A 115,343-nucleotide genomic window follows, 5' to 3' on the forward strand; every position below is an offset into this window, starting at 1 on the left:
CCCGAGAGCACGCCGTTCGCAGCATTGCGCGAACCGGTGACAACATTGCCCGTCCCCGTGCCAGTCGTATTGTTGTCGTCGCCGCTCACCACATTGCCGGAGCCAACACCAGCCGCGACGTTCCGCGAGCCGGTCACGATGTTGCCCGTCGCAGTACCCGTCGCGCTGTTGTCCGAACCGCCAACCAAGTTACCGCTCAGGAAGCCAGCGGCGGTGTTGCGATCTCCCGTCACGCCATTGCCCGTGAAAGCCCCGAGCGCAGTATTGAAATCACCGCTCACGAGATTGCCACTTCCGGTGCCGTTGGCGGAGTTGTCGCTCCCGCTCACGCCATTTCCTGCAAAGAACCCGAACGCGTTGTTCCGGTCACCGCTCACACCGTTGCCGCTGAGCGTGCCAGCGGCCTGGTTGTCGTCGCCCGAGATGAAATTGCCGGACGCAAAGCCGCTCGCATTGTTGCGGTCGCCGCCGATCGCATTCCCGGTCAACGCGCCGTAAGATGTGTTTCCGAAGCCATCCACGAAGTTGCCCGAGAGTGCCCCGCCAGCGGTATTGAGATCGCCTGTAACCGCATTGCCGGAAACGAAACCGTTGGAGGTATTCCCGCTTCCCTCCACGCCATTGCCCGCAAGAGCGCCCGTTGCGCTGTTACCGCTTCCGGTTACGTCGTTGCCTGAGCCTGATCCGCTGGCCGCATTGAAATCACCAGTCACGCCGATGCCCGAGAGAGCGCCTGTTGCGCTGTTGTTATTGCCGATGACGTTGACACCTGAACCGAAACCATTGGCCGTGTTCAAGTTGCCGACAACGTTGAGGCCGGAGAAAGCACCGGTAAACGTGTTGCCGTCCCCACTCGATCCCTGACCAGAGCCCGTGCCGATAGCAGTCGTTCCGTCACCGTTGGCAAGCGCGGCCGAGCCGATCGCGATGGAACCGAGCGTTCCGCTTGCGTCTGCACCCGCACCAAGCGCGACAGAGCCGGTGCTGTTGCTCGTATCCGCACCGGCGCCAATTGCAGTCGAAAAGAAGCTCGTATCCGAATGCGCGTCCTGACCGAAAACGCTCGAGTTGAGGCTGTTGTTCGCGCTCGCACCTTGACCGACGACAGTTGCATTGCCCGATGTGTTCGCGCTTGCGCCTTGGCCAATCACGGTGCCGTTGGGACCGGCCACCAACGACGCGCCATTGCCAACGACCGTACCGTTCGGGCTGAGCGCGATCGTGGAATCGGATCCAAAGAGGCTGGCATTCGGGCTTCCGCTGATGGATGAGCCCTGACCAAAAAGACTGGCGTTGTTACTCAGCGTGATTGACGAGCCCTGACCGAACACGCTGGCGTCGCTGCTGCTCAGGATGCTGGCGGAGTCGCCGAAAACGCTGCCGTTGTTTGCATGAAGGCCAGCTACGGCCGTAATGCTCGCTCCGTGACCGAACACGCTGCCATTGTTGGCATCGCCCCCCACGACGGCGTTGATGCTCGCACCCTGCCCCGTCACCGTGCCGTTGTTGGCGTTGCCTCCGAGCGCATTGATGTTCGCACCCTGCCCGATGACGGTTCCATTGTTCGCGCTGCCAACGACCGCTGTGATATTGGCATCCTGACCGACGACGGTCCCATTCGTAATGCCTATTGCCGTCGCGTTGTTGCCGACGACGGTCGTGAATGGGCTGTTGACGTCGACGATAATTCCATCCAAACCCGCCTGCGCGTTGTCGCCTATTGCCGTCGTACCTTGTCCGACAGCTTGCGCTCCGGGTCCGCACGCAAAGGAGCCCGCGCCTATCGAGGACGCGCCGTCCGTGCCAGAAGAAATGCTGTGATTGTGGGAGCCGGGCCCTGCCGCGTTTCCGGTGGTCGCTGCGACATCCGTTATGCACTCCTCGGCTCTCGCTCCATCCGCGGTCGCGAAGCTCACAGCCGCGACGAGCGCGATTGCACTGACGGTTGAGAGAAGCGGCCGCATCGAAACGGCAAGACCGCGAGAACCTGAAACCTGTACGCGACGCGACATGTAACGCCACTCCCCGAACGCACTACGTTGCCCACCAGAGCTTTCGATCAGGGCGCACGCGTCCGTCCGGGCAGCCACACGCTGCCGGCTACGGCTTTTGCGCCATACCGAAAAACCCGCGCACCCCGCGCTTTGGTCTGGAAACGAATTGCGAGACGCCGACAAACACGGCGTTTGCAGAACGCGCCCCCGCGCCCTGTCTCGCTTTTGGGAGAGCAAAACGCTCTCCGGACTGCGCAGCCCCACCCGTGCAAGCCGGGCCCTCTGGGGGACACCGGCGCTTCGGATATTCCCCGCAACGCGCCGGTTGGCGCCTGCTTCAACCCGACACGACAAGCAAGGCTTGCACACAGGTTGTCCACAGACGATTCATAAAGGAGCTACTCGCCCGCCTCTTTTCAACACAAAAGCACGGAGGCTGATCATCTTGCGGGCCGCGCGTTGCAAGAAAACCACGATCAAGTTTCGAAACGAAATGCGGGTTGCGCTCCAGGCGCGCACCCCAAGCCTCTGGACCGATTGAGAAAGGAAACGCCCCGCTGAGTGCAGGGCAGAGGCGTCAGGGCTGTTTCTTCTGCGCCTTGGGGGACTCCGCCTTGGACGAAGGGGCTTTCGGCTCCGCGTTCGACTTCGCGTCCTTTGGGGACGAAGCGAGCGGGGACACCTGCTGACCGGGGGTCTCGCCCGTTGCGGTCGCGCTCTGCGAAGGCGGAGGCGCCGCAACCTCGATCGCGATCCCGAAGAGCTTCCAGTCTTTCTCGCTCCGCTCGAAGGCCAGGTCGAAGCTCACCCGCTCGGGAAGCGTTTCGAAATACCCCGAGAGCCTCAGATGGCCATTCGCCTGTATGGCCGGAGGGCGCACGAGTTTGGGCTCGAAGAACAGAATGGGCGAGAGGTCCAGGTTCCGCCCTCGGACCTGCGCAAAGATCTCCGCGAGACGCGCCGGATTGTTGGCCTCCTGGAAGCCGGGCGCCGCGAGATCGCGAAGCACCGAGTAGTTGCCCGTGGCGTTCGCCTGGTTGAGGGCGATGATCGTGGTGCGGATCAAAAGGTTGAGCTTGTAGACATCAGGAACGCCGGACGCTGCGCCCACCTCGCCGCCCTGCCCTGAAGCCGCGCCAGCCTTGGGGTCCGTCGCGACTGTCGCTTCAGCAGCCGCCGGGGGTGGCGCACCCTTCCCCGCATCGCCGGCACCAGCCGCAGCTTCTGCCCACGCGAGAAAGCAAACGATGAGAAACGCCACGCCGCGTGTGAACATGCCCATTGAAGATCAAGAGGGGGCCCCCGAGACCCCAGCCAAGCCGCTCTCCTGCCTAGCACGGCCCTCGCACCGCAACAACAAAACCGCCCGGCTTGCCGGAACGCACCCGCAAATCCGTCACAGGGCGACGCCAGACCATTGATCCAAAACAGAGATCCAAGCGCGACGAGCGAATAAACAAGGGTCGGCCGCATAAGCGGACCGCAACACCGGAGCGTCGGAGCGCCACCGCACCACGAGCGGCTCTCGCTCCACACCCGGGAGGCGTTCCCCGTTCCAGACAGGAGTATCGAGACATGACCAAGAAGATGAAGGCCGCAATCTTCGTCGAAAAGGGACGCATCGTGCTCGACGAGAAGCCGGTGCCGGACATCGGCCCAACCGACGCCCTGATCCGCATCACCACCACCACGATCTGCGGAACCGACGTTCACATCCTGAAAGGCGAATATCCCGTCGAAAAAGGGCTGACCGTCGGCCATGAGCCGGTCGGCATCATCGAGAAGCTCGGCTCGGGCGTGCAAGGCTTCCGCGAAGGCCAGCGCGTCATCGCTGGCGCCATCACCCCTTCAGGCTGGAGCAACGCGTGCCTATGCGGCTGCGGCGCCCAGGACGGAGCGGGGACGAAACACGGCTGGAAGGCCATCGGCGGCTGGAAGTTCGGAAACACGATCGACGGGTGCCAGGCAGAATATCTGCGTGTTCCGGACGCCATGGCCAACCTCGCCGCGATCCGTGACGACGTGAAGGACGAGCAGGTCCTCATGTGCCCCGACATCATGTCCACGGGTTTTGCAGGCGCCGAGACCGGCCAGATCAGGATCGGCGACACCGTCGCCATTTTCGCTCAGGGTCCGATCGGTCTCTGCGCCACGGCTGGCGCGAAGCTGATGGGCGCCACCACCATCATCGCCGTCGATACCGTTCCTGCCCGCTTGGACATGGCAAAGCGCATGGGAGCCGACATCGTCATAGACTTCAAGAAGGAGAACCCGGTGGACGCCATCCTGCGCCACACCGACGGGCGCGGCGTCGACGTTTCGATCGAAGCTCTGGGCACCCAGGGAACCTTCGAATCCGCCCTCCGTGTCCTCCGCCCGGGCGGGGTGCTCTCGAGTGTCGGTGTGTACTCGTCCGATCTCAAGATCCCCGTGGACGCTCTCAACGCCGGCCTCGGTGACAAATCGATCCGCACCACACTGTGCCCAGGGGGAAAGGAACGGATGCGGCGCATGATGGAGGTGGTCGCCTCCGGCCGCGTGGACCTGGGCGGTCTGGTCACCCATCGCTTTACTCTGGACCAGATTGAGGACGCCTATGATCTGTTCGCGAACCAGCGCGACGGGGTCTTGAAGGTTGCCGTAACACCGTAGCGGCCTCCCCGCAAAAACGTCCCGGATGAGACGAAGAGCGTGCTTTCGAAGAACGGAGGCGCGCTCTTTTTAGTTTGGTTTGAGGCGACCACACCGCGCGCCAAACGTGGCGCATACGCATCTTTATTTAAAAAGTAAAGATTTTACGTAGGGAACCACATTGGAAATGATTTCAAATTGCAAACGAGGGAATAAAAATATCATCGGATTGATATAAACCATCTGATTTCAAGCACAGGATTAACACTCAATAAGCCATATCTGCGGCAATGTGGCGCTCGAAAAGAAAAATAATAAGTCATGTTAATCGAGGGTGAATCTCGTGCACATCGGAAGACGCACTTTCCTGAAAATGGCAACTGCGAGTTGCGCCTGTGGACTTTCCGGCTTCTCCGCTCACGCGGGAAACGAAAGCGCCCAATCACATGCTCCCGGAGCGGATCACAAATCCCATTGGTCCTACGAAGGCCAAACGGGACCCGCCCATTGGGGCGAGCTTTCCCCTGATTTCAAGGTGTGCCGCCTCGGATTGGAGCAGACGCCTATCGATCTCTCAGGGTCTTTGAAAGCCGATCTCGGATCGCTCGCGATCGATTATCACAACGTCCCGTTCAAGGTGCTGAACAACGGCCATACCATTCAGGCCGATTGCAGCACCGGATGCGCCTTCAGCATCGCCGACACGCGCTATGATCTCGCACAGTTTCATTTCCATCACCCAAGCGAGCATTTGCTGGATGGCAAAGCGTTCGACATGGAATTGCATTTGGTCCACAAGTCGGCCGACGGCGCTCTCGCTGTCATAGGCGTCTTCGTTGCATCCGGAAGCCACAACCCCGCGCTCGACAGCATCTTCTCGAGAATGCCGGCCAGCGAAGGTGCGGCCACCGTCGCGGATGTCGAGATCGACCCGTCGAGCCTGCTTCCTGCCGCGCGCAATCACTTCCGCTATGCCGGATCTCTCACCACGCCGCCTTGTTCGGAGGGACTGGTGTGGACCGTTTTCCGCGATCCTATCGAAGCCTCTCCGGCCCAGATTCAGAAATTCGCGGCTCTGTTCCCGAATAACGCGCGCCCCGTGCAGAGAAAGAACAATCGCTTCCTCATCGAAGCCAGCCCGTGAACCCCGCAGCCCGTACCCCCATTCAAGAGGATAAGGCAATGAACGCCCTCGCTACGGCCTTCAACAATCTCAAGGTCAACACCAAGATCGCTGCGGGATTTGCCGCAGTCCTGGCCATCTTGATCGTCGTGGCAGGGCTAAGCCTGAAAACGCTCGTCGCACTCGGGCATGAGTTCGAAACCTACGCACAGCGCGTGAAGGTGGTCGGCATCGCACGCGATGTGGATCGTGAGTTTCTCGCGTTCCGCCGCCTCGTGAGGGAATTCTCGATCAACGGGCACGAAGAGGATCTCGAGAAGGCAAATGCGATCCGGCACAAGCTTTCGGCCGACATCGCCAAGGGGCTCGACGAAATCAAGAACCCCGAACGTCTTGCTAAGATGCGTGCCATCGGCAAGGACTTCGAGATCTACACTGCGAGCCTCGACAAACTGGCCCCGCTCCGTCGCGACCAGAAAACCCAGATCAAGGATGTGCTCGATCCGGCCGGCGAAACGCTCTACCGCAACATCAACGCCATGATCGAAAGCGGGGCCGGAAGCGGCAACGCCAACGTCGTGATCCTCGGCAATGAGGCGATGCAGCACCTGATGATCGCCCGGCTGAATGCGAACAAGCTGCTCGCCCGCCATGAGGAGAGCGCCAAGGAAGCCGCGGAGGGCGCTTTCCGAAACCTCGCGACCGTCATTGCGCAGATCGGCAAGCTCCACCTCGCGGAAGACGCACGAAAGGCTTACGACAACGTCGCTGCCACCACCCGCACGTACCAGGAAGCCTTTGCCGGCGCGGCCGAGGACTATCACGAGGTCGATACGCTCGTGAACGGAGAGATGCGCAAGATCGCCGAAGAGATTGCGACGCTTTCCAGCGATATCAAAGTGAGCGGCGTCGAGGAGGAGCACAAGCTGGAGCGCGAGACGCTCGATCTCATTGCGTCCTCCCAGCGCTCCGCCCTTGTCCTGTCGCTCGCGGGGCTGATCGGCGGCATCGTGCTCTCCTGGCTCATCGGCCGCGGCATCGCCAATCCCATTCGCGCCGTCTCGGCGGTGCTGCTCGAGCTCGCTAACGGCAACAAGTCCGTCGCGGTCCCCTTCACCGAGCGCAAGGACGAGGTCGGCGAGAACGCGCGTGCCGCTCGCATCTTCAAGGACAACCTGCTCAAGATCGAGCAGATGGAAATCGAGAGGCGCGATAACGAGCGCCGCGTGGCCGAACAGCGCAAGGCCGATATGCACAAGCTGGCCGACGAATTCCAGCGCGCAGTTGGCGGCATCGTCGACACCGTCTCCTCGGCATCCGCTCAGCTCGAGGTGGCCGCAGGCTCCCTCGCCCGCACGGCCGAAACCACGCAGTCGCTTTCGGGTTCCGTGGCCAGCGCCTCCGAGCAGACCTCGACCAACGTGCAGGGTGTGGCGGCCGCCTCCGAGCAGCTCTCCTCGACAGTCCAGGAAATCAGCCGGCAAGTTCAGGAGAGCAGCATCATCGCGTCTCAGGCCGTCCACCAGGCATCGAAAACCAACGACTGCGTCAGCGAGCTTTCCCACTCGGCAGATCGCATCGGCGACGTAATCGGCCTTATCAACACGATCGCAGGACAGACCAACCTGCTCGCCCTCAACGCCACCATCGAGGCGGCGCGAGCGGGTGACGCCGGCAAGGGATTTGCGGTCGTCGCACAGGAGGTCAAGGCGCTCGCCGCGCAAACCGCCAAGGCCACCAACGAGATCTCGTCTCAGATCTCCGACATGCAGACCGCGACCGGCGAAGCGGTCGGCGCGATCAAGGACATCACCGGCACCATCAACCGCATGTCCGAAATTGCGGGCGCCATCGCCGCGGCCGTGGAGCAGCAGGGCGCGACGACCAAGGAAATCAGCCGCAACGTGCTCGAAGCGGCCAAGGGAACCTCGGAAGTCGCGACCAGCATCACGGACGTGAGCAAGGGCGCCTTCGAGACGGGCAGCGCCTCCTCGCAGGTTCTCTCGTCCGCCAAGCAGCTTTCGAGCGAAAGCGGCAGCTTGCGTGATGCCGTGAGATCGTTCCTCGCGACCGTGCGGGCCGCATAAGTACAGACGGGCGGAATGGAAAGCGCCCCGTCACCAGAAAAGGGAGCGAGCGCCTAGCGGCCTCGCTCCAATTCGTCTTCAGCAACCGCAAGCACCTCGGCCTTGGCCTGGAAGGATGTGCAGAGCAATCCCAGATCGCACTCCTTCACCGGCAATCCGATGCACTTGCAGAAGAAGTTGACGTGAACGTTGTTGCCCTCGGCTTTCAATCGCCGGATCAGCAGGAAGATGCAATCGCGGCAGCTCCCAACCGCCTGACGCCGCGTCTCGCCGCCGAGCTGCCCAACGAGCCGCCTCAGAATATCGCGCAGCAGCTCCTGCTTCTGGTCGCTCAGATGGTCGATATCGTTGAAAATCGACGCCAGCGGGTCTTCGGCCAGCCGCTTTTGCGCCTTCTCCGTCGCGGTGAGAATAGAGCTGCGGCCGTCGTAGGGAGACTTCTCTCTCCTGAGGTAGCCGCGATGCTCGAGCGCTTTGATGGTCTGCGAAGCCGTGCCGCGCGTCGTCGCCTGATAGGCGGCGAGGCCCCAGAGTGTGCGGCTGAACACATTGGCTCTCGAAAAGAAGCGCAGCGCGAGCCACTGCGCCGACGTTAACCGGTCACCCTCGCGCTCCGCAAGCATACCCCTGCTGAGCTGCAGAAGCAGTTCCCCGATCTCAAGCGCCAGCATACAGCCCCCGCCAAAAAGAAGCTGGAATATCAGTATGCAAACTCATTTAGTCAAGTTGACGAGTGCGGATAGTTTTAGTTCGCAACCAGATGGTGCCATCGCAGATAAACATAGGGTTTTTGCCATCCTCAACGGCGTAAAAAGCCCCCTTCGGTTAACCGGCCCCTCACTTCCGCTGGGCGAACATGTCGCAGTCTACAGCAGGGGAACCGGCGCGATGGAAAACCTTATCTCAACCGCTGGCTCGGTTCGCCCCCAGGCAACCTGCGGCCCTGAGCGCCCCAATGCAGAGACGGTCGTCAATCTGGCGACCGCCGTTTTCAACTCGACCCAGGAAGCCATCGTCGTCACGGACACGAGCGGCATCGTCGTCGCCGTCAATCCTGCGTTCACCTCCATCACCGGCTATGCCGCTCTCGAGATCGTCGGCAAGAGCATGCGAACGCTTCAGTCGGGCCGGCAGAACCGTGCGTTCTACCGCGACATGTGGCACCGCGTGAGCCAATCGGGATACTGGCAAGGCGAAATCTGGAACCGCCGCAAGAATGGCGAGGTCTATCCGGCGCTCCTCACCATCAGCAGCGTGCGCAACAGAGAGGGGCGGATCACGCACTTCATCGGCAGCAGCGCCGACCTCAGCCGCATCAAGAAATCCGAACTGAAGCTGGACCACTTCGCCCACCACGATGAGCTGACGGGCCTTCCCAATCGCCGTCTCCTGAGCGCGAAGCTGGATCAAGCGCTCGAACGGGTGCGGGTCAACGGGGGCATGGGCGCAGTCGTGTTCGTCGATCTCGATCGCTTCAAGCTCGTCAACGACAGCCTCGGCCACGGAGCGGGTGACGAGCTGCTCACGCTGGTGACGCAGAGGCTCCGCTCGGCCCTCAGGATGAACGATTTCCTGGCCCGCTTCGGCGGCGACGAGTTCATCGTGCTCCTGGAGCACACCACCGAGGAGGCAACGCGCATTCTCGCCGCAAGGCTCATAGCCAGCCTGGGCGAGCCGTTCGTCCTTTCCTCCGGAGAGGAGATCTATATTGGCGCAAGCGCCGGCATCAGCTTCTTCCCCCACGACAGCGGCACGCCCGAGCAACTCCTCCAACATGCCGACACCGCGCTCTATCAGGCAAAATCGGCTGGTAAATCGACATACCGCCTGTACTCGTCAGACCTCACGGCCGTCGCAAACTCCCGCCTCGCGCTCAATGCGCAACTCCGCCACGCGCTCAGCAGGAACGAATTCGTTCTCCATTTCCAGCCGCTCGTCTCGCTCGCCGACAAGCGCATTTTCGGCTTCGAGGCTCTCATTCGCTGGCAGGAACCGGTACGAGGCATGATTCCGCCTGCGGAATTCCTCCCCGTTGCCGAGGAGACCGGCCTCATCGTACCCATCGGCCAGTGGGTGCTGCAGCAGGCGTGCGCGCAGATGAAAGCCTGGCGCGACCAAGGTCTCGCACTCACCTCCATGGCCGTGAACATCTCCGCGCGTCAATTCCACCATCCCGACTTCGCGGCCTCGGTCGCAAACGCGCTCCAGCAGACGGGGCTTGCCGGTGAGCACATCGAGCTCGAAATCACCGAGGGCACGCTGATGGGCAACGACCGCGCGACGCTGGCCACACTCCACGCCTTGAAGGCGACAGGCGTGAGGCTCGCGGTGGATGACTTCGGAACCGGCTACTCCTCGCTCGCCTATCTGAAGAAGCTTCCCGTCGACAAGCTCAAGATCGACCGCAGCTTCGTGACCGACATCGCCACAGACCCGGCGTCTGCCGCGATCGTGAGGGCCATCATCGGCCTCGCCCGCTGCCTCCGCCTCGAGGTTCTGGCCGAAGGCATCCAAAACGAGCGGCAGCGCGAGATGCTGTTCGAGAGCGGCTGTGAGCAAGGCCAGGGCTATCTCTTCGCCCGTCCCGTTCCACGGGAAGGCGTGCACGAGCTAGCAGGCCTCATCCACGATCCGCTCACGGCTCTTCGGGGAAGCGGCATCCAGATCCTCCGCAACCTGAGGATGAATGGATTGGATTCGAAATGACATGCTCCGATCGGCATCGGGATCGGGCCAGCTCGCCGTGGATCACGAGAGCGGCGGGCCTTGCCCCATCGGAACCCGCACCCCAAACATGCGTTGACAGGATAGACCTTCGCCAAGACGGCGAAAGGCGTCTCATTCCTCAGCGGGCGAAGCAATGGCCGATGTAATCGCATTCCCCCAACGAATGGCCAGGGACGGCACAGAGCCGTTGGAGCGATCGATCGAAGCCGCGCTCGCCTCCTATCTCGACCTCAGCGCCAACATCGAACGCGTTATCACGGATCTGGAAAAAAGCATCGTCGCTCTCTCCGCAAACACCCCTGAAGCAGCGACCTCAACGAGACAATCAAACAGCGGGCCGGAGTTGCTCGAGCAGTTGGCCAACGCCCGCAGGATGCTCGAAGCCACCAGAGCCGAGATCGAGAGCCTGAAGCCCCTGTCGTCCCCCTAGGTATCGAGGAAAGCGCGACGAGGGAGCCTCAATCGGCGGTACCGGTCAGGAAAATGAAGCCGGAGTATCCACTCCGGATCTCCCGGTCGACGATCCCGATCAGCTCCGCACGCACATTGCTCGCATGATGGCGGAACACGCCCTCGATCGTCTCCGGAGAAAGCTTGAGAACAGGAAACGGCCTGTCCGCGACCACATAGCCCTCCGAGCGCACGAGGAAAGCCGCGGCAAGCGTGCCGCCCTTTCGCACCGAGCGTGCATAAGCGGCGCAGGCGGCTTCGAACTCGTCCTGGCGCCCGGTGATCGATTCCGCGCAGAAGAACATCGTCGCGGCATCCCACGACTGCCGCGGCAGATCGAAGATCGAGCCCTGCGTGACGACGCACATCTCGCGCAACGCCGGAATGGGATTGTCAGGCAACTGCCATTCCGGGCCGTAGGCATCCCGCGTCACGCCCCAGAAGTGCTGCCACTGCGGACGCATGGCATCGCGAGACAGCTCCTCCTTGAGCCAGGCGACGTTGGTTTCCGCATACTCCCAAGCGGTCAGGCGGCGCGCACGCGGCAGCGCGCAGAAGAACGGAATGAGGTTCGGACCGGTCCCCACATCGACGATATCGAGCTTTTCATCGGTAGGCAGCGCGCCCTTCAGCGCCTCCACCGCGACGCGAATGACGAGATCGTCATCCGGGTGTGGCTCGCCGTAGTAGTGCTGGAAGTAGGCCTCGGAATCGAATTTCGCCCACTGATAGTCGGCGTTGCCGGCTCCGCTCGCCCCGCCCGTCTCGTCCTTGTCGACCATCGCTCCGCCCCTAGCCTCTACCGGCACGCCAGCACCTCTCGCCGCAGCGTGTGCGCCAGGCAGCAAAATGAGCATATCCGATCCATCGGATCAGCCTCACTCTGCTGCCGCGTGATCGCCAGCGGACAAAGACAGAGCTTACCGCGCTTGAAAAATCAAGCTGTCGCGCTCTCGGGAGAGGGCAGCTTGGCAGGCTCACCGATCGGCGCCATATGGCGAGGCTCGAACTGCTCGATCAACGGGCCGAGCTGGCTCGCTTCGACGGGCTTCGAGAAATAGTAGCCCTGAAGCTCCGTGCAGCCGAAATGGCTCATCATCAGCGCTTCGTATTCCGTCTCCACGCCTTCCGCCACGATCTGCATGCCGAGCCCGCGGCCGAGCGACACCACCGACTGCACGATCGTGCGCGAGGTCAGCGCATTGGAGACGTTGGTGACGAACGAGCGATCGATCTTGATCTTGTCGAACTTGAAATTGCAGAGGTAGGCCAAGCTCGAGTAGCCCGTTCCGAAGTCGTCGAGCGCGGTCCGGAAGCCCATGGCCTGGATCGCGTTCAGCACGGACTTCGTGTGATCGGTCGCCTCCAGAAGAACGCCTTCCGTTATTTCCAGCACGAAGCGCTTCGGCGCCACGCCATGCTCGGCGGTGAGACGCCTCAAGACGGCTTCGAGATCAGTTTGCGAGAACTGGACCGGCGAAAGGTTGACCGCGATCTCGAGCTGCGGCCACTGCTTCGCATCTCGCATCGCGCGCTCGATCATCCACGTTCCGAGCGAAGCCATGAGACCCGAGGTCTCCGCAATGGGAATGAAGGTTCCAGGCGAGATCGGCCCCCGCGTCGGATGGTTCCAGCGCAGCAGAGCCTCCGCGCCGACGATGGCGCCCGTCCGGCAGGAGATGATGGGCTGGTAATGAACCGCCAGTTCCTCCCGCTCGATGGCCGTCCGCAGGTCGACCTCGATCGAGCGGCGCGTTTCCACCTGCTGGGCCATTTCGGCCGAGAAGGAGACGGCGCGGTTGCGCCCGAGATTCTTGGCCTCGTAAAGGGCAATATCGGCGTGGCGGAGCAACTCGTCCGCAGATCGGCCATGCTCGGGGGCCATCGAGATGCCGACCGAGGCGGTCACCTGAAGGATCTGTCCGTCGAGCGCAAACGGCTCCTCGAACGCCGAGGCGATCCGCTGCGCCAGAAGCTGGTCTGCCTCGGGATCGGTCGAAAGACACAGCACCGCGAATTCATCGCCGCCGAAGCGGGCAAGGAAATCGTCAGAGCGCAAGCGCGCCGTAAGCCGCTTGGCGACCGATTTGATCAGCTTGTCGCCAGCCTCGTGGCCGAGCGTGTCGTTGATGTCCTTGAACCGGTCGATGTCCACGTAAGCCGCGATCGCCCGCAGGCCCCGAACACCGAGGTCGGCCGCGCTGAGCCGCGCCTCCACCTCGTCGACCATATGTTGCCGGTTGGGAAGCCCCGAAAGAGCGTCGTGGCGCGAGGCATGGCGCGCCTTCGCCTCGCGCTGCGTCAACTCGTCGGACGCGCGCCGCAGCCGGCGGAACATGTTGTTGGACAGGAACCCGGTAGCGAACACACCACAGGCCACCAAGGGCAGAATGATGGTGATCAGCACATGACCCGGCCGCCGGCCGACCCATGACAGGTAGCCGAGCTGCACATTGTCATCGCCGATAAAGGGCTGAGACAGCACGCCGCTCGCATGCACCGGCTCGGGCGTGAGCGCCAGGCGCGACAATAGAAGCGATCGGGCGATCTTCGACACGAAGTTCTCATCGATGTAGATCACACTGACGAGAAGCTTGGGCGTGCCCGTCAGCACCGACATATCGACGTTGGGCACGATCGTGATGGCCGTCACCACGGCCGGACGGCCGGCGACGGAAATGATGTGACCCGCCCAACGCGCTCGCTGCACGGCACCCGCGAGGATCCGGTAGTTGGTCTGAGCCTGTCCGAATTCGTCCGGACGCTCTTTTAGATTGGAAATCTTGCCGAGGCGCGCCTCGTTGATGACCGGCGAGACGTCCCCGCGCCGCTTCTCGAAGATGCCAGGCTCCGTACGCTGCGCATCCGTATAGGCATAGATGGGCTTGTCCTGGCCATCGAGGATGTAGACTTCGTCATGCCCATAAGTCTCGGTCAGGAAGATTCCGAAATTCGCATCGGTGAACTCGAGATCGATGGATTCGTCGGTGATCTTCAGTACCGCATCGTCCCACCAGGCGACGCTCTTCTGCCCGTCGAGCACGTTGGCAATGCTCTGATTGAGCGCATTCTCGAGCAGAGTACGCTCTCTGTCAGTTGCAGTTTGATTTGCCGACCAACCTGCAAATGCAATAACTGCGAGCAAAAGCAGACCAAAGAACGTAATTACCGCCCGAATAACTTTCGTCAGCCGGCGGAGATCGCCTTCATACAGGCCGGTTGTATCTCCCAACAACATTAGTTTGCGGGTCCTTTGGCACTCTACGCCGTCATCATCCCCGTCAACGCCTAAGTCATTGTTTAATGAGGGGGACTCGCGCGCCTTCTCTCAAATCATCGTGAATGGACGGTTTATTTTCGTGCCATATTGATCATAATCGGCGTGTTAACTATTTTACCATTGCTTTCCGGGAATTAACGCTTTATTAAGGCTTGAAACAAGGGCGTTTCGGCCCGCGAGTTGTAGTTGCGTAAAACAAGAGTTTCGAGCCCATTATGGAAGCCCCTCTCGTAATTCGCACACGCGCAGACAGCGACGAATTAAGAAAAGCCGCCTTATCGATAGAACAAGCCGCGTGGAGCGAGTTGGGTTATCTCAACTACACACGCGCACACTTCGAACTCTACACCGATCTTCTCACGCAATACGCGGACTACCAGCTTTGCCTGGTGAACGAGGAAACGAACTATCCCGTCGCCGTGGCGAACTGCGTCCCCCTCACCTGCTCCGGCCCCGATGATCTGCCGCCGGAAGGATGGGACTGGCTTGTAGAGACAGCTGCCCGTCCCAAGGCGCCGCACAAAATGCTCGGCGCTCTCGCCATCTCGGTCCCCGCCATTCACCGGTCCAAGGGCTACGCGCGCATAATGATCCGTGCACTGCTCAATTTGGCCGAATCCAAGGGACTCCACGGCCTCGTCGCTCCGGTTCGCCCCTCGGCAAAAGCCCATCATCCCTGGGTCTCGATCGACGACTACATCACCTGGACCGATGGTGAAGGACGCATCTACGATCCCTGGCTTCGCAGCCACCTCTCGTCCGGCGGCAAGCTCGTAGGACCCTGCGAGCGCTCCATGGTCGTCCACGAGCCGCTCGATTTCTGGGAAACCTGGTCGAGGCAGACCTACGACCGCACTGGCTCCTACGCCCTGGATGGCGCCCTCGTTCCCGTCGAGATCGACGTCGAGCGCCGCTTCGGCCGCTACGAGGAGCCGAACGTCTGGGTCAGCTACACCTGCTGAGCCAGGACGCTGAAACGACGAGATCGCTCACCTATCAGCGCGCTCTGCGCCCTGCCCGGCACCACCGCCGTTCCACGCCCTCCGTATCGCGTACGGAGGGCGTTTCCGTTTGCCCGCGACAGGGCGCACGGGAGCCTGCCCGTCCGGCAGAAGACCCTCCCCACAATCCGCCCCAGTACGTGCGGTTCTGTCACGATGCGGTGTTGCACGTTGTCCATATTCAGTGTCTTTTGGTGCCGCTGCTTCGTTCGTGGACGGCTGACGATCCCGCACTGCGAAAGAACACCTACGATTTTCGAGTTGGATCGCTGAATCAAAGCACTGATGAGCATCAGGCACCCGAGCAGGGGCGGGTCCGCGATGCGCCGAAAACCCGAGGGATACCGATGAAGCCTCAACGTCCGGGCCTGCTGTCTCGCCTAATTCCGGTGCTCGCCGCCCCGCTTTTCCTGGTTTGCGCCACCGCCACGCCGAGCGCTGCCGATCCCACGTTCGAGCCGCTGATCGGATCCTGGGGCGGGAGCGGAACCTACAAGCTCCAGGACGGCACCTCGGAAAAGCTCAAATGCGATGCCTACTATACTGGAAGCGGTTCCCAGCTCGGGATCGCCGTCCGGTGCTCGGGGCAGACCAACAAGATCGAGATGCGGTCCAAGCTGAGCGCCAACGGCACATCGCTGAGCGGCAACTGGGAAGAGCGGACCTACAATGCCGAAGGCGCGGTGACGGGCAAGCTCACGGACACGAAGCTTTCGCTCGCCATCGCCGGCAGCGTGGCGGGAACCATGACAATCACCTATGATCGCGCGAAGCAGAACGTGGCCATCGCGACCCAGGGCATCCCGCTCAAGAGCGTCACGGTGAGCCTGTCGCGAAAGTGACGCGGCTGCGTGAAGGCTCCCCAAGGAGGTGAAGGTCAGATGGGTTCGCCGCCCTCGCTAGTCGCACGGCCCGGATCGGGAAGGATCGAGCTGACGGCCGAAGGATCCTGGACCGTCGCCAACGCCCGCAATCTCGATGGGCTGATCGACGAGACGGTGCGCACGACGCCCCCCGACCAGCCGATCGCCGTCAATATGCACGGCATCACCAGCCTGGACACCTACGGCGCCTGGCTGATCGAGCGCCTGATACGAGCCCGTGAGGCCCTTCCCGGCCGCGCGACGCTCTACGGGCTGCCCGAGCGCTATCATTCACTCTACGAGCAGGTTCAGCGCTCCGAGCGCAAGCCGGCATCTCCTCCTAAGCACGCGTTCAGCATCCCCGCGAAAATCGAATGGCTCGGCCGCGCGACTGCGGGCATCGGCCGGGAGCTGACGGCATTTGCCGCCATGCTGGGTGCCTTGGTGGTATCGCTGGGTCGCGTGATCGCGAACCCCAGGAGCTTCCGCCTCACGTCCACCCTTCACCACCTCGACCGCGTCGGCTGGCAGGCCGTGCCGATCATGGTGCTGATCACCTTCCTCATCGGCTGCATCATCGCCCAGCAGGGCTTTTTCCATTTCCGCAAGTTCGGCGCCGATGCCTATGTCGTCGACATGGTCGGCATCCTGATCCTGCGCGAGATCGGCGTGCTGATCGTCGCCATCATGATGGCCGGCCGTTCGGGAAGCGCCTACACGGCCGAGCTCGGCTCCATGAAGATGCGCGAGGAGATCGACGCGCTGCGCACCATGGGCCGCGATCCCATGGACGTGCTGATCCTGCCGCGCGTGGTGGCGCTCGTCATCGCGCTGCCCATCCTGACGTTCCTCGGCTCCATGGCCGCGCTCTATGGCGGCGGCGTGGTCGCATGGCTCTACGGCGGAATGAGCCCCGACATCTACATCGAACGGCTGAGGGAAGCGGTGTCGCTGACCCATTTCGAGGTCGGCATGATCAAGGCCCCGTTCATGGCGCTCGTGATCGGCGTCGTGGCCTGCGCGCAGGGCCTTGCGGTCAAGGGAAGCGCGGAGTCGCTCGGCCGCGAGACCACGGCCTCCGTCGTCAAGTCGATCTTCCTTGTCATCGTTCTCGATGGCCTCTTCGCTGTCTTCTTCGCTTCTGTCGACATGTAGGGCCCATGACCGGAGACAACGTCATCGAGGTGCGGGATCTGGTCGTTGCGCTCGGCAACCGGACCATCCTCGACGGCGTCACCTTCCAGGTGCGCCGCGGCGAAGTGTTTGGCTTCGTCGGCGGATCGGGCAGCGGAAAATCCGTTCTGCTGCGCACCATCATCGGGCTCCTGCCACGCCGCTCCGGCTCCATCGAGGTTCTGGGAACCCGCCTCGACACCGCGACGGACGCGGAGCGCCGCCAGATCGAGCGCCGCTGGGGCATCCTGTTCCAGCAGGGCGCCTTGTTTTCCTCGCTCACCGCGCTGCAGAACGTCCAGTTCCCGATGGTCGAATACCTGGATCTGCCGCAACGCCTCATGGACGAGATGGCCGCCACCAAACTTGAGATGGTGGGGCTTCGCAAAGCCGATCACCACAAGCTTCCCTCGGAGCTTTCCGGCGGCATGACAAAGCGCGTGGCGCTGGCCCGTGCCCTCGCCCTCGATCCCGAGCTGGTGTTCCTGGACGAGCCGACCTCCGGCCTCGATCCGATCGCGGCAGGCGATTTCGATGCGTTGATCCGCACCCTGCAACGCACCCTCGGTCTCACCGTCTTCATGATCACCCACGACCTCGAAAGCCTGAAAACGATCTGCGACCGTGTCGGCGCGCTTGCCGATGGACGCGTCGTGGCGACGGGCTCGATCGACACCATGCTTCAGTCCGAGCATCCGTGGGTGAGAGAGTATTTCCGGGGCCGGCGCGCGACGGCCCTCTTCTCACGTCCCGATCACGGCACTGCCGGATCTCCGCGGTCAGAGGCATGAGCCATGACCTATGAGCAAAAACACTGAGCCTTGAGGCCCGAAACATGGAAACGTCGGCACGCTACACCCTGATCGGCTCCTTTGTGCTCGCTGTCACGCTGGCCGTGTTCGCCTTCGTCTACTGGCTGAACAACTCCGGCGGGCTCATCAACCGGCAGAGCTATCAGGTGCGCTTCCAGAGCTCCGTCTCCGGCCTGCTGACCGGCTCGAACGTGCTGTTCAACGGCATCCGCGTCGGGGAGGTCACCAACATTACCCTGAGCCCTGATGCCCCGAAGGAGGTGCTCGTCACCATCGCGGTCGCCCCGGACACGCCCATCCGGGCCGATACCGTGGTGAATGTCGATTTCCAGGGGCTCACCGGTGCACCGGTCATCGAGCTGACGGGCGGCGCCACCGGCGCGCAGCCGGTCGCAGCAGCGCCGGGCGAGATTCCGCTGCTGACCGCAAGCGAGGAAAGCACCCAGAGCTTGTCGCAATCCGCGCGCGCAACGCTCAACCGTCTCGACAAGGTGATCGACGACAACAGCGCCGCCTTGCATGACGCCATCGCCGGCATCAGCACGTTTGCGGGCGTTCTGTCGCGCAACTCGGAGCGCATCGATGGCATCCTCGCCGGTTTGGAGCGCTTCGCGGGTGGCGCGAAAGCGAAGCCGGGCATCTACACGCTTACTGCGGTCAAAGGGGCCTCGGTCTGCAAGGAGGCCTCCCTGCCCCAGCTCGTGATCCCGGAACCCGCAGCGCCCATGGCGTTCAACTCGGACAAGGTGATCGTCGTCGGCGATCCGCCGGAAAACGCGCCCTTCGAGAAGGCTCAATTCACCGATAACATCCCCTCGGTCGTCCAGTCGAAGATGGTCGAGAGCTTCGAGAAATCGGGATGCTTCTCCGCCGTCACGCGCCCGCTCGACAGCCTGGAGCCGTCGGATCAGTTGCAGACCGAGATCCGCCAGTTCGCCATCACGATGGCGCCGAAACCGGCAGCCGACGTCGAGATCTCCGTGAAGATGCTGAGCGCGGGCGGAAAGATCACGGGCTCGAAGGTGTTCCACGAGCAGGTGCCGCTGGGATCGGTCGATGCGCCCGGCGCCGTCGCGGCACTCGACACGGCATTCGGAAAGATCGTGACGAACGTTGTGCCCTGGGTGACCAAGCTGCCGCGCGAAGCAGCCGCGCCCAAGGAAGCCGAGCCGGAGATCGACGTGCCGGAGCCCCCGGCTCCCTGATTACCCGGGGGCGCTAGGCAGGCGATCGAGGCTCAAAACTTGTCGCGCTGCACATCGACTTTGAGATAGCCCGTCGCGTAGGCGATGAGCGCCAGCACAATGGCAAGCGGAACGGCCACCACCAGCACCATGGCCGCCGTCATCGCGATGCCGACCAGGAAGGCAATGCCGACCAGCGCCACCAGCGCGAGCACAAGATAGCCCGTGCCAGCTGCCAGCCAGCGGCGCCAGCCCTTCAACTCCGTCGTCGTGCCATGCCTGTCGATGACGATGACAGTCTCTTCACGCCTGGGATCCATCAAGTCCTCCGTGCGGGCTTGCCGGGAGCAAAGGCCGCCCCGTAAGCCACGATGCCCTTCATATAAGGCTTGATCGGCGAATATTCGAGCGGGTTGCGGTTGCTCAAACAAGTATAACGCCCATCTTGCTGAAGCATGAACGGCAATCGACCCGCGGCCGATAGTTAATCTCGCCTCGTTATATCCAATGCGTTATATCGAACGCGGGCCGCGGACCAACGACACGGGTATGCACGATGTTCATCCGCCAGATGACTTATCTCCTTGCCCTCGCGCGCGAGAAGCACTTTGCACGCGCCGCCGAGACCTGTCACGTCACGCAATCCACCCTCTCCGCCGGCCTGAAATCCCTCGAGCGCGAGCTTGGCATGACGCTCGTCATCCGCGAGCCCCGCTTCATGGGTCTCACGCCCGAAGGCGAGCGCGTGGCGGAATGGGCCTACCAGATCCTCGCGGACTACGAGAGCCTGAAGCAGGACGTCGGCACCTACCGCGAGGGGCTCAAAGGCACGCTCCGGCTCGGCGTCATTCCGGCTGCCATGCCGACGGTCGCACTCCTCACAGCGCCCTTCTGCGCGAAGCATCCGGGCGTCACCGTCGACATCCAGTCGGTGAGCTCCCTCGCGATCCAGAGCGGTCTCGAAAAATTCGAGCTCGATGCGGGCATCACATATCTCGACAACGAGCCCCTCGCCAACGTGCGCAAGAAAGTGCTTTACCGCGAGCGTTACATCTTCGTGACCAACGTCGCGAACCCGCGTGCGAAGAAACCGGCCATCGGCTGGCGTGAAGCAGTCGACGACAATCTATGCCTGCTGCACGAAGCCATGCAGAACCGCCGCGTTCTGAACAAGCTCGCACAATCGCTCGGCGTCGAGCTTAACCCCACCGTCACCGCCAACTCGTTCCTCGCCGTCTGCTCGCACGTGAGAAGCGGCGAATGGTCGAGCATCATCCCGCATACGTTCGCCTACATCTTCGCGGGCTGCGAGGATCTCGCGCTGATCGATCTCGTCGATCCCGTGCACAGCCAGACCATCGGCCTCGTGACGCTCGACCGCGATCCGCAATCGCCGCTCGCTCATGCGCTCGTGAAATGCGCGGATGGTCTCGACCTTGAACAGATGCTCGGCGGCCTGACGCCTGTCGCAGTTTGATCGACGCCGTCGATCACCCGTCTCACATCATTTGTTTGATCGCGCTCGCGTTGCGTCAGACTGTCCTGCGACCACGACGGAAACACATGCGCCGCAGAGAACGGCCGGTGCTCGAAGTGGCGAGGAAGCGCGAGGAGCGACGCCCGAACGGCCACATCTGGAACCGTTCCAACATTGCCCCTCTTCGATCGTGATCGAAAGGATCGACCGGCACCACGCCGGCCGAAACGCTGCCTCATGGCCGAAAGCCTGCTGCCATCGACCGCCGGCTCTCGATCGACTTGAACCCATGATGGAGATGAAAATGGCAAAGATCGTATGTGTCCTGTACGACGATCCCGTGACCGGTTACCCGAAGACCTACGCCCGTGACGACATTCCGAAAATCACCAAGTACCCTGATGGCCAGACGGCACCCACGCCGAAGGCAATCGACTTCCAGCCCGGCACGCTGCTCGGCAGCGTCTCGGGCGAGCTCGGCCTGCGCAAATACCTCGAGCAGAATGGACACACGCTTGTTGTGACGTCCGACAAGGACGGGGCAAACTCGAAGCTCGACCAGGAACTGCATGACGCGGAAATCGTGATCTCCCAGCCGTTCTGGCCCGCCTACATGACGGCCGAGCGCATCGCCAAGGCTCCCAAGCTCAAGATGATCGTGACGGCTGGCATCGGCTCCGATCACACAGACCTTCAGGCGGCTATGGATCGCGGCATCACCGTCGCCGAGGTCACGTACTGTAATTCGAACAGCGTGGCCGAGCATGTCGTCATGCAGATGCTGTCGCTCGTGCGCAACTACATCCCGTCCTACAACTGGGTGATCAAGGGCGGCTGGAACATCGCCGACTGCGTCGCTCGCTCCTATGACATCGAGGGTATGCACGTCGGAACGGTGGCCGCGGGCCGCATCGGACTTCGCGTTCTGCGTCTCCTGAAGCCTTTCGATGTCCACCTCCACTACATGGACCGCTACAAGCTGCCGGACGCTGTCGAGAAGGAGCTGAACCTCACGCACCACACGAGCCTCGAAAGCCTCACCAAGGTCTGCGACGTCGTCACGCTGAATTGCCCGCTCCACCCCGAGACGGAGCACATGATCAACGAGAAGTCTCTGAAGAACTTCAAGCGCGGCGCGTATCTCGTGAACACGGCACGCGGTAAGCTGTGCGATCGCGATGCCATCGCACGCGCACTGGAAAGCGGCCAGCTTGCAGGCTACGCGGGCGACGTGTGGTTCCCGCAGCCGCCGCCGCAGGATCATCCGTGGCGCTCGATGCCCCATCACGGCATGACGCCCCATATCTCGGGCACCTCGCTCTCGGCGCAAACGCGTTATGCGGCAGGCACCCGCGAGATTCTGGAGTGCTATTTCGAGGGAAGGCCGATCCGCAACGAGTACCTGGTCGTCCAGGGCGGCAAGCTCGCAGGCGTCGGCGCCCACTCCTACAGCGCCGGAAACGCCACCGGCGGCTCGGAGGAAGCAGCAAAGTTCAAACGCTGATCCACGATCTGCATCGTCCGGGAGGGGCGCGCCGCTGCACCTCTCCCGGGCGTGAAAGCGGACGGAGAATGCTGAGAGCCGCCCTGCAGGCCCGCCGCATCTCCGTCTCGCCTCCTCCTGGCAGAAACCCCAAACGAGCAGACACATCATGAGCGACCGGCGTCAGCGTGCCTTCCTGGAGGGCACCATCATTCCTGGCATGCGTCGTTTACGCGAGCATCCCTGGCAGACGGCCGCGCTCGCCGGGCTCGGCGGCGCGCTCACCATCGCGCTCCTCGCCACGCTCACCATGTCGGGGGGATACGCACTCCTGATCCCCCCGTTCGGCGCATCGTGCGTGCTCGTGTTCGCGCTGCCTGCTAGTCCCCTCGCCCAGCCGCGCAACGTCATCGGCGGACATCTCGTGACGGCCACCGCCGGCCTCCTCGCCTGCGCCGCGTTCGGCCCGGGCATCGCGGCGGCAAGCCTAGGCGTCGGCCTCGGCATATCCGCAATGGTGCTGACGCGCACCGTCCACCCGCCGGCAGGCGCCAATCCGCTCGTGGTGCTCACCTCGCTCGCGACACCGAGCTTCCTCGTCATGCCCGTGCTCGTCGGAAGCGCGGCGATCGTCGCCTGTGCCGTGCTCTATCACCGCGTCGTCACGGGCCTGAATTATCCGGCGAAACCCTAGGCTCGGACGCATCCGCCATCAGGCCATCCTCGAGAAGCGGGGCGGCGAGTCCCTGCCCTGTCTGCTCCATCAGGAAGGCGTCGAGCTCCGCCGCCGTCGGCAGTCCGAGACGCGCTCCGAGCCGCCGGCATTTCAAGGCAGCGGCGGCGGCAGCGACGCGCGCGCATTCGGCCTCCTCAAATCCCGCTCCCAGCGCATAGGCGAAAGCCCCGTGGAACGTATCTCCCGCGCCCGTGGTGTCTACGACGGGCACCCTGAACCCCGCTTGGACGCCGCTGCCCGCGCGCGACTTCCAGACATATCCGGCCGCACCCCGCGTTACGCCGGCATGACGCACACCAGCCTCGATCAAAGCCGAAAGCCGCGCGTCGTCCGTCGAGCCTTCGACGTGCTTCTCGAATGCGGGAGCCGAGAAGATCGCGAAATCGGCGAGAGGAAGCAGGCGCGCGAGCAGGCTGCCGCCGCCGAGATCTACGTCGAGCACCGTCGGCACACCGAGCGCCCGCGCTTCCATGAAGGCAGCTTCCGTACCTTCCAGCCACGACAGATCGCTCAGAACGGCACTCGACGATCTCACTTGACCAGTCGGCAGCCAGTCCGCCTCCATCGGCATCACGTGATCATCCTCGCTCACCACCAGCCGCTCGCCCCTTCCGTCCACGATGACGGCAGCCGTCGGCGTGATGGCAGCCGAGCAGGAACGAACGGAGGTAACGTCCACTCCCACGCGTTCGAGCGCGCGCTTGACCTTGTCTCCCGTCTCGTCATCGCCCACGCGACCCCAGAACGTCACAGCCCCGCCGAGCCGAGCGACGGCGGCGGCCGCGTTCGCAGCCGAGCCGCCACCCTCCTCCCGATGCTCGAGCGCCCGCACCTTGGTTGGCTTCGGGGGAAAAGCATCGATCCGGTAGACACGGTCGAGGGCCGCGTGGCCGACGACAATGACGGGCTTTACGCGCATGGGCTCAGTCCTCGGCCATCCTGTTCGTCACACGAGCCTTTGAACCACCTGTGATCCCAATCTTGACATGGATCAAGCAAGCAACTCCGGCGCCCGGCAGATTTCCGGAAAAGCGATGCCCATGTCAGCACGCCAACCCCCGGAAAGGTTCCCCAAGGATGAACGAGTTCGTAAGAAAAATCGAAGCTGCCAACGCCCCCTGGTCGCCTGCGGAGTTCGAGGCGCAAATCCGCGCTGTGGGGCCCACCCGCTACCACGATCTGCATCCGTTTCATAAATTGCTCCACGGCGGCAAGCTCAACAAGGGTCAGGTCTCAGCATGGGCGCTGAACCGCTACTGCTATCAGGAAGCGATCCCGCGCAAGGACGCAGCCTTCATGAGCCGCGTCCACGACCGGGAGCTGCGCCGCGAGTGGATCCACCGCATTCACGATCACGACGGCATGCTGCCCGACGAGCAAGGCGGCATCGAGCGCTGGCTCAAGCTCACCGACTGCCTCGGCCTCGATCGCGACTACGTGACGAGCATGCGCGGCGCGCTTCCCGCCACCCGGTTCGCCGTTGAGGCTTACGTGCGGTTCGTCGTCGAGCAGCCGCTCGTCGTCGCGGCCGCCTCCTCGTTGACGGAGCTGTTTGCGCCCTCGATCCACCGCGAGCGCATCGCGGGCATGCTCGCCAACTACGACTTCGTCAACGACGAGGTGATGGCGTACTTCAAGCGCCGTCTCTCTCAGGCCCCGCGTGACGCGACCTTCGCCCTCGAGTTCGTGAAGCAATACGCCAATACGCGTGACCTGCAGGAAGCCTGCGTCAACGCCGTCCGCTTCAAGTGCGACGTGCTCTGGGCGCAGCTCGATGCCCTGCACCACGCCTACGTGGTTGGCCTCATTCCGCCCGGCTGTTATCGGCCTGACGAAGCGCTTGCGTAATCCGCAGCGTCATTCCTCCGTGATCGAAGACCCTTCCGGCTTCGCTGTCCCGCGAAGCCGGGGGCCGGATACGAGTCCGATCGACCAGGACGAACCGCGATGAGGAGAGGACGTCTCAACAGCAAGGACTTGCCCCGTGACTGAGATTGCCGGCACGAGTACCGGAACGCATATCAACACCGCTGAAGCGCCTGCGTGCAGCCGTCCGCTGGCGCCTCTCGGGTTGCTTGCCGAACTCACCTATCGGTGCCCGCTGCAATGTCCCTATTGCTCCAACCCCCTCGAAATGGAACGGGGCGGCGAGCTGAGCGCAGCCGAATGGGATCGCGTGCTGCGCGATGCGGCGGCCCTCGGCGTGCTGCAGGTTCACCTTTCAGGCGGCGAGCCGTGCGCGCGAAAGGACCTGGAGGAGATCCTGACGAGCGCGGTCGAGGCGGGGCTCTACACCAATCTCATCACCTCGGGCGTCACGCTCACCCGCGAGCGGCTTGCCGGATTGGCCGCCCGCGGCCTAGATCACGTGCAGATCTCCATCCAGGACACCGATCCCGAGAAAGCAGATTGGATCTCGGGCTACAAGGGCGGCGCGCCCAAGAAGCGCGAGGTGACCCGCTGGGTGAAGGACCTGGGCCTCCCGCTTACCGTCAACGTCGTCGTTCACCGCCACAACATCGACAACCTCCCCGCCCTCATCGACTACGCTGTAGAGGTGGGTGCGGGCCGCATCGAGATCGCGAACACGCAATATTATGCCTGGGCGCTCAAGAACCGCGCCGCGCTCATTCCCACGCGCGAGCAGTTCTACCGCTCCCTCGACGTCGCCCGCGAGGCCAAGGAACGCCTCAAGGGCATCCTCGTGTTCGACGTGGTCTCGCACGATCACTATGCCGTGCGGCCGAAGCCCTGCATGGGCGGCTGGGGCCGCAACCTCATCGACGTCACGCCCTCGGGCAAGGTACTTCCCTGCCACGCCGCGGAGACGATCCCGGGGCTCGAGATCGACAACGTCCGCAACCGCTCCCTGGCCGACATCTGGCTCAACGGATCGGCCTTCAACAAATACCGGGGAACGGCCTGGATGAAGGAGCCCTGCAAGGGTTGCGACCGCTGCGAGGTCGATTGGGGCGGATGCCGCTGCCAGGCGCTTGCCGTGACAGGAGACGCGGCCAACGCCGACCCGGCCTGCGCGCTTTCCCCGTGGCACGAGGCCTTCGCCGAGATCGCCGAGCGCGAGAGCAAAGCGCCCGCGCCGCCCTTCATCTACCGGCGCATCGGCCAGCCCAGCTCCGTAGCCTGACGATCCCGGGCCGGAAATTCCAGGCCATGTTCCGCGCGTAACAGTTTGGCCCCTCCCCCCATGGCACGAAGGCGTCACGGGGCGGCTTGAGAAAGCCGCCCGCCAAGAGGCCTAATCAGGGGAGCCCCACATGATGTTCCGCTTTGTCGCGATCGTTCTCGCCACCTTGCTCGTCGCCACGCTTCAGATGTCGGCAGCGAACGCGGGCTGCCCCTATCGCGGCTATCAGCCTGACGCCATCGCCGACATCGAGCTCGGCCCTAAGTCAGAGAAGCCGTTGAAAAAAGCGAGCCTCGGCAAGGACGGTCCGGAGAACGAGCTCACGATTGCATCGCGCGAGCAGACCTGCATCCGCTTCGTCGCGGAGACGGGCGCCGCCATCCCTTACGAATGCGCCTGACCGACCGCCCCCGCAAAAGATCCCGTGCGTGCGTAGAGATCGGAGCGGCATTCCCGCTCCGATTTTTTTACGCCTTGATCCGCGCGTTCTCGGGATCGTAGAGCGGCCCGAGCGTCACCTCAGCCGGCACGCGCTCCGTGGCGACCTCGAGCTCGTAGGTGCCGGACAGCACGAATTCCGCGTCCACGCCGGGATCAGGACGGCGCACATAGCCATAGCCGATAGAGCGGTTGACCGTATAGCCGAAGCCGCCGCTCGCGAGCCAGCCGACGCGCTCGCCGTTCCGGTAGATCGTCTCGCGCCCGAGCAGCACGACCGAGGGATCGGTGGTGAAGCCGGCGAGCAGACGAGGCAGAGGCTTCGTCGCCTGCTGGCTCAGCGCATCGCGTCCCTGGAACGGCGTATTGGCCTTGAGCTTGACCGCCCAGCCGAGCCCCGCCACCAGCGGCGAGTGATCCGGTCCGATCTCGGAGCCCCACGCACGGTAGCCCTTTTCGAGGCGGAGAGACTCGATCGCGCGATACCCCGCGTTGGCGATGCCGTGTTTGGCACCTTCCGCCATCAGCGCCTCATAGACCGTGGTCAGAAATTCCACCGGAATGTGCAGCTCCCAGCCAAGCTCACCCACATAGGTCACGCGCAGCGCAATCACCGGCGCTCCCGCGATCTGCACACGGCGGATCTGGCCGAACGGGAAGCCTTTGTTCGAGAAGTCGTCGCTCGAAAGCGCTGCAATCACATCCCGCGACTTCGGACCCATCACCGCCAGCACACCATACGCGGACGTGACGTCGATCAGCCGCGCATCGAGCCCCGCCGGGATCGAGCGCTTGATCCAGTCGAAATCGTGCGTCGCGAACCCCGTGCCGGTGACGATGTAATATTCGTCATAGGCAAGACGCCCCACGGTCAGATCGCACTCGATGCCACCCTTTCCGTTCAGCATCTGCGTATAGACGAGACGACCCGGCGCCTTCGAAACGTCGCTCGCCGCGATCCACGACAGCGCCTGCTCGGCGTCTTCGCCCACCATCATGAACTTCGCAAACGACGTCTGGTCGAACACCGCGACGCGCTCACGCGCAGCCTTGTGCTCGCGGCCTACAGCCTCGAACCAGTTCTGCCGCCCGTAGCTGTAGATGTCGCGCGTCTCCTCGCCCACCTTCGTATCGGCAAACCAGTTCGGACGCTCCCATCCCGTCTTCTCACCGAACACGGCGCCTTGCGCGATCAGCCGGTCATAGAGGGGAGAGCGGCGTAGAGGCCGGCCCGAATGATGCTCCTCGTGCGGCCAGGCCATCGTGTAATGCTTGGCATAGGCTTCCATCGTGCGCGTGCGCACCCAGCCCGTGTCGAGGTGGTTGCGGCCGAAACGGCGGATATCGACCGGCCACAGGTCGTAGGGCGGCTCGCCCTTCGCGACCCATTCCGCAAGCGCCATGCCCGCGCCACCGCCCGCCGCGATGCCGAATGCGTTGAAACCTGCGCCCACATAGATGTTCTTCACTTCCGGCGCTTCGCCAAGGATGAAGTTGCCATCCGGCGTGAAGCTCTCCGGGCCATTGAGGAACTGGCGAATGCCGGCGGTCTCCATCGCAGGCACGCGTCCGGCCGCAAGCTCCAGCAGCGGCTCGAAGTGTTCGAGGTCGTTCTCGAGCAACTGGAAGTCGAAGGGATCCGGAATACCGTTCTCCGCCCACGGCTTTGGATTGGGCTCGTAGCCGCCCATCACGAGACCGCCCACTTCCTCTTTCCAGTACGTGAGCCGGTCCGGATCGCGCAACGTCGGCAGCGAGGCCGTCACGCCGTCGATCTTCTCCGTGATCAGGTATTGATGCTGCATCGAGACGAGCGGAATGTTGACGCCCGCCAGCTTACCCACCGCCCGCGACCACTGCCCGGCGCAAATGACGAGCTTCTCGCACTCCACCCGGCCCTGGTCCGTCACGACCGCACGAACCTTGCCACGCTCCGTCTCGATAGCCGTGACGCGCACGCCTTCCCGGATCGTCACGCCGCCCTGCCGCGCACCCTTCGCGAGCGACATCGTGATGTCCGAGGGAGAGGCCTGCCCGTCTGTCGGCAGGAAGGCAGCGCCGACCACGTCGTCGACTTGCATCAGCGGCCAAAGCTCCTGCGCCTCCTTGGGAGTGAGGAGATGCATGTCGAGGCCGAACGACTTGGCCGTCGTCGCCTGCCGCTTCACCTCGATCCAGCGCTCGGAATTGCAGGCGAGTCTCAGACCGCCATTGCGCTTCCAGCCTGTGGCGAGACCCGTTTCCGCTTCGAGCCTGTCGTAGAGCGCCACCGAGTAGCCGAGAAGCTGCGTGATGTTCGCGCTGGTCCGAAGCTGACCGACGAGCCCCGCAGCATGCCACGTCGAGCCCGAGGTGAGCTTGGCACGCTCGATGAGCAGCACGTCCTTCATGCCCATCTGCCCGAGGTGATAGGCTGTGGAGCATCCGACGATGCCACCGCCGATGATGACGATCTTCGCTGAGGTCGGCAACGCGCTCATGGGGACTCCAGTGTCTCGTAGTGGTTATAGGAGGTTTCGAAACGGGCGAGATTTTCCGCGGTGTAGGCGGCGTAGTCGAAATCGACGGAGGAATGGATCTCCGACACCATGGCCCACAGCGTTTCGCGCAGAAGAGATGCCGCGGTCATGGCAGCGGCCTGCCGGCGCAGAAGCGCGTCGATCGGCCGGCCGAAATAGGAGGCGAGAAGTGCTTCCGAAAGATCGGCCGGCATCTCGCTGTTGGAGGCGAGGCCGCCGAGGTCGAACAGCGGAGAGTTGAAGCCCGCATATTCCCAGTCGAGCAGCCAAAGGCGTGCCCCATCGTCAAGAATGTTCGCGGCCAGGAGATCGTTGTGTCCGAACACGACGTCGATCTGCCCCACGGCCTTTTCGAGCCGCTCCGCCCGCGCCAGCAGATCCGGCAACAGACCAGCGTGCGGGCTTCCGCCCTCGCATAGCGTGTGGCCATAGTCGCGGATCACATGAAACGGCCAGAACATCGGCGCCGGCCCTCGCAGGTGCAGCGCCACGTCGCGATGGCAGCGGCGGATGAGATCGACGAGCCTCTCGAGGTTTGCCGGATTACGCACATCCTCGGGCTGAAACGTCCGGCCTTCGATGAACTCGATCACCATGATGCCGGGCTCGGCGTGAACGACGGCCGGGCTGATGCCCGCCGCATGAGCCGCCCGAGTCGCCGCCAGCTCGCTCGCGCGCACGACGCCATGGGCGAGAATGTCCCCGCCCGTTCGCACCACGTAGCGCCGCCCGCGATCCCGCACCACGAAGTTCTTGTTGGTAATGCCCCCGAGCAGCGGCTCCGGATCGACGGTTCCGAACCAGATATCGAGCTTCGACACTCTGACGATGAGCGGATCGTCGATGACCTCATGCGGCATCGCCACCTCCGCTTCGTTGCGCGGCGAGCCGCGCCGCGCCCGCGTTGATCAACCGGTCGGCGACGATAGCGATGGCCGCCACGCAAAGCCCCGCAACGAGCCCCTTGCCCGTATCCGCCTTGGTGAGCGCCATGTACACCTGCTGGCCCAGATCGCGCGTGCCCACCAGCGCCGTGATGACCAGCATGGAGAGAGCGAGCATCACGGTCTGATTGATGCCGAGAAGAATGGTCGGAAGCGCCACGGGAAGCTGGATGCGCGTCAGGCTCTGGCGCGGCGTGCAGCCCATCGAGGTGCCGGCCTCGATCAACATCGGGGGAACCTGCCGGATTCCGTGCGCCGCGTAGCGAACCGAGGGCGCCAGCGCATAGAGGATGATCGCGAGCATCGCCGTGAAGTCGCCGACGCGGAACAGCATGACGGCCGGGATGAGGTAGACGAAGCTCGGCAGCGTCTGCAGCGTGTCGATCACCGGCTCGATCACGCGCCACGCCCTAGGAGAGAGACCGGCGTAGATGCCGATGGGAATGCCGATCAGCGCCGCGAACAGCACGGAAAGCCCGCAGAGATACACGGTCATCATCGTGATCTCCCACTGCCCATTGAGAACCGGGAACAGGGCGAGAGACACGACGAGAACAGCGAGGCGCACGCCGCCGAGCCGCCATCCCGCATAGCCGAGCGCCGCCGCAACCAGCGGCCAAGGCTGGGCCATCATGAAGCGCTTCACGGGCAGCAGCAGGTTGAGAAGGAAGAACGTCTTCACCGCATCGAACGCGTCGAAAAAGTTGACGTTGATCCAGCGCACCGCTTCCGACCACCACGGCGCCGTCGAGATCTGGAGCGCCTCCGGATAAGTAGCGACGAACGGCACGAACAGGCCCAGCACATAGGTCACCGCGACGAATGCCACGAGCGCGAGCAGGAACGGCTTCAGGTCCCCTTCCGCACCGCGCTTGCGCGCCCCATCGGCGTAGGCCTGGCTCAGACGGTCGAGCGCGATGGCCAGCACCACGATGGCAAGGCCCGATTCCAGCCCGCGCCCGATATCGAGGCGCCGAAGGCTCGTCAGAACGTCGAACCCGAGACCGCCCGCGCCGATCATCGACGCAATGATCACCATGTTGAGCGACAGCATGATCACCTGGTTCACGCCCACCAGAAGCTGTGGGCGCGCGGCCGGCAGCATGACTTTCATGATCATCTGCCTCGGCGTGGTTCCGGCCATGGTGCCGTATTCCACGATCTCGCGCGGCACGCCTTCGAGGGCGGCCATCGTCACGCGCACCATCGGCGGCAGCGCGTAGATGATGGTGGCGATCATTGCGGCCACAGGGCCGAAGCCGAACAGGAACAGGATCGGAATGAGGTAGGCGAACGTCGATACCGTCTGCATGAGATCGAGAACCGGCGTGATGAAGCGCCGGAACGCCGGAACGCGATAGCCGATGACGCCTGTGACCAAGCCCGCCGCAACACCGAGCGGCGCCGCAACGACGATGGAGGAGAGCGTCAGCATTGCGCTCTCCCACTGACCGAACACGGCGAGATAGAGGAACGCGCCACCCGCGAGCGCCGCGAGACGCCATCCGCCGAAGCGATAGCCCAGCGCAGAGACGACACCGACCACCGCGATCCACGGCAGCGGCGGCGCAAGCTGAACCGCAGCCGATCCGCGTCCTTCGCGCAATCCCGTCGAAAGGATGGAGGTCGCGATGTCGAGCGGAACGTTCAGCACTTGCGCGAACCCGCGCGTCATCTCCTTGAACGTGAAGAGACCGAAGCTCGCATCCTCCACGAGCCACTTGAGAACAGCCGAGACCGCCGTATCGAGACCGATCCGGAACCGCGGCGGCAGCTCCGTCATCCACGCGGGCAGCACGCCGTCGGGAAGAAAGAAGGCAATCAGCGCCAGCACCGCAAACGCCAGGATCGCGACGGTGTCGGGTCCGAGCCGCGTCGTCGAGGGGCTTATCTTCGTCTCGACGGCGGCCACTGTCATGCCCGCTCCCAGGCGCTGACCAGCACGGACATCACCGCCCGCCGGTCAACCACGCCGATCTGCTGACCGGATTCATCAGCCACCCCGAACGGAAGCTCGGAGGAATCCACGCGCGCCGCAAACTCGCGCACCTTGCTGGCAGCCGGAATGAGCCCCGCGATAGCCTCGCCCGCCTTGGGCGCCCGCATGATCGCACGCGCGGAGAAGATCTTGCTGCGTGGCGCATCGCGGGTGAACTCCGCCACATAGTCGTCGGCCGGGGAGCGCACCAGATCCTCCGGCGTGCCCACCTGCACAACGCGGCCTTCCCGCATGATAGCGATGCGATCGCCGACGCGAACCGCCTCCTCGAAATCGTGCGTGATGAAGACGATGGTTTTGTGCAGCGCGTCCTGCAGACGCATGAACTCGTTCTGCATCTCGCGGCGGATCAGCGGATCGAGCGCGGAGAACGGCTCGTCGAGAAACCACACGTCGGGATTGGTGATCAGCGAGCGGGCGATGCCCACCCGCTGCTGTTGCCCGCCCGAAAGCTGATACGGCAGGTAGTTCTCGCGCCCCTGGAGGCCGACCAGCTCGATCATCTCACGGGCGGGCTTCTCGCGCTCGCGGCGGCCCACACCGCGGATTTCGAGCGGAAATGCTACGTTGTCGAGAACACTGAGGTGCGGCAGCAGGGCAAAGTGCTGGAACACCATGCCCATCTTGTGCCGCCTGAGCTCGATGAGATCCTCGGGCGAAGCCTTGAGCAGGTCCACGCCCTCGAAGATCACCTCCCCGCTCGTCGGCTCGATCAGGCGCGAGAGGCACCTGACCAGCGTCGACTTGCCAGATCCCGACAGCCCCATGATGACGAAAATCTCACCGCGCTCGATGGTGAGCGAGGCGTCCGCCACCGCCGTCACCTGCCCCGCCGACTTGAGCGCGGCTTCTGAAGGTGACGGCCCATGCTTCTCCATGAAGCGTTCCGGCTCCGGGCCGTAGAGCTTCCAGAGGTTGCGGCAAACGAGAGTGGCGTTCGTCATGTCATGGACCTGCCGACATCATGCCAAGGCATCGGACTCGAAAGTGCCGAACGGAATCGCGGGTCAGCCGCCGATCCACTTTTTCCAGCGTGCCTCGTTGGTCTTCATCCACTCTGCGACGACGTCGTCGAGCTTCTTGCCGTCGAGATCGATCTCGCCGACAAGCTTGCCCATCTCCTCATTGTTCAGCTCGAAACCTTTGATCGCAGTGTAGGCAGACGGCCACTTGTCCTTGAGACCGGCCCATGCCGCTTTCCAGATGGCTCCGCGCGGCTTGCCGCAATCGTAAGCCTTCTCCTTGTTGATGCCCCAGGAAGGATCGCTGTAGCAGGCGGGCTCATACTTCGGGAACTCGACCCACTCGCCCTTGTATTTGATCGGCGCCCAGTGCGGCGCGTAAACCCACAGCACCACCGGCGCCTGCCGCTGATAAGCGGACTCGAGCTCTGCGAAGAGCGCCGCATCGGTTCCCGCGTGCACCACCTCGAACGGCAGGTCGAGCGCCTCGACACGCTCATCGTCGAAGCCGCCCCACGTCGCAGGCGCGCCCACATAGCGGCCCTTCGGAGCGGTCTCGGGCGTGCTGAACGCCTTGGCGCACTCCTTGAGCGCCTTCCAGTCCGGCAGCCCCGGACACTTCTCTTTCATGTAGAGCGGATACCACCACTCCTCGATCGCGAGCATTCCCGTTTCGCCGAGGTTCTCGACCTGCTTGGTGGCAACCGCTTCCTCGAGCGCTTCCTTTCCGGTCGTCGCCCAGATTTCCATGGCCACATGCACGTCGCCCGTCTTGAGACCGGCAAACTGCGCGAGATAGTCGGCCTGCACGTATTCGATGTTGAGCCCCGCCTTTTTCAGCACCTCTCCCATGATGTGGGCGCTGACGAGCTGCCCGGTCCAGTCATGCAGGGTGAGCTTGATGGGGTCTTTGGAATCCGCCGCCAACGCGGGCGACGATAAGCCCAAGGCGAGCGCAAGTGCCGCGAGCGCGGTCGAGGAGCGATGCATCACCATTTTTCTCCCGTTTGTCTTGTGATCCAACATGAGGAACCGACTGTTCGAGCGCGAAATGGCTGCCGCGGTGTACCTCACTCGAGCCACAAAGCGCGTTTTTTGAGCGTCGCGCGAAAAGCCACAAAATGTCAATAAACAATCCATATCTTTATTGCCTTTTGTGTGATTTTGCCCAAAACTGGAGCAAAGTGTCGGAGATATATCCATGAATTTCCCCACGCGTTGGCAGAGCGCAATTCTCGATGCGCTTCGCGTGACCGGCCGGGAGTCGATCGCCTCGCTCGCCGAACGGCTCCACGTGTCCGACGAGACGGTGCGCCGCCATGTGAAGGACCTCGTCGAGCAGGGTGCGGTGCACCGCGTGCACGGCGGCGTCATTCTCGTGGGCGCTCTTGCCGAGCCGCCCTTTTCGCGCCGCATCAAGGAGCGCGTCGCCGCCAAGCGCGCCATCGCGCGCACCGTCGCCGAGCAGGTGGCGGATGGAATGACGCTCCTCATCGATTCCGGCTCGACGACCACTTACGTCGCCCAGGCCCTCCTGCAAAAGAACGGCCTCACCGTCGTCACCAATTCGCTCGAGATCGCGCGCACTCTGGTCGGCCGCGGAGATTGCGCGGTGCACTTGGCAGGCGGCGCGCTGCGCGCCGACATCGGCGCAACTGTGGGCTACGAGGCTCTGGAGCTGATCCGTGAGTTCCGTGGCGACCTCGCCATCCTCTCCATCGGCGCCATCGATCCCAAGGACGGCTACATGGACTTCGACATCGACGAAGCCCGCGTCGCTCGCACCATGATCGACCGCGCGGACCGCGTGGTCATCGCGGCCGATGCCTGGAAATTCACCGCCAAGGCCCGCGTGCGTGTCTGCAACTTCGAGCCAATCTCTCTCCTGGTGTCGGACGCCATGCCGCCCGCCCCGCTCCGCCAGCAGTTCGAAGCAGCCGGTACGGAGATCGTCGTCGCGCCAGCCGAAACCACGGCCGAACCCGCCTGACGCAGCGAGGAATCCCTAATTAAAATAGGAGAATAAAGCCTTTGAATCAGGCCGTTCCGGCCAACTCCCTGAGCGCCCGATCATGCAGCGCGGCGCTGGCGGAGGCGACCACGCGCCCATCCGAATGAAGCCCGAGCGGGCGGCCCTCCCAATCGGTGATGCGCCCGCCCGCGCCTTCCACGACGGGCACCAGCGCCACGAAATCGTAAGGCATCAGCGAGGCTTCCACCACGAGATCGCAGTGCCCGGACGCGAGCAGCCCGTACTGATAGCAATCTCCGCCAAACCGCCGGATCGCAGCCCGGCGGCTCAGACGATCGTACGCCTCCCAGTCCGCGGGAGAGAAGATGTCCGGCGACGCCGTATAGATGCGGGCGTCCTCGATGGCGAGGCAGCCGCTCACGCGGCACGGGTTTCCGCCGAAGGCCGTAACACCACGTGACGCCGACCACCGCTCGCAGAGCGCCGGCATTTCGATAATGCCGAGCTGTGGCACGCCCTCCTCCACGAAGGCGATCAGCATGCCGAACAGCGGCATGCCCGTGATGAAGCTCTTGGTGCCGTCGATGGGATCCAGCACCCAGAGCTGTGCATCGCCCGCGAGGCGTCCCATCTCCTCACCCAGGATTCCGTGACCGGGGTAACGCTCCTCGATCGCAACCCGCATGGCGAGCTCGATCGCGCGGTCGGCAGCCGTGACCGGACTGTCGTCCGCCTTTCGCTCGAATTGCGTGGTCGACCGGAAATGCTCACGCGCCAGATCCCGCGCGACGTCCGCGAGCGCTTCGGCAAAATTGGAAATCTCAACCGCTTCGCTCATCGCAAAACCTACTCATTGCTGCATTTGCACATGGCTATTTCGCATTGCCGCGAACACCCACGAATTACCACAAGTTTTCAGATAACCCAAAGTCATTCACATTTAAAACCAACATATTCGTTGACTTGAGTGGATATCAGAGACCATTCTCCTAAAATCGGCCTCGAAACCAGGATCGCTTCCCTCATGGCGACATCGTTCGATACGCACGCCCGGATCGTGATCATCGGCGGCGGCGCCGTCGGCTGCTCCCTCGCCTACCACCTCGGCCGCCGCGGCGAGCGCGACGTGCTCGTCCTCGAAAAATCCGAGATCACCAACGGCTGCACCTGGCATGCCGCTGGCCTCGTGGGACAGCTCCGCGGCAAGCGCAACCTCACGCGCCTGATGCAGAATTCGGTCGCGGTGCTCGATCGGCTCGAAGCCGAGACCGGCCGCGTTATCGATTGGAAGAAGGTGGGCTCGCTGCGCCTCGCCTCCTCGCCCGAGCGCTGGAGCGAGATCCGCCGCTCCATGACGCTCGCTAAGAGCTTCGGCTTCGAATGCCATGCCCTCTCGGCGAAGGAAGCCAAGGATCTCTTTCCCTACATCGATCCAGAAGGCGTGGTAGGCGCAGCGTTCATTCCCTCCGACGGCTACGTAGACCCCTACGCGCTGACGCATGCCTTCGCGGCCGCAGCACGCGCTTCCGGCGTCACCATTCGCGAAGGCGTGTGCGTGCGCGAGATCGTGAAGGACGGCCGCCGCGTCACCGGCGTCGTGACCGATCACGGCACTATCGGCTGCGAGATCCTCGTCAACTGCGCGGGCCTCTGGGCCAAGCGCATCGGAGACATGGCCGGCGTCTCGCTCGCGGCCGGCGTGGTGGAGCATCAGTACTTCCTTACCGAGAAGAAGCTCGACCTGCCGAAGACGCTGCCGACGCTGAGAGACCCCGACAAGAATTTCTATCTGAAGCCCGACGTCGCGGCCTTCGCCATCGGCGGCTGGGAGGACGGCACCAAGAGCTGCTGGCACGCAAAGCCGCCGTTCGAATTCGGCCGCGAGCTGTTCCCGGAAAACTTTGAGCGGCTTGAGCTGTTCGCGCTTCCCTGCGCCGAGCGTCTCCCGGTCTTGAACGAGATCGGCATCCAGACCGTCATCAACGGCCCCATTCCCGTCTCCGCCGACGGAGAGCCGATCATGGGCCTCGCCCCCGAGCTCGACAACTTCTTCGTCGCCTGCGGCTTCACCGCGGGCATCGCCGCATCGGGCGGCGCGGGCGAAGCCATGGCCAACTGGATCGTCGACGGCGATCCCGGCATGGACCTTTGGGCCTTCGACGTTCGCCGCTTCGGCCGCCCCCACAGCACCGGACGCTATCTGGACGAACGCGCGATCGAGGCCTACGGCAGCTACTACAAGATCCACTGGCCGGCCGAGGAGAGCAGTGCAGGACGCGGCCTGCGCCGCTCGCCGCTTCATGGTGCGCTCGAAAAGAACGGCGCGGTATTCGGCTCGCGCTTCGGGTGGGAGCGCCCGCTGTGGTTCGCGCGCACGGAGGCAGACCGCGCGGACGAGGCACGCTCAAGCTTCGAAGATAAACCCGGCTGGTTCGATCACGTGGGCGCCGAGCACCGCCAGATCCGCAACGCAGTCGCGCTTACCGATCAAACCTCATTCTCGAAATTCGAGATCGAAGGTGCGGGGACGACGGCGTTCCTGGACAGCGTCTGCGCCAATCGCATTGCGGGCGAGCCCGGGCGCTGCATCTATACGACGCTGCTCAATCCCAAAGGCGGCATCGAAGCAGAGGTCACGCTGCTCCATCTCGCGCCCGAGCGCTTCCTGATGATCAGCGGCTCCGCTTTCGGCGTCCGGGATTCGAGCTGGGTTCGCCGTCACATCCCGGCAGGCTCCCGCATCACCCTGCGCGATGCGACCTCGGGCACCGCCGTGCTCAACATCATGGGCCCTCACGCCCGCGCCGTGTTGCAGAGCGTCTCCGACGACGATCTCTCGAACGCCGCCATTCCCTTCCTCGCCGTCCGCGACATCGAGATCGGCAACGTGCCCGTTCGCGCCGTCCGTGTCGGCTACGTCGGCGAGCTTGGCTATGAGCTGCACGTGCCGACGGAGTACGCGCCTGCCCTGTACGAAACGGTGCGCGCTGCGGGCGCAGCCTGGAGCATCGCCGACACCGGCTATCGCGCCATCGAGACCTGCCGTCTCGAAAAGGGATATGTGTACTGGTCCTCCGAGATCGGCCCCGACTACGATCCGCTGTCCGCCGGACTCGAAAACACCATCGACCTCACAAAGGATTTCATTGGCCGCGACGCGTTGGCAAAAATCCAGAGCGAAGGATCGAAGCGCATCCTGTGCAGCTTCACGGTCGAAGGCTTCGCCCCGTTCCTCGGCGGCGAAACCATCGTTCGCGATGGCCGCGTCGTGGGGCAGACGGCGAGCTGCGGCTTCGGCCACACCGTCGGCAAGACGATCGCCTTCGGCTGGCTGCCGGGTAACATCTCCGCCGAGACCGCATTCGAGATCCACGCCTACGACAAGAGCTACGCCGCAACGCGCGTGGCACGCACCATCTACGATCCTGACAACGCGAGGCTTCTCGCATAGCCCGTCGGTAAAACAAGGGGGAACGTCATGGACCAGGACACCCGCGACGTGTGGCAGGCGCTCGACAGGCTCGGCGCTCACAACGCGGTGGAGATCGCCCAGTCCACGATCCGCCGGCTCGGCGGCCTCACCAATCGCGTCTTCCTCGTCACAACGGCGCGCGGCGAGCACGTTCTCCGAATTCCGGGAGCAGGCACCGAGGAATACATCAACCGCAAGGTCGAAGCCGTCGCTGCACGTGCCGCCGCACGCGCAAACGTCAGCCCGGAGGTGATTGCGGTCACAGACGACGGGCTGATGCTGACCGCCGCGATCAAGGACGCCGTGACGCTCTCGCCCGAAGGCTTCGCGAGCATTCCGGGCGCTCCCACGCGCGCCGCGCACGTGCTCCGCAAGCTGCATACGAGCGGCGAGCGTTTCGACTTCCGCTTCGAGCTGTTCGCCATGATCGACGACTACTTGAAGCTTCTTTCGACCAAGACCATCGATCTCCCGCCGGGCTATCACGATGTGCTCGCCTCCTCCGAGAGCGTGCGCCAGGCGCTCGAGGCCCATCCCTTGCCGCTCGCGCCCTGCCACTGCGATCCGCTCTCCGAGAATTTCATAGATGCCGGCGGACGCATGTGGCTGGTCGACTGGGAATACTCGGGCATGAACGATCCGCTCTGGGACGTGGGCGACGTCATCGTGGAAGCGAAGCTCACGCCCGACAAGGAGACGGAGCTCATCCAGGCGTACTTCGGCGGAGCGCCCACAGCCGCCGAGCACGGCCGCGTCGTCATCTATAAGGCGATGTGCGATCTTCTCTGGACGCTCTGGGGCCTGATCCAGCACGCCAATAAAAACCCGGCGGACGACTTCTGGGCCTACGCGACAGGCCGCTTCGAGCGCTGCAAGGCCCTCATGTCGTCACCGGAGTTTGCGAGCCACGTAGCGGCTGTCGCAAAAGGGTGAGCGCACAGAGCGCGGAAAGCCCTGTCAGTACGGAAAGTGATGTCATGCCGACAGGCTCCGGCAAGAAGAGGACGGACACAGCCTCACGCGTGATCGCGGCATCCCCGCAGGCTCTCTATCGGGCATTCGTGGACCCCGCCGCCATTGCCTCCTGGCGGCCGCCCCAAGGCATGAAAGCCGAGATCCACACCTTCGACCCGCGAGAGGGCGGATACTATCGCATGTCGTTCCTCTACACCGAGCCGGACCCTGAGGTGCAGGGCAAGACCTCGGACCACGCCGACACGTTCGAAGGGCGTTTCGTGGGACTGCTCCCCGGCGAGCGCATCGTCGAGGAGATCGATTTCGTCTCTGACGATCCCGCGTTCAGAGGCACGATGACCATCACCACGACGTTCCGGCCCGTCTCCGGCGGCACCGAGGTGACCGTCGTCTGCGAGGACGTTCCCGAGGGAATCGGCGAGAGCGAGCATAAGGCGGGGATCGCCTCGGGCCTGGCAAACCTTGCAGCTTTCGTGGAATGAAGGCCCGCTAAGCCCTCTTGCAATGTTCCCATTTTGTTCTATTCTCTTCCTTGAGCCGTTTTCGCTTCGGGAAGAGCCACTTGCATGTCGCCCGCCGTCTCTCCGCCTGACGCCCGCCTCCCACATCGCGACGCGCGCCGCGACGCGGTGGTGGACGAGTTGCGCCGCCTCATGGCCCGGGTCGAAGGCGTGCCGAAAGGCCGGGAAGGCGCTCTTTCGTTTGGCCTCTCCGCGCTCGACCAGCATCTCCCCCAAGGCGGCCTGGCCTTCGGCACCGTGCATGAGATCAGCACCGCGAGCGAGGCAGATCTCCCCGCGGCCTTCGGCTTTCTGCTGGCCCTGCTGGCGCGGACGCCCGGAAGCGCGCCGCTCCTGCTCGTCCTCGCCTCGAAGAAGCTCGCCCGCTGCGGGCTGCCCCATGGAGCAGGCCTCGCCGCGCTCGGCCTCGCTCCCTCGCGCCTGACGCTGGTCGAAACCGAAAATGCGGCAGAAGCCCTCTGGGCCACGGAGGAAGCGGTGCGGGCGCGCGCCCCCGCCGCCGTGGCGAGCGCGATCGGCGGCAAGCTCGATCTCAAAGCAAGCCAGAGATTGCATTACGCCGCCCGAGAAGCGGGTGTTCCGCTTCTGCTGCTGCGGCCAGGAGAAACGGAAAGCGTGGCCACGGCCGCCACACGCTGGCGCATCGGCGCGGCGCCCGGCGCACAGGATCGCTTCGGCCTTCTCGCCGGCTGGCGCTGGCACGCGAACCTCGAACGCTGCCGAAACGGAGAGCCGCGCGCCTGGATGTTGGAGTTCGATCATGCCACGCATCGTTTCAGTCTGGCTGCCGCAGTGGCCGATCCATCGCTGGCTCGCGGCGGAGAGGCGCCGTCCCTCAGGCGTACCGGTTGATCCAGAAGCCCCCTTCGTTCTCGCCGACGCGACGGACGCTCCGCGCATCACCGCCCTCAATCCGGCCGCCCTGAAAAGCGGCCTAGCCGTGGGCGAGCGCCTGGCGGACGCACGAGCGCGCATCGGTGCCCTTCAAGTCCGCATCAGCGACTGCGCCGCAGACGCGGACGCCCTCGCACGCCTGGCGCGGTGGGCCACACGCTACACGCCCTCCGTCGCGCTCTTCGGGGAGGCGAGCGGAGCGGACGGCTTTTTTCTCGACGTCACTGGCGCAGCCCATCTGCTCGGCGGCGAGCGGGAGTTGCTGTCCGATCTTGCTCAGCGCCTGAGAAGCTTCGGCCTCCCGTCCTGCCTCGCCATCGCGGAGACACCCGGCACGGCCTGGGCCGTCTCGCACTTCGCCCGCACCCCGGAGAGGATCATAGAGAGAGGCGCCGAAAGAGAAACGCTTTCCCCCCTGCCGGTCGCAGCGCTGCGCCTCTCGCCCGAAACCGCCCTCACCCTCCGCAGGCTCGGCTTCAAACGCATCGGCGATCTCATCGGAAAAGCACGCGCGCCCTTTGCCGCGCGCTTCGAGAAGGAGCTGCTGATACGCCTCGATCGCGCTCTCGGTCTGGCCGCCGAACCCCTGCGCTTACTCGCCCCGCCTCCTGCCTATATCTGCACCCGGTCGCTGCTCGAGCCCATCAGCACGGAGGACGCGATCCTCACCGCCGCCGGCCGCCTGATGGAGAACCTCGTCCCCAAGCTCGAAGCGGATGACACCGGCGCGCGCGCCCTGCGTCTGGACCTTTACCGCGTGGACGGCGCCGTCCAGAGGCTCGGCGTGCGCCTAACCCTCCCGACACAAAGCCCGGAGCACGTGACGCGCCTGCTCCGCCTCAAGCTCGAACGCCTGGCGCGCGAACTGGAGGCAGGCTTCGGCTTCGAAACCCTGAGCCTCGCCGTCACTGTCGCCGAGCGCATCCAGCCACGCCAGCGCACGCTCGCCACCGCATCAGAGGACGCGGAAAGAGAACGCCGCTTCACCAACTTGCTCGATGCTCTGCGCCAGCGGCTGGGAGCAGAGAGCGTCCGTCACCTGGCACCCGTCGCCAGCCATTGGCCCGAGCGCAGCCAGGCCTCCTCTCTCGCTCCGGAGAAAGCCATGCCGTGGCCTGACGCCGAGAGCCCACGCCCTCCTCTTCTCCTGCCACGGCCCGAGCCGGCTGATGTCGTCGCGCCTATCCCCAACGGCCCGCCGATGCGCCTGCGCTGGCGCGGCAAGGTCCACACCATCATGCACGCCGAAGGCCCTGAGCGCATTGCCGCCGAATGGTGGCGCAGCGAGACCTGCCCGCCGACACGCGACTATTACCTCGTTGAGAACGGCACCGGCCATCGCTTCTGGCTCTTTCGCGAAGGCATCCCCGGGCGCGGGCGCGTCACTCCCCGCTGGTTCGTACACGGGCTCTTCGCATGAGCAGCGCCGCTCTTGTCTCATTCAGCGCAGGCAACGCTCTCCGGAGAGAGGCGAGAGCCGCTCGGAGAAAGAAATGCGCGCGCCTCTGTCGGAAGGGCCGCGCATGACCCGCTATGCCGAGCTTGCCGTCACCACGAACTTCTCGTTCCTCCGGGGTGCCTCCCATCCGGAAGAGATGGTGAGCGCTGCGGAAGATCTCGGCCTCGATGCGCTGGCCATCACCGATCGCAACAGCTTCGCTGGCGTCGTGCGCGCCTTTGGGGCGTGGAAGAACCGCAAGTCCGCCGGTCTCAAGCTCATCGTCGGCGTGCGTCTCGTCACCCTCAATGGCTTCGAGGCCCTCGCATATCCCAGCGACCGGGAAGCCTACGCGCGCCTTTGCCGCCTCCTGAGCGAAAGCAGGCTCAAGGCCTCCCACGAGACACACACCGAATGCCATCTGGCGTTCGAGGACATTCTCGCGACTACGGACGGCCAGATCTTCATCGCGCTCCCGCCCCGCAAGCTTACGCCCGCCTTCACCCAGCATCTCGAGAAGCTCGCCCGCGCTGCGCCGGGGCGCAGCTACCTCGCCGGCATTCATCACCATCGAGGCGACGAGCCTCGCCGCATCGGCATGCTCGACGAGCTTGGAAGACGCACCGGCACGCCCCTCGTCGCCGTCAATGACGTGCACTATCACACTCCGGAGCGCCGCCCTCTTGCCGATGTCGTCACCTGCATCCGCGAGACATGCACGATTGCCGAAGCGGGCTTCCGCCTCGCCGCCAACGCCGAGCGGCACATGAAGTCGCCCGCAGAAATGGCGCTCCTGTTCGAGGCTTATCCCGAAGCCCTGGCGCGCACCCTCGATATTGCGAGCGCTTGCCGCTTCTCCCTGGCCGATCTCAAGAACGAATATCCAGACGAGCCGGTGCCGCCAGACAAGACACCCCAGCAGCATCTCGAGGATTTGACCTGGATCGGCGCCCGCAAGCGTTATCCGCGCGGCATTCCGGAGAAAGTCGAAAAGCAGATCCGCGAGGAGCTGACGCTCATCGCCAAGCTCGACTACGCGCGCTATTTCCTCACCGTCCACGACGTCGTCCGCTTCGCGCGCGGCAAAGAGATCCTGTGCCAGGGCCGCGGATCGGCCGCCAACAGCGCCGTCTGCTATTGCCTCGGCATCACCGAGATCGACCCAGCCACCTCCAACCTTCTCTTCGCGCGTTTCATCTCGGCCGAACGTCAGGAGCCACCCGATATCGACGTAGATTTCGAGCACGACCGCCGCGAGGAGGTCATCCAGCACATCTACGAGAGATATGGCCGCGAATACGCCGCCATCTGCGCCACCGTCATCCATTATCGCTCGCGCCGCGCCATCCGCGAGGTGGGAAAAGTCATGGGCCTCACGCCCGACGTCACCGCCGCTATCGCCAGGACAGTCTGGGGCAGCCACGCCGACGGCCTGCCCGACACGCACATCCGCGAAGCCGGCTTCGATCCCGCCAATCCGAAAATTCGCCAGTCTATCCAGCTCGCGCGTGAGCTGATCGGCTTCCCCCGTCATCTCTCCCAGCACGTCGGAGGCTTCATCCTCACCAAACGACGCCTCGACGAGACGGTCCCCATCGCCCGGGCCGCCATGGACAAACGCACGTACATCGAATGGGACAAGGACGACATCGATACGCTGGGCCTGATGAAAGTCGACGTGCTGGCCCTCGGCATGTTGAGCGCCTTGCGCCGCGGCTTCGACCTTCTTCGCACCCATTATGAAAGACCGCTCACGCTCGCGGCTATTCCGGGAGACGGCACCCCCGACGCGGATAAAGTCTACGCGATGCTGTCGCAAGCCGACTCCATCGGCGTGTTCCAGGTGGAGAGCCGCGCGCAGATGTCGATGCTGCCGCGATTGAGACCGAAGGAATTCTACGATCTCGTCATCGAGGTCGCCATCGTTCGCCCCGGCCCGATCCAGGGCAACATGGTGCATCCCTATCTCAAGCGGCGAGACGAGAATCCCGAAACCATCGTCTATCCCTCCCCGGCCCCCGGGCATGGCGACAAGGACGAATTGAAGGATGTGCTGAAGCGGACGCGCGGCGTGCCGTTGTTCCAGGAGCAGGCGATGCAGATCGCCATCACCGCCGCCAAGTTCACGCCCGACGAGGCGGACGGGCTGCGCCGCTCCATGGCCACCTTCCGCCACAACGGCAACGTTCACAAATACCGTGAGACGTTCATCCGAAACATGACAGCCCGCGGCTACGACCCCGAGTTCGTCACACGCTGCTTCGGCCAGATCGAGGGCTTCGGCGAGTACGGCTTCCCCGAAAGCCATGCGGCGAGCTTCGCCTTGCTCGTCTATGCCTCCGCTTGGGTGAAATGCCACTATCCGGATGTCTTCTGCGCCGCCATCCTGAACAGCCAGCCCATGGGCTTCTACCAGCCGGCCCAGCTCGTCATCGACGCACGCAACCATGACGTGGAGGTGCGCGAGGCCGACGTGAACTTCAGCAACTGGGATTGCACGCTCGAGCCCGCAACCAAAGGTCCCCATCGCTTTGCCGTGCGCCTGGGGCTGCGCCAGATCGAGGGGCTTTCCGAAAAGGAGATGGAGGGTCTCGTCGCGACGCGTGGCAACGGCTACGCGAGCATCGAGCGCCTCGCCGCCATCTCAGGCGTCTCGCATGGAACAATAGAGCGCCTCGCCGCCGCCGATGCGCTTCGCTCGATGGGGCTGGACCGGCGCGAAGCTCTGTGGTCTGCACGCAGGCTTGCCAGCATCGGCATGCCCAATGGAAAGAAGAGGCTGTCGCAGTCTCAGGATGAAACGCTCCCTCTCTTCGACCCGCGCCAGGGAGACGAGCTTTTCCCCGAGCCGCCCATCACCCTGCCTCCAATGGCGCTTCCCGAGCATGTGGCGGAGGATTACGTGACCACTGGGCTGTCCCTGAAGACACACCCCGTGACATTTTTCCGCAAGCGTCTGACGGATCGCAAGGTCGTTCCCAATGCGGATCTGAAGGATGAAACACGCACGAGAAACGATCAGAACATCTGTGTTTCCGGCCTCGTTCTCACGCGCCAGATGCCCGGAGGAAAGAAGGTCGTCTTCCTCACGCTCGAGGACGAGACGGGCGTGGCCAACATCATCATCTGGCCGAAAGTGTTCGCAAAAAGCCGCCGCACGGTGATGTCTGCGCGCTTTATCCTCGTGCGAGGCCGTCTCCAGCGCGCGGGATCCGTGGTGCATGTCCTCGCCGAAAGCTTCGTCGATCTCAGCGGCGATCTCGCTCTTCTTCACGAGCCCGATCTGCTTGGTCCGGATGCTCCGCTCACGGCGTGCGCCCCAGCCTCGAACTTGCTCTCCATCAAGAGCCGCGACTTTCATTGATGCGGTCAATCAACCCATCGAAAATTTGAACTTGCCCTTCGTTATATTTCTCTGAATATAACTAAAAGGGGACTGGGTCTGGGAGACCCGTGCAGTTGGGGGGAGTGAAATGCCCAAAAAAGTATTCGCCGCAGTCACTGCGGCTGGCCTATGCATTGCAGCATCGTCGGCAATCGCCCAGGAAAGCGCCGTAACCGCTGGTGGTGACGTCACCGCCGACGAGGCCACGCCGCTGCCGCCGATCGTCGTGCAATCGCCGAAGGAGCCGATTGCGAGCCGCCGCACCGGCAAAAAGCAGACCTCATCGGGAGCAGGCGCAGCCACCGCACAATCGGAAGGCGAAGGCGGAGGAAGCTTCGGAGGCGCGCAAGGCCCGGCCATTGGCGTGTTCACGCTCGGTCAGCTGGACCTCATCGGCGGCTCCACCATCACCAATGAGGCGATGTGGAGCTTCAACAAGCAATCCCTCGATCAGGCGGTCGAGATGGCGCCCGGCGTCGTCGCGCATACGGCCGGAGGCAGAAGAAACGAGCGTGACATCTACGTTCGCGGCTTCGATCGCTATCGCGTCCCGCTTTCTATCGACGGCGTGCGCATCTATCTGCCGGCCGACAATCGCCTCGACATGGCGCGCTTCCTGACGCCGGATCTCTCCGAGATCCAGATCCAAAAAGGCTACGTCTCCGTGCTGAACGGACCCGGGGGCATGGGCGGCGCAATCAACCTCGTCTCGCGCAAGCCCACCAAGGAGCTGGAGGTGGAAGCCCGCTCTGGCCTCGTGATGAACGGCGACGTCAGCGACATGAACCAGTGGAGCAGCTACGCCTACGCCGGAACACGTCAGAAGGGCTATTACGCTCAGATCAGCGGCACCATTGTCGATCAGGATTCGTTCAATCTGTCCGACGACTTCAGGCCGACACAACCGGGCTCGCCAGGTTACGATCCGTTGTTCCCCTACGAGGACGGCGGCGCGCGTGACGGATCCGACTTCCGCGACTGGAAGATCAATGCCAAGGCCGGCATCACGCCGAATGCCACGGACGAATACAGCGTGAACTATACGACCCAGAGCGGAGAGAAGAACGCCCCGCTCCATGTCGCCAAAGAGAAATTGCAGACGCAGCGTTATTGGACCTGGCCCTACTGGGACATCACGAGCCTCTCATGGCTCTCGAAGACGCAGATCGGCGAAAGCTCCTATTTCAAGAGCAACGCCTACTACAACACCTTCGAAAATCGCCTGAGCTCCTTCAACGCGCCGACGGCGGTCATTCCGCCCTACTCGACGCAGCTCGCCAACTACACCTTCAACAGCGACTACGAGGATTATGCCTACGGCGGCTTCCTCGAGTTCGGCACGGAGCTCCTTCCCTACAACACCACGAAGGCGGCTATTCACTATCGCCGTGACAATCATTCCGAGCGAAACTTCGCGCGCCCGGACAGCGCAACGGCCTACGTCGAGCCCTGGCAGCACAACGTCGAGGATACGTGGTCGTTCGCTCTCGAGAACACGCTCCATGCCAGCAAGCGCCTCGATATCATCGCGGGCATCAGCTACGACTATCAGGACGTGAAGGAAGCCGAGGATTACGTAGCCGGCGCGAACCCGCCGTTGACCGGGACCATCCGCCAGAACGACGTCACCACTGCGGACGCCTGGAACTGGCAGGGTGGCGCGATCTACAGTTACTCCGAGGACGGCAAGGTGCACGCCACGGTCTCGAGCCGCACCCGCTTTGCCACCGTCTTCGAGCGCTACAGCACGCGTTTCGGGTATGCCACGCCCAATCCGGATCTCGCCCCCGAGCGCTCGACCAACTACGAGCTCGGCGTATCGGACACGCTCTTCAATCAGGCACGCGTCTCGGCTGCAATCTTCTATTCCGATTTGAAAGACGCGATTCAATCCGCCTACATCATCAATGGCGGCAACGTAACGAGCCAGAACCAGAACGTTGACGGCACGCACTACGGCGCCGAAATCTCAGTCGACTGGGATCTCGCGCCCGGCCTCCGTGTCGGCGGCAACTACGCCTACCTCGAGCGGGACTACGACTACATCACGCCCGGCACCAAGCCGGAGGGAACACCTCGCCACGAAGGCTTCCTGTACCTCGCCTGGACCGCGTTGCCGAACCTGACCATCACGCCGAGCCTTGCCCTCGCAAGCGATCGCAACAGCATCGTGACGAGCGGCACCACGCGCACCTACATCGAGACAGGCGCCTACGCCCTGCTCAACGTGCAGGCCGAATACAAGTTCAGCGAGAACTTCTCCGCCGCGATTGGCGGCACGAATCTCACGGACGAGAACTACGAGCTCGTGGAAGGTTTCCCCGAAGCGGGCCGCCAGTTCTTCGCCAACGCGAGGGTGAAGTTCTAGATAACGACGGCTTCGGGCTGCTCCCGCGAACGAGTGGCCCGAAGTTTGATCCAAGGCCATCCCCAATCCAGTCCGCGAGTGCTATATACGTGAAAATATCGCGCCAGGAGGATAAGGAACACGGCCATGAAGATCAGCGCACGCAACGTGCTCAAAGGCAAAATTGTCGACATCAAGAAAGGCGCGACCACGGCGCATGTGAGGATCGATCTCGGGGGCAGCGTCATCACGGCCTCGATCACCAATGAAGCCGTGGACGAGTTGAAACTGGCCCCGGGCATGACGGCGTCCGCCGTCGTCAAAGCCTCCGATGTGATGGTCGCGGTGGAATGAGATGCGTAAACTTCTGATCCTGCTTTCCGGTTGCAGCGCTCTGCTGGCCGCTCCCCTTCCCGCCCTCGCCGCACCAGGAACCGGCTGCGACGGCTTCCTCTGGCCTCTCACCAAGGAGCTGGCCTGGATGAAGGGGGGCAGCGAGAAAGTCGCCTCCGGCGCGACATTGCCTGCCCCGCCCGCGGACAAGGCGATCGAGGTCGCCTTGCAGCCGGCATCCAAGGTGCCTTTCGCCGTGAATCCCACAAGCACGCCGAAGCCCGAGGATGCAGAAGCCTTCGGCGGCATCGTGAGCTTCGACAAGCTCCCCGAAGCTGGCCATTATCAGATCACGTTGTCGGGCCATGGATGGATCGACGTCGTGCAGAACGGAAAGCCCCTCGAAGCAACGGCGCACACCGGCGCAATCGAATGCGAATGGATCCGCAAGAGCGTTCGTTTCGAGATCGGCTCGGGTCCGTTTTCCGTCCAGGTGCACGGGCTCCACAAGGACACCGTCAGGTTCACCCTCACGCCCGCCGCCGATTGACCGACAGCGGATGGTTCTGGAGCTGTTGCGGCCCTGCTCCCGCTGCAACCGGGAATACGCAACAGCTCGCCATTAGCTTGGAAATCACGGTTAAATTGCGATAAACTTGTCACGCTTGGAGCGGACTCGCCGCAGGCCGCGGACGCTGCCTGTACTTCAGGCAACATATCGCTTGACCGCGGACGCAGGCCCGGCGGAAAGAAGCACCGTAACAACGGCAAAATAGTCCGGACGCGATGTCGGGCGCGCATCTTCTCGCACGTCCTTGAGCTGAGCGTTCCTGAAACCCCGCCGCGAAGCCTTCGCAATGCCATTCTGCGCAGGGACAATCGGCGGGAAACTGTTTCACAGATGAAATTTAGGAAGCTCGGATACGGGGAGCGTCCTGGCATTCCTTCGACACTGCAAGACGTACACACCCCGCATTCTGCTTGATGACGTACAGAATTGCCCGAGGACAGCATGCTTAGGCATATCATGGCCTGGACGGTCGTGATCCTCGCCGTCGCCGGAATTGCCGGCGGGTTGGGGTTCTACAAATACAGCGAGATCAAGACCGCTATCGCCGCCGGCGAGGCGACGCCGGAGCCCGTGGAATCGGTACTCTCGACCCGCTCGCGCGAAGGCCAGTGGTCTGCCGTGACGCGCGCCATCGGCACTGTCGTTGCTCTGCGTCAGCTCGAAGTGAAGAACGAGATCGCAGGCGCGATCTCGGAGATCGGCTTCACGTCCGGCGCCATCGTCGAGAAGGGCGACCTTCTTGTCCAGTTCGACACCCGCCAGGAGCAGGCCGCCCTCGCCGCGGCGGAAGCGGATGCCCGCCTCGCCAAGCTCACGCTCGATCGCCGGGAGAGCCTGCGCGGCAGCGCCGCTTTCTCCGCGCAGGAATTGGATCGCTCGCGCGAGGAGTTCAACGCCGCGACGGCGCGCGCCCGCAATCTCGAGGTGATCGTCGACAAGAAGCGTATCACCGCGCCATTCCGCGCACGCGTCGGCATCACCAACTGGCAGCCCGGCGCTTATCTCGATGCAGGCACGCTGATCGTCACCCTCCAGGGCACGGCGGCGGACGCTTACGTGGACTTCTCGCTACCCCAGGACAGCGCCGTGGCCATACGTCCGGGAACCGTCGTGACGCTCTCCGGCCCCGCCGTTCCGGGTGGAGAGACCACGGCAAAGATCATCGCAGAGGACAACAGCGCCGACGGCTCCAACCGCTCGATCCGCTTCCGCGCGGCCGCAGCGGGCTTCGGCGAGAAGCTCCGCCCCGGCACCTTCGTCGATGTGATCGTGAGAACGTCCGAGCCGCGCACCGCCGTCATGGTGCCGCTCGCTTCCGTCCGCCGCTCGCCGAACGGCCAGCACGTCTTCGTTCTCGTCGAGGAGAACGGCAAGCTGCGCGCCCGCCAGCGCACCGTGCAGACGGGCGCCGTCCAGGGCGACGACATCGCGATCGAAAAAGGCTTAGCCGCAGGCGAGCTGATCGCCGCCTCGGGATCGTTCAAGCTGCGTGAAGGCCTCCTGGTCGATGCCGGAATGCCGGCCCCCGCTCCCTCGACGGACGTCGGCGTCAACTGAGGAAGCGAGCCCATGCGCGCCATCGAAATCTTTGTCCGGCGCCCTGTCATCGCCATCGTCGTCAATCTGGCGCTGGTGCTGATCGGCATCAGAGCCGCGACACAGCTTCCGATCCAGCAGTATCCGCGCATTGAAAGCTCGTCGATCCTCATCACCACCGTCTATATCGGCGCATCTGCCGAGAGCATTCGCGGCTTCGTCACCACGCCGATCGAGCGCGCGGTCTCCTCGATCACGGGCATCGACTACGTGGAATCCTCGAGTGTCGCGGGCGTCAGCACCGTCACCGCGCGCCTGAAGCTCAACCACCCGAGCACGGTGGCCCTGACGGAGGTCGGCAACCGGCTCGACCAGATCCGCAGCGAGTTGCCCGCCGAGGTCGAAAGCCCGGTCGTCGAGGTGCAGCGCGCCGACCGGCCTTACGCCACCTTCTATGTCAGCGTCACCTCCGAGAGCATGACGCCGCCGGAAATCACCGACTATCTCTCGCGCAACATCCAGCCGCGCCTCAGCACCATTCCGGACGTGCAGCGCGTGGGCCTGGAAGGCGCCCGCCCACAGGCCATGCGCATCTGGCTCGACGCGGATCGGCTGGCCGCCTTCGGCATCGGCGCGAGCGAGGTGGAAGCAGCACTTCTGCGCAACAACTTCCTCGCCGCCGTGGGCCGAACGAAAGGAAGCCAGGTCCAGGTCGACCTCCTCGCCAACACCGATCTCAAGAGCGTTGCCGAGTTCGAGCAGCTCATCGTCCGCGAGGACAAGAAGCACATCATCCGGATCGCGGACATTGGCCGCGTAGAGCTCGGCTCCGAGGAGGAGACGGCGAACGTTCGCGACAACGGCAAGGACGCGGTCTACCTCTCCGTCTGGCCGCTGCCGGGCGCGAACGAGATCAGCGTGGCCTACGCCCTTCGCGCCGCGCTCGACACCATCCGGCCCGACTTGCCGCCCGGAACCGACATCGCGCTTGCCTATGACGGCACGGTCTACATGGAGAACTCGCTGAAGGAGATCGGCAAGACCTTCACCGAGACCGTGCTCATCGTCGGCCTGATCGTGTTCCTGTTCCTGGGCTCCGCGCGCAGTGCCCTTGTGCCCCTCGTCACGATCCCGATCTCGCTCATCGGCGCCATGGCCGCGATGATGGCCATGGGCTTCTCGCTCAATCTTCTCACGCTCCTCGCCATCGTGCTCTCGGTCGGCATCGTGGTCGACGACGCCATCGTCGTGGTCGAGAACGTCTCACGCCACATGCAGAACGGCATGGGCCGTATTCAGGCAGCCCTGGTCAGCACGCGGCAACTGTTCACGCCCATCATCGCCATGACCATCACGCTGGCGGCGGTCTACGCGCCGATCGGCTTCCTCTCTGGCCTGACCGGCGTGCTCTTCAAGGAATTCGCCTTCACGCTGGCCATCGCCGTCATCGTTTCCGGCTTCGTCGCCATCACGCTCTCGCCCATCATGAGCGCCTACACGGCGGCCGAGGGCGGGCACGAAGGCCGCTACGCGCGCTTCGTCGGCCGGATGCTCGACCGCCTCGCGAACGGCTATGGCCGCTGCCTCGATGTCGTCTTGAACCTGCGCGGCCAAGTGCTCGCGTTCGGCGCATTCATCTGCCTGCTCGCCGTGCCCCTCTATCACTTCTCCTCGCAGGAGCTGGCGCCCGTCGAGGACGAAGGCTTCATTCTGCTGATCGTCAACTCAGCGCCCGACGCTTCGCTCGCCTACACCGCGGGCCACATGGACCAGGTCCTGAAGATCGGCAAGGACCTGCCCGAATACGACGGCATGTTCGAGATCGTCTTCCCCTCGAACGGCTTCGGCGGCTTCATGCTGAAGAACTGGCACGAGCGCGCGCGCACCGCCAAGGAGATCCAGCCCCAGGTTTACGGCGCCGTTTCGAAGATCAAGGAGCTGCAGATCTTCCCCGTGCTGCCGCCCGCATTGCCCGGCGCCGGAAACTACGACGTCGAGCTGGTGCTCAAGGGACCCGGCACGCCGGAGCAGATGGCCGACTATGCCGCCAAGCTCGTCGGCGCCGCGTTTGCCAGCGGACAGTTCATGTTCGCCGATACCGATCTCAAGATCGATCTTCCGCAAGTGCTCGTGACTGTGCATCGCGAGCGCGTGGCCGACCTCGGGCTCGATCTCGCGGATGTCGGCCGCCAGCTCGGCATCCTGATCTCGGGCAACTACGTCAACCGCTTCACGCGCGAAGGCCGTGCCTACAAGGTCATCCCGCAAGTCAACCTGAGTGCCCGCGCCGTGGCCGAGCGCCTGCTCGACTACAAGATCCGCACCCGCGACGGAAAGCAGATCCCCGTCTCCGCCGTCGCGAGCCTCGAGACGAAGACGGCGCCGCGCACTCTCGCCCGCTTCCAGCAAGCCGACAGCTTCCGGGTTTACGGCGGCGTGGTGCCGGGCGTCACCAAGGCGGCCGCCCTCGAAACTTTGGAGAAGGCCGCGCGCTCCATCCTGCCTCCCGAGTACACGATCGACTACGCCGGTGAATCCCGCCAGATCCGCCAGGAAGGCGCCACCCTCGCCGGCACGCTCGGCTTCGCGATCCTGCTCATCTATCTGGTGCTCGTCGCTCAGTTCGGAAGCTTCCGCGATCCGCTCGTGGTGCTGCTGGGCTCTGTCCCGCTGGCGCTGTCCGCCGCACTCGTCTTCACCTTCCTCGGCTACACCACCATTAACATCTACAGCCAGATCGGCCTGATCACCCTCGTCGGCCTCATCGCCAAGAACGGCATTCTGATCGTCGCGTTTGCCAACGAGTTGCAGAAGCAGGGCCTCAACAAGCTGGCCGCCATACGGGAAGGCGCGAAGACACGCCTGCGTCCCATTCTCATGACCACGGCCGCCACCGTGTTCGGCCATCTGCCGCTCGTCTTCGTCACGGGCGCGGGCGCGGAAGCGCGCAACAGCATCGGCATCATGCTGGTGTCCGGCATGGCCATCGGCACCCTGTTTACCCTCTTCATCCTACCGGTCATCTATCTGGTGGTCGCCGCCGAGCACAAGCCAGAGGAGAACGAAATAGAGACGCCGCCGCTCACGGGCCGGGAGCTGCCGGCCTGATCAGGGCTGCAAAAAAGAGAGCCTGACCAGGAGCCATCTTACGAAACTGTAAGGAGCCCGTAAGAGGCAGAACAGGTCCGGCACCTATACTGAAGGTTACGACTCGTCAGCCCTCACCGGATCGACCGGGCTCCCTCCGACCACCGGCGAGGTCATCGCACAGGATGCCTGCCATGCGCGTGCTCCTCATTGAGGACGACCCCGACACCGCCGCCTACGTGGTCAAAGGTCTGGAGGAAGAAGGCCACATCATCGATCACGCGCCGGACGGCCGCGACGGCATCTCCCTCGCCATGGGCGAAGACTACGATGTCCTGATCGTCGATCGCATGCTGCCGGGCCTCGAAGGCCTCGCCCTCGTCAAAACCGTCCGGGCCGCCGGCCGGCGGGTTCCCATCATCTTCCTCACGGCGCTTGGCGGCGTGGACGACCGCGTCGACGGACTGGATGCCGGCGGCGACGACTATCTCGTGAAGCCCTTCGCCTTTTCGGAGCTTCTGGCCCGCCTCAATGCGCTCGCACGGCGCCCGCACCTCAAGGGAGAGGAAACCCGCCTCAAGGTCGGCGACCTCGCGCTCGATCTCATCAGCCGCAAGGTCTATCGCGGTACCACCGAGATCGATCTCCAGCCGCGCGAATTCCGCCTGCTCGAGGTGTTGATGCGCAACAAGGGTCGGGTGGTCACCCGCACCATGCTGCTCGAGCGTGTCTGGTGCTTCCACTTCGATCCCAAGACGAGCGTCGTCGAGACACACATTTCCCGCCTCCGCTCCAAGATCGATAAACCCTTCGACAGCGAGCTCATTCACACCATCCGCGGCAGCGGCTACAGTCTGCACGAAGGCCCATGACAGGGATGACATCGTGCTGAAGCGAACGCCCTTGCGGTTGGCGGCGACGTTTACTGCCTTGTTCGCCACCACTGTCATCGTGCTGTTTGCCATCCTGTTCTTCGGCCTCACCGCACGCTTGAGCGAGCAGATCCGTGTGCGCACGCAGGAAACCATGGATGCGCTCCTCGTGGTCGACCGGCAGAAAGCATTCGAGGATCTCGCCTCCGTCGTTACCAGCGAAAGCGAGTCCGTCCGTGATGCGGATTTCATCTTCGAGCTCGTGGACGAGAACGGCCGCCACGTCGCCGGCAACGTGCACGACATCCGCCAGTCCAACGACTGGCTGACGCTCGAGCGTGAGGACATTCAGCCAGATTGGGACAATGGAGAGCCGGACGATAAGTTTCTCGCCCTCTGGCAGCCCGTCTCGAAAGGCCGCCTCCTGGTCGGCAGCAGCAACCGCGAGCTGCGCCGGACGCAGACGTTCCTGCTCGAGGTGCTGGGCATCGGCCTCATCGCAACGACGCTGCTCGGCGCCTTGTGCGGCGCCTACCTCGCTGCCAACACGCAGCATCGCATCGATGCGTTCGCGAAAACGCTCTCCGCCGTCTCGGAAGGACAGATCGCCGCCCGCGTACCGTTGACCCAGACAGGCGACGACATCGATCACGTCGGCGCGCAGGTGAACCGCACGCTCGATCACCTCCAGAAGCTCATCGAAAACGTCAACCAATCCTCGTCCGACATCGCCCACGACCTCAAGAAGCCCGTCGGACGCCTGCGCCAGCGTCTCGACATCGCCCGCCGCAGCGCGAGGTCGGCCGAGGAATTCCCCCTGACGATCGAGGACACCCTCGCCGACCTCGACGCCATGATCGAGACCTTCGACGCGCTTCTGCGCATCACCCAGATCGAGGCTGGCGCCCGCAAGGCGCGCTTCGCGAACGTAGACCTCGGCTCCGTGCTCGACGACGTGGCCGACGTCTATGCCGCTGTGGCCGAGGATGCCGGCCATCACCTCACCTGGAGCAACGGACGCCACGCTCCCGCTATCGTGAAAGGCGACCGCGAGCTGCTGCTGCAGCTCTTCGCCAACCTCGTCGAGAACGCCATCCGCCATTGCCCGGCAGGAACAAACATCTCCCTCGGCCTCTCAGCGGAGCCGGACGGCTACAGGGCCGAGGTATCCGACACCGGCCCCGGCATTCCCGTCGAGGAGCGCGAGAAAGTTTTCCGCCGCCTCTATAGGCTCGAGCGGGCCCGCTCGACGCCCGGCAGCGGCCTCGGTCTGACGCTGGCAGCCGCCATCGTGGAGCTGCATGACGCGCGGATCACGCTCCAGGATCGCGGACCTGGCCTGCACGTCGCCATTTCGTTCCCCAAGGCCTGAGCCGCACCTGGAATCGGCATTCCGAACAGGAAGAGTTTTAAGCCCGATCAATAGCTTACGCCTCTCTTACGAATCCGTATGTCCCCGGCCAAGGAGCGGCAAGCTTAGGGGCGCATAAGTCTCTGCATGGGCCGCCCCGACAAGAAGAGATGGCTCAGCAAATGAGGAGAAGTCCGATGTTCAAGAAAAGCGTTGCTCCGCTCGTGCTCGCCGGCATGGCCGCCCTGTCCACGGCCGCCCTCGCCGCGTCGCAGACGATGACGGGTGATGTCAAATCCACCGATACGGCCAAGCACGAGCTGACCCTCGCCAACGGAAGCACGTTCGAGATCAACAGCCACGTGAAGCTCGAGAAGTTCAAGGCCGGCGACAAGGTCGCGATCACCTACGAGACGAAAGACGGCAAGATGGTCGCCTCGAAGGTCCATCACGCCAAGTAATCGACCATCCCTCCGCAAGCCCATCCCCCCACGATCCAAACTCGTGATGAACTAGGAAATACATCCATGACACGTTTGAAGAAGCTTGGTGTCGTTGCCCTCGCGATTACGACAGGTGCAGGTGCAGCAGCGGCGGCAAGCCCCGCGCCGCACGAGGTGACTGGCCGCATCCAGCACCTCAACCCGCGCGCGCACCACCTGACGGTGAAGAGCCAGACTTACCGCTACAATCCCCGCCTCACGGCCATGAGCCTGCGCAGGGGCGAGGACGTTCGCATTCAGTATCGTGAGAGTCATGGGCATCGGATCGCTGTGAAGATCCTGCCCGCTGTCTGAGTTTCCAACTTCGCAAGGCGTTTTCTCCCCCAGCCAAACTCCGCACCAGAGGACAGCAACTCCGAAGTGCGACAGGGGCCACTCCCGCAAGTGGCCCCTTTTTTTTGTTAGTAGCCGGTCATCTCGAGATAGCCATCGCCTGCGTGCGAGCCCGTAAAGCGCACCGGTCCTTCCCAATAGGGAAACACCGTCCCCATCCAGCTTTCGGCATTGAGCGGCACGGTCTCGATCGAAAGCCCCCGGCTCTTCACCTCCACCTTCCACGTCACCGGAAGGCTGCGCCCTGCGACAGTGCGCGAAGGCCCTGGGGTCAGCACGATGTCCGCACTTGCAAGCGAGTTGACGGCGCCGTCCGCGCCGATCCAGCTCCCGGCGCGGTAGGAGCCGCCTGCCTCGCCGCGAAGCTGGAACAGCATCAGCTTCTCGCCGCCCGGCAGATGCAGCGAGAACCAGTCCCAGCCCTTCTGATCCTTGGCGAGCGGCTGGCTGCTCCACTCGCGATCCATCCATGCCTGTCCCGTCACGGCGATCGCGCGCCCGTCGAGCGTCAGCGTTCCGGCGACCTTGAAGAAAGGTTGGCTGTAATAGTAGGACGCCTGCCCGCGCTCGGACTTGCGGCTGTAACCGTGGTCGCCCTGAAGCACGGGCGCCTGCGGGCTCGTAAGCGTGAGCGCGTACGAAAAGCCGACGCCCTTGGCGGAAAGCGAAGCGGACTCCAGCGTGCCGCGGCCTGCCGCATCCACACTTGCGAACGACCAGTCGTCGATCCACGCCTTGAACGGCTCCGCGACGACACCCGCCTGCCCGATACCGCCCCGCGCGAGCGTCTCTGCAAAACGATGAGACCCAGCGCTCGTGAGAGCCGCATGGCCCATCCAGACTTGCTGGTTGGCCCAGCCCTCCTTCTCGGCACCGGGCGAGAGCGCCTGCCGGAACAGGGTCCACTGCACGCCGTAGCGCGCCCCCGAAGCGTCCTTGAGGTTCGCGGTCACGTACCACCACTCGATGCGGTAGCCGGGATGCGCACCATGATCTGCGGGAAAAGAAAGCGGCTTGCCCGGAACCACCTCCGCGAACCCGGCCGCCTCGTCGCCGAGCCCGGCAAACCCGCCTGCCGCCGCGCGGCCGAAGCCCAGCGCCGTGAGCGCGATCACCGCAACGGCGGCAAGACGCCTAACGTTCATTGGCGAACACCTTGAGCAAATCCTGCGGTGCGGTGCGGCCGAGCCGGACCACGGGAACGATGGAAGCGAGAAAGGCCGTGGCCAGCGCAAGCGCCACGATCAGCCCCCACTGCGTTGGAAACACATGGAACGGCAGCCGCCATCCGAAAGCCTGCACGTTGACGATCGCGACAAGACACCAGGCGAGCACGAGGCCCAGTGGAACCGCGAGCACCGCCGTGATCGCGGCCAGAACCAAAAGCTTGCCGATCTCGAGATCCATGAGCTTGCGCCGCGTGACGCCCAGCGCCCACACCGGTGCAAGCTGCGCGAGCCTGAGATCACTCAACGTCAGAAGGCTCGCGAACAAGGCGATCCCCGAAACGATTAGCGTGAGCGTGTTGAGCGCGCCCGTCACCGCGAACGTCCGCTCGAAGATCTGCGTCGATATCTGCTTGAGGGACGCCTGATCAACGATGCGCGCGATTTTGCCGTCGAAGTGCGATTGCATCGCGGTCATCAGCGCCCCCGCATCCGAGGGCGCCACGCGAACGCTATAGCTCGTGCGGCGTGCGTCCGCCCAATGCCGCACCAGATGATCTACGTTGACGCGGACCTGGCCTTTTGGATTGCCGTAGTCCGGATAGAGGCCGACCACCGGAAGCTCCCACACGCCATCCGCGGTCGGAAGCGCGAGCGGCGAGCCGAGACCGATGTCCATGCGCCGGGCGAGCTGCTCGCTGATCAGCGCGCCCTCCCCGTCCCGCACCCGATCCCAGGCATCGGCCGTGTGCGAGAGAAGCGTGAAGTGATCGCGGTAAGTCGCATGATCGCGCGTCCCATAGACGTCCACCGGCCATCCTCCGATGCGCGTCTCGGCCTTCCACACCGGCAGGACCGCAGTGACGCGCGGATCGCGGCCGAGCCACTCGGCGATCTCGCCGCCTTCCTGAGCGCCGGCGGCGTCGAAATAGAGTTCGGAATTGAGCCGTTCGTCGAGCCAGCCCGTGAACGTCTTGCGGAAGCCCTCCACCATCGTGCCGACACCCACGTTCGCCGCGAGCGCGAGCAGGAGCGCCATGAGCGCGAGCGAGAGGCCCGAAAGCTGAAGCCTCGTATCCGCCCAGAACCACTGCGCGAGTGCGCCGCTTGCCCGCCGCTCCCCGAGACGCAGAACGACCGCCAGCAGCAACGGCAGAAGCAGCGCCGCTCCCAGCAGCACGCCCGCGATGACGACGAACCCGGCGACGAGCCCGCGGCCCCAGAGAAACGCGATGGCCCCAATGACGAGGCACATGGCAGCAAGAACGCCTTGCCGCCGGAGTTGCGCATGCTGCGCCTCCCGCCACGCCAGCGGCTTTGCCACGGCGAGGATGGGAAGCCGGTAAACCTTGAGCAGGCTCACGGCAGAGGCTGCGAGCGCACCGGCAGAAGCCATGCCGAGACCCGAGGCCCACCACCGGCCTTGAAGCGCGAGATGGCCTCCCACGTGCGCGCCGTAAAGACCGGAGAGGCTCGCCGCCACATCCGGCAGAAGCGCCGCCGCGATCACATAGCCGCAAACCATGCCGATGGCGCCCGCCAGCAGCGCGAGCAGCACCACCTCGCCGACCAGCACGAGCATCAGAAGCCGCAACGGCACACCCACCGCGCGCATGGTCCGCAGCGTCCCGAGCCTCTGCTCGAATGCGAGCCCGATGGAGGCATGAACGATGAACAGCCCCACGATGAAGGCGAGCAGGCCAAAGGCCGTGAGGTTGAGATGGAAGCTGTCCGTGAGGCGCGCGAGATCGCCGCGCTCCTCCGGCTGTTCGAGCTTGAGCGCGTCTCCGCCAATCGCGACGAGTGACGCCTCATCCGGCATCTCACCCTGGCCGCCTATTAGGCGCGTGAGTTGCTGCGGCTTGCCGAGAATGACCTGCGCCGCACCGATGTCCATGACGAGGATCCCAGGCGCCACCGCCTCGGTGACGACGAGCGGTGGCAACGCCTGCTTTCCCTCCGTGACGGGACGGGACCCGCCCGCCGCGCCCAGCTCGCGCAAGGTTTCCGTCGCGACCAGCGTCTGCCCGGGCGCCTTGAGAAAGGCTTCGAGATCTCCGCCCGTTGCGAGCCCCGCCACGGCCGATCCCTTGGGCACCGTCAACGGCTCCACGCCCACCAGCCGGTAGGACACGCCGCCGATCCGGACGCTGCCCTCGATCACAGGCGAAACCTTCCACCCGGCCCGCCGCAGCGCCACATAGTGCTCTTGCGCGACCGATGTACCCTTGGCGCTGACGATACTCGCCGCCCCGGCATCGCCGAACACCTGCGCCGCCCGGTCATAGCTCGTGCGCGCCTGCTGATTGAGGGCCTGCACGCCACTCCAGAGCGCGGTGGCCACCGCTAGGCCGATCACCAGCGTGGCGAAGTTCAGCGGATGCCGCCGCCAATGGCTGAGGAGAGTAGCGAAAATCCAGAACGCTCGATCGGGGGCCATGTCACGCGCCTGCCAGCACACCTGACGCAAGCGTCACCTGCCGGTCGAGGCGCCGCGCGAGCCGCGTGCTGTGCGTCACCATCAGGAAGCCGCAGCCCGTGCGCGCGATGAGATCGAGCGCGAGCCCCATCACCTCGTCGCCCGTCGCCTCGTCGAGATTGCCCGTCGGCTCGTCCGCGATGAGGAGACGCGGCCGGATCGCCAGAGCGCGCCCGATCGAGACACGCTGCTGCTGGCCGCCGGAAAGCTGTTCGGGGTAGCGATGCCTGAGAGCCGCGAGGCCAAGCCGCTCCATCAGCTCCTCCTGCCAGGCGGCATCGAAACGCCCGGCGATCCGCGCCTGAAAGGCGATATTGCCGGCGACGGTCAGGCTCGGAACGAGGTTGAACTGCTGGAACACGATGCCGATGCGCTCACGCCGCAACGCCGCGCGCTCGGCATCGGGCTGGCCCGTCACGCGCACGCCGTCGAGCATGATCTCGCCGCTGTCGGCGTCATCCAGCCCGCCGATCAGATGCAGAAGCGTGCTCTTCCCGCTGCCGGATTCCCCGAGCAGCGCCAGGCTTTCACCGGCCGCGAGCGTGAGATCCACGCCTTTGAGCACGGGAATCGGCCCTTGCGGCGTCGCGTAGGACTTCCGCACATCGGAAACACGCAGCAAGGGAGCGGACGCCTGTGGCGATCCTCCCGCGCGATGCGTCCGGTCGATCAGTGTCACCTTCGAGCTCCGATGAAACGCGCATAGTCGTCGGCCGTATCGATGTCCACGAAAAGGGACTCGTCGTCGAAAACCACATCAAGGCGCTCATCGCCGAGCGTGTCCAGCACAGACTTGCCGCCGCCCGGCCCCGAAAGTGCGGCGAGCTTGGAAAATTGCCGCTCCGGCCACAGCACCGGGTTACGCTGCGCGCCCTTGGATGTCACCGGCACGACGACGCGCGTGCCCCCTTTTTCGCGAAACACGCTCGCGAGCCGGAGAAACACATCGCTCGTGAGATTTGGCATGTCTCCCGGAACGATGAACACGCCGTCGCAGGCATCTTCCAGCTCACGAATACCCGCCGCGATGGAGCCGCCCATACCGTCCGCCCAGCGCCCGTTATGGACAAAACGCACCGGAAAACCGGAGAGGGCGCTCGTGTAGGCGTCCTCCTCCGCACCGGTCACCACGACCACCGTGTCGACGCCGCCATCGATCACCGATCGCGCAACTTTCGCGATGAGGGGAGCTGTGTCTACCGGAGCGAGCAGCTTGTTATCGGCTCCGAACCGGAGCGACGCCCCGCCCGCAAGCAGCACCGCGCCGACGCGGATCTCCCGAGACGTCTCCATCTCAAGCTCCGTGACGAGCCCGGATGATCGCGCCGAGAATGGAGACGGCAATCTCCGCCGGCCCTTTGGCGCCAATGCGCAAGCCGACCGGCCCGTCGATCCTCCCGATCTCCGCATCCGAGAAGCCCGCCGCTTTGAGCCGCGCGACACGCTGCTCATGCGTCCGCCGCGAGCCCAGCGCGCCGATGTAGAAGCAGGGAGACCGGATCGCGAGAGACAGCGTCTCGTCGTCTATGCGCCCTTCATGCGAGAGCGTCACCACCGCGGTGCGCTGATCGAGCCCCAGCGCGGGCAGCGCTTGGTCCGGCCACTCGTGACGAAGCGGAACATCGCCAAACCGATGCTCGGACGAGAAGGCTGTGCGGGGATCGATCACCGTCACCTGGAAGCCAACGCGGCGCGAAAGATCGGAGAGAACTTGTGCGATGTGCCCCGCTCCGACGAGAACGACATGCACGCCTGGCACGAGCGCATGAAGGAAACGGCGCCCCTCCGGCTCCTCGATCACGAAGCTCTCTCCGCCATCCAGCCGCTGCGCGATCTCCGCCTCATGGAAGCGCGCCTCGCGCCCAATCTGCCTCTCACCCGTCCGCAGATCGGTCTCCACGACGAGGAGTGAGCGCCGCTCGCGATGCGCGATTACGCTGTCGAGATACGCCGCGTCCGCCGGGCCTTGCAGGCGCTCGACGAAAATCTCAATGCGCCCGCCGCACGCCAGGCCCACGCTCCACGCCGTGCGATCCGCGACACCGAATTCGAGGCATCGCGGCACACCCGACGCCATCACCTCGGCCGCCGCCGTGATCACCGCAGCCTCGACGCAACCGCCCGAAACCGAGCCCTCGAAGCGATCGTCCGGGCCGACGACGAGCTGCCCGCCCACAGGAACCGGCGAGGAGCCCCACGTCTTGATCACCGTCGCAAGCGCGATCGTCCCGAAGGTATCGAGCCAGTGTCGCGCAATGGAGACGACATCGCGCGCACCCTCGACGCGGGCTGCGCAGGTTGCCGCGCCGCTTTCGGTCCCGTTCAGGAAGCCAGCCTCTGTTACAACGTCATCCAAGCTTCAACCCATCCGCAAACGGAAGCACTCGAACCCGCTGCCCTGTGCCGGCTGCGACAGCGTTGGCAACGGCCGGGCCGATCGGCGGCACACCTGGCTCGCCGATCCCAGTGGGCGGAGCCGCGGACGGCAGAATGTGCACCTCGACCTTCGGCATCTCGTTGAAGCGCAGCACCTCGTAGCCGTCGAAGTTGGCCTGATCGACGACGCCGTCCTTCAGCGTCACCTTGCTGTGCAACACCGCACCGAGCCCGAAGCCGATGCCGCCCTCCACCTGCGCCTTGATGTTGTCCGGGTTGATGGCCAGGCCGCAGTCCACGGCCGCCACCACGCGCTCGACCTTCGGCTTGCTGTCGACAATCCGGATCTCCGCTACTTCCGCCACGAAGCTCTTGAAGCTCTCGTGCACGGCCACGCCCCGGAACACACCGTCGGCCGCAGGCTTGTCCCAGCCCGCCTTCTCCGCGGCGAGCTTGAGCACGGCGGCATGGCGCGGATGCTTCTCCAGCAACGAAAGACGGAAGGCCACAGGATCCTTTTTCTGCAGCGCCGCGATCTCGTCGATCATGGTCTCCATGACATAGGCCGTGTGCGTATGCCCAACCGAGCGCCACCAAAGCGGCGGCGGACCCGCCTTCGTATTGTGAACCTCCACATGCATGTTGGAAATGGCGTAGGGCGTGTCCGCAACGCCTTCGACGGACGTGCCGTCCACACCGTCCTTCACGATCGCCGCCTCGAAAGGCGTTCCGATCGCGATCGATTGACCAACGATGCGGTGATGCCAGCCCAGGATCTCGCCGTCCTTGCCGAGCCCGACCTTGACCCTGTGCACATAGAGCGGACGATAGTAGCCGCCCTTGATGTCGTCCTCCCGGGTCCACACGAGCTTGATGGGTTCGCTGCGGCCCGTCGCCTTCACGATGCCGGCGGTCTCTGCGATGTAGTCCGAGTTGTAAACACCGCGGCGGCCGAACGATCCTCCGGCCCACAGCGTGTTGATGACGACGTCCTCCGGCTTGATGCCGAGGATCGCCGCCGTCACGTTCTGGTCGACGGTCTGAAGCTGCGATCCGGTCCACAGCGTCGCCCTTCCGTCCTTGAACTGCATCACGCAGTTCATCGGCTCCATGGGCGCGTGCGCGAGGAACGGGAAGATGTAGTCGGCCTCGATCACCTTATCGGCCTTGGCGAGCGCGGCAGTAGCGTCACCTTCGTTGCGTGCGACGAGCCCCGGCTTATCGGCCAGCGCCTTGTACTCGGCAACGAGTGCGTCGGTGCCGCGCATGTCCGCCTTGCTGTCGTCCCAAGAGACGGCAAGCTGGTCGCGGCCCTTGATCGCCGCATAGGTGGACGTGGCGAGAACCGCGACACCATGCGGCGTCTGCACGACATCCACCACACCCTTGACTGCGCGCGCAGCCTTGTCGTCGACCGATTGCACAGTCCCGCCGAAGCGCGGCGAGCGCGCGAGCGTGGCGACCAGCATGCCGGGAAGCTGCACGTCCTGCGTATAGATCCGCGCGCCCGTGGTCTTCTGCACCGAGTCGAGACGCGGAAAAGACTTGCCTATGTAGACGAACTCGTCCGCCGTCTTGAGCTTCGGGTCGGCAGGCACCGCCATGCTCGCGGCATCCTTCGCCAGCTCGCCGAACGTCGCCGAATTCGCACCGGATGAAACGACGCCCTTGGCGACTTTCACCGACGCCGCGTCCACGCCCCAGCGCTTGGCTGCGGCTTCGACCAGCATGGCGCGCGCAGCTGCGCCCGCCTTTCGATACTGCTCGAACGAGTTGGCGATGGCGGTCGAGCCGCCGGTACCCTGCACGCCGAAGAACAGGTTCTTGTAGAGTTCCACGTTGGCCGGGGCGAACTCGGGCTTCACCTGCGCCCAATCCGCATCGAGCTCTTCGGCGACGAGCGTGGAGAGTCCCGTCGCAACGCCCTGCCCCTTGTCCTGGTGCTTCACGAGCACCGTCACCACGTTGTCGGGCGTGATCTTGACGAACGGCATGAAGACGCCGCCGCTTTCGTTGCCCTGCGCTGCCGCCTCGGCGCGGGCGGACCCTGCAGGAAGCCACGCCCCGATGACGAGCCCGGCACCGGAACCGAGCGCGAGCCGCACGAAATTACGACGGTCGAGCGCAAGCGCCGTGTCGGCGCGAAACTGAGACAGATCCATTCGGCCATACATGTGCGTGATCTCCCTCAGCCCTTGAGCGTTTCGGATGCAGTGTGGATGGCAGTCCGGATGCGCTGATAGGTGTTGCAGCGGCAGATGTTTCCACTCATCGCGCTATCGATGTCATCGTCCGTAGGAGCAGCCGTCTCCGAAAGCAGCGCCGTCGCGGCCATGATCTGCCCCGATTGGCAATAGCCGCACTGTACGACGTCCAGTTTCTGCCAGGCCGCGCGCACCGCTTCCGCCACCGGCCCCGACAAGCCCTCGATGGTTGTCACCGACTTGCCATCGACATCAGAAACGGCCGTCACACACGAGCGGATCGGCTGGCCTTCCAGATACATCGTACAGGCGCCGCACTGCGCGGCCCCGCAGCCGAACTTCGAGCCGATCAGGCCCAGCTCGTCGCGCACGACCCAGAGAAGCGGCGTGTCGTCCTCGGACGCAACGGTGACCTCGCGGCCGTTGAGCTGAAACTTAGCCATCAAGGCACCTCCGAAAATAGATTTTGAGAAGGCGCACGGAACTCCCCTCCCGCGCGCACCTGCTCATATGCGTGCAGCGTTACCGAATTTCCAGGGTCCAGCAAGATTGTTGCCACTCCAGCGGCAATGGATACTGAAAGCCGCCCAATTTTTGGGCTCCATCCGCCGTCTGCGCGATTTTTCTCGCAGGAACTACGTGAGGTGCATGGCGCGCTTGTGCTTGGCAATCTCCGCTAGCAGCCACTGGTGGAACTGCTTGACGCCAGCGAGGGAGGCTGCGCCAGGACGCACGGCGAGCGCATAGCAACTCGGAATTGCGCGGCGGATCGGAAACGGCGTCACGAGTTGGCCACGCGCCAGAAGATCCTCAGCCATGATGTTGTCCGCGAGCGCGACGCCTCCGCCGTTCACCGCCTCCCGGATGGCGAGCGACGGATCGTGGAAGATCGCGCCCGACTTGGCGTCCACGCCTTTGACGCCCACACCTGCGATCCACTCCTCCCACCAGGCCGTGGTATTCTCGTGCAGCAGCCTGTGCCGCACGAGATCGGCGGGCTTGCGCAGCCCATTCGGCCCTTTCGCCAGCGCAGGCGCACACACCGGCAAAATGATGAGCGAGATGAGCGGAGAGAGCGAAGCATCCGCCTCGTCCTCGCGCACGAACAGGATCCTGAGATCCGCGCGCGGATTGCCCCCCTTCCCCGTGTCGTCATGGATCGAGACCTCGAGTTCGCACGCGGGGCACGCCGCCCGGAACCGCGGAAGCCGGTCAGCAAGCCACAGGTTCATGAACGTGGAATTGATGGAGAGCGACACCCGCTTTTGCGCGCGCTTCCGGGCGGGTCCGTACACGCTCACCTCCTCCGTCGCGTCGCGGATGACGTTGAAGGCATCGGTCAGGCGCCGCGCATAGTGCGTCGCCTTTTCGGTGAGCTGAACCTGCCGGAAGCCGCGCTCGAACAGCTCCACGCCCAGCGCCTGCTCGAGCGAGCGAATGTGACGGCTGACGGCCGATGGCGTGAGCCGCAACTCCTCCGCTGCCTCCTTGAAGCTGAGCAACCGCGCCGCGGCCTCGAACGCGCGAATGGCATTGAGCGAAGGGAGCGGCATGGGGCACCGGCGACAGAGACAGGAATGAGATGAGTTTTTATCAACTCACGACGGAAAATTAGCCGTTTGTCGAGCCTTTCGGCAAGTCGGATCCTGGAGGCGCTTCACACCGGAGGAGCCGATCATGACCCAGACGCTGAAACATCCCCTGCACACCTCGACCACCGACACCGCCGTTTTCGCCGGAACCAGGAGGGGCGGCTCTCCCGAGCCCACCTACAGCGGAGTGCTGTCCTTCATGCGCCGCAAGCTCACGCGGAACCTCGCAGGCGTGGATGTAGCCGTCTGGGGTATTCCCTTCGACGCGGCGGTCTCGAACCGTCCGGGTGCGCGCTTCGGGCCTCAAGGCGTGCGCCGCGCGTCCGCAATCCTCGGCGGCGATCCCCAATACCCCTTCCACGCGGACCCGTTTGAACGGCTGGCCGTAGTCGACTATGGCGATTGCGCCCTCGACTACGGCCGTCACGCGAACACGCCCCGCCAGATCGAGGAGCAGGCACGCGAGGTGATCGATGCCGGCGTGAAACTTCTTTCGATTGGCGGAGACCATTACGTCACCTGGCCACTCCTGAAAGCACACGCGCAGAAGCATGGTCCGATGGCGCTCGTGCAATTCGATGCACACCAGGACACCTGGTTCGATGAGGACGAACGGATCGATCACGGCTCGTTCGTGGCGCGCGCCGTGCGGGAGGGGATCATTCTGCCCGAGCGGTCGATCCAGATCGGCATCCGCACGCACGCGCCGGAGACCTGCGGGATAGAGATCGTGTATGGCGAGGAGATCGCGGACCTTGGTGCGAAGGGCGTGGTCGATCGCATCCTGAGGCGCGTCGGCAGCGCGAAGACCTATCTGACGTTCGACATCGACTGTCTCGACCCGGCCTTTGCGCCCGGAACGGGAACACCTGTTGCTGGCGGCCTCTCCTCACGCGAAGCGCTGATGATCCTTAGCCGCCTGGGTGCCCTCGACATCGTAGGAGGAGACGTCGTGGAGGTCGCACCCGCCTACGATCATGCCGACATCACCTCGATCGCAGGCGCGGCCGTGATGCAGCACTATCTTGGCCTCTTGGCGGACCAGAAGAAGCATTACGAGAATGTTCCATCATCCGATCGCTTATTCGCCAGCGCGCTAAGTTAATCATGCGCCCCTGCGCAATCCTGCATCAGGAGCGCGCGGGGGGCTTTCTTTCTGTATCCAACGGTCCATATGTTGCCAGGCAAGCTTCGCCCTCCCTGAACGGCGGCAGCGAACATCTTGCATCCAATAGACTGCTGGAGACCTGACTTCATGTCCGCCAAACTCTTCTCTCCCCTGACGATTGGCACGCTCACGCTGCCCAATCGTATCGTCATGGCGCCTTTGACGCGCAACCGCGCCGCCGATGGCGATGTCCCCCATGCCCTCAACGTCGAGTACTACGCTCAACGCGCATCCGCCGGACTCATTATCTCGGAAGGCACGCAGATCTCGCCGGAGGGCAAGGGCTACATCGCGACACCCGGCATCTATAACCAGGAGCAAGTCGCGGGCTGGCGCAAAGTGACCGACGCAGTCCACGCCAAGGGTGGCCGCATCTTCGCCCAGCTCTGGCACGTGGGCCGCATCTCCCACACCTCGCTCCAGCCGGATGGCAAGGCCCCCGTCGCGCCCTCCGCCATCAAGGCCAATGCGAAGACCTTCATCGCATCGGGCTTTGTCGACGTCTCCGCCCCTCGCGCGCTCGAGATTGCCGAGATCAAGCGCATCGTGGAGGACTATCGCAAGGCCGCCGAAAACGCCAAGAACGCAGGCTTCGACGGCGTCGAGTTGCACAGCGCCAACGGCTATCTCATCGACCAGTTCCTGCGTGACGGTACCAACAAGCGCACAGACGAGTACGGCGGCAGCGTCGAGAACCGCATCCGCTTCCTCGGCGAAATTCTCGCCGCCCTCACGTCCGTGTTCCCCGCGCTCCGCGTCGGCGTTCGCTTCAGCCCCTTCTCTGGCTTCGGCGACATCTCCGACAGCGATCCCATCACCACGTTCGGAGCGGCGATCGCAAAGGCGAGCGAGTTCGGACTCGGCTACCTGCATCTCGTCGAGGGGCAGACGGGAGGCCCACGCGCGCCTGCCGCCGACGTCGCTCGCCTGCGCAGCCGCTTCAAGGGCGTCTACCTCGCCAACAACGGCTACGACCGCGGAAGCGCCATCGAAGCCATCGAGAGCGGTGCGGCCGACCTGGTTGCCTTCGGACGCCCCTTCATCGCAAACCCCGATCTCGTCGAGCGGCTCGAGCGCGACGCACCCCTGAACGAGCCGAAGCCGGCCACGTTCTACGGCGGCGGCGCAGAGGGTTACACGGATTATCCGGCTCTCGGCACAAAGGCCGCCTGAGCGCAGCATCCGGTCAGGATAGACGGAAAGAGGGCGTCTGCGCATCATGCGGGCGCCCTCAATTGTATCTAATTCGGAACCAATCTATTTCGATTTGGATATATTGGTTCTGAGATGGCGAGGTGGCATCTTCTCTCCAACAGCGGCTGGACCCAAACGTCCGCCGGACCTTCAAGGAGACCTCGCCATGATCACCATTCGCAAAAGCACGGAGCGCGGCGCGAGCAACTTTGGCTGGCTCGACAGCAAGCACACCTTCTCCTTCGGCCACTACTATGATCCGGGCCACATGGGCTTCGGCACCCTGCGCGTCATCAACGAGGACGTTGTGACGGGCGGGGCCGGCTTCGGCACCCATCCCCACGACAACATGGAGATCATCTCCTACGTGCTGGACGGCGCGCTGGCGCACAAGGACAGCCTCGGCACGGGATCCGTCATCCGCCCCGGAGACGTTCAGCGCATGACGGCCGGAACGGGCATCGCCCATAGCGAGTTCAATGCCTCGCCAACCGAGCCGGTGCACTTTCTGCAGATCTGGGTGCTGCCTGAGAAGCGGAACCTCGCACCCGGCTACGAGCAGAAATCGTTCCCGCCCGGCGAACGGCGGGGACGTCTGCAACTGGTCGGCGCCCGCGACGGACGCGACGGAGCGGTGACGATCCACCAGGATCTCGACCTCCACGTCGCGAACCTCGCCAAGGGTGACGCCGTGACCCACGCGCTGGCCCCGCGCCGCAAGGTCTGGGTTCAGGTCACGCGCGGCGAGGTCACCGTAAACGGCACGCTCGTCGGACAGGGAGACGGCGCCGCGTTGACGGACGAGACGGAAGTGAAGATCGCCGCCAACGACAACGCCGAGATCCTGCTGTTCGACATCGGCGCATGACGAAACCAGCCGGGCGGGCGCTCACACGCGTTCCGCCCGGCCCGCCACGCCGCTCTTCAACGCAACTCAGAACCCGAACCGAAAGCGAAACACCATGACCAAGGTCCTCGTCCTCTACTATTCGAGCTACGGCCACATCGAGCGGCTGTCGCAGGCCGTTGCCGAAGGCATCCGCGAAGCCGGCGCAGAAGCCGTCATCAAACGCGTGCCCGAGATCGTGCCGCGCGAGGTGGCCGAGAAGAGTGGCTTCAAGCTCGACCAGGCCGCACCCATCGCCACCGTCGACGAACTCGCCGACTACGATGCGATCATCGTCGGCACGCCGACCCGGTTCGGCAACATGGCAGCCCAGATGAAGAACTTTCTCGATCAGACGGGCGGCCTCTGGTTCAAGGGCAAGCTGATCGGCAAGGTCGGCTCCGTCTTCACCTCGACAGCCACCCAGCATGGCGGCCAGGAGAGCACGATCCTGGCCACACACACCGTCCTCCTCCACCACGGCCTCGTCATCGTCGGCCTGCCGTACTCGTTCCAGGGACAGACGACACTCGCGGAGATCAGCGGCGGCTCGCCATACGGCGCCACAACGATCGCAGGCGGCGACGGCTCGCGCCAGCCGAGCGAGAACGAGCTTGCCGGCGCGCGCTTCCAGGGCCGCCATGTGGCCGAGATCGCGGCCAAGCTCGCCCGCGCGTAAACTGGGCGATTGACGCCTCAATTGAGAAAGGCCGCCAATGCGAGAGCGCTGGCGGCCTTGTTTCGATTACGCGGGGCACGCCCTTGCAGAAGGAGCTGCAAACTTATCCTGGAGGGAAAGCCCTAAGCCTCAGACGTAGACGCGATTCGTCACACGCGCCTCGGAGCCCGCATTTCATAAGCCTTTCGGGCCGTCCGCGCTTGCGCCGGGCAAGCGGTCTATGGAACACTCCCGCATCCTGACGAAGCATTTGAGGGGCCTCGCGTGAAACGGAAGATCGCCGTCATTCTCGCAGCGGACATCGCCGGCTACAGCCGCCTGATCGCCGAGGACGAGGAGGAGACCCTCCGCCGCTTCGAGGGATATCGCACCGTATTCTCCGAGTTCGTCGATCGTGGCGGCGGCCGCATCTTCAACACTGCGGGCGATGCTATCCTGGCCGAGTTTCAAAGCGCGGTAGAAGCCGTTCGCTGCGCCGTGGACGTGCAGGAGAGCCTCAAAGCCCGCAATCTTGCCTATCCGCCCAGCCGCCACATGAACTTCCGCATCGGCATCACCATCGGCGACGTGGTGGAGCGCGAGGGCGGCGATCTCCTGGGCGACGGCGTGAACATCGCAGCGCGCCTCGAATCGGTTGCCCCTCCTGGCGGCATCTGCGTCTCACGCTCGGTCCACGAGGCCGTCGCCAGCAAGATGGCGCTGCGCTTTTCCGATGCCGGCCCCCAGTCCCTGAAAAACATTCCGGAGCGTGTTCACGCCTACACGCTCGCGCTGGAGGAAAGCCACCCCGGCACCGTCGTCATGCAGAACGCAGGCGGCGGCGAGGCACCGCCTGCCGCCGCGCAAAAGTCCGCTGTCCCTGCCGCGGACCGCCAGTCCCATCTGATCTCCGCCGGGCTCGCGGTTCTCGCCATCGCGCTTGCAGGCGCCTATGCCTACGAATACCTGCCGGACTCGGTGCGTGAAACCATCGGCCTCGAGACCAGGCAGCCTCAACCCGCACCAGTGGCGGAAACACCCGCACCGTCTGCCGGCCCGACTGTGGCAGCCACACCGCAACCCGAGCCCGCCGCGACGCCTGCACCCGTGGCGCCCGAAAAGACCGAGCCGCCACCACCTCCCGAGCCCAAGCGGGCGGAGAAGCCACAGGAGACGACGCCCTCCGAGGTCGAGAAACAGGTGGAGGCAGCCCTCAACGCGCCCTCGTCCGGGACTACCGATAGCGAACAGAAGCGGCCGAACCCGCTCGCCTCGCGCTACGTTCTCACGCGCCAATGGAACGACTGTCACGAGAGCACCAATGCCGATGTGGCCGCGGACGCCTGCAAAGGGCTCCTCGAATCCGGCGGCCTCAACGACGACGATCAGGCTACCGTCCGCTACAAGCTGGGCCGTGCGCTTCGCGACAAGGGTGAACCGGACCAGGCCATCGAGAGCTACGATCGCTCCATCGCCTTGAAGCCGACGGCCGACGCCTACAATCATCGCGGCATCGCCTACTTCGACAAGAGCGACTACGCGAAGGCTATAGACGACTACACGGCGGCACTGAAGCTAAGCCCATCGCTCGCCGAAGCCATCAACAACCGCGCCTGGACCTACTACAAGACCGGAGACCTGAACGCAGCGCTCCAGGATGCCAACCGCGCGGTCTCGCTCGACGGGACCAAGTCCTACATCTGGGACACGCGCGGCCACATTCACGAAGCACGTGGCTCCAAGACCGCCGCCATAAGCGACTACAAAAAAGCGCTGACGCTCGATGCCAGCGCCGAAAGCAGCGCGGAAGGGCTGCGCCGCCTCGGTGCCAACTGAGCGGGCCCCACCGGCGTACCTTTCGCCACCAAAAAATGCGGGCCCTTCGAGCCCGCATTTGTATGTTCGCTTGACGCTTGGAGAGCGATCAGAGCCCTGCGCCGACGCCCACGCCGAGACCCGGAGGCGGTCCGCTGCGGCGTGCTGATCTCGGCGCTCCGCCACCACCGCCGGCGTTCTTGTTGCGGCGAGGAGCCTGGGCGTTTTTGCCTGAGCCCGACCCTGAATCCTTATAGGTCGGCAACAGCGGAGCGGCCATCCCCGGCGCAGTCGGCGTGAAGTAGTAGACGTCGGTCAGCGCGCTTTCTTCCCAGGGGATCTGCCGGCCGTTCGTCTCGTTTTGCACGTCGAGACGAACCTTGATCATCATCTGGTGCACGTCGACGCCCTTGGTGCCGAGGTGCTTCAGCAGCGCCTTGGTGAACGGGCTGTTGCGCCCGCCACCGTCATCCGAAACGTTGTTTGGCTGCGTGGCATACGCGCGGAAAATGCCCGACGCGCCACTCGTCGACGGCACGTTCACCTTGGTCATGCCGCGGCTGAACGACAGCGAGCGCAGCTTTCGCGTCTCGCCGTCCTGCGCAACGATCTGCAGACCCAGTTCCTCGCGGGACGGCGTGTTGCGGCACGCGTCCAGGAAAATCATGCCGAGCTTGGCCTTCTGCAACGGCTCGATCACCGCAGAGATGTTGACGAGGTTCTTGTCGAGCGCGTCCTTGCTCTGCGACTCGTCCTGAACCTGGATCTCGCCCGGCATGTCGACGGGGATCAGGAAATTCTCGCCGCTGAGCGAGATGCCGTGGCCCGCATAGAAGAACAGGCCTTCGTCTCCAGGCTTCAACTCGTCTGAGAACTTCTTGAAGGCCTCGTGCATCTGGTCGCGCGTGAGGTTCGTCCCCAACATCACGTCGAACGACAGGTTCCGAAGCTTCTCGGCCACGTCCGTCGCGTCGTTCTGCGGGTTCGTAAGCTCCGCCACGTGTTGATACGTGGAGTTGCCGATCACCAGAGCCAGACGCCGGCCGGCAGCATCTGCCGGCACGGCAAACGACATGACGGCGGCAAGCGCCACCGACAGGACGGAAAGGTGTACGGTGCTCGCGCGCATGGCACTATCCTTCCAGTTGGAAAATCAGATCAGCGCCCTTACTGAGCGGGGTCGCTGATCGGCTTGCTCGCCGAAGCCGCCTTGGCGTCCGTCAGGTTCACGATCTGCACCCGGCGGTTGACGCTGGCGTAGGGCGAGGCCTTGTCCTTGAGATGCTCGGCTCCGTATCCCACGACCGTGAGGTCGCCGGTCGGAATGTTGAACTTGTCGTTGAGATACTTGCGAACCGAATCCGCACGGCGCTCGGAGAGCGTCTGGTTGTACTCCGAACGTCCCTTGGCATCGGTGTGCCCCGCCACCATGATCGACGCACCCTTGAGTGAGTCGTCCTGGAGCGCGGTGCCGAGGGCATCGAGCGACGCCTTCGAGCGGCTCGAGATCGTGGCCGAGTTGAAATCGAAATAGATCACGAAATCGAGCGAAGGCTTGTCGCTGACCGCCTTGGCGAGTTCCTCGCGCTCAGGGACGGAAAGCCCGCGGCTGGCGGCCTTGGTTTTGAGATCGTCGATGACCTTCGCGCGCTCGACCTCGGCCTGCGTCGGCTTGACGGAAAGCCCGCGCGTCTTGCGCGGCTTCAGGGCATCGATGATCTGCTGAACCGACGGAGAGCCGGCCTGATCGGCAGATGCGACGTTGATGGGCCCGGATGCGCTGACGGAAAGCGCGAAAATAGCGAGAGCACTAAGTGAAAAGGCTCTCGATCGAAATGAAAGAGACGACATCGGAACCTCCTGAAATACAGCAGCAATATACCCCGCAGGACCATTGCTGACCAGTGGCGGCAGCCACCTCGGTTGACGGATCTTACGGCGGGGGCTGTTAACCCTCCGCGCTTGATAGCCAAATGACCACAGCGAGTTAAGCCGGTCTGTTCCCTGCGATACAGGAAAGGGACGCTCGAAAAAATCGGAAACAAAAGAGGCGGGCATGTCGGACATGCCCGCCTCGAAAACCTTAACCAATCCGACGGGGCGGCGGCTACTGCAGCTTGATCGAGACGCCCAGGCGCCCGCCGAAGGTGCTCTCGTCGGACGAGAACTCGGTGTAGCCGGCCGCGCCGTAAGTCAGGATCCCCTGCACATAGTCGAAGCCGACCTCGACCTTGCCGAAATCGTTTGCCTGCTCGAACTCGGCAACGAAGTCGCCCTTCACCTTGATGTCCTCGTCGAACACGTTCTTGTACGAGGCGAGGATGTAGGGCCGCATGGTGCCACCATTGTAATCGAACACGGTGAACAGGGTGCCCGTGATCGAGCCGCTCCAAGCTTCGCTCACGCCCTTGATCGTACCGAGGCCGTTGGCGAACGCGAAGCGGTCGGTATGGATGTCGTAGTGGCCGAGGGCGCCGCGCAGGTCGAACTTCCAGCCGTTACCAGGCCAATCGAACGTGTAACCCATCACGCTGTTCGAGAAGTAACCCGAGAGATCGTAAGAGTAGCGGCCGCCGGAGAGGCTATCGATAGCATCGGCATCGCCCGAGACCCCGATGATGAGCGTCATGCTGTAGAACGAACCCTGGCTCCACAGATAGCTGCCGCCGTAGATGAAGGCGTCGATGTCGGTCTTGCCTGCGGTCACGTCACCAGGCGCCCGATCCAGATCGAGCGACAGGCGATTGTAACCGAGCAGGCCGTTGACCCTGACCTTGCCGCCGAAATAGGTGCCGGGCAGGTCGTAGCTGCCGTTCGCGAAAACCGAACCTTCGTCGATCTCGAAGCCGTTCGTGCGGATCCCGGTGCTTTTCTCGGTGAGGCCGTCATGCTCAGTATGGCGCAGACGTCCCGTCGGGCTCGTGAAGCCGCCAAATCCGATGTTGAGCTGCTGCTGAACGAAGCCTTCGCCGATCGCCGAGAGATTGGCGCCAACGGCCGAGGTACCGGAGGCGGATTCGTTACACTCCGAGTAGGCCGACACGTAGCTGCCGCTGAAGGTATCGTAATAGTAGCAGGGCGACTGAGCCTGAGCACTTCCGGGCGCCATGGCCGCACTCGCCGCAACAAGGGCGAACAAGCCGGTAATGGACCATTTGAAACGGATATACGTCATCGGCCAATCCCCAAAATCATCAATCGTGCAATATCAGCAAATCTCAAACAGACGCGTAGCCTGATTCTCGCAAATCAACGCCCCCATTGAGAAGACGGCAGACGGATACGGTAACGATTCGAAAACTTCTGTTGCGCAACGGCAACCGGTAATGCCCACCGATTACGCACCGACATAGGAAAACCCGGCAAAACGGCCGCAATCCAAGCCGATGGCGACGTCTATCGTGTTCAAGGTTATGCACAGAGGTTGCGGACGCCAGGGACCCTGCGGCCTTATTCGGCATATTCGGGCCGCCCCCCTCCCGGCGAGTGGCGCCATGGAGGGCGGGGTGAAATTGGACCCCTGGCGCTCCGCGAGTGTACGGCATCGCAGCGCGACCCGATACGGCAACCCGCGCCCTCAACGCTCGGAAAAACCACGGGACAGCGCGAAGCCTCACTCCGGCGCCCATCGAGAATCGCGCTAGCCTCCAGGCATCCGAGAGTTCACGTTCCGCCGGCCGCTCGCCGCCCAGGATTTCTTCATGCCGCCTGCCGCCCTGCGGAAAAAGCCGTCGCTTGCCCCCCTCGCACCCGCGCCGAGCCTCGCCGAGGCGCAGCACGTGCTCGAGGAGGTATTCGGCTACACGAGCTTCCGCCCCCACCAGGCCGACATCATCGAAACCCTCGTTGGCGGCGGCGACGTCCTCGCACTGATGCCGACAGGCGGCGGCAAGTCACTTTGCTATCAGATCCCTGCGCTCGTGCGGCGCGGCACCGGCCTCGTGGTGTCACCTCTCATCGCCTTGATGCAGGACCAGGTGGACGCCCTCAAGGAAGCGGGCGTCAGGGCGGCCTTCCTCAACTCCTCGCAGGACCGTAGCCAGCAGGACGCCATCGAGCGCCAGCTCGTTACCGGCGAGCTGGACCTCCTGTACGTGGCCCCCGAGCGCCTCGTGCAGGACCGCACCCTCCGCCTTCTCGATCGCGCGACCATCGCGCTGTTCGCCATCGATGAAGCGCACTGCGTCTCCCAGTGGGGACACGATTTCCGCCCAGAGTACCGCCAGCTCAAGGTGCTGGCCGAGCGCTTTCCGAACACGCCCCGCATCGCGCTCACCGCCACCGCCGACGACCGCACGCGGGAGGAGATAGCGAGCGAGCTCCGGCTCGAGAACGCCCGCCGCTTCGTCGCGAGCTTCGATCGCCCCAATATCCGCTACACCATCGCCGAGATGGGCTCCATCAGCGCGCGCGAGCGGCTCTGGTCGTTCATCGAGTCCGAACACCCAAACGACGCCGGCATCGTCTACTGCCTTTCCCGCAAGATGGTGGAGGAGACGGCCGCCTGGCTCACCCGCAAAGGACGCACCGCACTCGCCTATCACGCGGGCCTGGAGCCCGAGGTGCGCCGCGCAGCGCAGGAGCGCTTCCTGAAGGACGACGGCATCGTCATCGTGGCGACCATCGCTTTCGGCATGGGCATCGACAAGCCCGACGTCCGCTTCGTCGCCCACCTCAATCTGCCCCGCTCCATGGAGGCTTACTACCAGGAGACCGGACGCGCGGGCCGCGACGGAGAGCCGGCCAACACCTGGCTCGCCTACGGCATGCAGGACATCGTCCAGCAGACGCAATGGATCGCGAGCAGCGAAGGATCCGACCTCTTCAAACGCGCCCAGCGCCAAAAGCTCGATGCCCTCGTCGGCCTCTGCGAAGCCGCGTCCTGCCGCCGCCAGCTCATTCTCTCCTACTTCGGCGAGACCGGTTCGCCCCCCTGCGGAAATTGCGACAACTGCCTCAACCCGCCGCAAACGGTCGACGGCACGGTGCCCGCGCAGATGGCGCTCTCCACCGTCTACCGCACCGGACAGAATTTCGGCGTCGCTTATCTGATCGACGTGCTGATCGGCAAGGAGAACGAGCGCGCCTACCGCAACGGCCACGACCGCTTGTCCGTTTGGGGCATTGGCAAGGACACTGACGCCTCGGTCTGGCGCAGCCTGTTCCGCCAGCTCACAGCCCTCGGCTACCTGGCGTCCGACGACGAGGGTCACGGCACGCTTCAGCTCACCGAGAAGGCGCGCCCACTGCTCCGCGGCGAGGAGCGGTTCCTGCAACGTCTCGCGCCGACGAAAGAGCGGAAAACAAAAGGCAAGGGCAGCTCCGCTGCAACCCAGAAGGTGGATGCGGCCGACCGGCCGCTTTACGACGCCCTGCGCGCGCTCCGCCTCCGTCTCGCGACAGAGGCCAAGCTTCCGCCTTACGTCATCTGCCACGACACCACGCTGCTCGAGCTTGCCACCCAGCGCCCTGCCGACGAGGAGGGCCTGCACGGCATCACCGGCCTCGGAGCAAGCAAGATCAAGCGCTACGGCAAGGCGTTCCTGGAAACGGTCTCCGCCTTCCGCCCGAACCCGGTGCTGAACAACCGGCTCTCGCCGACCATCAACCAGACGCTCGCGTTGCATCTCGCAGGCCGCAGCGCGGACGAGATCGCCGCCGAGCGCGGCCTTGATGTCGGCACCGTCTACACCCATTTTGCCGAGGCCATCGAAGCCGGCGTCGTCTCAATGAGCGACGTGCTCGATCTCGAGCCCGAGGATCTCGACGAGATCCATGGCGTGTTCGAGCGGCTCGGCACCGTGGACAGCGGAAAGCTTGGCCCCGCCCACGCCGCCCTCGACGGCCGTTTCAACTACGGTGTCCTGAAATGCCTCCTGGCCGAGCTCGCTTAAATCGCGCCGAAAGAGGGATTCTCGCTTTCCGGCCAAACGGTGCTATAGAGCCCGGCAAACCGCTATTCTGAGCAGGACTCAGCAAATTAATGAATGAAAACAGTGTGGCAGACACGCCCTCGCCCCAGGGAGAGGCCGCGTCGGCACCATCCGCGAAGACTTCCGGGTCCGAAGGCCAGAAGCTCGCCACCGAGATCAACCGCCGCCGCACGTTCGCGATCATCTCGCATCCGGACGCCGGCAAGACGACTCTCACCGAAAAGCTGCTGCTGTTCGGCGGCGCAATCCAGCTCGCGGGCCAGGTGAAAGCCAAGAAGGACGGACGCGCAACCCGCTCCGACTGGATGGCAATCGAAAAGGCACGCGGCATCTCCGTCGCGACCTCGGTGATGACGTTCGAGTACGGCGGCGCCGTCTTCAACCTGCTCGACACGCCCGGTCACGAGGACTTCTCCGACGACACCTACCGCACGCTGACCGCTGTCGACAGCGCGATCATGGTGATCGACGCCGCGCGCGGCATCGAGACCCGCACGCGCAAACTGTTCGAAATCTGCCGCATGCGCGACATCCCGATCGTCACCTTCGTCAACAAGATGGACCGCGAAAGCCGCGACCCGCTCGATCTTCTCGACGAGATCGAGAAGATGCTGGCGCTCGACACCGCGCCGATGGTCTGGCCGATCGGCCAGGGTCGCGAGTTCCGCGGCACCTACGATCTCTACCAGCCGCGCGTGCGCCGTCTCGACCAGGACTACGACGGCCAGCCCGTCACCGGCCCGAACGATCCCCTGTTCGCCGAGCTACTGGAGCCCGACGCCTACCAGCGCTGGCGCGAGGAGATAGGGCTCGCGCTCGAAGCCTGCGGCAAGTTCGATCTCGAGCAGTTCCAGCACGGCGCGCTGACGCCGGTGTACTTCGGCTCGGCGCTGAAGAACTTCGGCGTTCGTGACGTGCTCGACGCGCTCAAGACCTTTGCGCCACCGCCCCGCACGCAACATGCCGCCACGCGCGAGATCAAGGCGACGGAGCCGGCCATGACCGGCATCATCTTCAAGATCCAGGCTAACATGGATCCCAACCACCGCGACCGCATCGCCTTCATGCGCGTCTGCTCGGGCAAGCTCTCGCGCGGAATGAAGGTGAAGCACGTGCGCTCCGGGAAGACCATGGCGCTCTCCGCGCCGCAGTTCTTCTTCGCGCAGGATCGCTCCATCGCCGAGGAAGCCTATGCGGGAGACGTGGTGGGCATTCCGAACCGCGGCACGTTGCGCATCGGAGACGCGCTGACCGAAGGCGAGGACATCACCTTTCTCGGTATTCCGAGCTTTGCGCCCGAGATCCTGCGCCGCATCAGGCTCGAGGACGCCATCAAGGCCAAGAAGCTCAAGGACGCGATGCGCGAGATGGCGGAGGAAGGCGTCGTGCAGGTTTTCAGCCCGCTCGACGGAACCCAGCCGGTGGTCGGCGTGATCGGTGCCCTTCAGCTCGACGTGCTGGCCGACCGCCTGACCCACGAGTACGGACTCAAGACCGATTTCGACCCGGCGCCTTGCGATGCCGTGCGCTGGATCCGCTCGAAGGATCCGGCTGCGCTCAAGAAGTTCATCGAGCAGAACCGCTCGTACATCGCCACCGATCTCGATGGCGATTACGTCTACCTGCCGGGCTCGATTTTCACGCTCAACTACAACGCCGGCCGCAATCCCGAGGTCGAGTTCCTGGAGATCAAGTCCTGATCGCGGCCCGCATCCCGCGGGCGGCGATCAGGTCGGGAACGTCGTCACTGGCGGCGGCGGCGCGCCCGCCACGAGCCCTGTTTCCGGGCTCGCGGTGTCGAGTTTCTTTCCGAGCTCCGCCAGCCACATCGTGGTGCGGTCGAAATCGCCGTCCCGCTTGAACTCGTCCGTCGGCGCGAAACCTTCAGACTGGCTGATCGCCTGCACGATGATCTTGCGGAACTCGTGCACGTCGAAATAGCTCGTGTGCACCAGCTCCTTCCAAGACAGATAGTTGGCGATCAGACCCGATTTCGTATCCTCGCCCTCCGCGAACGCCAGCGTGCTGATCGCGTTGCGGAACTTGGCGATCGACTGCGCCGCCATGGCGTTGCTGTGGGTGGAGATCTCGTCCGTCACGTCGGTGGGCAGCAGGCACGTCACCGGATCGAGCCATGACGGCCCGTAGTCCGCGCCCACGACGATCTCGCCCTCGGTGTCGTTTCCGAACGTCGAGCGCTTCACTTCCGCGAGCGTGAGATAGTTGAGAACACGGCTCAGCCACGCGCTCACATGCGAGGCGATGTACTGGATGATCGCGAGGATGACGAGCGCGATCGCGGCGAATACCAGCGGCACGAGCACGATCGGGATGAGAAGGCGAATGATGCCGCCCACCGCGCCCGAGAACATCTCGTCATCCACCACCGCCGACGACAGCTCGTCGGTCACCACGTGGAACAGCAGCTTGCTGTTCAGCGCATAGTCGTGGCCGAGCCCGCACAGCCTCCCCTGATCGCACGGCTTGCGATCGCGCATAAGGAACCGGCGCTTGAAGCGTTGCGCCCGCTCCACGTCGGCGAGCTGCGGGAAGTTCTGCTCAACCTGCCGCCGCTTCTCACCGAGCTGGCGTCTCAGGTCGTCGGCACGGCGGCGCGCATCCTCTGCCGCCGCCGGTTCGAGACCTCCGCGCTCCGCCTGCTGATGTGCCTCCCGCATGCGGCGCGCAAGACCACGAAGCTCATCGCGCGCTTGCGTCACCGGCGTGTTTTCCACGGCGAGCTCCTGCACGTCGTAGACCCGCGTCTGCAGAAAATCCGAGATGGTGAGCATGATCGGCGCCGACGTGACGGCGAATAGGTAGAGCAGCGGCAGCGCGATGATCGCCGCCTTCGTCAGCATGGAGGTGGCAAAATCCTGCTCGAAGAAGTGCACCTTCACCTTGGGCAGGAAACGAAGCCCCTGCACCGCCTCGTCATCCTTGTGGCAAAGCGGCAGCCACTTGTCCTGATAGTGCTCCTTGGCGCGTTGCACCGCGCCCATGCTGTATCCCATCAGCTCCCGGTTATCGAAGAAGCGGAACACGAGATAGAAGAACAACATCGGCAGCGTCATCATCACGCCGGAAAATAGGATCGCCGTGTAGTAGCGCTCGTTGCGGAAATGCTGCGCGTCGTCGAGCGCCTCCGCGCCGACGTAGAACAGAAACATCATGAACAGCATGAACGAGGCGACGAACATCACCTTGCGCGAGAGGGTGAGGCGCGAGAACAGGAAGCGCTCCTTGCGCATCCCGACGAACGGCGTACCGACGGTGATCCACTTTCTGAGATGCGTGAGCGGCCGCTTGCGGGCAACGCTCTCGATCAGCGCCGAGGCGATCACCGAGCCGCCGTGGCTGTGCCCCACGACGCAATAAGGCTCGCCCTGCGCATCGAGCTGGCGCATCACATGCAGGAGATCGCTTCCCGCCGCACGCCGGTCCATCTCGCTGTTGATCGAGCTCCACGTGAACGGGATGAAGTGCAAGGGCCCGTCCGCGCCCTTCACAAACGCCTGGAGGTCGGCGTCGAAAGAGCTGCCTTCCTGCCACCACTGGGGCTCGCCCTGCTCTCCGATGTTCAGCGCATCCGCCATTCCGCCCGTGCGCGCGAATGTGCCGTGAACAGTGACGACGGTGGCCACGAGACCCTCCCTAGCTCGACAGCAGCCTGATCGTTTGGAATGCACGCGGAGAGGCGCGCATCGAGACCTAAACTTGGCCGCTCAACATGTACGCGGCATGCCCGCGCCCGATGCCGGAAATCCGCCCTGGCGCCTGAACATGCCCTGAATGAAATCCCCCGGTGAAATCGCGTGACGGCGATAAGGTATAATGTGGACTGAAGATAGGCAAAGCCCCGCAACGTCCCGGCAAAAAAGGGAAACTGCCGGAAGCGCCCAGACCTGCCGCCGCGCGGATCTCAGGCCCGCACAGCCTTCCGAACAGGCGTCACCACCGAAACGAAGCGCGGCTCACGGCTTGATCTCGGCCTTCGCCATGCTTTCGCGCACCGCAAGCAGCAAGTTGGATTCGTTCGGCCTCCACCGGTAGCCGATGCCGAAATCCAGAGGCTGCGCGCGTCCCTTGGCAAAAAGGTCCTTCATTTTCGGCTGGTAAGTTCTGGGAAAAATACCCAGCGGATTGAGGTACCGGCCGAAGCTTTGGAGCCGCCAGTCCTTCTCATCCAGGAACCGCAGCGGAATTCCGGAATCGTCCTGCACCAGCGTCGAGGTGTTCTCGACGAGGAAACCGCGGACCAGAGAGAAGTTGTCCGAGTGCATCAGGTACGACGCGCTCTTCACGAAACTGTCACCCTGCCCAAGCCCCTTGCAGAACGTCAGAAAGCCGCTCGTCTTGATGCCGCCGTCAGAGAGGTCCGTGTTGAAATAGTAGAGCGTCTGCGTCGGCCCGCCCGGCGTCGAGAACTCGATTTTCGCGCCCGGGCTCGCGCCCTTGGCGATCGCGCCGTCGAGCGGGGTTACCGTGCCGTCCGGATTGAGCGAGACGAGCGTGGTGGAGCTGATGGTCTTCCCGCTGCGCGCCAGGAACGTGTAGAGGATCGGAAGCGTGCCGGTGAGCCGCCCGTCGCGCAGCTCGGTCTTCATCTTCTTGGTGATGAAGAAGCTGAAGCTCAGCACGGAGTTCAGCGAGCCCTGCAGGCCGCGCAGCTCCTGCCCCAGCGCCTTGGGCGTCAGAGCCGTGAGATCCGGCACTTGCCCGACAGGCTCGAGCCCCGAGAGAACATAGGTCGAAGCGCCGCTGAAGAACGCATCCGCATAAAGGAAGTCCGGGCCGCTGAACATGTAGAACAGGACCGGCTTGCGGTTCGGCACGTTCTTCGCCGACCAGGTGCGGATCTTGCTGAGCTGGCGCTCGTCGAGCTGCGCCCACGCCTTGTCGAAATACTTGGCGTGCGATTGCCACGACGTCTCGCGCGTGAATGGTTCGAGCGGCGATCCCGAGGAGGGCTGCATTCCCGCCAGAATGCGCGCCGTATCGTCGGCCGTCGCGTGGGGCGCTTGTGCCTGGGCCGCGAACGGCAGCACCATGAGCACGGCCGCCAGAAGTGCCGCTTTGCGTATCATGTTCTTGATCATCCCTTGACCGCGCGTTGAAGAGCTTCGCCGCGCACGAAATCCCGTTTTGACAGGAAGAAGAGAACGAGCCCCGAGGCCATCAGACCGAGGCTCGCCAGCGATTGCAGCGGGCGCTCCGAAAAAAGGTAGTACATCATGAAACCGGTGACGCCGAGGAAGACGAGCGGCGTCAGCGGATAGGCCCAAACCCTGTAGGGACGAGGCAGCCCCGGCTGCGTCACGCGCAGCACCATGACGCCGAGCACCGCGAGGAACGAGCACAGCGTCAGGCTGAACTGGATGAACTCCAGCACCGTCTCGAAGCTCTGCGTGAGCAGAAGCACCGTTACGACGCTGATCTGGAAGAGCAGCGCAATCGTCGGCACGCCGCTGCGCGAGCGCTGAGAGAAGAGCGAGAGCAGCGGAAAATCTTCGCCCATGGCCACCGTCACGCGCGGCCCGATCCACATCATCGCGCTGATCGCGGAGACGAGCCCGACGCAAATGAGCCCGGCCACGATCCGCCCGCCGGTTGCGCCGAAAATATGCTCGCCCGCAACTTGCGCCACGTTGAGCTGGCCCGTCATCGCAGCCATCGGCGTCGTGTAGAGGAACACCGCGTTGAGCAGCACATAGAGCAGCACCACGATCAGCGTGGCGACCAGCATGGCGACCGGAATGCTCCGCTCCGGCGTGCGCACGTCACCCGCGATGTAGGTCGCCGCGTTCCAGCCCGAGTAGGAATACATCACGAACACGAGGCTGACCGCGAAAGGCGCGCTCAGGATGTGACCGATATCGCCAGGCTGCGGTAGAAACGAGATGGGCTGCGGCTCCGCAACCGAGAAGCCCGCGATGATGAACACCGCGATCAGCGCAACCTTGATGAGCGTAGAGACGTTCTGGAACGTCGTGCTGAGCTTGGCGCCCGACAGCAGGATCAGCGTCACCGCCCAGGCGACCGCCAGACCGACGAAGAGGGGCGGAGCACCCGGAACGACGCCCGCGAAGTACTGGCCGAACGCCATCGCGGCGAGTGCCACCGGCGCGGCGAAGCCCACGGTGGCCGAGATCCAGCCGGCCATGAAGCCGAGCGCGGGATGATAGATGCGCGATAGGAAGTTGTACTCGCCGCCCGAACGCGGAAACGCCACCGCGAGCTCCGCATAGGCGAGCGCGCCGCAAAGCGCCGCCGCGCCGCCGACGATCCAGAGCATGAGGATCGAAAAACCCGACGGAATGGCTGCGAGCTGAAACCCGAGGCTCGTGAAAACGCCGATGCCGATCATGTCGGCAATCGCGATGGCCGTTGCCGTCGCAGTAGAGACTGTTCGCCTGTCCGGCACGGCTGGCTCGGCAGCCGGAGTCGATCCAGGAGCGGACGATGTCATGAAGAAACCCGTGAAGCGTAAGGGGTTGGCACGTGAGCTTTCCCGGCGGTTCGCGCTGAGAAAACGAGAAGCGAAATGAGTAGCGACGCGTCCTGATGTAACCGAGCCCCTGAACGGCCCCTACCCTATGAGTGGGATCACGGATCAACAAGCAGAGGAACAAAATGAGCGTAAACGAGTGGCAGATTTGCACCGTTTGCGTGTCCGATGGGCACACCGGCAGCTCCCCGGCCCCCTCCCAGATGTCGACACGATTGGCCGCTATGCCCAATGAAACAGGCATCAAGCTTCGTGAAACCATTCCGAGCCTAGGGTTGTTTCTTCACGACAAGCAGGCGCGGCAGGTCCAGCGAACCTCGGCCGTAGCATCCCAATTCGCAGCGGAACTAGAGACTTATGAGGCCCCGAGCCGGCTTTTCCGGCATCAGAGTTGGAGTGGCACTCGCCGCAGGCCTCGTGGCCTTGCTGGCGTCCGCTCCATCATGGGCCGAAGCGCGGGGAGCGCGCGCCGGCACCCAGGCCGCGGTTCCCCAGCCCCATCAGGTCCAGTCCCGCTCCGGCCCTCTGAAGCAGGCTAGGACGAGCCTCGTCGCCTTTCAGACCTCGCCCTTCCCCTACCGCGGAAACGTCCCCGGCACCGGCAAGCCCTTCCTCAACATCGAGCAGGACGGCCGGCGGGGCCACTCCACCCCCTATGGCCGCCTCTACTGGGAAGACGAGACTTACAGCGACAACCGCGTCCTGCTTCACATCCCCAAAGGGTTCGACGTCCGCCGCCCGTCGCTCATGATCGTGTTCTTTCACGGCCATGGCGCAACCCTCGAGCGCGACGTCCTGCGCCGCCAGCGCGTGGCCGACCAGATTTCGAAGTCCGGCGCCAACGCCGTTCTGATCGCACCCCAGTTCGCGGTCGATGCCGCGGACTCGAGCGCGGGGCGCTTCTGGGAGCCGGGCGCCTTCGGGCGTTTCATGGGAGAGGCGGCCGAAGCCCTTGCCAAGCTGCACGGCGATCCCAAGAGCGTGCGCAGCTTCGCATCGAGCCCCGTCATCTTCGTCGCCTACAGCGGCGGTTATCTCGCTGCCGCATCCTGCGCCATCAACGGCGGCCTCAAAAAGCGCCTGCGCGGAGTGGTGCTGCTCGACGCACTCTATGGAGAGCTCGGCAAGTTCACGTCCTGGATCGAGAACGATCGCTCGGCCTTCTTCGTGAGCGCCTACCTTGGCTCCACGCGCGAGAAGAACTCTGAGCTGGCCGAAGCCCTGAGCGCACGCGATATCGACTACGCGACCGAGTTGGACCGCCCCCTTCATCAAGGCGATGTGGCGTTCCTCGCGGGCGGTGACGCCTCCCACAGGAGCTTCGTCACGCAAGCCTGGGTGGACAATCCCATCGAGGATCTCCTGCGCCGCCTGCCCGGATACAAGCGATAGAGAGTTGCATCACCCCCCCCAAGATCCGGCGTTCTCTGTCAGCTGTCTTACAAAATGTAAGGCATCAGCCGTCCGCTTAAGCGCCCTTTAACGGCTGACATCTAATTTTATAGGAACGGTGTTCTCAGAATAGTCCGCCAAAATCGCCGGGAGCTTGCGCTTCCGGTGCAAATGGATGGCATCCGTCACCTACGCCAAGGAGAAATTCAGTGTTTGCAATGCGCCGCCCCGGCGATTCCAAAGACCGCATCGCCGTCCAATCAGATGCTCCCGCAGGTCACTCCGAGCAGCATCTCGTCGAAGCGCTCGAAACCCTGATCCGCTCCAAGCTTACGGCTAACGTTCCCTTGGACGGCGCGCTCGGCAACACTCTTAACCGCCTCGTACGCCTGGTCAAATCCGCCAACACCAATCAGTTGCTGCTGGCCAACGATCTCGGCAAGGAAGCCTGCGAGGCCTCCATCAATATCGGCTGGCTCTCGCACGACTTCAGCGAAGTCGCCCAGTCCACAGTTTCCATCTCGAGCGCCGTCGAAGAGATGGCCGCCTCCATCGCCGAACTCTCGACCGTGTCCGCATCGAGCGCCACCCAGACCGAGAACGCCCGCGATACGATGCGCAGCTGCATCAACGACAGCCGCGCCGCCGTCGAGGCGATGAACAACATCCAGGGCCAGTCGAGCAAGATCGGCGAGCAGGTCTCGGTGCTGCAGAGCGCCGTCGATCAGATCGGCGAGATGGCGACTTCGATCGACTCCATCGCACGCCAGACCAATCTGCTCGCTCTCAACGCGACCATCGAGGCTGCACGCGCCGGTGAAGCCGGACGCGGGTTCGCCGTCGTCGCCGCCGAGGTGAAGACGCTCTCCGTCGAAACCGGAAAGGCGACGCAGGAGATCCGCTCGCGCGTCGAAGCGCTCACCCGCGAAATGCGCGAGATCCGCCACGCCGTCGCCGACAGCCTGAAGTCCGTCACCTCCGGCAGCGCCGTCGTGACTCAGGTCGGCACGATCATCGAAAGCATGGGCGACGAGGTAGCCGAGGTCGCCGAGCGCATCCGCGGTCTCTCGAACGTTCTCGAGCAGCAGCGCGCAGCGACCACAGAAATCACGCAGAACGTCGTCCGCATCTCCGAGAAGGCCGCCAAGAGCAAGGACGAGGTCCAGAAGATCGGCAAGCGCCTCGAGGATTGCGAAGGCACGCTCCGCAAGGCCTTCGAGACCGCAGAGCTTCCGGTTCGCTGCCCCGCTCTCATCCGCGTCGGCGCCGAGACACTCTCTTGGAAACGCCAGCTCGCCCAGATCCTCCTCGGCGCAGTCGCCGCGCCCGCCTCCGCTCCGCTCCTCGCCCACACCGGCGTCCTCGCCGAGGCGGACGAGATCTGCAAGGCCACCGGCAGCGGCTCCGCGCTGGCGTCCGACCTTTCGTCGGCCCTCGCGACGGCCCAGACCCAGGCCACCAAGATGGTGGACGAGGTTCGCAACCGCAATTGGGCCGCCGCAACCCCGGCCTACGTGGCCTGCGATGAAGCCATCTCCAAGGCCAACTTGGCCGTTGCCAAGCTGCTCGAAAAGTCCGCGACCATCGGCTAGGAGCGAACGGCTGAGATACAGAAGGCGCGCCGTGGATGATCTCCACGGCGCGCCTTTCTCATGTGCAAAGCCTCAAATCAGATCGCGCAGCCGGTAATAGAGCATTCCAAGCGCCAGCATCTGGTTGCCGAGAAACTGCCCCACCGGCAGCCGCACGTGCCGGATACGCTCGAACAGATCGAGCCGCTCCATCGTCCCCGAGATCGCATCGGCCACGATCTGCCCTGCGATGTGCGTCGCGTTCACGCCGTGCCCGCAATAGCCCTGCATATAGTAGACGTTCGGCTCGAGCCGGCCGATGGCCGGAACGCGCGTCAGCACGATGTCGATCTTGCCGCCCCACGCATAATCGAGTGCCACGCCCTGGAGCTGCGGAAACACCTCCACCATACGTGGCCGCAGCGTCTCGCGGATATCGCGCGGATCGCGGTTCGAATAGTTGCAGCGCCCGCCGAACAAGAGGCGCCGGTCCGCCGAAAGCCGGAAATAGTCGAGCACGACATTGCTGTCCGCGATGGCGAGGTCCTGCGGGCTGATCTCCTTCGCCACACGCTCGGGCAGCGGCTCGGTGGCCACGATGTAGCTTCCGGTCGGAAACAACAGACCGTTGAGCAGCCCCCGCTGGAAAGCGGGATCCGAATAGCCGGCGAGCACGATGGACGTAGCCTCGACGCGCCCGTGCGCCGTATCCGCGTATGGCTTCGCACCGCCCCCAAAGCCGATCACGGCCGATTCCTCGAATATCTTGACGCCGAGCCCCGCTGCGGCCCGCGCCTCTCCGAGACAGAGGTTGAGAGGATGCAGATGCCCGCTGCGCCGGTCGATCATCGCGCCGTGATAGAGGCGCGAGCCGATCACGTCGCTCACGCGTTCGGCCTCGACCAGCTCGAGCTGATCGCCGTCGCCCGCCGCCTGCCGCGCTTCGACGTAGGAGCGCAACCCGCTCATATGGCGCGGGCGCGCGGCCACTTCCGCCCAGCCATGTTTGAGATCGCACGCAATCTGATAGCGCCGGATCCGATCCTCAATGATGTCGTGGCCGAGATAGCGGATGTCCGCCAGAAGCCGCCGCCCGGCCTCGCCGAGCTGGCTCTCGATGCGATGCTCGCCGCTGATGCCAGCGATCATCTGCCCGCCGTTGCGGCCCGAGGCGCCCCAACCCACGCGCGCGCCCTCGAGCACCACCACGCTGTAGCCGCGCTCGGCGAGGCTGAGCGCCGTCGAGATGCCCGAAAAGCCGCCGCCGATCACACAGACGTCGGCGCGCACCGTGCCTTGCAACACGGGATGGCACGAGTCCTCGTTCGCCGTGGCGGCATAGTAGGAGTTGATGTGGGTCGCTGACATGAAGGCCGTTCTAGAATGTTTGGATGATGGTTCAAATGGTCCACAAGTCTAACCTTCACCCGCCCTGCCCGTTCCGCCTTTTCTATTTCGCGCCCGCGTCTACGGCCTTCATCTCGCGCTCCTGGCGCGCGCTCGCCCGCTTCGTCGTATAGGACGCGAAGATCACGCCGATTGTGACGAGCCCGATCATGATCGTGGAGACCGCGTTGATCTCCGGCGTGACGCCGAGGCGAACCTGGCTGTAGATCTTCATCGGCAGCGTGGTCGCGCCCGGCCCTGTCGCGAAGCTCGCGATCACGAGGTCGTCCAGCGACAGCGTGAACGACAAGAGCCACGCGGAGATCACCGAAGGCGCGATGATCGGCAGCGTCACCTGCAGGAACGTCTTCACCGGCGGCGCGCCGAGATCCATCGCCGCCTCCTCGACGGACTTATCGAAATCGTAGAGGCGCGCCTGAACCACCACGGCTGCGAAGCACATCGAAAACGTCGCGTGCGCAATCACCACCGTCCAGAAGCCGCGATCCACGTTCATCGCCACGAACAGGAGCAGCAGCGAGAGACCGGTGATCACCTCTGGCATGACCAGCGGCGCGAAGATGAGCCCCGAGAACAGCGTGCGCCCCGGGAAACGTCCGATTCGCACCAGCACGATCGCGGCCAGCGTCCCGAGGATCGTCGCGAGCGTTGACGACACCACCGCGACCCGCAGCGTGACCCACGCGGCCGACAGGAGCCCCTCGTTCTGGAGCAGGCTCGAGTACCATTTCGTCGACCAGCCGCCCCACACCGTGACGAGCTTCGACTCGTTGAAGCTGTAGATCACCAGCAGGAGGATCGGGATGTAGAGGAACGCGAACCCCAGCGCGATCGAGGTGGCGTTGAACCAGCTGAAGCGTCTCATCGCCCGGCCTCCCGCTGCTTTTCCTGGTTACGCTGGAAGAGGACGATCGGCACCACGAGAACCAGCAGCAGCACCACGGCCACCGCCGACGAGACCGGCCAATCGCGGTTGTTGAAGAACTCGTTCCAGAGCGTCTTGCCGATCATCAGCGTATCCGAGCCACCGAGCAGGTCGGGAATGACGAACTCGCCCGTCGCCGGAATGAACACGAGGAAGCACCCAGCCAGCACGCCGGGAATGGAGAGCGGGAACGTCACCTGCCAGAAGGCCTTCCACGGCGGCGACCCGAGATCCTCCGCCGCTTCGAGCAGCGACGGATTGATCTTCTCGAGGCTCGCGTAGAGCGGCAGGATCATGAACGGCAGGTAGGAATAGACGATGCCGATGTAGACCGCCGTCGTCGTGTTGAGAATGGTCAGCGGCTCGCTGATGATGCCGAGGTTCATCAGGAACAGATTGAGCAGCCCCTCCTTCTTCAGGATGCCGATCCACGCATAGACGCGGATCAGGAACGAGGTCCAGAACGGCAGGATGACGAGCATCACCAGCGTCGGCTGCCATTCCTTCGGCGCCCGCGCCATGCCGTAGGCGATGGGATAGGCGATGAGCAGCGTCAGGAACGTCGAGATCGCGGCGATGGTGAGCGCCGACCAGTAAGCGTTCAAATAGAGGGGGTCTTCGAAAATGAAGAAGTAGTTCTCGAAATCGAGCTGCGAGAGGAACGTCCCGATCCCAGACAGCCCCTGCGACCAGTCGAATGTCGGCGTATAGGGCGGGATGGCCGTCGCGATGTCGGAAAGCGAGATCTTGAAGACGATGAAGAACGGAACGAGGAAGAAGACCAGGAGCCAGAGGTAAGGCACCGAGATCAGAAGCCAGCGGCGCATGGACGTTTCTCCTCGAGGGATCGAAAGCAGCGGGCAACGGGATTAGCGAGTGAGCACGATGCCCGTTTCAGGCGGCCATTCGAGCCAGACGCTGTCCTCCCAGTTAATCGTGCGCGCCACCGTGCGCGCAGAGTTTGCGCGCAACGCCCTCACCCGCTGACCGTTCGCCAGCTCAACGTGGTAGTGCGAAATAGACCCGAGATAGCCCACGTCCACAACCTTCCCCGGCACGGCGTTGCTGGCTTCCGACGGCTTCTCGAAGGCGATGCGAACTTTCTCCGGACGCAGCGCCAGCCAAATCTGCTGATCGGCGACGCAGCCCTCCGGTGCAACCGACTTGAACCGGGCGAGCCCCGGCCCCCAGTCTATCTCGACAAATCCGTCCGCCACGCGCACGACCTTGCCCTCGAACAGGTTCACGTCACCGATGAAGTTCGCCACATAGCGCGAGTTCGGCGCCTCGTAGATGTCGCCGGGCGTAGCCACCTGCATGAATTGGCCGTGATCCATCACCGCGATCCGCGACGACACCGTCATCGCCTCTTCCTGATCGTGGGTGACGATGATGAACGTCGTGCCGGTCGTCTCCTGAATTCGCATCAGCTCAAACTGCGCCTGCTGACGCAACCGCTTGTCGAGCGCGCCCAGCGGCTCGTCGAGCAGCACGATACGCGGCTTCTTGGCGATGGCCCGAGCCAGCGCCACGCGCTGCTGCTGCCCGCCCGAAAGCTGATGCGGCTTGCGCTTGCCGAAGCGCGAAAGCTCGAGCATCGCCATCGCTTCCTCGACGCGGGCCGCGATAGCATCCTTCGGCATTCCCTCCTGCTTGAGGCCGAAGCCGATATTCTGCTCCACCGTCATGTGCGGAAAGAGCGCGTACGACTGGAACATCATGTTGACCGGCCGCTCGTAGGGCGCGAGCTCCGTGATGTCCTCGCCGGCAACGAGAATGCGTCCGCTGGTGGGCTTCTCGAAGCCCGCAAGCATGCGCAGAAGCGTTGTCTTTCCGCAGCCAGACGGGCCAAGCAGGGCGAAGAACTCACGCTCGTAGATGTCGAGCGTGCACTCCTTGACCGCGACGAAGTCTCCGAACCGTTTCACGATGTTCTCGAAGCGCACGATTGGCGACTTCGAAGGATCCTTCCATGGCGCGAAACCGGATTGCGGGGCAGGCGTGCGAACCGTGGCCCGCGTCGGACCTGCCCCTGGCGTGGCGGTTGGCGATGCGCCGAGCGCTTGAGTCTCACTCATGATGGCGATCCTCGATGTTCCTCCGGTGAGACCGCCACGGGCACCCTCACCCAGCCCTGAAAGAAGGCCGCGCCCGGGAGCAGGTCCCGGGCGCGGCGCGACGTCGTTACTGTCCAGTGACGATTTTCGTCCAGGTTCGCGTCACGAGGCGTTGCGTCTTGGCATCGTAGGATGTCTTGACGAACAGGCGCCCCATGGTCTCCGCGTCCGGATAAATGGAGGTGTCGCCCTTCACGCCCTCGTCGAGGAACTCCTGCGAGGCGAGGTTACCGTTGGCGTAGTTCGAGTAGTTCGACGCCTTCGCGATCACCTCGGGCTTCATCAGATAGTTGAGGAAGATGTGCGCTTCCTCCACGTGCTTGGCGTCGGCCGGGATGGCAAGCTGGTCGAACCACATCTGCGCGCCTTCCTTGGGCAGCGAGAAAGCTATGGTCTGGCCGTTCTTGGCTTCCTCTGCGCGGTCGCGCGCCTGCAAGATATCGCCCGAATAACCGATCGCGAGGCAGATGTCGCCGTTGGCGAGCGCATTGATGTATTCGGAGGAATGGAACTTCTGGATGTTCGGGCGGATCTTCTCGACGAGCTCGCCCGCCTTCTTGATGTCGTCGGGGTTGGAGCTGTTGGGATCGAGGCCCAGATAGTTCAGCACCGCCGGCAGCACATCATCCGGCGCGTCGAGCACGTGGATGCCGCAATCCTTGAACTTGGCGAGGATCTCCGGCTTGAAGAAGATGTCCCACGAGTTGATCGGAGCATCGGCCATCCGCTCCTTGATCTTCCCCTCGTTGTAGCCGATCGCCGTGGTGCCCCACATGTAGTTGATCGAGTAATCGTTGCCCGGGTCGTAAATCGCCGTGCGCTTCGAGATCTCCGGCCACATGTTCTTGAGGTTGGGAAGCTTGGACTTGTCGAGCTTCTGGAACACGCCCGCGCCGATCTGGCGCGAGAGGAACGGCCCCGTAGGCACCACAACGTCGTATCCCGTGCCGCCCGCCAGCAGCTTCGTCTCCAGCACCTCATTGCTGTCGAAAACGTCGTAGATGACCTTGATGCCGGTCTCCTTGGTGAACTCGGTGAGAATCTCCTCATCGATATAGTCCGACCAGTTGTAGACCCGGACCTCCCGATCTGCGGCCAAGGCTGCCCCACCGGCCAAGAGCGCCGCCAGCGCGATGGTGCCCGCGATTGGTGCGCGGATGCCTGCAAGTGTGATCATTCGACTTCCTCCCTGGGGAGCCATTGCCCGAACGGTTGAAGGACCGCGCGCTCGGCTTTGGCCGCAGACCTTGACCGCTCTATTGTGATCACAATAATCGCGCGCTACAAGTATTTCCTGATGGCAACCCGCTTGGTTCGGCTGGGCGCCGCTCTTTCGCACTGCCGAACACGGGTGTCCGCGCCTGCAATGGGTACGGACGAAAGCTCTGCGAGCGTGAGGTGACGACGAGTTCGATGTCGCAGCGCCACATAACGGCCGCACCCAAAAAAACGCTCGCCCGCGCGAGCGCTGCAGGTCACGGACGCCTGCCTGCTGCCCTCGGTAACACAAGCGTGACAACGCACGAGAACGTCTATCGCGGCTTGCGAGACCGCATCCTGTTCGGCGGCTTTCTTCCCGGCAGCGCGGTCACCCTGCGCGGCCTCGCGGAGGACATGGGCGTAAGTCCTATGCCTATTCGTGAGGCAGTCCGCCGCCTCATTGCCGAGCGGGCTCTCAAGATGCAGGACAACCGGCGCGTCCTGGTACCTCCGATGACGACCGAGACCTTCGAGCAGATTGTATTTTCCCGCAAAACTTTGGAGCCGGAGCTGGCCGCGCGCGCCATGGACCGCATCGGGCGTGCCGAGATCCGCCAGATCACCACTCTCGACCAGGCGGTTGACCGCGCCATGGCCGTCGGCGACGTGGACGGCTACATGCAGAGCAATTACCGCTTCCATTTTGCCATCTACGAGCGGGCCTGCGCCGATACGCTTATGGCTCTCGTGGAAAGCATCTGGCTTCAGTTCGGCCCGTTCATGCGCATGGCCTACGGGTGCATCGGAACGTCCACCCTGGAGGATCACCATCAGGCTGCCATCGCCGCCCTGGAGCGGCGCGACCGTAAGGGTCTGAAAGCAGCGATCGCCGCCGATATCAGCCAGGGCATGAACTTCATCGGCGAAGCCGTCTTGAAGCGCTCGACTTAACGATTTGAACTATCAAGGCCTCCCCCCATTAGCCAATCCGGCACCGCGCGGCGCTTGAGTTTGCGCGCCTTTTGTGATCACATTGTTGCCGAATGACGCCCAGTCCGTCCTGCGGCGCCACCATTTGAGGTGAGGCATCCGCCTCGTCGCATGGGTCGGCGTGCGCCCCGGCCACGGAACACGCGTCCTCTGAAACAAGGTGCATCATGTCGGCCGACAACGGATCGATGGCAGGGCTAACCGGCGAAACATTCAGCGTCGGAACGGAGCCCGAGCACTTGCGCGCCTGGCTCAACCATCACCGCATTGAGGAAGTGGACTGCGCAGTCCCCGATATCGCGGGCGTGGCGCGCGGCAAGACGATGCCCGCCGGCAAATTCGTGAAGCTCGATGCCGTGCACCTGCCGATCTCGATCTTCCACCAGACCATCACCGGCGACTATGTGGGGTTTGAGGAGGACGGCCAGGTGCTCTATGCCGAGAGCGACCTGATGATGGTGCCCGACCTCACGACCATTCGCCCCGCGCCATGGGCGTCGAGCCCCACCGCGCAAGTGATCCACGACGCGAAATGGCAGAACGGCGATCCCGTCGAGATCGCCCCGCGATCGGTCTTGAAGCGCGTGCTCGATCTCTACAGCAAGGAGGGCTGGGTGCCGGTCGTCGCGCCCGAGCTCGAATTCTACCTGACCAAGACCAATCCCGACCCCGACTATCCGCTGGAGCCGCCGACGGGCCGTTCGGGCCGCGCGGGCGCGGGACGCCAAGCTTACAGCCTCGGCGCCGTCGACGAGTACGACAAGATCGTGGACGACATCTACGACTACGCCGAGCGCCAGTACCTGAAGATCGACACCATCATCCAGGAAGGCGGCGCAGCGCAGCTCGAAATCAACCTTCTGCACGGCGATCCGATCGATCTCGCCGACCAGGTCTTCCTGTTCAAGCGCACCATCCGCGAAGCGGCGTTCACGCACAATTGCTACGCGACCTTCATGGCCAAGCCGCTCGCCAACGAGCCCGGCAGCGCCATGCACCTTCACCAGAGCATCGTCGACGCGAAGACGGGCCGCAATATCTTCACCGACGACACCGGCGGACCGAGCAAGCACTTCTATAACTTCCTGGCGGGCCAGCAGCGCTACTTGCCGCCGGCCACCTGCCTGCTCGCCCCCTACGTGAACTCCTATCGCCGTCTCGTGCCGGGCGGCGCCGCCCCCATCAACGTCGAATGGGGCCACGACAATCGCTCTGCCGGCCTCAGGGTGCCGTTCTCGCCGACCGCCGCGCGCCGCATCGAGAACCGTCTCGCCGGCTCCGACGCAAACCCTTACCTCGCCATTGCCGCGAGCCTCGCGTGCGGGTATCTGGGTCTCAAGAATGGTCTCGAGCCGCGCCAGCCGGTGGTCGGAAACGCCTACCGCAACGACCATCAGCTTCCGCGCGGTCTGCTCGAAGCGCTGACCGAGTTCGAGGACAGCGCGGAGCTGCACGAGATTCTGGGCAAACGTTTCTGCCACGTATACCTTGAGCTCAAGCGATCCGAGTTCGAGGAGTTCATGCGCGTGATCAGCCCGTGGGAACGAGAGCATCTTTTGCTCAGCGTCTGACGGGATAGAGTACGGCACACACCGATGTACGGTCCAGGGCCGAGGAAGAAAGTAAAGTGACCTTGTCCGGTCGAGCAGCGAAGACACGCAAGACAGAGCTTCTGGAGCTCTGCGCGCGTATTGGATTCACGCCCCCGCTCGGGGCCTGAGGCGCTTTGTGCCCGTCCTTCCCGCGCTTCCGGATCGAGGAAGCCCGGATTTCATCCCGAGAGACGCACGACCGCACAAACAATTCCCAGGGTATCGGAGCTTTCGAACGAGAAGCGGAGATACCTTGAGACCCGCTCCCGCAGGAGAAACGCCCATGTCGACCACCAGGCTGAAAAACAGCACCACGGAGCTGAGGGATCTCGACGCTCTCCACCACCTCCATCCCTTCACCAACCACAAGTCCCTGCGCGCGGGCGGCGCCCGCGTGATCGTCAAGGGAGACGGGCCCTACATCTGGGACAGCGAAGGCAAACGCATCCTCGACGGCATGGCCGGTCTCTGGACCACCAACGTCGGCTACGGCCGCGCCGAGCTGGCGGATGCCGCCCGCGACCAGATGCTGGAGCTGCCGTTTTACAATACGTTCTTCCGCACCACGCACCCGCCGGTCATTGCCCTCTCCCAGAAGCTCGCCGAGATCACGCCGCCCCACATCAATCAGGTGTTCTACGGCTCCTCGGGATCGGAATCGAACGACACGGCCATCCGCCTCATCCGCCACTATTGGGCGCTCAAGGGAGAGCCCAAGCGGCGCATTATCATTTCCCGCAAAAACGCCTACCACGGCTCTACCATTGCGGCGGGCTCGATGGGCGGTATGCCCCACGTCCATCAGCACAGCTATCCGGTATATGAAGGCTTCCGCCACGTGATGGACCCCTACTGGTTCGGCGAAGGCAAGGACGGCGAAAGCCTCGATGAGTTCGGCCTGCGCGCCGCGAAGGCTCTCGAAGACGAGATCCTGGCCGTCGGTCCTGAGAACGTCGCGGCCTTCGCGGCCGAGCCTGTGCAGGGCGCCGGCGGCGTCAAGATCCCGCCCGCCACCTATTGGCCGGCGGTTCAAAAAATCATCGACAAGTACGGCATCCTCTTCCTGGCCGACGAGGTCATCACCGGCTTCGGCCGCCTCGGCACCTGGTTTGCGTCCGACTACTACGGGCTCAAGCCGAACCTCATCACCTTCGCCAAGGCGGTGACCTCGGGATACATCCCCCTCTCCGGCCTCCTCATCGACGACCGCATCGTCGAAGCTCTGATGGGCCACGACGACGATTTCAACCACGGCTACACCTTCTCGGGCCATCCTGTGGCGTGCGCCGTCGCGCTCAAGAACCTCGAGATCATGGAGCGCGAGAAGCTCGTGCAGCGCGTGAACGAGGTGGGCGCTCCCGCTCTCGCCAAGGTTTTCGAGAAGTTCAAGGACCACCCGCTCGTCGGCGAGGTGCGCACCGTCGGCATGCTCGGCGCCATCGAGCTGGTCGCCGATAAGCGCACGCGCCGCCGCTTCGACAACCCCGGCCGCGTCGGCCTCATCTGCCGCGACCACTTCTTCCGCGAAGGTTTCATCATGCGCGCCGTCTTCGACACCATGGTCTGTGCCCCGCCACTCATCTGGGGCGAGGAGCAGTTCGCGGAGGCCGAGCGCGTGATCCGCAAGGCGCTCGATCTCACGCTCGCCGACGTCGCCGGAGAAATCGCTGCATGAGCCGGCCCCTCGTCGTTATCCCGTCCGACACCAAAGTCATCGAGGGCCTGACCTTCGACGCCGTGGGGCGCAAATACTCCACGGCAGTCGCCGAGGTGGCCGAATGCCAGCCGCTGCTCGTACCGCTCGACACGGCGCTGACGGACATTGGCGCCATTCTCGAAATCGCCGACGCCATCCTGCTTTCGGGCAGCGTCTCCAATGTGCATCCGAGCCTCTACGGCACGGAGGACCCGCTTCGCCCCGAGACCATGGACCCCGCGCGCGACAACGTCACCATCCCGCTCATCCGCACGGCGGTGGACAACAAGATCCCGCTGTTCGCCATCTGCCGCGGCTATCAGGAGCTGAACGTCGCCATGGGCGGCAGCCTGCATCAGGCCGTTCACGATCAGCCGCACCTCAACGACCACCGCGAGAACCCGAAGCTCGTGATGGACGATCGCTTCGGCCCCGCCCATCCGATCAAGCTCGACGATGAACTGCGCTCCTGGATCGGCAAGGACCAGATCATCGTCAACTCCCTCCATGGCCAGGGCATCGCGCGCCTCGCCGAGCGCCTACGTCCGCAGGCCTATGCCGAGGACGGGCTGGTCGAAGCCGTGCTCGGTCCGAAGGATCATCCGTTCTGCCTCGGCGTGCAGTGGCATCCCGAATGGCACGCTAAAAACAATCCCGTCTCCATTGAGCTGTTCCGGCGCTTTGGCGACGCGGCCAGAAAGATTTCATCGTCATGAGCAACAGGTTTCTCTCGGTCGACGAGGCCAAGGACTTCCTTGCGGCCAATCCCACGGTGCAGTGGATCGATGCGTTCGTGCTCGACACGAACGGGCACCCGCGCGGAAAGCGGCTGCGCCGCGGCGATCTCGTCGGCGTTGCCAAGAGCGGCATGATGATGCCCGGCTCGGTGTTCATTATGGACCCGCGCGGCAACTGCATCGCCGAAACGGGCCGGCTATGGACGACCGGAGATCCGGACTACAATTTCCGCATCCTCGCGGGCACGCTCGGAGCCGTTCCCGTGGACGGCACGCGCTTCGCCCAGGCCGTCATCGTGCCCGAGAAGGACGATCCGCTCGACCCGCGCTTGGTTCTTCAGAAGCAGGTGGAGCGTTTCAAGGCCCACGGCCATACGCCCGTCGCCGCCGTCGAGCTGGAGTTCTACGTAACCTGTCCCGGCCCGGGCGGCTCATTCACGCTCGAAGCGCCCCCCGGCGTATCGAAGGACCCGGACATCCCCCTCACCTTCCAGTTCGAGGACATGGACGCGCTCCAGGCGTTCAATGACGACATCTACCGCATCGCCGAGACCCAGGGCCTTCCGGTCGACGCGCTCACCCAGGAAAGCGGTCCGTCCCAGTTCGAGATCAACCTCAAGCACAGCGACGACGTGGTGCAGGCCGCGCTCGACGGTCTCCTGCTGAAGCGCGCCGTGAAGGCCGCCGCCCGCGCCCACGGCCTGTTTGCAACGTTCATGGCCAAGCCGCATCATGACTGGGCAGGCTCCGGCATGCACATTCACATGAGCCTGATCGACAAGGCCGGTGCCAACGTCTTCGCCGGAGAACCCATCTCTCCGCTGTTCCGACACGCACTCGGCGGCCTGCGCGAAACCATGCCTGATTTCATGACCATCTGGGCCCAGTCCGCCAACGCCTACCGCCGTTACGTGCCGGAAAGCTACGTCTCGATGGCCGCCCACTGGGGATTCAACAACCGCACCGTGGCGCTGCGCATCCCCGATCAGAAGGGCCCCGGCACCCGCGTCGAGCACCGCGTTGCGGGCGCCGACGCAAATCCCTATCTCGTGATAGCGGCCATCCTTGCCGGAGCGGCCCATGGCATCGCGAACAAGATCGACCCCGGCCCCGAGGTGCAAGGCAACAGCGAGGAGCTGGACGCCACCCCGCTGCCGACCACCTGGGCGAGCGCGCTGGAGCGCTTCGAGACCTCATCCGTCGTGCGCGACGCCTTCGGCGTGGAGTTCCAGAACGTCTTCGCGCGCCTCAAGAACACGGAGCGCCTGAACTTCGAACGCATCGTCACCTCGCTCGACCATCTTTGGTACGCGCAGGTGGCATGAGAACCAGAGTTGCATGAGCCAGAGTTGCACGAGGCAGTAACATGACCTCACTCGCGCACTTCCAGAAAATTGCCGAAGCCCTCGCGCTTCCCGGCAAAGCCATCATCGGCGGTCACAAAGTGCCGGCCGTGAGCGGCATCACCTTCGACAACGTATCGCCGCGCGACGGCCGCGTGCTGAACCAGGTCGCCGCCTGCGCCGCAGCCGACGTGGACATCGCCGTCGAAAGCGCGCGCTCGGCCTTCGAGGATGGGCGCTGGCGCAAGCTGCCCTACCGCGAGAAGAAACGCATTCTCTTCAAACTCGCCGACATCATGGAGCGCGAGACGGAAACGCTCGCCGTCCTCGAAAGCCTCGACGTCGGCAAGCCGATCTCCAACACGCTCGCCGCCGACATCCCCCAGGCCATCCGCACCACTCGCTACTACGCCGAAGCGCTCGATAAGATCTACGGAGAGGTGGGTCCCGAGACCCCCGACCGCTTCTCCTTCGCCGTGCACGAGCCGCTCGGCGTCATCGGAGCCATCGTGCCGTGGAACTTCCCGCTCCACATGGCGATGTGGAAAGTAGCCCCGGCCCTGGCCATGGGAAACTCGGTGGTGCTGAAGCCTGCCGAGCAGTCCCCCCTCACCGCCCTGAAGCTCGGCGAGCTTGCGCTCGAAGCAGGCGTGCCGCCCGGCGTACTCAACGTCATTCCGGGCATGGGTGGAGAGGCGGGCAAGGCACTCGCGCTCCACAACGACGTGGACATGATTGCCTTCACGGGCTCGGGCGCGGTCGGCCGGCTGCTGATGCAGTACTCCGGGCAAAGCAACTTGAAGCGCGTGAGCCTCGAGCTCGGCGGCAAGTCTCCGCATATCGTGTTCGCCGATTGCCCCGATCTCGAGATGGCGGCCACCCATGCGGCTTGGGGCATCTTCTACAATCAGGGCGAGGTGTGCACTGCAGCCTCGCGCCTTCTCGTCCATGAGAGTATCGCCGACGCCTTCGTCGACAAGCTGCTCGGGGTCGCCCGCTCCATCGCCGCGGGAGACCCGCTCGATCCGGCCACGGCCTTCGGCGCCATGGTCTCCGCCGAGCAGATGAAGACGGCCCTTCGCTACATCGATACAGCAAACCGCGAAGGCGGCGCGCTCCGTCTCGGCGGCAATCGCACGCGCATCGAAAGCGGCGGCTACTACGTCGAGCCCACCGTCTTCGATCACATCGCCCCATCCGCGACGCTCTCCCGCGAGGAGGTGTTCGGACCCGTGCTCGCCGTCACGCGCTTCGGCGGCACCGACGAAGCGCTGAAGCTCGCCAACGACACGCCTTACGGGCTGGCCGCCGGTCTTTGGACGCGCGACGTGAGCCTCGCCCATCGCGCCGCCCGCGAGCTTCGCGCCGGTCTCGTCTGGGTCAATGGCTGGGACAGTTGCGACATCACGATGCCCTTCGGCGGCTTCAAGCAATCCGGCTTCGGCCGCGACCGCTCGCTGCACGCCCTTCATAAGTATGCCGACCTGAAATCGGTCTCCATCACGCTCCTCTGACGGTGAACACCATGAACGCCTCTCCGCCCCGGTATCCCAACGCAGCGCTCATCGGCGGCCAGTGGGTCACCGGGCCGGACACGTTCCCGGTGATCGATCCCGCCACCGGCGCGGAGGTCGGCCGCGTGCCCGATCTCGGTGCCGCCGAAACGAAAACGGCCATCGACGCTGCCGAGGCCGCGCTTCCGGCATGGTCGAAGAAGACGGCCAAGGAGCGCGCTCAGATCCTGAAGCGCTGGTTCGATCTCGTAACCGCCGATACCGAGCACCTGGCTCAGCTCATGACGGCCGAGCAGGGCAAGCCGCTCGCCGAAGCGCGCGGCGAGGTGGCCTACGGCGCGTCCTTCATCGAGTGGTTCGCCGAGGAAGGAAAACGCGCCTACGGCCGCACCATCCCGACGACGGCAGCCGGCAAGCGCTACATCACCATCAAGCAGCCGATCGGCGTGGTAGCCGCCATCGCGCCTTGGAACTTCCCGATCGCGATGATCACCCGCAAGGTCGCGCCCGCGCTCGCCGCGGGCTGCACGGTCGTCGTCAAACCCGCCGAGGATACGCCTCTCTGCGCCATCGCCATCGCCAAGCTCGCGCTCGATGCGGGCGTGCCGCCCGGCGTGTTCAACGTGATCACCACCGCGAACGCCCCCGCCGTCGGCAAGGTGCTGTGCGAGGACAGCCGCGTGCGCAAGCTCTCGTTCACCGGCTCGACGGAGGTCGGCAAGGCGCTCTACCGGCAGTGCGCGAGCAACGTCAAGAAGCTCACGCTGGAGCTTGGCGGAAACGCGCCGCTCCTCGTGTTCGACGACGCGAACCTGGAGCAGGCCGTCGCCGGTGCCATGGCTTCCAAGTATCGCAACGCCGGACAGACCTGCGTGTGCGCGAACCGAATTCTCGTGCAGTCCGGCATCTACGATCGCTTCGCCGAAGCGTTGGCCGCCGAGGTGAAGAAGCTGAAGGTCGGGCCTGGACGCGACGCGGGCGTCGTCATCGGGCCGCTCATCAACGCGGATGCAGCAAAGAAGGTCGATGGCCTCGTGCGCGATGCCGTCGGCAAGGGCGCGAAAGTGATCGTCGGCGGCTCCCCGGCTGCTGCCGGTCCACTCTTCTATCAGCCGAGCGTCGTGACCGGCGTCACGCCCGACATGACCATCGTGCACGAGGAGATCTTCGGCCCCGTCGCAGCTCTCATTCGCTTCGAGACGGACGAGGAGGCGATCCGCATCGCGAACGACACGCCGTTCGGCCTCGCCGCCTATCTCTTCAGCCAGAACCTCGGCCGCGCCTGGAGTGTCGCCGAGGCTCTCGATGCAGGCATGGTCGGCGTCAACGAAGGATTGTTCTCGAACGAGACCGTCCCCTTCGGCGGCGTGAAGGAATCCGGACTCGGCCGCGAGGGCGCGGCCGAAGGACTGGATGAATACCTGGAGACGAAGTTCATCTGTCTCGGAGGGATAGCCTCATAACGAGGCAACGCCTCTCCATAACTGACTACACTTTGCGCACTCTCGATTTCGGCGGCGGGGCTATTGTCGATTAGCTTTTATCAAACGGGGAGCAACCCATGGCGAACGAGATTTTCTCTAGACTGAATGGCTCGGCCAGCCGCCGTTCGTTTCTGGCCGGCCTCGGCGCAGCGGCCGTCGGCTTCAGCTTTTCCCGCAAAGGCTTCGCCGCAGAGGAAAAGAAGCTCAACTTCTACAACTGGGATACCTACATCGGCGAAACGACGCTCGACGACTTCAAGACGGCCTCGGGCATCGACGTCAACATGAGCCTGTTCGCCACCAACGACGAGCTGTTCGCCAAACTGAGAGCGGGCAACCCCGGCTACGACGTGATCGTTCCCGGCAGCGAGTTCGTGGAGCGCATGGTGCAGGCCAACCTGCTCGAGCCGCTCGACCACGCCAAGATCCCCAACATCAAGAACGTGGCGCCGGAGTTCATCAACGACGCGCCTTACGATCCGGGCCGCAAGTACAGCCTGCCCTACACCTGGCTCGTCATCGGCATCGCCTTCCGCAAGAGCAAGGTGAAGGAGACACCCGATAGCTGGAAGGTGCTGTTCGAGTCCGACCAGTACAAGGGCCGCATCTCCGTCATGTCGGATGCGAGCGAGCTTTACCGGCATGTCTTCAAGTATCTCGGCCACTCAGCCAACAAGCCGACGCCCGAGCTGATCCTCGAAGCCGAGAAGATCCTGAAGAAGCAGAAGCCGTTCATCAAATCCTTCCACGAGGACAACGGCCAGGACCTCCTGCTCTCGGGCGAGGTCGACGTGGTGATGGAGTACAACGGCGACATCGCCCAGATCATGACCGAGGACGACGACATCAGCTTCATCGTGCCGAAGGAAGGCGCGCTGAAGCAGTCGGATACGCTGGCGATCCCGAAGGGCGCCCCGCATCCTGAGAACGCGCACGCATTCATAAATTTCCTTCTCGATGCCAACACCGGCAAGGAGATCTACGAGACCATCAAGTTCCCGTCTCCGAATGCCGCAGCAACCGCGCTGATGCCGGACGACTACAAGAACAATCCCGTCATCTTCCCGCCTGCCGATCTGGTGGCCAAGTGTGAGTATCCCCAATACGCCGGCACCGAGATCACGCGCCTGCTCGACGAGAGCATGACGCGCCTCCGCGCCGACTGAGACCGGAGAATGACCACCGTGATGTAGCAGCGACAGCGCGAGGAATGGGGTCTCATGGCAGCTCGTGAATCTACGGAATCGAGGCTAGCCTTCTGGGCCACGGCACTGCCGCCCTTGCTTTGGGTGGCAGTGTTTTTCCTCATTCCGCTCGGCGTGATCTGGGCCTACAGCTTCGGCGAGAACCTCGGGCTCACAGGCGTCTCGATCAGCGGCACCTTCGCCAACTACGCGCGCGCCTTCGAGCCGCTCTATCTGCAGATCTTCGCCAAATCCGTCTTCGTCGCGGGCGTTACCACCCTTCTCTGCCTCATCATCGGCTTCCCGGTCGCGCTCGCCATCGTGTTCGCCAGCGAGCGATGGCGCCCGTGGCTCCTGCTGCTGGTGATGCTGCCGTTCTGGACCAACCTGCTCATCCGCACCTATGCCCTCATCGCCGTTCTGAGAACGGAGGGCTATGTGAACTACGGCCTCGCGTGGATTTGGGAAAGCGCGAGCTGGCTGAAGACCCTGGTCGGCCTCGAGCCCTTGGCGCCCTACGAGCCCCTGCAGCTCCTCTACAACAACTTCGCAGTGGTCTTCGGCCTCGTCTACGTGCACCTCCCCTTCATGGTGCTGCCGCTCTACGCCGCCCTCGATCGTCTCGACCGCTCGCTGATGGAGGCGAGTCTCGATCTCGGAGCCGGACACCTCCGCACGCTCTTTTCCATCGTCGTTCCGCTCGCGCTCCCGGGCATCATCTCCGGCGTCATCATCACATTCGTGCCGGCCCTCGGCGCCTATTTGACGCCCGACCTGCTCGGCGGACCGGATAGCCAGATGATCGCCAACGTCATCGAGCGCCAGTTCAAGAAAGCAAACGATTGGCCCTTCGGCGCGGCGCTCTCGTTCCTGCTGATGTACGCAACCTTCATCGCCATCGCGTTGCGCGCTTATCTCTCGCGCGGCAAGGCGGCCGATGCGCACGGCATTTGAGGGGGAGCCATGAGAACCGCAAAGGACCGGCCCGCCCCCCTCGAATACAATCGCCGCTGGTCCATGCGCCTGTGGCTCACGGGCGTCTTCATCTTTCTCTACGCGCCGCTGATGGCGCTCGTGGCCTTCTCCTTCAACGACAGCAAGCGCAACATCGTCTGGAAAGGCTTCACCCTCAAATATTACGGCCAGCTCTTCCGCAACGACGACCTGATGATCGCGTTCGCGAACTCGCTCACCATCGCCTTCGTCGCAACCCTGCTCTCCCTCGTTCTGGGCACGCTCGCCGCCGTTCTCCTCTGGCGCTTCCGTTTCCCTGGAAAGGCCGCCGTTGAGGGCGCCATGGCGCTCCCCATCGTGGTGCCCGAGATCTGCATGGGCGTCGCGATGCTGGTGTTCTTCTCGAGCGTCGTGCCCTGGCCGAACAATCTCGTCTGGCCCTTCAATCTGGGCGCCATCATCATTGCCCACGTCTCGTTCTGCTTCCCCTTCGTGGCCATGGTGGTGCGCGCCCGCCTCGCCAACTTCAACAAGGAGCAGGAGGAAGCCGCGAAAGACCTTGGCGCCAGCGAATGGCAAGCCTTCCGCGACATCCTGATCCCGCATATCCGCCCTGCCCTCATCGCGGGCGCACTACTCTCCTTCACCCTTTCGCTCGACGACTTCGTCATCACCTTCTTCACATCGGGGCCGAACACCGTGACGTTCCCGGTGAAGGTCTACTCGATGGTCCGCTTCTCGGTGACGCCCGAGGTCAACGCCGCCTCCACCATGCTCATCCTCCTCACGGTGGTGCTCATGGTGCTGGGAGCCCTCATGCAGAAATCGTCTCAACGCAGATCGTGACAGATGGAAAACCGGGCTGCCGCCCGCGATGCAAGGATTGATCCCGTGAACGACGCATCTCCAGCTCCACCCAAATCCGCCGTGAAGCCCATCATCAGCTTCCGCAACATCGTCAAGAAATTCGGCTCCATGGTCGCGGTCGACAATGTGAGCCTCGACATCGAGCCGGGAGAGTTCTTCGCCCTGCTCGGCCCATCCGGATGCGGAAAGACGACGCTTTTGCGCATGCTGGCAGGCCTCGAGGTCCCGACAGAGGGCGAGATCCTCATCGACGGCCAGGACATGCGCACCATTCCCGCCAACAAGCGGCCGGTGAATATGGTGTTCCAGTCCTACGCCGTGTTCCCGCACATGTCGGTGGCCGACAACGTGGCCTACGGGCTCAAGATCGACCGCGTCCCTGAGCCCGAGCGCAAGACGCGCGTGCAGGAGGCGCTCGACCTCGTGCAGCTCGGCCATCTGGCGGCCCGTATGCCGGATCAGCTTTCCGGCGGCCAGCGCCAGCGCGTGGCCCTCGCCCGCGCCCTCGTGAAGCGCCCGAAAGTGCTGCTCCTCGACGAGCCGCTCTCCGCCCTCGACGCCAAACTGCGCGAGGCCATGCGCTTCGAGTTGTCTCAACTTCAGCAGAAGGTGGGCATCACCTTCATCATGGTCACCCACGACCAGGACGAGGCGCTCGCCATCGCGTCCCGCATCGCTGTCATGAACAAGGGCTCCATCGCCCAGCTCGGCACGCCCTCCGATCTCTACGAGTTCCCCGCTTCCCGCTTCGTCGCGGATTTCATCGGGTCCGTGAACATGTTCGAGGGCACTCTCGTCAGGGACGAGCCGGACGAGGCCGTGGTCGATTGCCCCGAGCTCGCGCCCCACGCCGTTCATCTGCCGCACGCCGTTCCAGGCAAGGTGAACACGCCGGTCTGGGTCGCAATCCGGCCGGAGAAGATCACGCTACACAAGGACAGCGGCACACCGCCCACCCCCGCCGAATGCCCGGCAGGCCACAACATCGCCAAAGGCGTCATCCGCGAGATCTCCTATCTCGGCGACACCTCGATCTTCCACATCGATACCGGCAAAGGAAACCTGATCCGTGTCTCGCGCCCCAACCGCTCGCGGTGGGACCAGGACAGCTTCGATTGGAAAGAGCAGGTGTGGGTAAGCTGGGCCGGCTCGAGCCCCGTGGTGCTGTTGTCGTAGGCAATGGGCAGTGGAGTGTGTGATGCCGGCCGCCGCGGCAAAGCAGAATTGTAAGGTGTCTGGATCCCGGCCTTCGCCGGGATGACGAAGTCAAGGGGCAAGCCGCTCCCGATAACGTCGAGGTCATCCCGTCCCGTGAAGCCATGCCTCATAAGCGCCAGCCCCGCGACCCGAACGAGAGCCCCTACTCCCTACTCCCTACTCCCTACTCCCTACTCCCTACTCCCTACTCCCTACTCCCTACTCCCTACTCTCACTGTTGCCTGCTGCCCGCTGCCTGCTGCCTCACATGAACGGCGGCGTGCACGAGCTCACGATCACCGCCGCCTGCTTGCCGACATTGCGGAACCGATGCGGAATCATGCTCTCGAAATAATAGGCATCCCCAGGCCCCAGCACGCGACGCTGGTCACCGACGGTCACCTCGATCTGCCCCTGGATTACGAGGCCGCCCTCCTCGCCCCGGTGCGTCAGCATCGTGCTGCCGGTGTCGCCGCCCGGCTCGTAGACCTCGTGCAGAATCTGGAGCGCCTTCTCCGGCCTCTCTCCCGCGACGACGAAGAAGCGCACCTTGCCCTCCGTCAGCGCCACCAGCTCGTCCTTCATGTAGAAAACCTGAGGCGCCTCCGGCAACGAGATCGAGAAGAACTCCGCGAAGCTCAAGCCCAGCGCGTCCGTCAGCCGGTTCAGCGTGGCCACCGAGGGGCTATGCTTGTTCTGCTCGATCATGCTGATCATGCCGTTAGTCACGCCCGCCTTCGCGGCAAGATCCCGCTGCGTGAGCCCGCTCTTGATGCGCTGCGCCTTGAGCCGCGCCCCGACGTCGATCGTCGTCCGCGTCTCGGCTCCGTCCCTGGATCTCTTGCGTCGCGCCATATGCGTGTAACCCTGCCTTGCGAGAACTGAAGAAACGCTAGCACGGCGCACGGCTCCGAACGACAAATTTTGATCAATTTTTTGATCAAACGAACACACAAGCGCGACTTAAGGCCAGAACTGCGGCACTTGAAGCTGCGGACTGCGTAGAGTACGGTTCCGGATATAGATCAAATTATTGATCACTACGGAGCGGCTGTCGACGAGGCATCCGCTCCGCCGACACAAGGAAGGTGAGACCGATGGCGACCTCTGCCGAGCTTCACGCACGCCGGAATGCAGCCGTTCCCCGCGGCATCGGCCACGCGACGCAGATCTATGCCAAGCGCGCCGAGAACGCCGAGATCTGGAGCGAGGACGGCAAGCGCTACATCGATTTCGGCGCCGGCATCGCCGTGGTCAACACCGGCCATCAGCACCCGCGCATCCTCGCCGCCATCGCCGAGCAGATGAAGTCGTTCAGCCACGTCTGTTTCCAGGTGACGCCGCACGAGAACTACGTCTCGCTCGCCGAGCGGCTCAACGCCATCGCGCCCGTCTCTGGCCCCGCGAAGACCATGCTCGCCTCCACCGGCGCCGAAGCCGTGGAGAATGCCGTAAAGGTCGCGCGCGCCTTCACCGGCCGCCCCGGTATCGTCTCGTTCTCGGGCGGCTTCCACGGCCGCACGCACATGGGCATGGCGCTCACCGGCAAGGCCGTGCCTTACAAGAAGGGCTTCGGGCCTTTTCCGGCCGACATCTACAACGTCGCCTTCCCGAACCTCTATCACGGCACCTCGGTGGCCGACAGCGTCAAGGCGCTGAAGGCGCTCTTCAAGTATCAGGCCGATCCCTCCTCCATCGCCGGCATCATCATCGAGCCGGTGCAGGGCGAGGGCGGCTTCAACATCGCGCCCGCGGAATTCCTCTCCGAGCTTCGCGCCATCTGCAACGAGCACGGCATCGTCCTCATCGCCGACGAGATCCAGACGGGCTTTGCGCGTACCGGCAAGATGTTCGCTCTCGACCACACGAACGTGAAGGCCGACGTGGTGACGCTCGCCAAGGGCCTCGCGGGCGGCCTTCCGCTCTCCGCCATCACCGGACGCGCGGACATCATGGATGCCGCAAACCCGGGCGGCCTCGGCGGCACCTACGCGGGCAATCCCGTCGCCTGCGCCGCCGCTCACACGGTTCTCGACATCATCAACGACGAGCAGCTGTGCGACCGCGCCAGCGCCATCGGCGAAATCATCCTCGGCCGCTGCCGCGCGCTTGCCGCCCGCTCGAACCTCAACTGCATCGGCGACGTGCGCGGCGTCGGCGCCATGTGCGCCGTCGAATTCGTGAAGGACGTGAAGAGCGGCGAACCCGCCCCCGAGCTCACCGCGCAAGTGCTGAAATCCGGCAACGAGCGTGGCTTGATCCTGCTCTCGTGCGGCACTTATGGAAACGTCATCCGCTTCCTGCCGCCCTTGACCGCGAGCGACGCCCTGGTGAAGGAAGGCATGGACGTCTTCGAGGCGAGCCTCACCGAGGCCGTCAGCAAGCTTCAGTAAGCACGTCGCAACCGGAGAGACCGAAGGCCCTTGTCGAAGACATGAAAGTTCGCAGTAACGATGCTCAACGTGTCCCGGCCTGCGCCGGGATGACGTCGATATCGGGCAGTCGGGTCGCCACAAACAACCCGTCACTCCGGCGAAGGCCGGAGTCCAGCCGCCTAGCCGCACCGCCGATTGGGCTCGCTTGATCGGATCATCAATACGTCACGAACGTCAGAAGAGGCGCCCATGAACGTCCAGCTCAAGACAAACGACCTCGAAGCCTTCTTCATGCCGTTCTCCGCGAACCGGCAGTTCAAGAAGGCCCCCCGCCTGCTCGCCTCCGCCAAGGACACGCACTACTTTACGCAGGATGGCCGCAAGATCCTGGACGGCACCTCCGGACTCTGGTGCGTGAATGCGGGGCACTGCCGCCCGCGCATCGTGGAAGCGATCCAGAAGCAGGCCGCGGAGCTGGACTTCGCCGGCACCTTCCAGATGGGCCATCCCAAGGCATTCGAGGCGGCCTCCCGCCTCGTCAACATCGCGCCCAAGGGCTTCGACCACGTCTTCTTCACCAACTCAGGCTCCGAGTCGGTCGAGACCGCCCTCAAGATCGCACTCGCCTACCACCGCGCCAAAGGCAACGCCTCGAAGGTACGCCTCATTGGACGTGAGCGCGGCTATCATGGCGTAAACTTCGGCGGCACCTCCGTCGGGGGCATCTCGCCCAACAGAAAGATGTTCGGAACGCTGGTCGCGGGCGTCGATCATATCCGTCACACACACGATCTCGCCAAGAACGCATTCTCCAAAGGCGAGCCCGAGCACGGCGCCGATCTGGCCGACGATCTCGAGCGCCTGGTCGCGCTGCATGACGCCTCTACCATCGCTGCCGTCATCGTCGAGCCGGTCGCCTGCTCCACGGGCGTCCTGATCCCGCCCAAGGGCTATCTGAAGCGGCTCGAAGCCATCTGCCGCAAGCACGACATCCTTTTGATCTTCGACGAGGTCATCACCGGGTTCGGCCGCCTCGGCACCCCCTTCGGCGCCGACTACTTCGACGTCTCCCCCGACATGATCACCGGTGCCAAGGGTGTCACCAACGGCACCATCCCGATGGGCGTCGTCTTCTTGAAGAGCCACATCTACGAGGCCTTCACCACCGGCCCCGAGAACGCGATCGACCTCTTCCACGGCTACACCTACTCGGGCCATCCCATGGCCGCAGCCGCAGCCATCGGCACGCTGGACACCTATCAGGAGGAAGGTCTTCTCACCCGCGCCGCGCAGCTCGCGCCCTATTGGCAGGAGCGCGTGCACGCCCTGAAGGGCCTGCCGCACGTCATCGACATCCGCAACATCGGCCTCATCGGTGCCATCGAGTTCGCGCCGATTCCGGATGCCCCCGCCCAGCGCGCCTACAGCCGCTTCGTCAAATGCTTCGAGCGCGGCCTGCTCGTGCGCCAGACCGGCGACATCATCGCGCTCTCGCCCCCGCTCATTATTACCGAGAGCGAGATCGACCAGCTCTTCGACATCTTCACCGCCGTACTCAAAGAAGCGGACTGACCGGATCATGCGAACGCTCGAGAACGCTTACGGCGGCAGAAAAGTCGCCTCCACCTCGCCCCGCGCGTCGGATGTCTTCAATCCCGCGACCGGCGAGGCCATCGCGCGCCTCCCGCTCTCGACGCCGGAGGAGATCGCCGCCGCCGTAGCTGCCGCGAAGTCTGCCGCGGAGAGCTGGGGCGCCACGCCGCCCATGAAGCGCGTCGCGCCCATGTTCCGCTTCAAGGAGCTGTTGCAGAAGAACGCCGACGCCATCGCGCGCGCCATCTCCGCCGAGCACGGCAAGACGCACGCCGATGCGTTGGGAGAGTTGCAGCGCGGAATAGAGGTCGTGGATTTCGCCTGCGGTATCCCTCATCTGCTGAAAGGCGAGTACAGCCGCAACATCGGCCCCGACATCGATAGCTGGTCGGACCGCCAGCCGCTCGGAGTCGTCGCGGGCATCACGCCGTTCAACTTTCCGGCCATGGTGCCGATGTGGATGTTCCCGGTCGCCGTCGCGTGCGGCAACACCTTCGTGCTGAAACCCTCCGAGCGCGATCCCTCCGCCCCGATGCTGATCTGGGAGTTGTTCCAGGAGGCAGGCTTCCCCGCGGGCGTATTCAACGTCGTGCACGGCGACAAGACCGCCGTCGACGCGCTGCTCGATCATCCCGACGTCAAGGCCGTGAGCTTCGTCGGCTCGACGCCGATCGCGGAATACGTCTACACGCGCGGCGCCGCGGCCGGTAAGCGCGTGCAGGCGCTCGGCGGCGCCAAGAACCACATGATCGTCATGCCCGACGCCGACATGGATAAGGCCGTGGATGCCTTGATGGGTGCGGGCTACGGCTCGGCCGGCGAGCGCTGCATGGCGATCTCCGTCGCCGTTCCCGTCGGCAAGAAGACCGCAGACCGCCTGGTCGAAGCGCTCGCCCCGCGCGTGCGCGCGCTCAAGGTCGCTCCCGCAACGGATCCCGACTCCGAGATGGGTCCCGTCGTCACCGGAGAAGCCAAGCGCCGCATCACCGATCTCATCGGCCTCGGCGTGAAAGAAGGCGCCGAGCTCGTCGTCGACGGGCGCGGCCTCGTGCTTCAAGGCTACGAGAACGGCTTCTTCATCGGCGGCACGCTGTTCGACCACGTGACGCGCGACATGACGATCTACAAGACCGAGATCTTCGGACCGGTTCTCTCCGTCGTGCGCGCCGAGAGCTATGACGAGGCGGCCGATCTCGTGAACAGCCACGAGTATGGCAACGGCACCGCCATCTTCACCCGCGACGGCGACACCGCGCGCACGTTCGCCGACAAGATCGAGGTCGGCATGGTGGGCATCAACGTGCCGATCCCCGTGCCCGTCGCCTATCATTCCTTCGGCGGCTGGAAGCGCTCGCTGTTCGGCGATCACGCGGTCTATGGTCCCGAAGGCGTGCGCTTCTACACGCGCATCAAGACCGTCACCGCCCGCTGGCCCACCGGCATCCGCTCCGGCGCCGAGTTCAACTTCACAGGGCGGAACTGACGCCATCGCGCACCCGTAAAGCTAAAGGGAGCGAGCCAACACGGCTCGCTCCCTTTCCCTTCGGGGCGTAGCTCGCAGTCAAAAACGCGCTAGCTCACCTTCGCCTTGCCTTTGGCGCCGCCCTTGGCCTTGGCTTTTTCTTTGCCGCCCGCCTTCGCATCGCTCTCCGGGCCGCAGTCCGGATTGATCTTCATCATCTCCTCTTTGACTTCGTCCAGGGTCATGTCGCGCACGTGCGTTGCGATCGACCAGCGGTGTCCGAATGGATCTTTCACCTGGCCGTAGCGGTCGCCCCAGAACATATCGGCGACAGGCATCATCACCTCTGCGCCCGCGGCCACCGCCTGCGCGAACATTGCATCCACGTCATCCACCATCAGATGGATCGAGACCGGCGTGCCCTTGAGCGCATTGGGGCCGAGTGATTGCCACTCCGGCATTTCGTCCACGAGCATGACGTAAGAGTTGCCGATGCGAATGCAGGCGTGCATCAACCTCCCGTCCGGCATCGCAAGACGCATCATCTCCTCCGCGCCAAACGCCTTCTTGTAGAACGCGATGGCATCCGCCGCGCCCGCACACACGATATGCGGCGTGACACTTCCGAGTTTCGGCAACTTGATTTCGCCCGACGTCGACATTCCGCGTCTCCTTCCTTGGCCCTGAGCCTCCGGTCGTCCGGGCGGATCGAGCCGCCCTCCGCTTGAAGACGAGCGGCGCGCCCCCGATCCGACACGTCCCGGCTGGATTTTTTATGGCCAACCTGACAGATATGAGATGACGAGCGAAGCCATTGAGAACAAGGAAAAATTAATGAAGCCGAATGCCCTCCGTCTGGCGAGTGCCATCCCGCTCGCCCTGGCCGCTCTGATGGCTTTCTCGCCTGCCACGCACGCCGCAACCTGCGGAGAGGCAGCCGGCGGCTTCGGCCCCTGGCTCGCCGCGTTCAAAAAACGAGCGGCCGCCCAAGGCGTCTCCCAATCCGCCATTTCCTCGGGCCTCGCGGGCGTCACCTACGACCCGCGCGTCATCCGGCTCGACCGCAACCAGAAATCCTTCAAGCTCTCGTTCGAGCAGTTCTATGCCCGCCGCGTCGGCTCCGCGCTGATCAACCGCGGTCGCGCCCGCATGAAAGCCCATCGCGGGACGCTGGACCGCATGGAGCGGCAGTTCGGCGTGCCCGCGGAAGTCGTCATCGCAATCTGGGGGCTAGAAACGAACTATGGCGCAGATACCAGCGGCAAGTTCTCGATCATCCACTCACTCGCGACACTCTCCTACGACTGCCGCCGCTCGGCGTTCTTCACCGGCCAGCTCGTCGATGCGCTTCGCATCATCGACGACGCACACATGAGCCCCGCTGAAATGCGCGGCGGCTGGGCGGGCGAGATCGGGCAGACGCAGTTTCTCCCCACGCCTTACGTAAAATACGCGGTGGACTACGACGGCGACGGCAAGAAGGACCTGATCCACAGCATCCCGGACATCTTGGCTTCCACCGCCAATTTCCTCAAAGGCCACGGCTGGCAGGCGGGCCAGCCCTGGCATCCGGGCACAGCGAACTACAACGTCATCAAGGATTGGAACCGCGCCGAGGTCTACCAGCGCACCATCTCGGTGATGGCAACGAAGCTGCGCGGCGGCTAGAGCGTCTTGCGACGAAGTGGAGACCGGTTCCTCGCTCGAAAATGAGAAGATCTGGGCTATTCCGTCACCCCGCCCAACAGGAAGTTTCACGTTGACGACGATGTGCCCAATCCAGGCCATTGCCTGCGAACGTGACTGCCAACGTGTCTGGATCCCGGCCTTCGCCGGGGTGACGTTGTTTTTTGCCTGCGCCGTGTGCCTTCTTTAGACGTCATCCCGACGCAGGTCGGGATCCCGACACGCCTGAGGAACGCACTCTCCTCCAACCTGGAACATCGCCTGCAAGCCCACGCAACGGGATCGCAAAACGCTCTCGCGGAAAGAGCCTTCCAAAATGAAGCCGGCCCGCTCGGGGGAAAGCGGACCGGCAAGTGGCGCCGAACGTTGGGAGGGAAGAACGAGCGCGCCATAACCGCGAAGGCAGCGTGAAACATCACGCCATCATGCCATCATGCCGCCGCGGACCGTGCCTTTCCGCCATCCAGCCTGTCGAACCCGAGCGACGCCGCGACGGCGGAATGCATGATGCGCCCATCGCGAACATTGAGCCCGGCCGCGAGATGCGGATCGCGATCGAACGCCGCGAGGCCCTTGTCGGCGAGCTTCAGCACGAACGGCAGCGTGGCGTTGTTGAGCGCCTGCGCACTCGTCACCGGCACCGCGCCCGGCATGTTGGCCACGCAGTAGTGAATGATGCCGTCGACCTCGAACGTCGGATGGGCGTGCGTCGTCGGCCGCGAGGTTTCGAAGCAGCCGCCCTGGTCGATGGACACATCCACCAGCACCGCGCCCCGCTTCATGGATTTCAGCATGTCGCGCGTGACGAGCTTGGGCGCGCTCGCGCCCGCCACGAGAACAGCGCCGATCACCACATCCGCTTCCATCACCTCCATCTCGATGGCGTGCATGGTGGAGGCCAGCGTGTGGACGCGCCCCTGGAACAGCTCGTCGAGCTGCCGCAGCCGCGGCAGCGATTTGTCGATGATGGTGACGTCAGCGCCGAGACCAGCCGCCATCCGCGCCGCGTGCGTTCCCACCACACCGCCGCCCAGCACGACGACCTTCGCGGGGCGAACGCCTGGAACACCGCCCATCAGCACGCCGCGCCCGCCCGCAGGACGGCGGAGTGCGATGGCCGCCGCCTCTATCGAAAGACGTCCCGCGACCTCGCTCATCGGCGCCAACAGGGGCAAACCGCCCGCGGCATCCGTCACTGTCTCGTAGGCGATCGCAGCGGCGCCTGAGGCCATCAGCCCGCGCGCCTGCTCGGGATCGGGCGCGAGATGGAGGTAGGTGAAAAGGATCTGATGCGGCTTGAGCCGCTTGTATTCGACCGCCTGCGGCTCCTTCACCTTGACGATCATATCCGCCGCGTCGAACACAGCTTCTGCGGTGGGCAGGATCTTGGCACCCGCCCGCTCATAGACCGCATCGTCCGCGAAAATGCCGCCTCCGGCGCCGGACTGCACCACGACTTC

General features: G+C 64.0%; 91 protein-coding genes (1 of these 91 running past the window's edge). 56 read left to right on the forward strand and 35 right to left on the reverse strand.

Going from position 1 to position 115,343, the window contains the following annotated elements; translation table 11 throughout:
• Both F812_RS25780 and F812_RS24860 read right to left on the reverse strand, forming a co-directional pair.
• The coding region (locus tag F812_RS25780) for a beta strand repeat-containing protein (RefSeq protein WP_198011248.1) at window positions 1–2,012 on the reverse strand (2,012 nt) is incomplete at its 3' end.
• A gap of 559 nt (window positions 2,013–2,571) precedes the next feature.
• On the reverse strand, window positions 2,572–3,276 hold the full coding sequence (locus F812_RS24860) for a hypothetical protein (protein ID WP_020087839.1): 705 nt from the start codon (window positions 3,274–3,276) through the stop codon (window positions 2,572–2,574).
• 293 nt (window positions 3,277–3,569) lie between these two features.
• Here F812_RS24860 and F812_RS0120410 point away from each other — a divergent pair, with 293 nt between their 5' ends.
• From F812_RS0120410 to F812_RS0120420, 3 genes are all read left to right on the forward strand, one after another.
• The gene (locus tag F812_RS0120410; RefSeq protein WP_020087840.1) at window positions 3,570–4,646 is read left to right on the forward strand and encodes an NAD(P)-dependent alcohol dehydrogenase; all 1,077 of its coding nucleotides are present in this window, start codon (window positions 3,570–3,572) and stop codon (window positions 4,644–4,646) included.
• Between the two features lie 352 nt (window positions 4,647–4,998).
• A complete protein-coding gene (locus F812_RS0120415; protein WP_198011249.1) occupies window positions 4,999–5,769 on the forward strand; it encodes a carbonic anhydrase in 771 nt (256 codons plus the stop codon).
• A 38-nt stretch (window positions 5,770–5,807) separates the two neighbouring features.
• The gene (locus F812_RS0120420) at window positions 5,808–7,835 is read left to right on the forward strand and encodes a HAMP domain-containing methyl-accepting chemotaxis protein (protein ID WP_020087842.1); all 2,028 of its coding nucleotides are present in this window, start codon (window positions 5,808–5,810) and stop codon (window positions 7,833–7,835) included.
• A gap of 53 nt (window positions 7,836–7,888) precedes the next feature.
• Here the strand turns inward: F812_RS0120420 and F812_RS25785 are convergent, their stop codons facing one another.
• The gene (locus tag F812_RS25785; RefSeq protein ID WP_020087843.1) at window positions 7,889–8,506 is read right to left on the reverse strand and encodes a MarR family winged helix-turn-helix transcriptional regulator; all 618 of its coding nucleotides are present in this window, start codon (window positions 8,504–8,506) and stop codon (window positions 7,889–7,891) included.
• 217 nt (window positions 8,507–8,723) lie between these two features.
• Here F812_RS25785 and F812_RS24870 point away from each other — a divergent pair, with 217 nt between their 5' ends.
• The gene (locus F812_RS24870; protein WP_020087844.1) at window positions 8,724–10,541 is read left to right on the forward strand and encodes a putative bifunctional diguanylate cyclase/phosphodiesterase; all 1,818 of its coding nucleotides are present in this window, start codon (window positions 8,724–8,726) and stop codon (window positions 10,539–10,541) included.
• 154 nt (window positions 10,542–10,695) lie between these two features.
• Complete coding sequence (locus F812_RS0120435) at window positions 10,696–10,992, forward strand: hypothetical protein (protein ID WP_156827583.1); 297 nt, start codon at window positions 10,696–10,698, stop codon at window positions 10,990–10,992.
• A gap of 28 nt (window positions 10,993–11,020) precedes the next feature.
• Here the strand turns inward: F812_RS0120435 and F812_RS0120440 are convergent, their stop codons facing one another.
• Together F812_RS0120440 and F812_RS0120445 are read right to left on the reverse strand one after the other, a co-directional pair.
• Window positions 11,021–11,869 carry an NNMT/PNMT/TEMT family class I SAM-dependent methyltransferase gene (locus F812_RS0120440; RefSeq protein ID WP_245257732.1) on the reverse strand — a complete coding sequence of 283 codons (849 nt, stop codon included), beginning with the start codon at window positions 11,867–11,869 and terminating at the stop codon, window positions 11,021–11,023.
• 80 nt (window positions 11,870–11,949) lie between these two features.
• On the reverse strand, window positions 11,950–14,250 hold the full coding sequence (locus F812_RS0120445) for a bifunctional diguanylate cyclase/phosphodiesterase (protein ID WP_083929293.1): 2,301 nt from the start codon (window positions 14,248–14,250) through the stop codon (window positions 11,950–11,952).
• A gap of 347 nt (window positions 14,251–14,597) precedes the next feature.
• On the opposite strand from F812_RS0120445, the gene F812_RS0120450 reads away from it, so the two are divergent.
• From F812_RS0120450 to F812_RS24880, 5 genes are all read left to right on the forward strand, one after another.
• Entirely contained in the window at window positions 14,598–15,254 is a 657-nt protein-coding gene (locus F812_RS0120450; protein ID WP_020087848.1) for a hypothetical protein, read from the forward strand.
• Window positions 15,255–15,640: 386 nt separating this feature from the next.
• Window positions 15,641–16,135: a hypothetical protein gene (locus tag F812_RS0120455; RefSeq protein WP_020087849.1), complete on the forward strand. Its 495-nt coding sequence runs from the start codon at window positions 15,641–15,643 to the stop codon at window positions 16,133–16,135.
• 39 nt (window positions 16,136–16,174) lie between these two features.
• Window positions 16,175–17,311: an MlaE family ABC transporter permease gene (locus F812_RS0120460; RefSeq protein ID WP_020087850.1), complete on the forward strand. Its 1,137-nt coding sequence runs from the start codon at window positions 16,175–16,177 to the stop codon at window positions 17,309–17,311.
• A gap of 5 nt (window positions 17,312–17,316) precedes the next feature.
• Window positions 17,317–18,120 (forward strand): ABC transporter ATP-binding protein, encoded by an 804-nt coding sequence (locus tag F812_RS24875; protein ID WP_020087851.1) that lies wholly within the window; start codon window positions 17,317–17,319, stop codon window positions 18,118–18,120.
• 44 nt (window positions 18,121–18,164) lie between these two features.
• Window positions 18,165–19,346, forward strand: a complete 1,182-nt coding sequence (locus F812_RS24880; RefSeq protein WP_020087852.1) for an ABC-type transport auxiliary lipoprotein family protein — start codon at window positions 18,165–18,167, stop codon at window positions 19,344–19,346.
• Window positions 19,347–19,378: 32 nt separating this feature from the next.
• Here F812_RS24880 and F812_RS0120475 read toward each other — a convergent pair whose 3' ends face one another.
• Window positions 19,379–19,645 (reverse strand): hypothetical protein, encoded by a 267-nt coding sequence (locus F812_RS0120475; protein ID WP_020087853.1) that lies wholly within the window; start codon window positions 19,643–19,645, stop codon window positions 19,379–19,381.
• A 236-nt stretch (window positions 19,646–19,881) separates the two neighbouring features.
• Between F812_RS0120475 and F812_RS0120480 the strand changes: the two genes are divergently transcribed.
• The 3 genes from F812_RS0120480 (at window position 19,882) to F812_RS0120490 (ending at window position 22,979) form a co-directional block, all read left to right on the forward strand.
• Window positions 19,882–20,802: a LysR family transcriptional regulator gene (locus tag F812_RS0120480; RefSeq protein WP_020087854.1), complete on the forward strand. Its 921-nt coding sequence runs from the start codon at window positions 19,882–19,884 to the stop codon at window positions 20,800–20,802.
• A gap of 304 nt (window positions 20,803–21,106) precedes the next feature.
• On the forward strand, window positions 21,107–22,306 hold the full coding sequence (locus tag F812_RS0120485) for an NAD-dependent formate dehydrogenase (RefSeq protein WP_026868320.1): 1,200 nt from the start codon (window positions 21,107–21,109) through the stop codon (window positions 22,304–22,306).
• 148 nt (window positions 22,307–22,454) lie between these two features.
• Window positions 22,455–22,979 carry an HPP family protein gene (locus F812_RS0120490; RefSeq protein WP_020087856.1) on the forward strand — a complete coding sequence of 175 codons (525 nt, stop codon included), beginning with the start codon at window positions 22,455–22,457 and terminating at the stop codon, window positions 22,977–22,979.
• Here F812_RS0120490 and F812_RS0120495 read toward each other — a convergent pair.
• Window positions 22,948–23,940 carry a PfkB family carbohydrate kinase gene (locus F812_RS0120495; RefSeq protein WP_020087857.1) on the reverse strand — a complete coding sequence of 331 codons (993 nt, stop codon included), beginning with the start codon at window positions 23,938–23,940 and terminating at the stop codon, window positions 22,948–22,950. The genes F812_RS0120490 and F812_RS0120495 overlap by 32 nt on opposite strands.
• A 158-nt stretch (window positions 23,941–24,098) precedes the next feature.
• Here F812_RS0120495 and pqqC point away from each other — a divergent pair, with 158 nt between their 5' ends.
• From pqqC to F812_RS0120510, 3 genes are all read left to right on the forward strand, one after another.
• A complete protein-coding gene (gene pqqC, locus F812_RS0120500; protein ID WP_020087858.1) occupies window positions 24,099–24,869 on the forward strand; it encodes a pyrroloquinoline-quinone synthase PqqC in 771 nt (256 codons plus the stop codon).
• Between the two features lie 136 nt (window positions 24,870–25,005).
• Window positions 25,006–26,166: a pyrroloquinoline quinone biosynthesis protein PqqE gene (gene pqqE, locus F812_RS24885; protein WP_083929297.1), complete on the forward strand. Its 1,161-nt coding sequence runs from the start codon at window positions 25,006–25,008 to the stop codon at window positions 26,164–26,166.
• A 130-nt stretch (window positions 26,167–26,296) separates the two neighbouring features.
• Window positions 26,297–26,566 carry a hypothetical protein gene (locus F812_RS0120510; RefSeq protein ID WP_020087860.1) on the forward strand — a complete coding sequence of 90 codons (270 nt, stop codon included), beginning with the start codon at window positions 26,297–26,299 and terminating at the stop codon, window positions 26,564–26,566.
• A gap of 67 nt (window positions 26,567–26,633) precedes the next feature.
• On the opposite strand, the gene F812_RS0120515 is transcribed toward F812_RS0120510, so the two are convergent.
• The 5 genes from F812_RS0120515 to F812_RS0120535 all read right to left on the reverse strand — a co-directional run bounded on the left by F812_RS0120515 (window position 26,634) and on the right by F812_RS0120535 (window position 34,024).
• Complete coding sequence (locus F812_RS0120515) at window positions 26,634–29,084, reverse strand: GcvT family protein (RefSeq protein ID WP_020087861.1); 2,451 nt, start codon at window positions 29,082–29,084, stop codon at window positions 26,634–26,636.
• Window positions 29,081–29,983 carry a choline/ethanolamine kinase family protein gene (locus F812_RS0120520; RefSeq protein WP_020087862.1) on the reverse strand — a complete coding sequence of 301 codons (903 nt, stop codon included), beginning with the start codon at window positions 29,981–29,983 and terminating at the stop codon, window positions 29,081–29,083. The genes F812_RS0120515 and F812_RS0120520 overlap by 4 nt, the downstream gene beginning before the upstream one ends.
• A complete protein-coding gene (locus tag F812_RS0120525) occupies window positions 29,973–31,985 on the reverse strand; it encodes an ABC transporter permease (RefSeq protein ID WP_020087863.1) in 2,013 nt (670 codons plus the stop codon). The genes F812_RS0120520 and F812_RS0120525 overlap by 11 nt, the downstream gene beginning before the upstream one ends.
• Window positions 31,982–33,010: a quaternary amine ABC transporter ATP-binding protein gene (locus tag F812_RS0120530; protein WP_020087864.1), complete on the reverse strand. Its 1,029-nt coding sequence runs from the start codon at window positions 33,008–33,010 to the stop codon at window positions 31,982–31,984. Before F812_RS0120530 ends, F812_RS0120525 begins: the two co-directional genes overlap by 4 nt.
• Before the next feature lie 63 nt (window positions 33,011–33,073).
• Window positions 33,074–34,024 carry an ABC transporter substrate-binding protein gene (locus tag F812_RS0120535; protein WP_020087865.1) on the reverse strand — a complete coding sequence of 317 codons (951 nt, stop codon included), beginning with the start codon at window positions 34,022–34,024 and terminating at the stop codon, window positions 33,074–33,076.
• 205 nt (window positions 34,025–34,229) lie between these two features.
• On the opposite strand from F812_RS0120535, the gene F812_RS0120540 reads away from it, so the two are divergent.
• On the forward strand, window positions 34,230–35,018 hold the full coding sequence (locus tag F812_RS0120540; protein ID WP_020087866.1) for a DeoR/GlpR family DNA-binding transcription regulator: 789 nt from the start codon (window positions 34,230–34,232) through the stop codon (window positions 35,016–35,018).
• A gap of 46 nt (window positions 35,019–35,064) precedes the next feature.
• Here the strand turns inward: F812_RS0120540 and F812_RS0120545 are convergent, their stop codons facing one another.
• A complete protein-coding gene (locus tag F812_RS0120545; protein WP_020087867.1) occupies window positions 35,065–35,838 on the reverse strand; it encodes an inositol monophosphatase family protein in 774 nt (257 codons plus the stop codon).
• Between the two features lie 186 nt (window positions 35,839–36,024).
• Here F812_RS0120545 and F812_RS0120550 point away from each other — a divergent pair, with 186 nt between their 5' ends.
• The 15 genes from F812_RS0120550 (at window position 36,025) to F812_RS0120620 (ending at window position 56,579) form a co-directional block, all read left to right on the forward strand.
• Window positions 36,025–38,451: a GcvT family protein gene (locus F812_RS0120550; protein WP_020087868.1), complete on the forward strand. Its 2,427-nt coding sequence runs from the start codon at window positions 36,025–36,027 to the stop codon at window positions 38,449–38,451.
• A 27-nt stretch (window positions 38,452–38,478) separates the two neighbouring features.
• Window positions 38,479–39,405: a choline/ethanolamine kinase family protein gene (locus tag F812_RS0120555; RefSeq protein ID WP_020087869.1), complete on the forward strand. Its 927-nt coding sequence runs from the start codon at window positions 38,479–38,481 to the stop codon at window positions 39,403–39,405.
• A gap of 44 nt (window positions 39,406–39,449) precedes the next feature.
• On the forward strand, window positions 39,450–39,929 hold the full coding sequence (locus F812_RS0120560) for an SRPBCC family protein (protein ID WP_020087870.1): 480 nt from the start codon (window positions 39,450–39,452) through the stop codon (window positions 39,927–39,929).
• 84 nt (window positions 39,930–40,013) lie between these two features.
• The gene (locus F812_RS24890; protein WP_020087871.1) at window positions 40,014–40,820 is read left to right on the forward strand and encodes an ImuA family protein; all 807 of its coding nucleotides are present in this window, start codon (window positions 40,014–40,016) and stop codon (window positions 40,818–40,820) included.
• Window positions 40,729–42,282 carry a Y-family DNA polymerase gene (locus F812_RS0120570; protein ID WP_020087872.1) on the forward strand — a complete coding sequence of 518 codons (1,554 nt, stop codon included), beginning with the start codon at window positions 40,729–40,731 and terminating at the stop codon, window positions 42,280–42,282. The genes F812_RS24890 and F812_RS0120570 overlap by 92 nt, the downstream gene beginning before the upstream one ends.
• Before the next feature lie 73 nt (window positions 42,283–42,355).
• Entirely contained in the window at window positions 42,356–45,664 is a 3,309-nt protein-coding gene (locus F812_RS0120575) for an error-prone DNA polymerase (protein ID WP_020087873.1), read from the forward strand.
• Window positions 45,665–45,773: 109 nt separating this feature from the next.
• Window positions 45,774–48,053: a TonB-dependent receptor plug domain-containing protein gene (locus tag F812_RS24895; protein WP_020087874.1), complete on the forward strand. Its 2,280-nt coding sequence runs from the start codon at window positions 45,774–45,776 to the stop codon at window positions 48,051–48,053.
• A 126-nt stretch (window positions 48,054–48,179) separates the two neighbouring features.
• A complete protein-coding gene (locus F812_RS0120585) occupies window positions 48,180–48,386 on the forward strand; it encodes a TOBE domain-containing protein (protein ID WP_020087875.1) in 207 nt (68 codons plus the stop codon).
• A gap of 1 nt (window position 48,387) precedes the next feature.
• Window positions 48,388–48,915 (forward strand): hypothetical protein, encoded by a 528-nt coding sequence (locus F812_RS0120590; RefSeq protein ID WP_020087876.1) that lies wholly within the window; start codon window positions 48,388–48,390, stop codon window positions 48,913–48,915.
• A 462-nt stretch (window positions 48,916–49,377) separates the two neighbouring features.
• Window positions 49,378–50,493, forward strand: a complete 1,116-nt coding sequence (locus tag F812_RS24900) for an efflux RND transporter periplasmic adaptor subunit (protein ID WP_083929299.1) — start codon at window positions 49,378–49,380, stop codon at window positions 50,491–50,493.
• 12 nt (window positions 50,494–50,505) lie between these two features.
• Entirely contained in the window at window positions 50,506–53,580 is a 3,075-nt protein-coding gene (locus F812_RS24905) for an efflux RND transporter permease subunit (RefSeq protein ID WP_020087878.1), read from the forward strand.
• Between the two features lie 173 nt (window positions 53,581–53,753).
• On the forward strand, window positions 53,754–54,431 hold the full coding sequence (locus tag F812_RS0120605) for a winged helix-turn-helix domain-containing protein (RefSeq protein WP_020665397.1): 678 nt from the start codon (window positions 53,754–53,756) through the stop codon (window positions 54,429–54,431).
• A gap of 13 nt (window positions 54,432–54,444) precedes the next feature.
• Window positions 54,445–55,803 carry a sensor histidine kinase gene (locus F812_RS0120610; protein ID WP_245257733.1) on the forward strand — a complete coding sequence of 453 codons (1,359 nt, stop codon included), beginning with the start codon at window positions 54,445–54,447 and terminating at the stop codon, window positions 55,801–55,803.
• A gap of 176 nt (window positions 55,804–55,979) precedes the next feature.
• Window positions 55,980–56,243: a DUF1344 domain-containing protein gene (locus F812_RS0120615; RefSeq protein ID WP_020087881.1), complete on the forward strand. Its 264-nt coding sequence runs from the start codon at window positions 55,980–55,982 to the stop codon at window positions 56,241–56,243.
• A gap of 66 nt (window positions 56,244–56,309) precedes the next feature.
• A complete protein-coding gene (locus F812_RS0120620) occupies window positions 56,310–56,579 on the forward strand; it encodes a hypothetical protein (protein ID WP_020087882.1) in 270 nt (89 codons plus the stop codon).
• A gap of 107 nt (window positions 56,580–56,686) precedes the next feature.
• Here F812_RS0120620 and F812_RS0120625 read toward each other — a convergent pair whose 3' ends face one another.
• From F812_RS0120625 to F812_RS0120660, 8 genes are all read right to left on the reverse strand, one after another.
• Complete coding sequence (locus tag F812_RS0120625) at window positions 56,687–57,763, reverse strand: lipocalin-like domain-containing protein (RefSeq protein WP_020087883.1); 1,077 nt, start codon at window positions 57,761–57,763, stop codon at window positions 56,687–56,689.
• The gene (locus tag F812_RS0120630; protein WP_020087884.1) at window positions 57,753–60,224 is read right to left on the reverse strand and encodes an ABC transporter permease; all 2,472 of its coding nucleotides are present in this window, start codon (window positions 60,222–60,224) and stop codon (window positions 57,753–57,755) included. Before F812_RS0120630 ends, F812_RS0120625 begins: the two co-directional genes overlap by 11 nt.
• A 1-nt stretch (window position 60,225) precedes the next feature.
• Window positions 60,226–60,942 carry an ABC transporter ATP-binding protein gene (locus F812_RS0120635; RefSeq protein WP_245257734.1) on the reverse strand — a complete coding sequence of 239 codons (717 nt, stop codon included), beginning with the start codon at window positions 60,940–60,942 and terminating at the stop codon, window positions 60,226–60,228.
• Complete coding sequence (locus F812_RS24910; protein ID WP_020087886.1) at window positions 60,939–61,556, reverse strand: nucleotidyltransferase family protein; 618 nt, start codon at window positions 61,554–61,556, stop codon at window positions 60,939–60,941. The genes F812_RS0120635 and F812_RS24910 overlap by 4 nt, the downstream gene beginning before the upstream one ends.
• 1 nt (window position 61,557) lies before the next feature.
• Window positions 61,558–62,619, reverse strand: a complete 1,062-nt coding sequence (locus F812_RS0120645; RefSeq protein WP_020087887.1) for an XdhC family protein — start codon at window positions 62,617–62,619, stop codon at window positions 61,558–61,560.
• Window positions 62,612–64,813 (reverse strand): xanthine dehydrogenase family protein molybdopterin-binding subunit, encoded by a 2,202-nt coding sequence (locus tag F812_RS0120650; RefSeq protein WP_198011250.1) that lies wholly within the window; start codon window positions 64,811–64,813, stop codon window positions 62,612–62,614. The genes F812_RS0120645 and F812_RS0120650 overlap by 8 nt, the downstream gene beginning before the upstream one ends.
• Before the next feature lie 14 nt (window positions 64,814–64,827).
• Complete coding sequence (locus F812_RS0120655) at window positions 64,828–65,286, reverse strand: (2Fe-2S)-binding protein (RefSeq protein ID WP_020087889.1); 459 nt, start codon at window positions 65,284–65,286, stop codon at window positions 64,828–64,830.
• A gap of 192 nt (window positions 65,287–65,478) precedes the next feature.
• Window positions 65,479–66,396: a LysR substrate-binding domain-containing protein gene (locus tag F812_RS0120660; protein WP_020087890.1), complete on the reverse strand. Its 918-nt coding sequence runs from the start codon at window positions 66,394–66,396 to the stop codon at window positions 65,479–65,481.
• 124 nt (window positions 66,397–66,520) lie between these two features.
• On the opposite strand from F812_RS0120660, the gene speB reads away from it, so the two are divergent.
• The 5 genes from speB to F812_RS26705 all read left to right on the forward strand — a co-directional run bounded on the left by speB (window position 66,521) and on the right by F812_RS26705 (window position 72,177).
• A complete protein-coding gene (gene speB, locus F812_RS0120665) occupies window positions 66,521–67,540 on the forward strand; it encodes an agmatinase (RefSeq protein WP_020087891.1) in 1,020 nt (339 codons plus the stop codon).
• Window positions 67,541–67,690: 150 nt separating this feature from the next.
• A complete protein-coding gene (locus F812_RS0120670) occupies window positions 67,691–68,776 on the forward strand; it encodes an alkene reductase (protein ID WP_020087892.1) in 1,086 nt (361 codons plus the stop codon).
• Window positions 68,777–68,963: 187 nt separating this feature from the next.
• Window positions 68,964–69,665, forward strand: a complete 702-nt coding sequence (locus F812_RS0120675) for a pirin family protein (RefSeq protein ID WP_020087893.1) — start codon at window positions 68,964–68,966, stop codon at window positions 69,663–69,665.
• Window positions 69,666–69,759: 94 nt separating this feature from the next.
• On the forward strand, window positions 69,760–70,362 hold the full coding sequence (gene wrbA / locus F812_RS0120680) for an NAD(P)H:quinone oxidoreductase (protein WP_020087894.1): 603 nt from the start codon (window positions 69,760–69,762) through the stop codon (window positions 70,360–70,362).
• Between the two features lie 264 nt (window positions 70,363–70,626).
• A complete protein-coding gene (locus F812_RS26705; RefSeq protein ID WP_020087895.1) occupies window positions 70,627–72,177 on the forward strand; it encodes a tetratricopeptide repeat protein in 1,551 nt (516 codons plus the stop codon).
• Window positions 72,178–72,265: 88 nt separating this feature from the next.
• Here F812_RS26705 and F812_RS0120690 read toward each other — a convergent pair whose 3' ends face one another.
• The 3 genes from F812_RS0120690 to F812_RS0120700 all read right to left on the reverse strand — a co-directional run bounded on the left by F812_RS0120690 (window position 72,266) and on the right by F812_RS0120700 (window position 75,331).
• Entirely contained in the window at window positions 72,266–73,285 is a 1,020-nt protein-coding gene (locus tag F812_RS0120690; protein WP_026868326.1) for a caspase family protein, read from the reverse strand.
• Window positions 73,286–73,323: 38 nt separating this feature from the next.
• Window positions 73,324–74,007, reverse strand: a complete 684-nt coding sequence (locus tag F812_RS0120695; RefSeq protein WP_020087896.1) for an OmpA family protein — start codon at window positions 74,005–74,007, stop codon at window positions 73,324–73,326.
• 256 nt (window positions 74,008–74,263) lie between these two features.
• A complete protein-coding gene (locus F812_RS0120700; protein WP_020087897.1) occupies window positions 74,264–75,331 on the reverse strand; it encodes a hypothetical protein in 1,068 nt (355 codons plus the stop codon).
• A 526-nt stretch (window positions 75,332–75,857) separates the two neighbouring features.
• Here F812_RS0120700 and recQ point away from each other — a divergent pair.
• Together recQ and F812_RS0120710 are read left to right on the forward strand one after the other, a co-directional pair.
• Window positions 75,858–78,050, forward strand: coding sequence for a DNA helicase RecQ (recQ, locus tag F812_RS0120705; protein ID WP_020087898.1), 2,193 nt, complete (start codon window positions 75,858–75,860; stop codon window positions 78,048–78,050).
• Between the two features lie 104 nt (window positions 78,051–78,154).
• On the forward strand, window positions 78,155–79,789 hold the full coding sequence (locus F812_RS0120710; RefSeq protein ID WP_020087899.1) for a peptide chain release factor 3: 1,635 nt from the start codon (window positions 78,155–78,157) through the stop codon (window positions 79,787–79,789).
• A 27-nt stretch (window positions 79,790–79,816) separates the two neighbouring features.
• Here the strand turns inward: F812_RS0120710 and F812_RS24920 are convergent, their stop codons facing one another.
• From F812_RS24920 to F812_RS24925, 3 genes are all read right to left on the reverse strand, one after another.
• Window positions 79,817–81,733 carry a lipase family protein gene (locus tag F812_RS24920; RefSeq protein WP_020087900.1) on the reverse strand — a complete coding sequence of 639 codons (1,917 nt, stop codon included), beginning with the start codon at window positions 81,731–81,733 and terminating at the stop codon, window positions 79,817–79,819.
• 330 nt (window positions 81,734–82,063) lie between these two features.
• On the reverse strand, window positions 82,064–83,176 hold the full coding sequence (locus F812_RS0120720) for a hypothetical protein (protein WP_026868328.1): 1,113 nt from the start codon (window positions 83,174–83,176) through the stop codon (window positions 82,064–82,066).
• 8 nt (window positions 83,177–83,184) lie between these two features.
• Complete coding sequence (locus tag F812_RS24925; protein WP_040498974.1) at window positions 83,185–84,558, reverse strand: APC family permease; 1,374 nt, start codon at window positions 84,556–84,558, stop codon at window positions 83,185–83,187.
• Window positions 84,559–84,993: 435 nt separating this feature from the next.
• On the opposite strand from F812_RS24925, the gene F812_RS0120730 reads away from it, so the two are divergent.
• Entirely contained in the window at window positions 84,994–85,989 is a 996-nt protein-coding gene (locus F812_RS0120730) for an alpha/beta hydrolase family protein (RefSeq protein ID WP_020087904.1), read from the forward strand.
• Between the two features lie 218 nt (window positions 85,990–86,207).
• Window positions 86,208–87,581: a methyl-accepting chemotaxis protein gene (locus F812_RS24930; protein ID WP_020087905.1), complete on the forward strand. Its 1,374-nt coding sequence runs from the start codon at window positions 86,208–86,210 to the stop codon at window positions 87,579–87,581.
• 72 nt (window positions 87,582–87,653) lie between these two features.
• On the opposite strand, the gene F812_RS0120740 is transcribed toward F812_RS24930, so the two are convergent.
• The 5 genes from F812_RS0120740 to F812_RS0120760 all read right to left on the reverse strand — a co-directional run bounded on the left by F812_RS0120740 (window position 87,654) and on the right by F812_RS0120760 (window position 93,186).
• Window positions 87,654–88,928 (reverse strand): NAD(P)/FAD-dependent oxidoreductase, encoded by a 1,275-nt coding sequence (locus F812_RS0120740; RefSeq protein WP_020087906.1) that lies wholly within the window; start codon window positions 88,926–88,928, stop codon window positions 87,654–87,656.
• A gap of 82 nt (window positions 88,929–89,010) precedes the next feature.
• Window positions 89,011–89,832 (reverse strand): ABC transporter permease, encoded by an 822-nt coding sequence (locus F812_RS0120745; RefSeq protein WP_020087907.1) that lies wholly within the window; start codon window positions 89,830–89,832, stop codon window positions 89,011–89,013.
• A complete protein-coding gene (locus tag F812_RS0120750; RefSeq protein WP_020087908.1) occupies window positions 89,829–90,719 on the reverse strand; it encodes an ABC transporter permease subunit in 891 nt (296 codons plus the stop codon). The genes F812_RS0120745 and F812_RS0120750 overlap by 4 nt, the downstream gene beginning before the upstream one ends.
• A 42-nt stretch (window positions 90,720–90,761) precedes the next feature.
• Window positions 90,762–91,970, reverse strand: coding sequence for an ABC transporter ATP-binding protein (locus F812_RS0120755; RefSeq protein WP_020087909.1), 1,209 nt, complete (start codon window positions 91,968–91,970; stop codon window positions 90,762–90,764).
• 106 nt (window positions 91,971–92,076) lie between these two features.
• The gene (locus F812_RS0120760) at window positions 92,077–93,186 is read right to left on the reverse strand and encodes a polyamine ABC transporter substrate-binding protein (RefSeq protein ID WP_020087910.1); all 1,110 of its coding nucleotides are present in this window, start codon (window positions 93,184–93,186) and stop codon (window positions 92,077–92,079) included.
• A 221-nt stretch (window positions 93,187–93,407) separates the two neighbouring features.
• Here F812_RS0120760 and F812_RS0120765 point away from each other — a divergent pair, with 221 nt between their 5' ends.
• The 11 genes from F812_RS0120765 (at window position 93,408) to F812_RS0120815 (ending at window position 106,746) form a co-directional block, all read left to right on the forward strand.
• Window positions 93,408–94,160: a GntR family transcriptional regulator gene (locus F812_RS0120765; RefSeq protein WP_198011251.1), complete on the forward strand. Its 753-nt coding sequence runs from the start codon at window positions 93,408–93,410 to the stop codon at window positions 94,158–94,160.
• Window positions 94,161–94,366: 206 nt separating this feature from the next.
• On the forward strand, window positions 94,367–95,770 hold the full coding sequence (locus F812_RS0120770; RefSeq protein WP_020087912.1) for a glutamine synthetase family protein: 1,404 nt from the start codon (window positions 94,367–94,369) through the stop codon (window positions 95,768–95,770).
• Window positions 95,771–96,074: 304 nt separating this feature from the next.
• Window positions 96,075–97,466 (forward strand): aspartate aminotransferase family protein, encoded by a 1,392-nt coding sequence (locus F812_RS0120775; RefSeq protein ID WP_020087913.1) that lies wholly within the window; start codon window positions 96,075–96,077, stop codon window positions 97,464–97,466.
• Window positions 97,463–98,203, forward strand: a complete 741-nt coding sequence (locus F812_RS0120780) for a gamma-glutamyl-gamma-aminobutyrate hydrolase family protein (protein WP_020087914.1) — start codon at window positions 97,463–97,465, stop codon at window positions 98,201–98,203. Before F812_RS0120775 ends, F812_RS0120780 begins: the two co-directional genes overlap by 4 nt.
• Window positions 98,200–99,549 (forward strand): glutamine synthetase family protein, encoded by a 1,350-nt coding sequence (locus tag F812_RS0120785; protein ID WP_020087915.1) that lies wholly within the window; start codon window positions 98,200–98,202, stop codon window positions 99,547–99,549. Before F812_RS0120780 ends, F812_RS0120785 begins: the two co-directional genes overlap by 4 nt.
• Window positions 99,550–99,590: 41 nt before the next feature.
• The gene (locus F812_RS0120790) at window positions 99,591–101,081 is read left to right on the forward strand and encodes an aldehyde dehydrogenase (protein WP_020087916.1); all 1,491 of its coding nucleotides are present in this window, start codon (window positions 99,591–99,593) and stop codon (window positions 101,079–101,081) included.
• Window positions 101,082–101,092: 11 nt separating this feature from the next.
• A complete protein-coding gene (locus F812_RS0120795) occupies window positions 101,093–102,544 on the forward strand; it encodes an NAD-dependent succinate-semialdehyde dehydrogenase (RefSeq protein ID WP_020087917.1) in 1,452 nt (483 codons plus the stop codon).
• A 98-nt stretch (window positions 102,545–102,642) separates the two neighbouring features.
• Entirely contained in the window at window positions 102,643–103,731 is a 1,089-nt protein-coding gene (locus F812_RS0120800; protein ID WP_020087918.1) for an ABC transporter substrate-binding protein, read from the forward strand.
• A gap of 54 nt (window positions 103,732–103,785) precedes the next feature.
• Entirely contained in the window at window positions 103,786–104,703 is a 918-nt protein-coding gene (locus F812_RS0120805; RefSeq protein WP_026868332.1) for an ABC transporter permease, read from the forward strand.
• A gap of 9 nt (window positions 104,704–104,712) precedes the next feature.
• Window positions 104,713–105,549 carry an ABC transporter permease gene (locus F812_RS0120810; protein WP_020087920.1) on the forward strand — a complete coding sequence of 279 codons (837 nt, stop codon included), beginning with the start codon at window positions 104,713–104,715 and terminating at the stop codon, window positions 105,547–105,549.
• A gap of 3 nt (window positions 105,550–105,552) precedes the next feature.
• Window positions 105,553–106,746: an ABC transporter ATP-binding protein gene (locus tag F812_RS0120815; protein WP_020087921.1), complete on the forward strand. Its 1,194-nt coding sequence runs from the start codon at window positions 105,553–105,555 to the stop codon at window positions 106,744–106,746.
• Between the two features lie 285 nt (window positions 106,747–107,031).
• Here F812_RS0120815 and F812_RS0120820 read toward each other — a convergent pair whose 3' ends face one another.
• The gene (locus F812_RS0120820; RefSeq protein ID WP_020087922.1) at window positions 107,032–107,622 is read right to left on the reverse strand and encodes a cupin domain-containing protein; all 591 of its coding nucleotides are present in this window, start codon (window positions 107,620–107,622) and stop codon (window positions 107,032–107,034) included.
• Between the two features lie 242 nt (window positions 107,623–107,864).
• Between F812_RS0120820 and gabT the strand changes: the two genes are divergently transcribed.
• The 3 genes from gabT (at window position 107,865) to F812_RS0120835 (ending at window position 112,218) form a co-directional block, all read left to right on the forward strand.
• Window positions 107,865–109,160, forward strand: coding sequence for a 4-aminobutyrate--2-oxoglutarate transaminase (gene gabT / locus F812_RS0120825; RefSeq protein ID WP_020087923.1), 1,296 nt, complete (start codon window positions 107,865–107,867; stop codon window positions 109,158–109,160).
• 231 nt (window positions 109,161–109,391) lie between these two features.
• A complete protein-coding gene (gene aptA / locus F812_RS0120830) occupies window positions 109,392–110,714 on the forward strand; it encodes an omega-aminotransferase AptA (protein WP_020087924.1) in 1,323 nt (440 codons plus the stop codon).
• 7 nt (window positions 110,715–110,721) lie between these two features.
• Window positions 110,722–112,218, forward strand: coding sequence for a CoA-acylating methylmalonate-semialdehyde dehydrogenase (locus F812_RS0120835; protein ID WP_020087925.1), 1,497 nt, complete (start codon window positions 110,722–110,724; stop codon window positions 112,216–112,218).
• A gap of 89 nt (window positions 112,219–112,307) precedes the next feature.
• On the opposite strand, the gene F812_RS0120840 is transcribed toward F812_RS0120835, so the two are convergent.
• Complete coding sequence (locus tag F812_RS0120840; protein ID WP_020087926.1) at window positions 112,308–112,859, reverse strand: VOC family protein; 552 nt, start codon at window positions 112,857–112,859, stop codon at window positions 112,308–112,310.
• A 172-nt stretch (window positions 112,860–113,031) separates the two neighbouring features.
• Here F812_RS0120840 and F812_RS0120845 point away from each other — a divergent pair, with 172 nt between their 5' ends.
• Entirely contained in the window at window positions 113,032–113,865 is an 834-nt protein-coding gene (locus tag F812_RS0120845) for a lytic murein transglycosylase (protein ID WP_020087927.1), read from the forward strand.
• Window positions 113,866–114,314: 449 nt separating this feature from the next.
• Here F812_RS0120845 and ald read toward each other — a convergent pair whose 3' ends face one another.
• Window positions 114,315–115,343: the 3' portion of an alanine dehydrogenase gene (ald, locus tag F812_RS0120850; protein ID WP_020087928.1), read on the reverse strand. It continues 93 nt past the right edge of the window; the window shows 1,029 of its 1,122 coding nt (coding positions 94–1,122); the start codon falls outside the window, past its right edge — the gene reads right to left on this strand; its stop codon occupies window positions 114,315–114,317.

The organism is Hyphomicrobium zavarzinii ATCC 27496 (assembly GCF_000383415.1).
GTDB classification, from domain to species: Bacteria; Pseudomonadota; Alphaproteobacteria; order Rhizobiales; family Hyphomicrobiaceae; genus Hyphomicrobium_C; species Hyphomicrobium_C zavarzinii.

What these genes read in the sequence shown, in the direction of transcription:
- F812_RS0120440 (WP_245257732.1), bottom strand. Translation starts at nt 11,869, where the DNA reads ATGCTCATTTTGCTGCCTGGCGCACACGCTGCGGCGAGAGGTGCTGGC.
- F812_RS0120435 (WP_156827583.1), top strand. Translation starts at nt 10,696, where the DNA reads ATGGCCGATGTAATCGCATTCCCCCAACGAATGGCCAGGGACGGCACA.
- F812_RS0120515 (WP_020087861.1), bottom strand. Translation starts at nt 29,084, where the DNA reads ATGAGCGCGTTGCCGACCTCAGCGAAGATCGTCATCATCGGCGGTGGC.
- pqqC (WP_020087858.1), top strand. Translation starts at nt 24,099, where the DNA reads ATGAACGAGTTCGTAAGAAAAATCGAAGCTGCCAACGCCCCCTGGTCG.
- F812_RS24925 (WP_040498974.1), bottom strand. Translation starts at nt 84,558, where the DNA reads ATGACATCGTCCGCTCCTGGATCGACTCCGGCTGCCGAGCCAGCCGTG.
- F812_RS0120795 (WP_020087917.1), top strand. Translation starts at nt 101,093, where the DNA reads ATGAACGCCTCTCCGCCCCGGTATCCCAACGCAGCGCTCATCGGCGGC.
- F812_RS0120520 (WP_020087862.1), bottom strand. Translation starts at nt 29,983, where the DNA reads ATGCCGCATGAGGTCATCGACGATCCGCTCATCGTCAGAGTGTCGAAG.
- F812_RS0120845 (WP_020087927.1), top strand. Translation starts at nt 113,032, where the DNA reads ATGAAGCCGAATGCCCTCCGTCTGGCGAGTGCCATCCCGCTCGCCCTG.
- F812_RS0120510 (WP_020087860.1), top strand. Translation starts at nt 26,297, where the DNA reads ATGATGTTCCGCTTTGTCGCGATCGTTCTCGCCACCTTGCTCGTCGCC.
- F812_RS24875 (WP_020087851.1), top strand. Translation starts at nt 17,317, where the DNA reads ATGACCGGAGACAACGTCATCGAGGTGCGGGATCTGGTCGTTGCGCTC.
- F812_RS0120460 (WP_020087850.1), top strand. Translation starts at nt 16,175, where the DNA reads ATGGGTTCGCCGCCCTCGCTAGTCGCACGGCCCGGATCGGGAAGGATC.
- F812_RS0120575 (WP_020087873.1), top strand. Translation starts at nt 42,356, where the DNA reads ATGCGCGCGCCTCTGTCGGAAGGGCCGCGCATGACCCGCTATGCCGAG.
- F812_RS0120655 (WP_020087889.1), bottom strand. Translation starts at nt 65,286, where the DNA reads ATGGCTAAGTTTCAGCTCAACGGCCGCGAGGTCACCGTTGCGTCCGAG.
- F812_RS0120530 (WP_020087864.1), bottom strand. Translation starts at nt 33,010, where the DNA reads ATGACGAACGCCACTCTCGTTTGCCGCAACCTCTGGAAGCTCTACGGC.
- F812_RS0120660 (WP_020087890.1), bottom strand. Translation starts at nt 66,396, where the DNA reads ATGCCGCTCCCTTCGCTCAATGCCATTCGCGCGTTCGAGGCCGCGGCG.
- F812_RS0120700 (WP_020087897.1), bottom strand. Translation starts at nt 75,331, where the DNA reads ATGACGTATATCCGTTTCAAATGGTCCATTACCGGCTTGTTCGCCCTT.
- F812_RS0120780 (WP_020087914.1), top strand. Translation starts at nt 97,463, where the DNA reads ATGAGCCGGCCCCTCGTCGTTATCCCGTCCGACACCAAAGTCATCGAG.
- F812_RS0120755 (WP_020087909.1), bottom strand. Translation starts at nt 91,970, where the DNA reads ATGAGTGAGACTCAAGCGCTCGGCGCATCGCCAACCGCCACGCCAGGG.
- F812_RS0120420 (WP_020087842.1), top strand. Translation starts at nt 5,808, where the DNA reads ATGAACGCCCTCGCTACGGCCTTCAACAATCTCAAGGTCAACACCAAG.
- F812_RS0120745 (WP_020087907.1), bottom strand. Translation starts at nt 89,832, where the DNA reads ATGAGACGCTTCAGCTGGTTCAACGCCACCTCGATCGCGCTGGGGTTC.
- F812_RS0120555 (WP_020087869.1), top strand. Translation starts at nt 38,479, where the DNA reads ATGGACCAGGACACCCGCGACGTGTGGCAGGCGCTCGACAGGCTCGGC.
- F812_RS0120740 (WP_020087906.1), bottom strand. Translation starts at nt 88,928, where the DNA reads ATGTCAGCGACCCACATCAACTCCTACTATGCCGCCACGGCGAACGAG.
- F812_RS0120535 (WP_020087865.1), bottom strand. Translation starts at nt 34,024, where the DNA reads ATGGTGATGCATCGCTCCTCGACCGCGCTCGCGGCACTTGCGCTCGCC.
- F812_RS0120485 (WP_026868320.1), top strand. Translation starts at nt 21,107, where the DNA reads ATGGCAAAGATCGTATGTGTCCTGTACGACGATCCCGTGACCGGTTAC.
- F812_RS24905 (WP_020087878.1), top strand. Translation starts at nt 50,506, where the DNA reads ATGCGCGCCATCGAAATCTTTGTCCGGCGCCCTGTCATCGCCATCGTC.
- F812_RS0120525 (WP_020087863.1), bottom strand. Translation starts at nt 31,985, where the DNA reads ATGACAGTGGCCGCCGTCGAGACGAAGATAAGCCCCTCGACGACGCGG.
- F812_RS24895 (WP_020087874.1), top strand. Translation starts at nt 45,774, where the DNA reads ATGCCCAAAAAAGTATTCGCCGCAGTCACTGCGGCTGGCCTATGCATT.
- F812_RS0120650 (WP_198011250.1), bottom strand. Translation starts at nt 64,813, where the DNA reads ATGTATGGCCGAATGGATCTGTCTCAGTTTCGCGCCGACACGGCGCTT.
- F812_RS0120410 (WP_020087840.1), top strand. Translation starts at nt 3,570, where the DNA reads ATGACCAAGAAGATGAAGGCCGCAATCTTCGTCGAAAAGGGACGCATC.
- gabT (WP_020087923.1), top strand. Translation starts at nt 107,865, where the DNA reads ATGGCGACCTCTGCCGAGCTTCACGCACGCCGGAATGCAGCCGTTCCC.
- F812_RS24890 (WP_020087871.1), top strand. Translation starts at nt 40,014, where the DNA reads ATGTCGCCCGCCGTCTCTCCGCCTGACGCCCGCCTCCCACATCGCGAC.
- F812_RS24870 (WP_020087844.1), top strand. Translation starts at nt 8,724, where the DNA reads ATGGAAAACCTTATCTCAACCGCTGGCTCGGTTCGCCCCCAGGCAACC.
- F812_RS0120750 (WP_020087908.1), bottom strand. Translation starts at nt 90,719, where the DNA reads ATGCGCCGCTGGCTTCTGATCTCGGTGCCTTACCTCTGGCTCCTGGTC.
- wrbA (WP_020087894.1), top strand. Translation starts at nt 69,760, where the DNA reads ATGACCAAGGTCCTCGTCCTCTACTATTCGAGCTACGGCCACATCGAG.
- F812_RS0120550 (WP_020087868.1), top strand. Translation starts at nt 36,025, where the DNA reads ATGGCGACATCGTTCGATACGCACGCCCGGATCGTGATCATCGGCGGC.
- F812_RS0120840 (WP_020087926.1), bottom strand. Translation starts at nt 112,859, where the DNA reads ATGTCGACGTCGGGCGAAATCAAGTTGCCGAAACTCGGAAGTGTCACG.
- F812_RS0120620 (WP_020087882.1), top strand. Translation starts at nt 56,310, where the DNA reads ATGACACGTTTGAAGAAGCTTGGTGTCGTTGCCCTCGCGATTACGACA.
- F812_RS0120605 (WP_020665397.1), top strand. Translation starts at nt 53,754, where the DNA reads ATGCGCGTGCTCCTCATTGAGGACGACCCCGACACCGCCGCCTACGTG.
- F812_RS0120785 (WP_020087915.1), top strand. Translation starts at nt 98,200, where the DNA reads ATGAGCAACAGGTTTCTCTCGGTCGACGAGGCCAAGGACTTCCTTGCG.
- F812_RS0120490 (WP_020087856.1), top strand. Translation starts at nt 22,455, where the DNA reads ATGAGCGACCGGCGTCAGCGTGCCTTCCTGGAGGGCACCATCATTCCT.
- F812_RS0120820 (WP_020087922.1), bottom strand. Translation starts at nt 107,622, where the DNA reads ATGGCGCGACGCAAGAGATCCAGGGACGGAGCCGAGACGCGGACGACG.
- F812_RS0120570 (WP_020087872.1), top strand. Translation starts at nt 40,729, where the DNA reads ATGCCACGCATCGTTTCAGTCTGGCTGCCGCAGTGGCCGATCCATCGC.
- F812_RS0120625 (WP_020087883.1), bottom strand. Translation starts at nt 57,763, where the DNA reads ATGAACGTTAGGCGTCTTGCCGCCGTTGCGGTGATCGCGCTCACGGCG.
- F812_RS0120690 (WP_026868326.1), bottom strand. Translation starts at nt 73,285, where the DNA reads ATGCGCGCGAGCACCGTACACCTTTCCGTCCTGTCGGTGGCGCTTGCC.
- F812_RS0120455 (WP_020087849.1), top strand. Translation starts at nt 15,641, where the DNA reads ATGAAGCCTCAACGTCCGGGCCTGCTGTCTCGCCTAATTCCGGTGCTC.
- F812_RS24910 (WP_020087886.1), bottom strand. Translation starts at nt 61,556, where the DNA reads ATGGAGACGTCTCGGGAGATCCGCGTCGGCGCGGTGCTGCTTGCGGGC.
- F812_RS0120815 (WP_020087921.1), top strand. Translation starts at nt 105,553, where the DNA reads ATGGAAAACCGGGCTGCCGCCCGCGATGCAAGGATTGATCCCGTGAAC.
- F812_RS0120545 (WP_020087867.1), bottom strand. Translation starts at nt 35,838, where the DNA reads ATGAGCGAAGCGGTTGAGATTTCCAATTTTGCCGAAGCGCTCGCGGAC.
- speB (WP_020087891.1), top strand. Translation starts at nt 66,521, where the DNA reads ATGACCCAGACGCTGAAACATCCCCTGCACACCTCGACCACCGACACC.
- F812_RS24880 (WP_020087852.1), top strand. Translation starts at nt 18,165, where the DNA reads ATGGAAACGTCGGCACGCTACACCCTGATCGGCTCCTTTGTGCTCGCT.
- F812_RS0120805 (WP_026868332.1), top strand. Translation starts at nt 103,786, where the DNA reads ATGGCAGCTCGTGAATCTACGGAATCGAGGCTAGCCTTCTGGGCCACG.
- F812_RS0120540 (WP_020087866.1), top strand. Translation starts at nt 34,230, where the DNA reads ATGAATTTCCCCACGCGTTGGCAGAGCGCAATTCTCGATGCGCTTCGC.
- F812_RS0120790 (WP_020087916.1), top strand. Translation starts at nt 99,591, where the DNA reads ATGACCTCACTCGCGCACTTCCAGAAAATTGCCGAAGCCCTCGCGCTT.
- F812_RS0120615 (WP_020087881.1), top strand. Translation starts at nt 55,980, where the DNA reads ATGTTCAAGAAAAGCGTTGCTCCGCTCGTGCTCGCCGGCATGGCCGCC.
- F812_RS0120630 (WP_020087884.1), bottom strand. Translation starts at nt 60,224, where the DNA reads ATGGCCCCCGATCGAGCGTTCTGGATTTTCGCTACTCTCCTCAGCCAT.
- F812_RS0120585 (WP_020087875.1), top strand. Translation starts at nt 48,180, where the DNA reads ATGAAGATCAGCGCACGCAACGTGCTCAAAGGCAAAATTGTCGACATC.
- F812_RS24900 (WP_083929299.1), top strand. Translation starts at nt 49,378, where the DNA reads ATGCTTAGGCATATCATGGCCTGGACGGTCGTGATCCTCGCCGTCGCC.
- F812_RS0120495 (WP_020087857.1), bottom strand. Translation starts at nt 23,940, where the DNA reads ATGCGCGTAAAGCCCGTCATTGTCGTCGGCCACGCGGCCCTCGACCGT.
- F812_RS24860 (WP_020087839.1), bottom strand. Translation starts at nt 3,276, where the DNA reads ATGGGCATGTTCACACGCGGCGTGGCGTTTCTCATCGTTTGCTTTCTC.
- F812_RS0120695 (WP_020087896.1), bottom strand. Translation starts at nt 74,007, where the DNA reads ATGTCGTCTCTTTCATTTCGATCGAGAGCCTTTTCACTTAGTGCTCTC.
- F812_RS0120775 (WP_020087913.1), top strand. Translation starts at nt 96,075, where the DNA reads ATGTCGACCACCAGGCTGAAAAACAGCACCACGGAGCTGAGGGATCTC.
- aptA (WP_020087924.1), top strand. Translation starts at nt 109,392, where the DNA reads ATGAACGTCCAGCTCAAGACAAACGACCTCGAAGCCTTCTTCATGCCG.
- F812_RS0120560 (WP_020087870.1), top strand. Translation starts at nt 39,450, where the DNA reads ATGCCGACAGGCTCCGGCAAGAAGAGGACGGACACAGCCTCACGCGTG.
- F812_RS0120675 (WP_020087893.1), top strand. Translation starts at nt 68,964, where the DNA reads ATGATCACCATTCGCAAAAGCACGGAGCGCGGCGCGAGCAACTTTGGC.
- F812_RS0120720 (WP_026868328.1), bottom strand. Translation starts at nt 83,176, where the DNA reads ATGATACGCAAAGCGGCACTTCTGGCGGCCGTGCTCATGGTGCTGCCG.
- F812_RS0120810 (WP_020087920.1), top strand. Translation starts at nt 104,713, where the DNA reads ATGAGAACCGCAAAGGACCGGCCCGCCCCCCTCGAATACAATCGCCGC.
- F812_RS0120415 (WP_198011249.1), top strand. Translation starts at nt 4,999, where the DNA reads ATGGCAACTGCGAGTTGCGCCTGTGGACTTTCCGGCTTCTCCGCTCAC.
- F812_RS0120445 (WP_083929293.1), bottom strand. Translation starts at nt 14,250, where the DNA reads ATGTTGTTGGGAGATACAACCGGCCTGTATGAAGGCGATCTCCGCCGG.
- F812_RS0120480 (WP_020087854.1), top strand. Translation starts at nt 19,882, where the DNA reads ATGTTCATCCGCCAGATGACTTATCTCCTTGCCCTCGCGCGCGAGAAG.
- F812_RS0120475 (WP_020087853.1), bottom strand. Translation starts at nt 19,645, where the DNA reads ATGGATCCCAGGCGTGAAGAGACTGTCATCGTCATCGACAGGCATGGC.
- recQ (WP_020087898.1), top strand. Translation starts at nt 75,858, where the DNA reads ATGCCGCCTGCCGCCCTGCGGAAAAAGCCGTCGCTTGCCCCCCTCGCA.
- F812_RS0120760 (WP_020087910.1), bottom strand. Translation starts at nt 93,186, where the DNA reads ATGATCACACTTGCAGGCATCCGCGCACCAATCGCGGGCACCATCGCG.
- F812_RS0120835 (WP_020087925.1), top strand. Translation starts at nt 110,722, where the DNA reads ATGCGAACGCTCGAGAACGCTTACGGCGGCAGAAAAGTCGCCTCCACC.
- F812_RS0120670 (WP_020087892.1), top strand. Translation starts at nt 67,691, where the DNA reads ATGTCCGCCAAACTCTTCTCTCCCCTGACGATTGGCACGCTCACGCTG.
- F812_RS0120770 (WP_020087912.1), top strand. Translation starts at nt 94,367, where the DNA reads ATGTCGGCCGACAACGGATCGATGGCAGGGCTAACCGGCGAAACATTC.
- F812_RS0120800 (WP_020087918.1), top strand. Translation starts at nt 102,643, where the DNA reads ATGGCGAACGAGATTTTCTCTAGACTGAATGGCTCGGCCAGCCGCCGT.
- F812_RS0120590 (WP_020087876.1), top strand. Translation starts at nt 48,388, where the DNA reads ATGCGTAAACTTCTGATCCTGCTTTCCGGTTGCAGCGCTCTGCTGGCC.
- F812_RS24930 (WP_020087905.1), top strand. Translation starts at nt 86,208, where the DNA reads ATGCGCCGCCCCGGCGATTCCAAAGACCGCATCGCCGTCCAATCAGAT.
- F812_RS25785 (WP_020087843.1), bottom strand. Translation starts at nt 8,506, where the DNA reads ATGCTGGCGCTTGAGATCGGGGAACTGCTTCTGCAGCTCAGCAGGGGT.